General features: G+C 29.2%; 102 protein-coding genes, 2 tRNA genes and 1 riboswitch (2 of these 105 cut by a window edge). Of the genes, 92 read left to right on the forward strand and 12 right to left on the reverse strand.

Features of this window, described 5'->3' with window-relative positions; translation table 4 throughout:
• The 11 genes from S100390_RS00495 to S100390_RS00545 all read left to right on the forward strand — a co-directional run.
• Nucleotides 1-402, forward strand: the 3' portion of a protein-coding gene (locus tag S100390_RS00495) for a hypothetical protein (RefSeq protein ID WP_070406357.1). 543 nt of this gene lie to the left of the window's left edge; only the last 402 of its 945 coding nucleotides appear in the window; its start codon lies off the left edge, out of view; it ends in the stop codon at nt 400-402.
• 44 nt (nt 403-446) lie between these two features.
• Nucleotides 447-552, forward strand: a riboswitch (SAM riboswitch).
• 105 nt (nt 553-657) lie between these two features.
• The gene (gene metK / locus S100390_RS00500; RefSeq protein WP_070406358.1) at nt 658-1,809 is read left to right on the forward strand and encodes a methionine adenosyltransferase; all 1,152 of its coding nucleotides are present in this window, start codon (nt 658-660) and stop codon (nt 1,807-1,809) included.
• 44 nt (nt 1,810-1,853) lie between these two features.
• Nucleotides 1,854-2,675, forward strand: a complete 822-nt coding sequence (locus S100390_RS00505; protein WP_070406359.1) for an HAD family hydrolase — start codon at nt 1,854-1,856, stop codon at nt 2,673-2,675.
• A gap of 115 nt (nt 2,676-2,790) precedes the next feature.
• Nucleotides 2,791-3,324, forward strand: coding sequence for a helix-turn-helix domain-containing protein (locus S100390_RS00510; RefSeq protein WP_070406360.1), 534 nt, complete (start codon nt 2,791-2,793; stop codon nt 3,322-3,324).
• A gap of 23 nt (nt 3,325-3,347) precedes the next feature.
• Complete coding sequence (gene potA / locus S100390_RS00515; protein ID WP_070406361.1) at nt 3,348-4,400, forward strand: spermidine/putrescine ABC transporter ATP-binding protein; 1,053 nt, start codon at nt 3,348-3,350, stop codon at nt 4,398-4,400.
• A 12-nt stretch (nt 4,401-4,412) separates the two neighbouring features.
• Nucleotides 4,413-5,381, forward strand: coding sequence for a spermidine/putrescine ABC transporter permease (gene potB, locus S100390_RS00520; RefSeq protein ID WP_070406362.1), 969 nt, complete (start codon nt 4,413-4,415; stop codon nt 5,379-5,381).
• Nucleotides 5,365-7,980, forward strand: a complete 2,616-nt coding sequence (locus tag S100390_RS00525; RefSeq protein ID WP_070406363.1) for an ABC transporter permease subunit — start codon at nt 5,365-5,367, stop codon at nt 7,978-7,980. Before potB ends, S100390_RS00525 begins: the two co-directional genes overlap by 17 nt.
• A gap of 70 nt (nt 7,981-8,050) precedes the next feature.
• Complete coding sequence (locus tag S100390_RS00530; RefSeq protein ID WP_231918052.1) at nt 8,051-8,608, forward strand: hypothetical protein; 558 nt, start codon at nt 8,051-8,053, stop codon at nt 8,606-8,608.
• Nucleotides 8,609-8,651: 43 nt separating this feature from the next.
• The gene (locus S100390_RS00535) at nt 8,652-10,670 is read left to right on the forward strand and encodes a ComEC/Rec2 family competence protein (protein WP_231918053.1); all 2,019 of its coding nucleotides are present in this window, start codon (nt 8,652-8,654) and stop codon (nt 10,668-10,670) included.
• A 78-nt stretch (nt 10,671-10,748) separates the two neighbouring features.
• A complete protein-coding gene (gene holA, locus S100390_RS00540) occupies nt 10,749-11,714 on the forward strand; it encodes a DNA polymerase III subunit delta (RefSeq protein ID WP_070406365.1) in 966 nt (321 codons plus the stop codon).
• Nucleotides 11,715-11,743: 29 nt separating this feature from the next.
• Nucleotides 11,744-13,228 carry a hypothetical protein gene (locus S100390_RS00545; protein ID WP_070406366.1) on the forward strand — a complete coding sequence of 495 codons (1,485 nt, stop codon included), beginning with the start codon at nt 11,744-11,746 and terminating at the stop codon, nt 13,226-13,228.
• 77 nt (nt 13,229-13,305) lie between these two features.
• On the opposite strand, the gene rpsT is transcribed toward S100390_RS00545, so the two are convergent.
• Nucleotides 13,306-13,557 carry a 30S ribosomal protein S20 gene (gene rpsT / locus S100390_RS00550; protein ID WP_070406367.1) on the reverse strand — a complete coding sequence of 84 codons (252 nt, stop codon included), beginning with the start codon at nt 13,555-13,557 and terminating at the stop codon, nt 13,306-13,308.
• A gap of 142 nt (nt 13,558-13,699) precedes the next feature.
• Here rpsT and S100390_RS00555 point away from each other — a divergent pair, with 142 nt between their 5' ends.
• The 3 genes from S100390_RS00555 to S100390_RS00565 all read left to right on the forward strand — a co-directional run bounded on the left by S100390_RS00555 (nt 13,700) and on the right by S100390_RS00565 (nt 15,990).
• Nucleotides 13,700-13,987 carry a hypothetical protein gene (locus S100390_RS00555; RefSeq protein ID WP_070406368.1) on the forward strand — a complete coding sequence of 96 codons (288 nt, stop codon included), beginning with the start codon at nt 13,700-13,702 and terminating at the stop codon, nt 13,985-13,987.
• A gap of 66 nt (nt 13,988-14,053) precedes the next feature.
• A complete protein-coding gene (gene rpiB / locus S100390_RS00560; protein ID WP_070406369.1) occupies nt 14,054-14,485 on the forward strand; it encodes a ribose 5-phosphate isomerase B in 432 nt (143 codons plus the stop codon).
• 8 nt (nt 14,486-14,493) lie between these two features.
• Nucleotides 14,494-15,990 (forward strand): hypothetical protein, encoded by a 1,497-nt coding sequence (locus S100390_RS00565; protein ID WP_070406370.1) that lies wholly within the window; start codon nt 14,494-14,496, stop codon nt 15,988-15,990.
• On the opposite strand, the gene S100390_RS00570 is transcribed toward S100390_RS00565, so the two are convergent.
• Nucleotides 15,983-16,210, reverse strand: a complete 228-nt coding sequence (locus S100390_RS00570; protein WP_070406371.1) for a NifU family protein — start codon at nt 16,208-16,210, stop codon at nt 15,983-15,985. The genes S100390_RS00565 and S100390_RS00570 overlap by 8 nt on opposite strands.
• Before the next feature lie 137 nt (nt 16,211-16,347).
• Between S100390_RS00570 and S100390_RS00575 the strand changes: the two genes are divergently transcribed.
• Complete coding sequence (locus tag S100390_RS00575) at nt 16,348-17,376, forward strand: ribose-phosphate diphosphokinase (protein ID WP_070406372.1); 1,029 nt, start codon at nt 16,348-16,350, stop codon at nt 17,374-17,376.
• 129 nt (nt 17,377-17,505) lie between these two features.
• Here S100390_RS00575 and S100390_RS00580 read toward each other — a convergent pair whose 3' ends face one another.
• Nucleotides 17,506-18,156 carry a hypothetical protein gene (locus S100390_RS00580; protein WP_070406373.1) on the reverse strand — a complete coding sequence of 217 codons (651 nt, stop codon included), beginning with the start codon at nt 18,154-18,156 and terminating at the stop codon, nt 17,506-17,508.
• Between the two features lie 279 nt (nt 18,157-18,435).
• Here S100390_RS00580 and S100390_RS00585 point away from each other — a divergent pair, with 279 nt between their 5' ends.
• From S100390_RS00585 to S100390_RS00620, 8 genes are all read left to right on the forward strand, one after another.
• On the forward strand, nt 18,436-21,537 hold the full coding sequence (locus S100390_RS00585) for an ABC transporter (RefSeq protein ID WP_070406374.1): 3,102 nt from the start codon (nt 18,436-18,438) through the stop codon (nt 21,535-21,537).
• Nucleotides 21,538-21,548: 11 nt separating this feature from the next.
• Complete coding sequence (locus S100390_RS00590) at nt 21,549-23,738, forward strand: ABC transporter (RefSeq protein ID WP_070406375.1); 2,190 nt, start codon at nt 21,549-21,551, stop codon at nt 23,736-23,738.
• Between the two features lie 13 nt (nt 23,739-23,751).
• Nucleotides 23,752-25,269, forward strand: coding sequence for a lipoprotein (locus tag S100390_RS00595; RefSeq protein ID WP_070406376.1), 1,518 nt, complete (start codon nt 23,752-23,754; stop codon nt 25,267-25,269).
• A gap of 100 nt (nt 25,270-25,369) precedes the next feature.
• Complete coding sequence (gene uvrB, locus S100390_RS00600; RefSeq protein WP_070406377.1) at nt 25,370-27,334, forward strand: excinuclease ABC subunit UvrB; 1,965 nt, start codon at nt 25,370-25,372, stop codon at nt 27,332-27,334.
• A gap of 39 nt (nt 27,335-27,373) precedes the next feature.
• Nucleotides 27,374-28,297: an HPr(Ser) kinase/phosphatase gene (gene hprK / locus S100390_RS00605; RefSeq protein WP_070406378.1), complete on the forward strand. Its 924-nt coding sequence runs from the start codon at nt 27,374-27,376 to the stop codon at nt 28,295-28,297.
• Nucleotides 28,298-28,315: 18 nt separating this feature from the next.
• On the forward strand, nt 28,316-29,521 hold the full coding sequence (locus S100390_RS00610) for a prolipoprotein diacylglyceryl transferase (protein WP_070406379.1): 1,206 nt from the start codon (nt 28,316-28,318) through the stop codon (nt 29,519-29,521).
• Complete coding sequence (gene trxB / locus S100390_RS00615; RefSeq protein WP_070406380.1) at nt 29,505-30,446, forward strand: thioredoxin-disulfide reductase; 942 nt, start codon at nt 29,505-29,507, stop codon at nt 30,444-30,446. The genes S100390_RS00610 and trxB overlap by 17 nt, the downstream gene beginning before the upstream one ends.
• Nucleotides 30,447-30,511: 65 nt before the next feature.
• Complete coding sequence (locus tag S100390_RS00620; RefSeq protein WP_070406381.1) at nt 30,512-31,747, forward strand: phosphoglycerate kinase; 1,236 nt, start codon at nt 30,512-30,514, stop codon at nt 31,745-31,747.
• A gap of 35 nt (nt 31,748-31,782) precedes the next feature.
• On the opposite strand, the gene aguA is transcribed toward S100390_RS00620, so the two are convergent.
• Genes aguA through argF (S100390_RS00635) form a run of 3 tightly spaced genes read right to left on the reverse strand, consistent with a single transcriptional unit; the run spans nt 31,783 to nt 35,355 of the window.
• Entirely contained in the window at nt 31,783-32,871 is a 1,089-nt protein-coding gene (gene aguA, locus S100390_RS00625; RefSeq protein ID WP_070406382.1) for an agmatine deiminase, read from the reverse strand.
• A complete protein-coding gene (locus tag S100390_RS00630) occupies nt 32,864-34,282 on the reverse strand; it encodes an APC family permease (RefSeq protein WP_070406383.1) in 1,419 nt (472 codons plus the stop codon). The genes aguA and S100390_RS00630 overlap by 8 nt, the downstream gene beginning before the upstream one ends.
• 5 nt (nt 34,283-34,287) lie before the next feature.
• A complete protein-coding gene (gene argF, locus S100390_RS00635) occupies nt 34,288-35,355 on the reverse strand; it encodes an ornithine carbamoyltransferase (RefSeq protein ID WP_070406384.1) in 1,068 nt (355 codons plus the stop codon).
• A 259-nt stretch (nt 35,356-35,614) separates the two neighbouring features.
• Between argF (S100390_RS00635) and S100390_RS00640 the strand changes: the two genes are divergently transcribed.
• From S100390_RS00640 to S100390_RS00655, 4 genes are all read left to right on the forward strand, one after another.
• Nucleotides 35,615-36,082 carry an Lrp/AsnC family transcriptional regulator gene (locus tag S100390_RS00640; protein ID WP_070406385.1) on the forward strand — a complete coding sequence of 156 codons (468 nt, stop codon included), beginning with the start codon at nt 35,615-35,617 and terminating at the stop codon, nt 36,080-36,082.
• Nucleotides 36,083-36,184: 102 nt separating this feature from the next.
• Nucleotides 36,185-38,572, forward strand: coding sequence for a preprotein translocase subunit SecA (secA, locus tag S100390_RS00645; protein WP_070406386.1), 2,388 nt, complete (start codon nt 36,185-36,187; stop codon nt 38,570-38,572).
• A gap of 69 nt (nt 38,573-38,641) precedes the next feature.
• Nucleotides 38,642-39,577, forward strand: coding sequence for a DNA-binding protein WhiA (whiA, locus tag S100390_RS00650; RefSeq protein WP_070406387.1), 936 nt, complete (start codon nt 38,642-38,644; stop codon nt 39,575-39,577).
• Between the two features lie 81 nt (nt 39,578-39,658).
• Complete coding sequence (locus S100390_RS00655; protein WP_070406388.1) at nt 39,659-41,071, forward strand: APC family permease; 1,413 nt, start codon at nt 39,659-39,661, stop codon at nt 41,069-41,071.
• Here S100390_RS00655 and S100390_RS00660 read toward each other — a convergent pair.
• Complete coding sequence (locus S100390_RS00660) at nt 41,061-41,417, reverse strand: rhodanese-like domain-containing protein (protein ID WP_070406389.1); 357 nt, start codon at nt 41,415-41,417, stop codon at nt 41,061-41,063. The genes S100390_RS00655 and S100390_RS00660 overlap by 11 nt on opposite strands.
• Nucleotides 41,418-41,528: 111 nt before the next feature.
• Between S100390_RS00660 and tpiA the strand changes: the two genes are divergently transcribed.
• The 3 genes from tpiA (at nt 41,529) to S100390_RS00675 (ending at nt 44,477) form a co-directional block, all read left to right on the forward strand.
• Entirely contained in the window at nt 41,529-42,266 is a 738-nt protein-coding gene (gene tpiA, locus S100390_RS00665) for a triose-phosphate isomerase (protein ID WP_070406390.1), read from the forward strand.
• Nucleotides 42,267-42,542: 276 nt separating this feature from the next.
• Nucleotides 42,543-43,247, forward strand: a complete 705-nt coding sequence (locus S100390_RS00670) for a hypothetical protein (protein WP_070406391.1) — start codon at nt 42,543-42,545, stop codon at nt 43,245-43,247.
• A gap of 39 nt (nt 43,248-43,286) precedes the next feature.
• Nucleotides 43,287-44,477, forward strand: coding sequence for a lipoprotein (locus S100390_RS00675; RefSeq protein WP_070406392.1), 1,191 nt, complete (start codon nt 43,287-43,289; stop codon nt 44,475-44,477).
• Between the two features lie 101 nt (nt 44,478-44,578).
• Here the strand turns inward: S100390_RS00675 and S100390_RS00680 are convergent, their stop codons facing one another.
• Nucleotides 44,579-46,636: a M60 family metallopeptidase gene (locus S100390_RS00680; protein WP_070406393.1), complete on the reverse strand. Its 2,058-nt coding sequence runs from the start codon at nt 46,634-46,636 to the stop codon at nt 44,579-44,581.
• Nucleotides 46,637-47,090: 454 nt separating this feature from the next.
• Between S100390_RS00680 and S100390_RS00685 the strand changes: the two genes are divergently transcribed.
• The 23 genes from S100390_RS00685 (at nt 47,091) to S100390_RS00795 (ending at nt 69,826) form a co-directional block, all read left to right on the forward strand.
• Nucleotides 47,091-48,623: an ABC-F family ATP-binding cassette domain-containing protein gene (locus tag S100390_RS00685; protein ID WP_070406394.1), complete on the forward strand. Its 1,533-nt coding sequence runs from the start codon at nt 47,091-47,093 to the stop codon at nt 48,621-48,623.
• 9 nt (nt 48,624-48,632) lie between these two features.
• The gene (locus tag S100390_RS00690) at nt 48,633-48,935 is read left to right on the forward strand and encodes a GIY-YIG nuclease family protein (RefSeq protein WP_083258381.1); all 303 of its coding nucleotides are present in this window, start codon (nt 48,633-48,635) and stop codon (nt 48,933-48,935) included.
• Nucleotides 48,936-48,956: 21 nt separating this feature from the next.
• A complete protein-coding gene (locus S100390_RS00695; RefSeq protein WP_070406396.1) occupies nt 48,957-49,610 on the forward strand; it encodes a hypothetical protein in 654 nt (217 codons plus the stop codon).
• Nucleotides 49,611-49,654: 44 nt separating this feature from the next.
• Nucleotides 49,655-49,978, forward strand: coding sequence for a hypothetical protein (locus tag S100390_RS00700; protein WP_070406397.1), 324 nt, complete (start codon nt 49,655-49,657; stop codon nt 49,976-49,978).
• Nucleotides 49,979-50,095: 117 nt separating this feature from the next.
• Nucleotides 50,096-52,942 (forward strand): excinuclease ABC subunit UvrA, encoded by a 2,847-nt coding sequence (gene uvrA, locus S100390_RS00705; protein ID WP_070406398.1) that lies wholly within the window; start codon nt 50,096-50,098, stop codon nt 52,940-52,942.
• A 3-nt stretch (nt 52,943-52,945) separates the two neighbouring features.
• The gene (locus S100390_RS00710) at nt 52,946-54,070 is read left to right on the forward strand and encodes a bifunctional folylpolyglutamate synthase/dihydrofolate synthase (protein ID WP_070406399.1); all 1,125 of its coding nucleotides are present in this window, start codon (nt 52,946-52,948) and stop codon (nt 54,068-54,070) included.
• Nucleotides 54,071-54,074: 4 nt separating this feature from the next.
• A complete protein-coding gene (locus tag S100390_RS00715) occupies nt 54,075-54,833 on the forward strand; it encodes a folate family ECF transporter S component (RefSeq protein WP_083258382.1) in 759 nt (252 codons plus the stop codon).
• A gap of 165 nt (nt 54,834-54,998) precedes the next feature.
• The gene (locus S100390_RS00720; protein ID WP_070406400.1) at nt 54,999-56,240 is read left to right on the forward strand and encodes a DnaD domain protein; all 1,242 of its coding nucleotides are present in this window, start codon (nt 54,999-55,001) and stop codon (nt 56,238-56,240) included.
• 27 nt (nt 56,241-56,267) lie between these two features.
• Nucleotides 56,268-57,179: an ATP-binding protein gene (locus S100390_RS00725; protein WP_070406401.1), complete on the forward strand. Its 912-nt coding sequence runs from the start codon at nt 56,268-56,270 to the stop codon at nt 57,177-57,179.
• The gene (locus tag S100390_RS00730; protein ID WP_070406402.1) at nt 57,151-57,756 is read left to right on the forward strand and encodes a hypothetical protein; all 606 of its coding nucleotides are present in this window, start codon (nt 57,151-57,153) and stop codon (nt 57,754-57,756) included. The genes S100390_RS00725 and S100390_RS00730 overlap by 29 nt, the downstream gene beginning before the upstream one ends.
• Before the next feature lie 165 nt (nt 57,757-57,921).
• Nucleotides 57,922-58,920, forward strand: coding sequence for a type I glyceraldehyde-3-phosphate dehydrogenase (gene gap / locus S100390_RS00735; protein WP_070406403.1), 999 nt, complete (start codon nt 57,922-57,924; stop codon nt 58,918-58,920).
• Nucleotides 58,921-59,102: 182 nt separating this feature from the next.
• On the forward strand, nt 59,103-59,558 hold the full coding sequence (locus S100390_RS00740) for a hypothetical protein (protein ID WP_070406404.1): 456 nt from the start codon (nt 59,103-59,105) through the stop codon (nt 59,556-59,558).
• Between the two features lie 121 nt (nt 59,559-59,679).
• Nucleotides 59,680-61,290, forward strand: coding sequence for a methionine--tRNA ligase (gene metG / locus S100390_RS00745; protein ID WP_257784776.1), 1,611 nt, complete (start codon nt 59,680-59,682; stop codon nt 61,288-61,290).
• Between the two features lie 26 nt (nt 61,291-61,316).
• Nucleotides 61,317-63,197: a tRNA uridine-5-carboxymethylaminomethyl(34) synthesis enzyme MnmG gene (mnmG, locus tag S100390_RS00750; RefSeq protein WP_070406406.1), complete on the forward strand. Its 1,881-nt coding sequence runs from the start codon at nt 61,317-61,319 to the stop codon at nt 63,195-63,197.
• A gap of 11 nt (nt 63,198-63,208) precedes the next feature.
• Nucleotides 63,209-64,549 carry a cysteine--tRNA ligase gene (gene cysS / locus S100390_RS00755; protein ID WP_070406407.1) on the forward strand — a complete coding sequence of 447 codons (1,341 nt, stop codon included), beginning with the start codon at nt 63,209-63,211 and terminating at the stop codon, nt 64,547-64,549.
• 4 nt (nt 64,550-64,553) lie between these two features.
• A complete protein-coding gene (gene trmFO / locus S100390_RS00760) occupies nt 64,554-65,867 on the forward strand; it encodes a methylenetetrahydrofolate--tRNA-(uracil(54)-C(5))-methyltransferase (FADH(2)-oxidizing) TrmFO (RefSeq protein ID WP_070406408.1) in 1,314 nt (437 codons plus the stop codon).
• Between the two features lie 61 nt (nt 65,868-65,928).
• Nucleotides 65,929-66,663, forward strand: a complete 735-nt coding sequence (gene rlmB / locus S100390_RS00765; RefSeq protein ID WP_070406409.1) for a 23S rRNA (guanosine(2251)-2'-O)-methyltransferase RlmB — start codon at nt 65,929-65,931, stop codon at nt 66,661-66,663.
• A gap of 19 nt (nt 66,664-66,682) precedes the next feature.
• Nucleotides 66,683-67,261, forward strand: a complete 579-nt coding sequence (locus tag S100390_RS00770) for an RNA polymerase subunit sigma (protein ID WP_231918055.1) — start codon at nt 66,683-66,685, stop codon at nt 67,259-67,261.
• Nucleotides 67,262-67,315: 54 nt separating this feature from the next.
• Nucleotides 67,316-67,465 (forward strand): 50S ribosomal protein L33, encoded by a 150-nt coding sequence (gene rpmG / locus S100390_RS00775; protein ID WP_071890193.1) that lies wholly within the window; start codon nt 67,316-67,318, stop codon nt 67,463-67,465.
• Between the two features lie 9 nt (nt 67,466-67,474).
• Nucleotides 67,475-67,921, forward strand: coding sequence for a preprotein translocase subunit SecE (gene secE, locus S100390_RS00780; protein WP_070406410.1), 447 nt, complete (start codon nt 67,475-67,477; stop codon nt 67,919-67,921).
• Between the two features lie 34 nt (nt 67,922-67,955).
• A complete protein-coding gene (gene nusG, locus S100390_RS00785; RefSeq protein WP_070406411.1) occupies nt 67,956-68,600 on the forward strand; it encodes a transcription termination/antitermination protein NusG in 645 nt (214 codons plus the stop codon).
• A 49-nt stretch (nt 68,601-68,649) separates the two neighbouring features.
• Nucleotides 68,650-69,243, forward strand: coding sequence for a DNA-3-methyladenine glycosylase (locus tag S100390_RS00790; RefSeq protein WP_070406412.1), 594 nt, complete (start codon nt 68,650-68,652; stop codon nt 69,241-69,243).
• Between the two features lie 10 nt (nt 69,244-69,253).
• A complete protein-coding gene (locus tag S100390_RS00795; RefSeq protein WP_070406413.1) occupies nt 69,254-69,826 on the forward strand; it encodes an HNH endonuclease signature motif containing protein in 573 nt (190 codons plus the stop codon).
• Nucleotides 69,827-69,858: 32 nt separating this feature from the next.
• Here the strand turns inward: S100390_RS00795 and S100390_RS00800 are convergent, their stop codons facing one another.
• Nucleotides 69,859-70,362: an isochorismatase family protein gene (locus S100390_RS00800; protein WP_070406414.1), complete on the reverse strand. Its 504-nt coding sequence runs from the start codon at nt 70,360-70,362 to the stop codon at nt 69,859-69,861.
• Between the two features lie 97 nt (nt 70,363-70,459).
• Here S100390_RS00800 and rsmG point away from each other — a divergent pair, with 97 nt between their 5' ends.
• The 27 genes from rsmG to S100390_RS00930 all read left to right on the forward strand — a co-directional run bounded on the left by rsmG (nt 70,460) and on the right by S100390_RS00930 (nt 100,424).
• Entirely contained in the window at nt 70,460-71,158 is a 699-nt protein-coding gene (gene rsmG / locus S100390_RS00805) for a 16S rRNA (guanine(527)-N(7))-methyltransferase RsmG (RefSeq protein ID WP_070406415.1), read from the forward strand.
• 58 nt (nt 71,159-71,216) lie between these two features.
• The gene (locus tag S100390_RS00810) at nt 71,217-71,996 is read left to right on the forward strand and encodes a ParA family protein (RefSeq protein ID WP_070406416.1); all 780 of its coding nucleotides are present in this window, start codon (nt 71,217-71,219) and stop codon (nt 71,994-71,996) included.
• Nucleotides 71,983-72,873: a ParB/RepB/Spo0J family partition protein gene (locus S100390_RS00815; RefSeq protein ID WP_070406417.1), complete on the forward strand. Its 891-nt coding sequence runs from the start codon at nt 71,983-71,985 to the stop codon at nt 72,871-72,873. The genes S100390_RS00810 and S100390_RS00815 overlap by 14 nt, the downstream gene beginning before the upstream one ends.
• Before the next feature lie 22 nt (nt 72,874-72,895).
• Complete coding sequence (gene ychF, locus S100390_RS00820) at nt 72,896-73,996, forward strand: redox-regulated ATPase YchF (RefSeq protein ID WP_070406418.1); 1,101 nt, start codon at nt 72,896-72,898, stop codon at nt 73,994-73,996.
• 11 nt (nt 73,997-74,007) lie between these two features.
• The gene (gene ispF / locus S100390_RS00825; RefSeq protein ID WP_070406419.1) at nt 74,008-74,469 is read left to right on the forward strand and encodes a 2-C-methyl-D-erythritol 2,4-cyclodiphosphate synthase; all 462 of its coding nucleotides are present in this window, start codon (nt 74,008-74,010) and stop codon (nt 74,467-74,469) included.
• A 21-nt stretch (nt 74,470-74,490) separates the two neighbouring features.
• A complete protein-coding gene (gltX, locus tag S100390_RS00830; protein ID WP_070406420.1) occupies nt 74,491-75,939 on the forward strand; it encodes a glutamate--tRNA ligase in 1,449 nt (482 codons plus the stop codon).
• Nucleotides 75,940-75,944: 5 nt separating this feature from the next.
• Nucleotides 75,945-77,174 (forward strand): HD domain-containing protein, encoded by a 1,230-nt coding sequence (locus S100390_RS00835; protein ID WP_070406421.1) that lies wholly within the window; start codon nt 75,945-75,947, stop codon nt 77,172-77,174.
• A gap of 18 nt (nt 77,175-77,192) precedes the next feature.
• Nucleotides 77,193-77,735, forward strand: coding sequence for a DNA-directed RNA polymerase subunit delta (rpoE, locus tag S100390_RS00840; protein ID WP_070406422.1), 543 nt, complete (start codon nt 77,193-77,195; stop codon nt 77,733-77,735).
• A gap of 83 nt (nt 77,736-77,818) precedes the next feature.
• Nucleotides 77,819-79,414, forward strand: coding sequence for a CTP synthase (locus tag S100390_RS00845; protein WP_070406423.1), 1,596 nt, complete (start codon nt 77,819-77,821; stop codon nt 79,412-79,414).
• 68 nt (nt 79,415-79,482) lie between these two features.
• Nucleotides 79,483-80,784 (forward strand): adenylosuccinate synthase, encoded by a 1,302-nt coding sequence (locus S100390_RS00850; RefSeq protein ID WP_070406424.1) that lies wholly within the window; start codon nt 79,483-79,485, stop codon nt 80,782-80,784.
• The gene (purB, locus tag S100390_RS00855) at nt 80,784-82,076 is read left to right on the forward strand and encodes an adenylosuccinate lyase (RefSeq protein WP_070406425.1); all 1,293 of its coding nucleotides are present in this window, start codon (nt 80,784-80,786) and stop codon (nt 82,074-82,076) included. The genes S100390_RS00850 and purB overlap by 1 nt, the downstream gene beginning before the upstream one ends.
• A gap of 14 nt (nt 82,077-82,090) precedes the next feature.
• Nucleotides 82,091-82,660 (forward strand): aminoacyl-tRNA hydrolase, encoded by a 570-nt coding sequence (pth, locus tag S100390_RS00860; protein ID WP_070406426.1) that lies wholly within the window; start codon nt 82,091-82,093, stop codon nt 82,658-82,660.
• A complete protein-coding gene (gene rsmI / locus S100390_RS00865; RefSeq protein WP_070406427.1) occupies nt 82,650-83,534 on the forward strand; it encodes a 16S rRNA (cytidine(1402)-2'-O)-methyltransferase in 885 nt (294 codons plus the stop codon). The genes pth and rsmI overlap by 11 nt, the downstream gene beginning before the upstream one ends.
• 1 nt (nt 83,535) lies before the next feature.
• Nucleotides 83,536-84,294 (forward strand): hypothetical protein, encoded by a 759-nt coding sequence (locus tag S100390_RS00870; protein WP_070406428.1) that lies wholly within the window; start codon nt 83,536-83,538, stop codon nt 84,292-84,294.
• A 352-nt stretch (nt 84,295-84,646) separates the two neighbouring features.
• Nucleotides 84,647-86,080 (forward strand): M60 family metallopeptidase, encoded by a 1,434-nt coding sequence (locus S100390_RS00875; RefSeq protein ID WP_070406429.1) that lies wholly within the window; start codon nt 84,647-84,649, stop codon nt 86,078-86,080.
• 142 nt (nt 86,081-86,222) lie between these two features.
• Nucleotides 86,223-87,098, forward strand: coding sequence for a hypothetical protein (locus S100390_RS00880; protein ID WP_070406430.1), 876 nt, complete (start codon nt 86,223-86,225; stop codon nt 87,096-87,098).
• Between the two features lie 320 nt (nt 87,099-87,418).
• Nucleotides 87,419-88,618, forward strand: coding sequence for an arginine deiminase (locus tag S100390_RS00885; protein WP_070406431.1), 1,200 nt, complete (start codon nt 87,419-87,421; stop codon nt 88,616-88,618).
• A gap of 38 nt (nt 88,619-88,656) precedes the next feature.
• Nucleotides 88,657-89,661 (forward strand): ornithine carbamoyltransferase, encoded by a 1,005-nt coding sequence (gene argF, locus S100390_RS00890; protein ID WP_070406432.1) that lies wholly within the window; start codon nt 88,657-88,659, stop codon nt 89,659-89,661.
• A gap of 38 nt (nt 89,662-89,699) precedes the next feature.
• Nucleotides 89,700-91,190, forward strand: a complete 1,491-nt coding sequence (locus tag S100390_RS00895; RefSeq protein WP_070406433.1) for a YfcC family protein — start codon at nt 89,700-89,702, stop codon at nt 91,188-91,190.
• 24 nt (nt 91,191-91,214) lie between these two features.
• Entirely contained in the window at nt 91,215-92,147 is a 933-nt protein-coding gene (arcC, locus tag S100390_RS00900; protein ID WP_070406434.1) for a carbamate kinase, read from the forward strand.
• A 599-nt stretch (nt 92,148-92,746) separates the two neighbouring features.
• Nucleotides 92,747-93,925 (forward strand): hypothetical protein, encoded by a 1,179-nt coding sequence (locus S100390_RS00905; RefSeq protein ID WP_070406435.1) that lies wholly within the window; start codon nt 92,747-92,749, stop codon nt 93,923-93,925.
• A 195-nt stretch (nt 93,926-94,120) separates the two neighbouring features.
• Nucleotides 94,121-95,701, forward strand: coding sequence for a hypothetical protein (locus S100390_RS00910; protein ID WP_070406436.1), 1,581 nt, complete (start codon nt 94,121-94,123; stop codon nt 95,699-95,701).
• 83 nt (nt 95,702-95,784) lie between these two features.
• Complete coding sequence (gene topA / locus S100390_RS00915) at nt 95,785-97,788, forward strand: type I DNA topoisomerase (RefSeq protein ID WP_070406437.1); 2,004 nt, start codon at nt 95,785-95,787, stop codon at nt 97,786-97,788.
• A 114-nt stretch (nt 97,789-97,902) separates the two neighbouring features.
• Nucleotides 97,903-98,265: a S1 RNA-binding domain-containing protein gene (locus S100390_RS00920; RefSeq protein WP_070406438.1), complete on the forward strand. Its 363-nt coding sequence runs from the start codon at nt 97,903-97,905 to the stop codon at nt 98,263-98,265.
• Between the two features lie 21 nt (nt 98,266-98,286).
• Entirely contained in the window at nt 98,287-99,570 is a 1,284-nt protein-coding gene (locus S100390_RS00925; RefSeq protein ID WP_070406439.1) for a glucose-6-phosphate isomerase, read from the forward strand.
• 189 nt (nt 99,571-99,759) lie between these two features.
• The gene (locus tag S100390_RS05380) at nt 99,760-99,900 is read left to right on the forward strand and encodes a hypothetical protein (protein WP_156768766.1); all 141 of its coding nucleotides are present in this window, start codon (nt 99,760-99,762) and stop codon (nt 99,898-99,900) included.
• Between the two features lie 77 nt (nt 99,901-99,977).
• Nucleotides 99,978-100,424, forward strand: a complete 447-nt coding sequence (locus tag S100390_RS00930) for a hypothetical protein (RefSeq protein ID WP_070406440.1) — start codon at nt 99,978-99,980, stop codon at nt 100,422-100,424.
• Nucleotides 100,425-100,630: 206 nt separating this feature from the next.
• On the opposite strand, the gene S100390_RS00935 is transcribed toward S100390_RS00930, so the two are convergent.
• Together S100390_RS00935 and coaD are read right to left on the reverse strand one after the other, a co-directional pair.
• Nucleotides 100,631-101,419 (reverse strand): SDR family NAD(P)-dependent oxidoreductase, encoded by a 789-nt coding sequence (locus S100390_RS00935; RefSeq protein ID WP_070406441.1) that lies wholly within the window; start codon nt 101,417-101,419, stop codon nt 100,631-100,633.
• Between the two features lie 20 nt (nt 101,420-101,439).
• A complete protein-coding gene (gene coaD / locus S100390_RS00940; RefSeq protein WP_070406442.1) occupies nt 101,440-101,862 on the reverse strand; it encodes a pantetheine-phosphate adenylyltransferase in 423 nt (140 codons plus the stop codon).
• A 230-nt stretch (nt 101,863-102,092) separates the two neighbouring features.
• Between coaD and S100390_RS00945 the strand changes: the two genes are divergently transcribed.
• The 7 genes from S100390_RS00945 (at nt 102,093) to S100390_RS00975 (ending at nt 111,740) form a co-directional block, all read left to right on the forward strand.
• The gene (locus S100390_RS00945) at nt 102,093-103,760 is read left to right on the forward strand and encodes a ribonuclease J (RefSeq protein WP_070406443.1); all 1,668 of its coding nucleotides are present in this window, start codon (nt 102,093-102,095) and stop codon (nt 103,758-103,760) included.
• Between the two features lie 101 nt (nt 103,761-103,861).
• Nucleotides 103,862-106,828, forward strand: coding sequence for a DNA translocase FtsK (locus S100390_RS00950; RefSeq protein WP_070406444.1), 2,967 nt, complete (start codon nt 103,862-103,864; stop codon nt 106,826-106,828).
• 151 nt (nt 106,829-106,979) lie between these two features.
• A complete protein-coding gene (locus S100390_RS00955; protein WP_070406445.1) occupies nt 106,980-107,846 on the forward strand; it encodes an energy-coupling factor transporter ATPase in 867 nt (288 codons plus the stop codon).
• Nucleotides 107,834-108,751, forward strand: coding sequence for an energy-coupling factor transporter ATPase (locus tag S100390_RS00960; RefSeq protein ID WP_070406446.1), 918 nt, complete (start codon nt 107,834-107,836; stop codon nt 108,749-108,751). Before S100390_RS00955 ends, S100390_RS00960 begins: the two co-directional genes overlap by 13 nt.
• Before the next feature lie 4 nt (nt 108,752-108,755).
• The gene (locus S100390_RS00965; protein WP_070406447.1) at nt 108,756-109,721 is read left to right on the forward strand and encodes an energy-coupling factor transporter transmembrane component T family protein; all 966 of its coding nucleotides are present in this window, start codon (nt 108,756-108,758) and stop codon (nt 109,719-109,721) included.
• Nucleotides 109,721-110,461, forward strand: a complete 741-nt coding sequence (locus S100390_RS00970) for a tRNA pseudouridine synthase A (protein WP_070406448.1) — start codon at nt 109,721-109,723, stop codon at nt 110,459-110,461. Before S100390_RS00965 ends, S100390_RS00970 begins: the two co-directional genes overlap by 1 nt.
• 148 nt (nt 110,462-110,609) lie before the next feature.
• Nucleotides 110,610-111,740, forward strand: a complete 1,131-nt coding sequence (locus tag S100390_RS00975) for a hypothetical protein (RefSeq protein WP_070406449.1) — start codon at nt 110,610-110,612, stop codon at nt 111,738-111,740.
• A gap of 263 nt (nt 111,741-112,003) precedes the next feature.
• Here S100390_RS00975 and S100390_RS00980 read toward each other — a convergent pair whose 3' ends face one another.
• Nucleotides 112,004-112,375 carry a DNA-directed RNA polymerase subunit alpha C-terminal domain-containing protein gene (locus S100390_RS00980; RefSeq protein WP_070406450.1) on the reverse strand — a complete coding sequence of 124 codons (372 nt, stop codon included), beginning with the start codon at nt 112,373-112,375 and terminating at the stop codon, nt 112,004-112,006.
• Nucleotides 112,376-112,609: 234 nt separating this feature from the next.
• On the opposite strand from S100390_RS00980, the gene S100390_RS00985 reads away from it, so the two are divergent.
• The 5 genes from S100390_RS00985 to dnaB all read left to right on the forward strand — a co-directional run.
• Nucleotides 112,610-112,686 (forward strand) — tRNA-Ile (locus S100390_RS00985).
• A gap of 16 nt (nt 112,687-112,702) precedes the next feature.
• Nucleotides 112,703-112,778 (forward strand) — tRNA-Ala (locus S100390_RS00990).
• A gap of 278 nt (nt 112,779-113,056) precedes the next feature.
• Nucleotides 113,057-113,986 (forward strand): hypothetical protein, encoded by a 930-nt coding sequence (locus S100390_RS00995; RefSeq protein ID WP_070406451.1) that lies wholly within the window; start codon nt 113,057-113,059, stop codon nt 113,984-113,986.
• Nucleotides 113,987-114,084: 98 nt separating this feature from the next.
• Entirely contained in the window at nt 114,085-114,537 is a 453-nt protein-coding gene (rplI, locus tag S100390_RS01000) for a 50S ribosomal protein L9 (protein ID WP_231918056.1), read from the forward strand.
• 3 nt (nt 114,538-114,540) lie between these two features.
• Nucleotides 114,541-115,343: the 5' portion of a replicative DNA helicase gene (dnaB, locus tag S100390_RS01005; protein WP_070406453.1), read on the forward strand. It continues 571 nt past the right edge of the window; only the first 803 of its 1,374 coding nucleotides appear in the window; it begins with the start codon at nt 114,541-114,543; its stop codon lies off the right edge, out of view.

Here is a 115,343-nt window from a genome sequence, read left to right on the forward strand (position 1 = left end):
AAAGGAATTCGTTTCTCAATTAGTAGTAAAATTGGAATTGGGTTTGGTTTTATTTTTAATTTAGATAAATTACTTAAAATTCATATTGATTATCAAGTTTTAAGTCAAAATGAAAATTATAATCAATTAATGTTGCAAAAAGAACAAACTTATTTTTTAAATCAAATTTTACAATTTAATAATTTAAATAAAAAACTTCTTAAGCAACTTAATAAAATAAAACTAGCAACTTTAATTATTCAAGCAGAAAATGATAAATTTTATAATATTAAAAAAGCAAACTTAATTAATAATAAAATGATTAACACTGTCAATATTGCAACAGAAAAACATTATCTTTTTACTGATAAAAATATTAATGATAAAATTTTTACAGAAATTATTAATTTAAAACAAAATTAGTTAATTTTAAGTTATAATAAATATGTTGTCAAGTAACAACATAAAACTTATTTAGAAGTGGTTAGTACGCTAAACGATGATCCACTAGCAACCCTATATTTAATTAGAAGGTGCTTTTAGCAGGGCAAGATGATATGCTACCAATAAGATTTGTTAGTTATTGAATAAAGTTAACTATTAATTTAAGTGTAAACATATTGCTATTAATGCCACATTATTATGATGTGGTTTTATTTATGATTAAGGAGAAAAGGTATGAAAAAAGAAAGAATTTTATTTACTTCAGAATCAGTATCAGAAGGGCACCCCGATAAAATTTGTGATCAAATTTCTGATGCTGTGTTAGATGCTTGTTTACAAGAAGATCCGTTTTCACGCGTTGCTTGTGAGTGTTTCGTTACAACTAATCGTGTTATTATTGGCGGTGAAATTACAACAAAAGCAAATGTTGATTATGCAGCAGTAGCGCGCAAAGTGTTAAAAGAAATTGGTTATAATAATGCTGAATGAGGAATTGATTGAGAAACTTGTGAAATTGAGGTTTTAATTAAAACACAGTCACCAGATATTTCACAAGGAGTTGATAATTTTGGTGCTGGTGATCAAGGCATTATGTTTGGCTATGCAACCAATGAATCAGATAATTACATGCCGTTGGCTATTTCATTAGCCCACGCCCTAGTTAAAAGAGCAAGTATTCTACGAAAAGAAGGAATTTTTCAAGGAGCACGTCCTGATATGAAATCACAAGTAACATTAGATTTAACAAATTCTAAAAATATTTTTATTGATACAATTCTAATGTCAGTTCAACATGATGAAGACATTGATGAAAAAAAATTTAAAGAATTTATCATTACCGAAATTATGGAACCAGTTGTAAAAGAATTTAAAATGAACTTAGATTTTAAAGTATTAATTAATCCAACTGGGCGTTTTGTCATTGGTGGGCCAAAGGGCGATGCTGGCTTAACTGGTCGTAAAATTATTGTTGATACATATGGTGGTTATGCTCGTCATGGGGGAGGTGCTTTTTCTGGAAAGGATGGGACAAAAGTTGATCGTTCAGCTGCCTATATGGCCCGTTATGTTGCTAAAAATATTGTTGCAGCAGGATTAACAGAACGTTGTGAAATTCAATTGTCCTATGCGATTGGGGTTGCTGAACCAATTTCAATTTTTGTTGAGACATTTGGAACAAACTTAGTTTCTAATGATGTAATTTTAACTGCCATTAAAGAAAACTTTGATTTTCAACCACAAGCAATGATTACAAAATTAGAATTACAAAAACCAATTTATCAGCAGACAGCAGCTTATGGTCACTTTGGTCGTTATCATAGTGAATTACCTTGAGAAAAACTAGATAAAGTCCAAAGTTTAGTAAAATATCTACTGGTTTCTTAATTTTTAGATATAATTAAAATAAAGAAAATAAGGAGAAAAAACTAATGGAATATAAGTTAATTGCTCTTGATTTAGATGGAACAACGGCTAGTCGAAATCGTATTTCAAAACAAAATATTGCTGCAATTAAATGAGCATTAGCAAATGACATTAAAGTTATTATTGCAACTGGACGTAGTATTGGTGCAATTCGGAAAGTGGCAAAAAAATTAGGAATTATCGAAAAGCAAATGCCAGTGGTTGGTTTTAATGGTGGGATTATTTATGATTTTGCAAAAGAAAAAATTATCCAACAAAATGCTTTTACAAATGAAGAATTAATTACGGTTTTTAATATTGCTAATGAATATCGAATTCAATTATGAGCTTATTCGGTTGCTAATGATCATTTAGCCTATGTTAATACTAACCGTGGCTTTATGGTAAAATGGATGAGTATTCATACAAAGCGAAAAAGAATCTTAGTAAAAAATAGTAATACTTTACATGATCAAGCGTATAAGTTTGTTGTTAGTGGGAAAAAAGAAAATGTTTTAAAATTTAAAGCAAAAATTTTAGTAAAATATGAATTCAATGTTTTTGATTCATCATATTTAATGAATCAAAGTTTAAATTTAGAAATTAGTCCAAAAAATAGTGATAAAAAAGATGCTTTAGAGTATGTGACAAAAATATATAATATTCAACCATCTGAAGTTATTGCAATGGGGGATAGTTCAAATGATTATGAAATGTTAAAATGAGCTGGCCTTGGAATTGCAATGGGAAATGCAAAGAACCATATTAAAGACATTTCAGATGATGTAACAGCCCATTATCGTCGTTCGGGGGTTGCGAAAGCAATTAATAAGTATTTTAAAAAGTAAAAAATATCAAAAAAGTATTGATATTTTTTTTGTTTTCCCTATAATTATTATGGTTGTAATTCAAAAACAAAAAGTTTAGTATAACTAAACAAAATTACAAAAAGGAGGGGTGCATATGATATTAGGTGAAAGGATTAAGTTGTTACGTCAGAAAAACAATTTAACAATTGAGGAATTAGCTAATCGCTGTGAATTAACAAAAGGTTTTATTAGTCAACTTGAACGAGATATTTCTTCGCCCAGTATTGAAACACTTCAAAATATTTTAGAAGTTTTAGGCACCAACTTAGCAGATTTTTTTAAACCAGAAAAAAACAAAAAGTTTGTTTACCAAGGAGATGACCACTATGAAGTTGAACAAGATAATTATCGTATTGAATGGTTAGTTCCAAATGCACAGGCAAACGAATTAGAGCCAATTTTAATTCAGATTAAACCATATAGTGAATCTGAACGAATTTTACCATTTGAAGGTGAGATTTTTGGATATGTTTTAGAGGGAACAGTAATGGTTTACTCCGGACAAAAAGCGCAAAAAGCACAGGCAAAAGATAGTTTTTATTTATATGGAAATAACCAACATTATTTAAAAAATGAGACAGCTGATATTGTTGAAGTATTGTGAATATCAACACCACCAACATTTTAAATTAGTAGAAAGGAAGAAAAAAATTGGAAAAAAATATTTTAGAATTACGTAACATTTCAAAACAATATGATGGTAAAGTTGTTTTAAAAGGAATTAATTTGAACATTAAAGAAGGGGAATTTGTTACATTATTAGGGCCATCAGGATGCGGAAAAACAACAACATTAAGAATTATTGCTGGATTTGAGCAACCAAATAGTGGTGAATTATTATTTTTAGGGAAAGACTATCTTAAAACTCCTGTTCATAAACGAGAAGTTAATACAGTTTTTCAAAACTATGCTTTATTTCCACATTTAACTGTTTTTGATAACATTGCCTATGGTTTAAAGATTAAGCGAACTAAATATGATATTTTAGAAAAGGAAGTTAAAAAGTTTCTTCTCTTAGTAGGATTAGAAGGTTTTGAAGATAAGTCAGTTGAGCTATTATCGGGAGGACAACGTCAGCGGGTAGCTTTAGCGCGGGCTTTAATTAATAAACCGAAGGTCTTATTATTAGATGAACCAATGGCAGCGTTAGATGTAAAATTACGAAAAAAAATGCAAGCTGAATTAAAAGCACTACAAGGAGAAATTGGCATTACTTTTATTTTAGTAACTCATGACCAAGAAGAAGCATTAACCATGTCTGATCGAATTATTGTAATGAATGATGGAGCAATCCAACAAGTTGGAACACCAACTGAAATTTATAATGAACCAGAAAATATTTGAACAGCGCAATTTATTGGTGATTCAAATATTATTTCAAATGCCATTTTTTTAAAAGATAATTTTGTTCAATTTGATGGAAAAAAATTTGAATGTGTTGACCGTGGTTTTGGTGAAAAAGAAGATCAAATTGATATTATGATTCGCCCTGAAGATATTGATATTGTTCCAGTTGGAAAAGGATTTTTCACTGGTGTAGTAACTAGTGTTAATTTTAAGGGTGTTCATTGAGAAATCATTGTTGAATGTAAAGAGCGAAAGTATTTAATTCATTCAACCGATAAAGTTGAAGAAGATGAAAAAGTTGATATTTCATGAAATGTTGAAGATATTCATGTTATGTGAAAAGAGATTGATGATTAAGAGGAGGATATGATGACAAACAAAGAAAAACCGCCAGGGAAAGTTAAAACTTGATTTAAAAAACAAACTAGTCGTATTAAATCACTTAGTCAGCATTTTGCGGCTTGATGTCGAACAAAATATCTTAATATTTCTTATCAAACAAAACAAAGTAAATGATTTAAGCGAGGTTTAAATCCAATTTTATGACCTTACATCATTATTATGATTTTATTAATTGTTGTTCCATTACTAATTATCTTATTATATTCATTTATTCAACCAACCGGAAATAGTTTAGTTTTTGAAATTAATTTTAAAAATTTTGTAACTTTTTTATCAGAACGAAAATTTGTAATTGCATTATTATTAGCACTAGGTTATTCATTTATTGCGGCGCTAATTGCAATTGTAATCGCGTATCCGGTTGCTTATGTAATGGCCTTTTGTAAGTCAAAACTATTATCAAAAAATATTTGAATTCTGGTAACTTTACCAATTTGAATTAATATGTTACTAAAAATTATTGGATTACAAACTTTATTTAATATTATTGCCCCAGGATTATTGGGAACCCCAATTTCAGTTGTAATCGGAATGGTATATGCTTTTTTACCGTTTGTAATTTTGCCAATTTATAACAGTTTAGATAAAATTGATAAATCATTAATTGAAGCTTCAAAAGATTTGGGGGCAAATGGTTTTAAGACATTTTGAAAAGTTGTTTTTCGCCAATCAATTCCAGGAATTATTGCTGGAGGAACGTTGTTATTAGTTCAAGCAGCAACCTCTTTGATTATTGTGAAGTTTATGGGGAATGGCCGTATTAATTTAATTGTTGATGTAATTGAATCGTATTTCTTTAAAGGAGAAAACTTTGGAATTGGTGCCGCAATTTCAGTTATTTTAGCAATTATTGTTTTTCTAATTATTGTGTTATCAAACTTATTATCAAGATATTTTGAAACAAGAAAGGGGCGTCGTAATGAAAAAATTTCTTAAATCATCTTATATGGCATTAATTATGTTGTTTATTTATGTTCCAATTATGATTTTAATTTTGTTTTCATTTAACAGTGGAGAGAGTATGAGTATCTTTAATGGTTTTTCTGATCGTTGATATAAGCAACTTGCCAATGAGCAACCATTTCTTCAAAGTATTATTGTTTCTGTTTTTACCGCTGTTATTGCAACAGTAATTTCGGTTGTAATTGGTACATTAGCAGCGATTGGTTTAAGTCGTGCCCGCAAAATTACACAAAAAATGACATTATCAATTACTAATATTCCATTAATTAATGCTGATATTATTACGGCTGTTTCGTTAATGATGTTATTTATTGCGTTGGGAGCTAACTTTGGGATGCTTACCTTAGTAATGGCCCATATTTCGTTTGATGTTCCTTATGTAATTATTACCGTTTTACCACGGTTACGAAAAGTTGATCCAAAATTACTTGAAGCATCATTAGATTTAGGAGCAAAACCATCACAAACATTACGAAAAATTATTTTGCCAATTTTAAAACCAGCAATAATTGCTGCTGCTGCAATTGCTTTTGCAATGAGTTTTGATGATTTTATTATTTCATATTTCACGGGGGGTGATGATGTTAACGTTGCAACATTCATTTACACAATGAAACGGATCAAACCTTTTATTAATGCATTTGGAACAATTTGCATTGCAATTATTGCTTTTGTTATTATTGGTTGAAACGGTTGAAACATTTATAAAATTAATTACAATCGCTTACGTCGTGAAATGTTAAAAGGAACCTACAAAGATAAAGATATTATGCGTTATGAAAAGAAATTAGCGTTATTCTATCATCAACTTAATACCAAAACATTTCAAAGTGAAAAACAAAAAGAACATTTACGTTGAAAAATTATTAAATTAGAAAAAAAATATGACAAAACTTTAGTATGAATTAAAAATAAAAAACAAACTTTTATTGAACGACAAGAAATTAAAGAAAACATTAATAAGATGTCACGAAAAAAATTTCGTTGATTTGCTCGTAGTTGAAAACCAGCAACGTTAGCAATCATTTCAGTTGGTTCAATTGGACTATTAACAGGAGTTTATATTAGTAATAATATTTATGACTTAGCAGTTGCAAACTGAGGTGGTTATATTACTTCGGACTTAATTAGTAACTTTGAAAAGAAATATAATGTTAAAGTTAAATATAGTGTTTATGATAGTAATGAAACATTGTATAACAAACTATATACAACACATTATGATGTTATGGTTCCAAGTGATTATATGGTTAATAAATTAGCACAAGAAGGACGCTTAGAAGAGATCGACTATCAAAAATTAAATAGTGTTGATAAAAACTTCAATATTATTAAACCTAATCCAACATATGATGAAAATAATTCAGGTAAATGAACAATTGGTAATCAATATTTTAATGATTTGAATGTTGATATTGCCGCAGTCAAAAAGATAAATCCAGAATTTTATAAAAATTGTATTGAGACAAATATTGATCCAACGCAATCAAAATGTTTTGATAAAACATATGCGGCGTCATTAAATAATGGTTTGTTAAATATTTTAAATAAAAACGAAGTTAAGGTTACTGACAAATTAGCGGTCCAATCTAATGCTGATATCAAAACAATTGTAAATTACAGTTTACCATACTTTTGAGGAGAAGTTTCGTTAGTTGTTAATCCAACAAAAAGTAACTTAGATTTTTTACAAGACATTTTTTCCAAAGCAAATGTTAATTTACCAGGACAAGCAAAAGGTAAATTTGGTTATCAACGTGAAAAATGAGATTCTGCAATAAATCGTGATCAAATTGCTATTAATGAAGTTACTTACAACAATGTTTATTCAAATGGAATTTCATGAGATATTCTATGACAAGCAGCGGCAGCTAAGAAACGAGTTCTAGTAAATAATGATCCACGAAATTTATTTATGTTAGCGAATGAAAAAAACTATTTTGAACCAGTTCCAAAAACACAAAGTCAAGTTGACGTAGATTATAATGAGCTAACAACACTGTTAAAATATAATAATGTTGCTTTAATGAACGATGAGTTGCTTAATGCTGTTGGTGATGGAAACTTTGACTTTGCTTTTATGTATAATGGTGATGCTATTTATGCTGACACATTATTCGCAAATAGTAGAAAAGAAGCTAGTGGGACAAAATTAATTATTACTCGCCCACGAGCAACAACACAGTGAACACCGCAAACAACTGAAGGAACAAATATTTGAAGTGACAATATGGTATTAGCAAAAAATGCTCGGCATAAAGATTTAGCCTATAAGTTTATGAATTATGTTGTTCAAAATTCAACAGCATTAACAGAAGAAGCAAATTATACTTCACCTTATCAACAAGTAATGGATTATGAAAATAATTATAACTATTATAGTAATGGTCATAATCCTGATTCGGGGGCAATGGTTAACTATCGTCGTGATTATGTCCCAGTAGCAAGATTTGATCAAACTCTTCAACAGTATATTGCTAAGCCGCAAATTTCAGATGGTCCATTTATGTTAACTGACTTAGACGCGTATCTTTTAAATAAATATAATATTTTAATTGCTGGAAAAAATTAGAGATGTTTTATCTCTTTTTTTCTTGCAAGGAAAATAAAAAGGTAATGATTATATAATAAGTTGAAGGCGGGTGGTTCTTGTTAAAAAGAAAGGATATTTTATTTTTACAATATTATTTGGTATCTTAGTTACCTTAATTTATTTTTTATTTGCTTGACGAATAAATGGTAATAATTTTGTAGAAAAAGATTTTCGAAAATATGATTATAAAATAATTTTTATAAATAAATATAATTTACCCTTAAGTCAACCAAAAATAATTCCAGCTTCTGTTTGACTTTCTACTGAGGTGGTTGGTTGAACAATTGAAGCAATTCTATTAAATTATCAATTTGATTTTAATTCTTTTGTGCCAATTAATAAAAATACGTTACAAAAAAAATATCAACATATAACAACAATTGGTCTAGTTCCAAAAGCACAGTACATTAAATGATATCCACGACAGTTAGTGACAAAGCAGCTTTTAGCTCAAGTTTCAATTCCAAATTTTCTCCAACCAGAAGTTATAAAAATGCTACAAGATAGGATAAATTCTTCGACGATTATTATTACCAAATTACAACAATATTTAAGCGGTAGTTATTTAAAATATTTTAATATTATTAGGTTATTTTGTGTTTTTTAATTTAAAAAAGATATGTCATTTTTTAAAGAAGGAATATTTTATTTTGCTTGGAGGAATAATTCTTTTTAATTATTTACTATTAATAAATAGTTACTATACCATTTTAATTATTTTTATTCTAATTTTTATTTTAATTTGACAGCAACAAAAGATTTACTTATGAGTTTTAATTTTGGCAATTATTATATCAGCAATTTTATTTTATTATTTAAAGCATCCAAATTTTTATCAAAATCAAATTGCTTCTGGGCAAATTCAAAAAAAGGGGGTCGGATATTATTATTTACAAATTGGTTGAAAACAATATTTTTTAAAAACAACACTTAATTTTGAGTTGCATGACCAAGTTTATTTGCAAGGATATTATTCTGCGATTACTTCATCACCTAATATTTATGAATTAAATCTTCATCATTGATTAAATGCTAACAATATTTTTTATCAGTTTAATTTAACAAAAGTAATTGAAGTTAAAACGGGAACTAGTATTCTTGCTAAGATTACAAATTTTTTTAATAATTATGATGACTTAACTAAAGACACAATTTATTTAATTTTGTTTGGTCAAAAAACAAAAACAACATTTAATTTATATAATGATTTTGTTAAAATGGGGGTCATTCATTTGCTAATTGTTTCTGGATATCATATTAATATTTTATTTTATTTTTTAGATAGATTGTTTAAACGAATCTTTCGAAGAAAGATTTACTATTATTTTATTTATGGTTTCCTGTTTTTTTATTTGTATCTTTTGAACTATTCTTTTGCAAGTGTTAAAGTCGTTATTTTATTAACCCTTTCATTATTTAATACTCATTTTTTGCAAAAAAAATTATCATTACATCAAATATGAGGACTAAATGTTTTTTTAGTTTTATTATTTTTCCCGTATAGTTTTTTGTCAAGTGGTTTTTGATACAGCTTTACCGTAACTTTATTTATTTTTACTTTTCAGACAAAAACAAAACATTATGCTTTTTATCAAAAATTATTTTATTATAATTTTATGATTTTTGTTGTATTACTTGGTTGAACAATCTATTTTAATTATCATTTAAATTTTGCTAGCATGTTGTTTAATTTGTTATTAACACCAATTTTAGTGGTAATCTATTTACTTTCATTTTTAATTGTCTGATTGCCACCTTGTTATTTTATTTATCAATTCTTTTACTTTTTATTAAGTAACTATGTTGCTCTTTGTACAAAAATTAATTTAATGTGGAATGTCGGTGTTGTTAATATCGGTTATATTGTTTTATATTATCTTATTTTATTAAGTATTATCAATAGCATTCGATGATGAAAAAAGTTATTTACTTTTATGTTAATATTTTTTTTACTTTGTACTAGTTTTCAAAATAGTTTTTTTAGTGTTAATTATTCTATAACAATGTTAAATGTTGGTAATGGTCAGACAATTGTTCTTCAGGATCATCGAGCTTTAAAAACTGTTTTGTATGATGTTGGTGTTGGCAGGGGACGGTCAAAACAATTAGTAAGAAATTATTTAAGATGAGCAGGGATTAATTGGATTGATGCAGTTTTTATTTCGCATCAACATGATGATCATTATAATAATCTATTTGAAGTTCAAAACTATTTTTTAGTTAAGCAAATTATTCAAAATAACACTAACTTAAAAACTATTTGATTTGGCGGAATGAAGTTTACGATTTTACATCGAAGTATTAACGATGCTGATGAGAATAATAATAGTTTAGTTGTTTTAGTTAAAATTAATAATATTAAAATTCTATTGACAGGAGATATTAGTCAAAAAGTTGAACTTAATTTATTAAACCAAGATTTAAGTACTGTTAATTTATTACAGGTTGCCATCATGGTTCGGCAACGAGTTCTAGCTTGCCTTTTTTTACAAAGGATACAGCCAAGATTTTGTTTTATTTCCGGTGAAAAAACAAAACAACAAAAGTACCCTGCTGCAACAGTTTTAGAAAATTTACAAACTGTTAACTGTCAAATTTATTTTACTGGTGACAAACAAAATCTTCAATTTAATATTATTGGTAAACAACCAATGCTTAAATTATTTTAAGTTGATATTTTAATTGTCTCCTTTTATGATAAGATTACTTTAACATAGTTTTAGCACATTTTAAAGGAGTTTCGGGAGATGTTTTTGATATATGGTGAAGATGCTTTTTTAATTAAAATGCAGAAAAATAAGGTTTTAAAAAAAATTAATCCAGATGATGAATATGATTTACAAGAGTATAATTATTTAGAAGATTCTTTACTAGGGATTTTAAATGATGCTAATACGATACCATTGTTTTCTGAAAAAAGAATTATCATTATTAATGATAGTTATTTTATTACTGAAGAAAAAATTAAAGCAAAGATTGATAATAAGGAACATTTAACGCATTTAATGGAATATTTGTTAACTCCGAATCCAAGTACTTTTATTATTTTTATTTGTCCAGTAAATAATATTAGTAATCGTTTAAAAATAACAAAAAAAATGTTGGAGTTAACTAGTGTTTTAAAAGCAACTAATTTATCGTATAACGAACTAACAAGATTTATTGATAATTATGTTGCCAAAAATAACGGGACAATTAAGCAAAATTTAATTAATAAAATTGTTGAATATTTGCCAAATAATTTATATATTATTAAAAATGAGCTAAAGAAATTATTGTTAATTGATAAAGTGATAACTGATGATTTAATTGAAAATAATATGACAAAATATTTGGATACTGACATTTTTAAATTAGTTGATGATTTATTAAAAAACGATTTAAATAATTTTTTAATCAATTATCATTATTTACAAGAGCGTGGACTAAGCAGTATTGCTTTGCTAGCTTTAATTACTAATAGTGTTATTTTTACAAGAGATATTATCGTATTATCTACCTTAAAGAAAACACCATCACAAATTGCTGAAATCTTACAAATTCATCCTTTTCGGGTTAAAAAAATTGCTGAACATATGCATAATTTTAGTATTGAAAAAGCAAATAATATCATTAAGGAATTATTTTGAATTGATTATAATATAAAAAAGGGTATAATAAGGAAAGAAATTAGTAGTGATTTGTATTTAATTAAATTATTTGATATAAATTAAACTATAGCAAAGAAAGACGAGGGAAACAAATGAAAGAAAATAAATTATATGCTCATATAGTTTATACATTATACAATACATTTAATGATGATAATATAAAGGCGCAAGTAATCGTTAATCCAGATTTTAAAAAATTAGTAATTCAGCAAATTTGTAATCTATTAACACTAGAGAAAGAATTTAATGCAAATTTAAATGATAATAAGTTTACCCTTTCATTTGCACAAGTCTTAGCCGATATTACCAATGAATCAGAAACAATTGAGAAAGTTGATGGTGCTACTTTTAACACATTAGATGAAGAATATGTTGAGTTTGTTCAATATATTGTTCAAAATTTTGAAATTGAAAAAAGTTATATTACTAGAGAAAATGTTATCACAAATGAATTAATTGATGCAACAGCTGATTTTACTGACGAAAAAGCAATTGAAAATGCACAGGATAAATTAAAAATTAAATCTAATGAAAAAGAATTAGCTGAATTACATGATCAAACCGGGCCAACGGTTGGTAGCACAAGTGCAATGGGAGGTATGGGTGCTAATTTTCCTGATCCAAATAATTTTGATATGTCGCAGATGATGCAACAAATGGCTAATATGCCAGTTCCGCCGCGATTGGATCCTCGCTTTTATTTTTATACTTCAAAACCAAAATATATGCCACTTTTGAAAAAAATTGTTGCTGGTGTTGTGATTTTAGCTTCGCTTTTATTAGTAATTTTGTGATTTTTAACTTCTTATTTAAATATTCATTTAAATACAAAAGTAATTGTTTATACACTTCCAGGAACAAATTCTGGAATTATTGTTGGTGGAGGAGCAGATACTGCTTTACATAATGGAAATAATAATTTTAGTAAGGAAGCATTTCCTTTTGGTTCACAGTACAACTTTTCCATAATGCAGTCCGCAGGTTTACAAACATTTTCTGGTATCTTATCAATTTTACCGGGAATTTTCTTGGGTTATGAATTACTAGGAAAAAAACGTTTTAAACGAGATAATTATGTTGTTCGTTTTTGACCAGTTGTGTTATCAATCGTCATTTTATTATATTCTGCATTATCATTAATCCAAGTTTTGTTACCAAATATGGTTGAAAAATATTTTAATAAAATTTCAGTTCCTAACAATGGGGTAATTGTTAAAAATGACCCCGGATTAGCAATCACTGGTGGGTTATTATTACCAGATTCTGATTTGGCTGAAACAATTAAGAGTTTAATAAATGAGGTGTATAATAATACAACATATCAAATTTTACGAATTTTTACAGTTATTTCAATGATTATTGGTTTGATTGCAGGAATTCTGGTTGTTATTTTAGCTGTTTTAGCACCAAAAGTAGATCGTAATAAATTGATTCGTGCCAATACTGAGTATCAAAAAGCAGTAACAGCAATGATGAGTGGTCAAAAATACGAGATGGATCCAACTCTTTTTGATGATGAATTTAAGGATGATAATGTTTTTGAAAAAGATGATTCAGACGGGAAGAAAGATAATTAAAAATAAAAAGTTTTCATAATTAATTATGAAAACTTTTTATTTTTAATACTGTTGTCTTCTTTAAAAAGGATATGTGATTAATTTGCTTTAAGCATTAATTTACTTTTAACACGAGCGGCTTTATTAGTATGATAAATTCCTTTAGTAACTGCTTTATCCACTAAACTAACTGCTGTGTTAACTAGTTCTGTTGCGTTTGCTTCATTTGTATTAATTGCAATCTCTGCTTTTTTGATTGCGGTTTTTACTGAAGATTTAAAAGATTTATTTGCTAAATTAGCTTTCGCATTTGTTTTTACTCTTTTAATTTGTGATTTAATATTAGCCATGTTAGGTCTCCTTTCATTTTTTAAGACACAAAGGAATTATAGCAAATAGATAAAAAGGTGTAAAGAAAAGTAATGCTTTTTCTCGATATTTTATAATTTTTTCTTAATTATATGTATAATAGAAGTAATAGGAGCAAGAAATATGGGTTATTATTATCAACATAAACTTGGCTTTTCTTTTCATTGTTTACAACGAATTCGTGAGCGAATTCCACTTTTTAAAGAAGAAAATGATTGGGTTATTAAAGAAAAAATTATTAAAATGATTGACAATTCTTCTGAACGAATTGAAACAAGGCATAATTTATATATTAAGTTAGATGATTTAGAGGGTAATTTGTATGTTGTTGTTGAAAAACAACACCGTTTAATTGTGACCGTGACACCAATGAGTCCAAATAAATTGCTTGATGTTATTACAAAAAATTAGGTTCTAAATTCTCTTTGTGAGCAAGATGTGTTATAGTTAAAATATAGGCAAAGGAGAAAAGAAACTATGAAAGTTTTTATTGGAAATGATCATACTGGTGTTGAAATGAAAAACGTAATTGTTGAGTACTTAAAAGCTCAAGGACATCAGGTTATTAATTTGGGAACAGATAGTGATGTAGCAGTTGATTATCCAGACTTGGGTCAGGCAGTTGGCGAGAAAGTGATGCAAGAAAAAGATAGTTTTGGTATAGTTATTTGTGGAACGGGAATTGGAATTTCAATTGCAGCGAACAAAGTAAAAGGGGTAAGGGCAGCATTGTGTAATGAAACAATTTTGGCTAAATTAGCACGTGAACACAATAATGCAAATGTTTTAGCGTTGGGTGCCCGTATGATTGCTAATCAAAATGCAACTTGAATTGTTGAAACATTTTTAAATACTACTTTTGATGCGGGACGTCATGCGTTTCGTGTTGATAAACTTAATAAATTGTAATTATTTTTATGAATAATTGAGATAGTTTACTTTTGTATCCTTTTTTAACGATATTAGTAATGGTTAGTTATGTTATTGGGTTGGTTAAAAAAGGAGCAAAATATTTTTGACAATGAGCTTTTATTGTTCAACATTTTTGTTTTTGATTAGCTTTATCATGTGCGTTAACTTTAAATTATAATTTTATTATTTTTGATTTTACAAAAAATATTACTTCAATTGCAATTTTGTTTGCAGTTAGTACTTCGTTTTATGCGGCAGTTTTTTTTATCCCGGGAGCCTGAATCACTGCTTTGGTTCGTAGTCGAAAACTCTGATTATGGATTTCATATGGATTAATGTTTTTGGGAATTTTATTAGTTTTAATCTTGCCACGGAATTGAGAAGCAATGATTGCTTGTACACTTGCGTTTGGCTTTGGTGTTTCAACCAATTCAATATGATATTTAACCTTTAATGAAGTTTATTTATTTCGAACTAATCCATTTTTAACAATTGCTTTAAACTTGCCGGTTGTATTGTTAGCTAATATGGCAGGAGCAAATTTTTTAATGTTTGTAAAAAATTTTAGTCAAAATCCTTTAACGCTGCATTATGTTATCTTTGGTACTATTTTTAGTTTATTAATATTTGCAATGATCTTTTGCTTTTATTTACCAGAAATTAAAAGTAATGTTGGTGCTTTTCAACCACCAGTGTTAAAACAACTTAGTAGGTTTTCGTGATGAAAAGTTATTATTATTTTTGTTTTGTTATTTTTTGTAACAATTTTAAGAGAACTGAGTCAAGGTGATTTTTTAAACTTATTATTAGCCCAAGAAACTTGAGTCAAGTATCATAACAAAACAATTGTCGAACAATATATTCATTCGGTACAAGAAATTTGATGAATTGCACAAATTATTGGTACAGTATTAATTTATCATTTTTTTGTTAAGAAGGTAGGAATTAAAAAATCGTTAATACTAGCATTTGCTGTATGAGGAGGATATTTTATTTTAACAGCAACAATTTCGGTCCCAGAAGTTTTATTAGGATTACAACTTTTAAATGGTTTTGCTTTAGGAATATTATTTGGTGTCTTGTTTTCATTAGCAATTATGTGAAATTATCGTATTCAAAATCGTCCGGTAACTGGTTGCTTTTCTGCCCTAAATTCTTTAATGACTTTTTTAGTTCAGTTTTTAATTCGTGTATTTGCTAATAATCATCTTGGTATTTTTAATAATTTAGAGTTAAATTGAAATTTACCATTTGTTGAAAATGATGCGTTTTTAAAAACATTAAAAACAACGCTTTTATTCTTATATTTAGGATGTGCCATTAGTTCCTTTGGGTTAATCATTCTTGTTTGCTTTACTGCTAAATTTATTAGTGGTGAGTACTATTATCCAAAACAAGTGGAAGAAAAAATGGTTGAATTAGTAGGAATGGTTGTTCCACAGCAGGTTGATCAAAAAATTGTTTTACAAGAATATTTGCGAATAAAAAAAGAAGTTACATAATAACTTCTACTGCTTTAATGTCGGGCATTTCTTGTTTAACAATTTGTTCAACACCATCTTTAATTGTTGAATCAATTAATCCACAGCCAACACACGCCCCAGCTAATCGAACATAAACAACATTATCTTTAACTTCAACAAATTCAATATCTCCACCATCTTGGTTAATATAGGGACGAAGATTATCGATAATATCTTTTGCTTGATTTGTTTGTGTCATTTTATCACCTTCATTATTTATTATATCATTATTATTTTCTAATAAAAGATTGTTTAATTCATTATGGATAAGTATATAATATAATTAAGGATTCAATTTGAATTTTTATCTCATACCAAAATTTTATAGGAGGACTAATGGAAGAAAAAAGTTTTAGTATATATGGTCTGTCTGCTGGAGTTAAGTTAGCAGATGAAATTTGTAATATGTTAGGTGTTGTAAGAGAGGAAATGGAAACTGTTCGTTTTGCTGATGGAGAAATTCTAGTACGAGCAATGAATTCCGTTCGTGGTAAAGATGTTTACATTATTCAATCAACATCATGGCCAGTTAATGAAAATTTAATGGAGTTATTAATTGCAATTGATGCTTTAAAACGTGGAAGTGCACAAAGTATTAATGTAATTATTCCTTATTTTGGTTATGCGCGACAAGACCGTAAAGCGCGTGGCCGTCAACCAATTACTTGTAAATTAGTTGCTAATATGTTAACAACGGCGGGAGCAACAAGAGTGATGACTGTTGATTTACATTCACCACAATCAATGGGATTTTTTGATGTTCCTGTTGATGATCTACGATCAACACAAGAATTAGTAAAAACAATCATTCGTGAAATTGAAAAAAATCATATTACTGAAGAAGTAACTATTGTTTCACCAGATCATGGTGGATTAGTTCGCGCTCGTGATGTTGCTAATCGTTTAGGAAGTTTAGCGGGGAATATTGCGGTAATCGATAAACGTCGACCAAAACCAAATGTTAGTGAAGTTCAATTTGTTTTAGGAGATGTTAAAGATCGGATTTGTTTTATTGTTGATGATATGATTGATACGGCAGGAACAATTTGCAATGCCGCTAAAGCTTTAAAACAAAATGGTGCAAAAGAAGTATATTTATTAGCTTGTCATGGTGTTTTTTCACCACCAGCAAAAGAACGGCTAACTGAAATCATTAATGATGGGACTGTTAAAAAAGTCATTGTTACTAATACCATTGATATTAATGAAGAACGTTTATTTGATGGGTTAGAAGTTATTTCAATTGCTGATTTAATTTCACAAATGATTAGAGCAATGATTGAAAAACGTAGTTTATCTGATGTTTATCTAAAATGTAATGAAAAAATTAAAAAATTAGTAGAAAAAATTAAAGGAATAAAATAGTGGTCATTTAATATATTAAGTAAAAATAACATACTAAAATAGTTATTAAAAAGTTTGAGTTGTATTAAAAAATAGAACTCAAACTTTTTAATTTTAAAATAGTAGTTTTTAAACAACTACTATATATTGTTATTTTACTTTATTTCAAGTTTTATAATTTGTTTTAGCTAAAGATCATAGTGTTGCCCGACTATATTGTCGAACATACCCAGGATCATAGTCGAAGAAGGGGCTGTTTTTCGTAATTTGATATTTTTTATTGTTGACTGGTTGTTCTATTTTAATTTCCTTCTTTTCTAAACTAGTTTTTTTTGTTTTGCTAGTTTCGTTTTTGACTGTTCGTTTTATTTCTTTTTTAATTGGTATTTGATAAATATTTTCTTGTTTTGGGATTGTTCGACCCGCGTAATTAGTTTTCTTAATTTTCTGCGTAATTCGTTTATGTTTATGTTCATTAATATATTCTAATTGTGAAGGGTGCTTAACATGTTGTCGTTTAATTGCAACAATTTCTTCTTCTTTATTATTGATTTTACTGTTCGGAGTTTTCTTTTTTGCTTTTGATGATATTAAAGTTTGCTCTGGAGTTAAATTTTTTGTAATTGACAAAAGCAATTGTTTTTGGTCTTGTGTTAGGCCTTTCTTAAAAAGCAATAGTCTTTCAATTGTTGGTGTATTTAAACGCATTGCTAATAATTCATTTAAAATTTTTTGGTTTTCTACAGTATATTTTTTTTGTTGTGATAGGGTTGAAGTGGTTGTTAATTTGTTTGTACTCATTTTGTTCCTCATTTTTTACATATATTTTTACAATACCATATTTTTTAATAATCTGGTCGTATTTATAATAATTTTTTTAAAATAGTTTTTAAATGTAATTATATTTAACAATGTCAAAAAATAGAATTTATTTATAAATTTTAAAAAAATAAAAGAATGATTCCTTGCAATTTGTTTTTATATCGTGTATCATTTTAGCCAATTTTTTATATTGATTAATAACCCTTTTTATGTTATGATTTATTAATGAGTGTAATTATTTAAAGGGGTTATTTTAACATGGATAAAGATATTGAAAAAGATCTTGGTGAAAATACTGATCCAAACGATTCGTCTGATCAGAATAAAATTGTTGATCCTGAATCTGAGAAAAAACAAACTACGGATAACATTAAATATGGACGCGCAACATTTGGGGGAATTTTTAAGACAGAATTATATAATTCTATTGCCCGCGATAAAAAACAGTTGCTACGATTTTTATTAATTTGTTTTATGTCTTTTTTGTATGGAATTATTTGTATTACTGGAGTTTGAGATCCAGTTGCTAATATTTCAAAAGTACCAATGGCGATTGTAAACCGTGATGATGCAACTTGTGTTGCTTATGTCAATAGTAAAGGTGGAACTGAATTTATTGATAATGCAATTAAAGTTGGTTATTTGGAAGCAAAAAGTTCAGAAGAATGTAATGGACAAGCAAGTAAATGATACCAAAGTGAAGGATTCGATCCAAATAAATATGAACTTAATTATCGTTATTCTTCATTGGTTGATAGTGTTATTACTAATAATAACAAATATGATGAAAATTCAAAAACTTTAACAACATCAATCGGTGACATTGCAACAACAATTAGATATTTAAAAGAATCAGAAACTAATTTTGCACCAAATAGTAAATACTGAGTACAATTAAAAATTCCAACTGACTATTCTTTAAATACTTATAAATTAATGCGAGGATTAGCTCAAATTGGTGAATCAAATTTCACTGATGATGATGAGAATGATTTCTTTAAAACAATGGATTATTTCAGTGCAAATAAAATGGAATTTTGAGCAACATATGAACATAGTTTTATGATTGGAAATATGATGAATATGTTACAAGCCGGTTTTGGGAGTTTAGCAAGTAGTATTTTAGCAACATTAGCACCAGAAACAATGTTTTGATTAGCATCACGTCAAGATCATGGTGAAAGTTCAAACGGTGGTGGTAGTTCACATTTTGGTGAATACTATATTATTCCAAAAAATATGTATAATTTTATAATGGCTGTTGTTCAAAATATTAGTACATATGATTGTGATGGGACAGTATGTTCTGGACCAAAACCAAATGAGCCATCAAACTTATATAAAGCATTACAACATTTAAAACAAAATAATCCTAAATTATATGAGTCTGTTAACAAAATGTTTGGTCATATTAAAAATGATGTTATGATTTCTGTTGGTGGAATGATTGAATTAAAAATGGCAGATATTTTGCCACTTGCTTTTCAAATTATGTTTCCTGATTTAGGAAGTCCAAAGGATAATGATCCAAGATGAGAGCAACGTGTTTATTTCTCAGATTATAAAACAAAATTATTATCTGTAACGCAATATTTTTTAAATAATGTATCAAAATCAACTAGTGTTAATAAACATATCCAAGGTTATGAATTTGGAACTTATGGATATGGATTAGGATTATATTTTATTTCAATTTCATTATGAATTGGAGCTATTACGCAAACATTTATTTATCGTAAAAAAAGTTATACGCCTAATGCAAAATGATATCAACACTATTTTTCAAAATGATTTACAATGCTAATAACTTCCTATGCCCAAACGCTATTGTTATTCTTAGGATTACTAGCCGTTGGTTATGGAAAATTAGGATCACCAATTGTTTATATGCTGATGTGGATGATTGTCACCGCGACCGTTTTAACAACGATAACCCAGGCGCTCTGATACTCAATGCCAGATGATAATGTCGGACGATTCTTATCTATTATCTATACTGTCTTTAATTTAACAGCTGGAGGAGGAAGTTTCCCAGTTATTTTACAAAATGGCTTTTTCCAAGCAATTAGTTATATTGTTCCATTTAAATATACAATTTTTGGAATGAGTAATATTGTTTATGGAATTGCATCTAACGAGGGAATTGTTAGTATGTACAACAATGAAATTTTAGGATGTTTTGGAGCGTTAATGGTCTTCTTAGTGGTCTTTTTAGGAATTGGTTTAGGAACAGCATACATTTATCGTCGAATTGAAATGTTTGGAACATTTAGTTTAAAAGAAATTTATGAAACAATGGATAATATTGATGCAACAAAAGAATTTGTTAGAAGTCGTCGTGTTATTAATAATTTAAGTGTAGAATATGCTTTATTAATTAAAGAATATATTGATGAAAAACATCGTGAACAAAAAATTAAAGATTTAGAAGATAAAATTAATTCATTGTATAAAGATCCTGCTGTTGTTCGAATTAAAAAATTAGAAGCAATGCTTGAAGTGTATCGAAATCGTTTTGAAATAATTAAGCAAAAATATGTTATTTTAGTTCAAAAAGCTGAAATTACAAATGATAGTTATGATATTCGTAAGTCACAAAAATTAAAAGAAAAATTAGAAACTTTAGGTGAAAAGATTAAAGCAGCACGAAAAGAAATTGAAATGCTGAAAACTAATCCAAACTATGAACGTATTTTAAAATTACGTGAGCAATTTGATAATTTAAAAGACAAATATACTTTTGCGGCACAAACAATTAGTGATAATAGTTCAAGACTAAAATTAAGAAAAGTATATACTTTACGACAACAATTAGCATATCTACAAAAGAAAATTGATGAGTTAAACAGTAATACAAAGAAAACAGTTTTTGATAATCCACGCGATAAAAAAATTAATAAATTAATTGTTCAATATAATTTAGAAAAAGAACACTTAAATCATTTAAAACAAACAAAACCAGAATCAAGAGTAATTGCAATTTGTCAAGAAAAATTATTAATATTAGCAAATGATATTAAAGATTTAGAGGCAAATAAAACACAAGTTAATCATCATATTGAAGACCGTATTGTTAAATTAAAACGTCAGTTAGAAGAATTAAATGCGGAAAAAGATAAAAATTATAAGTTATCAAAAATTACAAAAGATGAAATATACAATATTAAGATTCATAAAATTAATACTAAAATTACGGATATTAATCATGAAATTGAAAATCTAGAAGGTGAATTGCGTTCAATTATTGAACAGCAAAAAGATAAAATTACTAATAAATTTAAATTTGCAAAATATAATGCGGAATTAGTTAAATTAAAAACAAATTATGTTTATGATGATAACCGCGAAGGAATAGATTAGGAGGCTTAGAAATGAAAAACGATGAGTACAAAATCAATAAAAAGAATAACACTGATATTAAACCAAAATTCAGTGATATTTTAAAAAACGAATTACGTGCTTTTTTTGTTGAAAAACCATTTAATAAAGTAATCGCAATTGTTGGTTGCTTTATGACTTTTATTTATGGGTTTTTCTATATTTGAGCCTTCTTTAATCCGTATCAAAATTTGCAAAGAATACCAATGGCAATTGTTAATCAAGATGCTAATGTTTGTATGATTTATAAAGATGATAAAAACTTGCCACCATCAACCGATGGAACTGATTCGTTATTAAATGCAGAAGGAATTTCCTTTGATTATACTGTTAATAATCAAACTGATTGTATTTCACAAGCAAAAATGGTTGGAAAAATAGGTTATTATACAAGTATTTCTGATGAAGCTGTAACAAAATTAAATTTCTATAATGCTGACACTAATCGTTTTACTTATGATTTAAAAGTTGGAAAAGTTTCAGGAGATTATGTTCGTTATTCAGGAGAAAAAGTTAGTGAACTAGATAGTAAATATTGAGTTCAAATCCGAATCCCACAAGGATTTACACAACATTTAGCTTCATTAATTGTTAACATGAATAAAGCAAATTATGCTTGTTTTGCTGGTTTCGATAGTAATAATGTTTGTAAAGATGGGGATCCAACTCATGTCTTACCAGCAACAGAATTAAATGGTATTATTATCAAGGAACTACGTTGATTTGTCCAAAACAGAATTACTTTTTGAGGAACATTTCGTCAGAATTTTGCGAGTGGGATGATTAGTAATTTTTATGGAAATTTAACAAAAGCGTTAAGTGCCCAAATTTTACCACAGTTAATGGCGACAACTTTGTTTACAATGTTTAGTTATTATCCCCCAAATTCAACAAATCCTAATGATCGAACAATTCAAGAAGCTGATATTAATCGCTTTCTATTTGAATTTCTTGATCCATCATTGGTTCCACCAATGGTAATTGCGGGGCTGCCCGTTAAATTAAGCGACTACATTCCAGTACAAAAAAGAGCGATTGCTTTAAAAAATATTTTAGATGTTGCAATTTCAGGAAACTATATTAGTTCAAAAATTGCTGATGAAATTTATCGGTTCTTAACGGGAATTCAACCAATTTCGTTAATGCCAATTGTTAATGACTTATTTCAAATTAACAATCCAAATCCTAAACCGGCATTTGACATTGATTTTCTAACACATCAAGTTAATTTTAACCGTAAAGAAATGAATTACACTGAATTTTCAGCAGCATCAAAAAGTTTTACTGAAACAGGTTCTAATTTAATAAATATTTTTAAAATGCCATATACTTTAGTTGGAAAACAATATAGTCAATATGGAATTGGATTGGGAGAAGCATTTATTTTAATTGCAACTTTCATTGGAATCTTTGCCTCAACGATTATTTATAATCGTCGGTCACGAACCCCTAATACTAGGTTTTATCAACATTATTTATGTAAAATGCTAATTTTACAAGTTAACATGTTTATTCAAGTTTCAATTTTACTATTAATGTTATTACCAATTGGATTTTGACAATTAGGATCAGCATTTTGATTACTATATTTATTCTCGCTTTATGTCGGGTTTATCTTTACCTTTATTGTTGGTGGAATATGGTTGTCAATTCCCGATGAAGTTTCTTCACGGGTATTAAATATGGTTGTTTTAATGTTTAATTTTGCTTGTGGATGAATTTTATTCCCAGCGTTTATGTCAAATCCATTCTACAATGCATTGTCAAATATTATGCCATTTACTTATGCAATGCATAATATGGGGAATATTATTTATGGAATCGCATCAGGAGCTGGCCAATTATGATATTATCAAGCAGATATTATTAAAAACTGTTTAGTCTTATTAGCAATGGCTATTGTTATGGTTGTTATAACATTAGTGACATTACATATTCGATTCTTACGTGCCCATTATGGAACACGCCGAATGAGTGTTATTTATAAAGCAATGACACAAGTTGAAAGCACGGCAGAATATGCTCATAAAAGAAGCGTGTTATTGATTTTAACAAAAGAGCAGAAAAAAGAAATTAAAGCAAAAGTTAATGAAATATTGTTTACAAATATTAGTGAAAAATACTCTTATACAAAATTAAGTAAAAGACAAATTAAAAAAATGGAACGGAATTCAATTGATTAAGGAGGGCTAGTAAATGAAAAAATTATTATCATTATTAACAACTTTTTCATTATCAGCAGCAGTTGGAGTTAATGTTGTTGGTTGTAAAACAAATGATTTTGGTGATTTTCCTGGTAATAATCAAGTTGCTAAGACAGCGGCGCCAGCAGTCATTAATGCTGTTAATAACTTTTTAATGTATAATGTTTTATATATTAAAGGTACTTCTGCTGCCGACAATAAGTTTTATTATAATTATCAAAATATTCTTCAGAACCAATGAGAACGCTATCCTTCCTTAGAAGAACCTTCATTAAATCCATGAACAAACAATGATGAAGGGACAACGGCTGTTAATTCGCTAGCGGTAGCGTTATATACGATTACTTTATTAGGAAATAGTAAGGATAAACCTTCCGGAGTTAATGGTGCTGTTGCTAGAATTATGCCTAATAAAGATGGAACATTATTTCAAACCGCACAAAATTTAGTGCCAACATCAGATTTTATTGATGCTGCAATGTATAAAAAAGCAACAGTTAGTCCTGCTGCAAAGAAAATGCTAATGGGTTACTATCAAATTAGTGGAAAAGCAAAAATTCATGAGTATGGTTATTCAATGCTACCTGATTTAAGTGCTGTTGATTTTGGTTGACTTAAAAAAGATTTTTTTACAACTGATGATAGTGAACCAGATATTGCAAAAGTTGTTATTGCTGAATTAGATAAGGAAAGTAATATTAAAATTGATCCTGCTGAAGTTGAGTTAGTTGTTAAAACGAGACCAAGTGGTGGAACTGCTGGGGGAAAATTAGCGGTGGGAACTTATGAACTTACTTTGGAAGCAAAAAAAGGGGCTAAAACAATTCAAGGATTAGGTAACTTTAAAGTTGATGTTGTTGATAAAGCTAATTTTAAATTTAATTTAGAAACAATTCCAACAAAATATTTTTCAGTTGATTTAACTGTTGACAATAAAGTTAGTGATTTAAAAGCGGCAGTTAAAAGTTATGTTGAAGCATTTGTTGCACCAGCAGTTAATAAAACCGAAATTGAATATACTGTTGAAAATGAAACTGATGATACAAAGGCATTGGCAGTAAAACCATATAAAGTTATTACGTCAGCAAAAAGTGGAGCTACAACAGTTGATAAAAAATTAGAAATTATAATTGGAATTTTAAATAAGCCAGTTGTTAACTTAGACTTAACAAAATTTTCAAATAAAATTCCAGCACCGTCGTTTTTAAATAGTAATTATAAAGAAGACGACTTGGAAACAGCAGTTAAGGCAGCTGTTTTAAAATGAATGCCACGCGAATATCGTAATGGTGTTACTTTAGATACAACAATTGATGTACGACCAGCTGGTGGGAGTGTTGGTGGTAATTTAGTTGAAGGAAAATATACAGTAACAATTACCCCAAGTGGTGGTAAAGTTACAGGAACTTATAAAATGAATATTCAAGTTATGAAATTTACAACTAATGAAACAATTGATATTTATTGAGCAGGAGTTGATATTCCGGTTGCTAATATTACGAATGGATAAAAAGTAAAATTAATTTTACTTTTTTTATTTTTAAAATATTTAAAGCGAAGATTGATATAATTAAAACAGAACAGAAAAGCGGTATAAGGGGAGTGTCACGATGTTTAAATTAACAGCTAATTATTTGCCTGCGGGTGATCAACCATTAGCAATTGAACAATTAACAACAAATTTATTTGCAAATAAAAAACATCAAGTTTTATTAGGAGCAACTGGGACTGGAAAAACTTTTACGATGGCAAATGTTATTGAAAATTATCAAAAGCCAACATTAGTAATGGCTCACAACAAGACATTGGCAATGCAATTATATGTTGAGTTAAAAGAAATGTTTCCGGAAAACCGAGTGGAATATTTTGTTTCAAACTTTGACTTTTATCAACCAGAAGCATATGTTCCCAGCAAAGATTTATATATTGATAAGGATGCACGACAAAATATGGAATTAGATATGATGCGTTTGAGTGCTTTTAATGCTTTGACAACGCGTAAAGATGTAATTGTTGTTGCTTCGGTTGCCGCAATTTATGGAGCACAAGATCCTGATGAATATAAAAAATCTTTTTTTCAAGTTGATCGAAACCAAAAAATTAGTAAAAAAGATTTAGCAAATTTTTTAGTATCATCAGGATATGTTCGCAATGATATTGAATTAGTTCCAGGGAGTTTTAGTGCAAAAGGAGATGTTATTAAAATTGTTCCAGGATGAAATATTAAAACTTTTATTCGCATTGATTTATTTGGTGATGAGATTGAAGACTTGGCGTATATTGATGGGCTAACTGGAGATGTGACACAGCGGTTATCAACCTTAACAATTTTCCCAGCACAAGATTATATTACTTCACCAGAACGGTTAGAAGAAGCAATCAAACGGATTGAAGCAGAATTAAAAGTTCGTTTAGTAGAATTAGAACAGGAAGGAAAACTTATTGAGACCCAACGATTAAAACAACGAACAGAATATGATTTGGATTCATTACGAGAAAGTGGCCTTTGTTCTGGGATTGAAAATTATTCACGACATTTAGATTTACGAAATGAAGGAGAAGCTCCATATACTTTAATTGATTTTTTTGGTGATGATTTTTTAACAATTATTGATGAATCCCATATGTCATTACCACAAATTCGGGCAATGTATAATACTGATCGCAGTCGGAAAGAAACATTGGTTAATTTTGGATTTCGGTTAAAGAGTGCACAAGATAATCGCCCGTTAAATTTTGATGAATTTAATCAAAAATTAAAGAATGTCATTTATGTTTCAGCAACACCAGGTGATTATGAATTAGAATTAGTTGATCAAAAAGTAGTTGAACAAATTATTCGTCCAACTGGTTTATTAGATCCAACCGTTGAGGTCAAAGGGACGGTTGGTCAAATTGATGATATTATTGCACAAATTAAAAGTCGTCGTGAAAAAAATGAACGGGTGTTTATTACAACTTTAACAATTCGGATGTCAGAAGATTTAACAAGTTATTTACAAGAACAAAATGTTAAAGTTGCTTATTTACATAGTGAATTAAAAACATTAGAGCGAAGTCAAATTTTATTAGACTTACGGAAGGGTGTTTATGATTGTATCGTTGGGGTTAACTTGATTCGGGAAGGAATTGATATTCCAGAAGTATCACTAATTTGTATTTTAGATGCTGATAAACAAGGTTTCTTACGTAATGAACGTAGTTTAATTCAGACAATAGGACGAGCAGCACGGAATGCTAGTGGGCATGTTATTTTATATGCGGATAATGTTTCTGATGCAATGACAAAAGCAATGGCGGAAACAACACGTCGTCGTCAAATTCAAGAAGAGTATAATCGAAAATATCATATTACTCCAACAACAATTATTAAAAGTATTCGTGATTATACTAACATTAAACTCCATGATGATAAGTTACAAAAAATTAAAAATAAAAAATCAAAAGAATATAAAACAGCAAAAGAAGCATTACTATACGATTTACGAAAAGAAATGTATGAAGCAAGTAAAAAACTTGACTTTGAACGAGCAGCGGAATTACGCGATATTATCATTGAAATTGAAGCAGAATAAGAAATTGTGATAGTATTAAACTACGAGGAGGAACTTAGGGTGAAAAAGTTTATTGTAAAAGATATTGTTGATAGATTTGAGTATAAAATTTTAGCAGGAGCAAAGGGACTTAACCGTGAGGTTAAAGTTTATGGTCTTAATCGCCCGGGCTTAGAATTATCAGGATTTGACTTTGAAAAAAATAATATTAATCGTCGAGTAGTCTTATTATCAAATAAAGAACAATTATTTGTTAATACATTAAGTGATGCGGTAAAAAAAGAACGTTATGAATATATTTTGAACGAAAACATTCCAATGATTATTTTAACGGAAAAATTTACTGATAAATTATTATTAACAATTGCGGAAAAACATAATTGCCCAGTTGTTTTAGCAAAAAATATTACCACAAGTCGTTTGTATCAAGTTGTACTAGAATTTTTTGATGAGCACTTTGCTCCAATAATAGAAGAACATGCGTCATTAATTAATGTTTTTGGGAAAGGAATTTTATTAAAAGGGAAATCTGGGATTGGAAAGTCGGAAATGACATTAGAGTTAGTTAAAAAAAACCATTTGTTTGTTGGTGATGATCGTATTATTATTCAACAACGAAACAATAAATTATATGGACAATCACATGAAATGTTAAAAAATTTAATTGAGGTTCGTGGATTAGGAATTTTAGATTTAAGTAAAATTTATGGTTTGCAAGTTTTATTAGACGAAACGGCAATTGATTTAGTAATTGAATTAATTCACTTAGAGGATGAACAATATAAATCAATTGACCGTCTTGGTTCAGAATATAAATATATTAAAATTTTGGATACGCAAGTTCCAATTGTAACGATTCCTGTTACGTATGGACGAAATGTTAGTGAATTAGTTGAAACAGCTGTTTCAAAATTAAAACTAGAAGCAGCAGGAATTTCTTCGATGAAAACATTACAAGATCGTTTTAAAAAATATTCAAAATAGAAAAAGGAGTAGGGGCTTGTGAATTTAGCAACATGAATTGCCCATGATACGTATGGGAATTGATTTCGACCATATTGATTTTTAATTTTTTGTGGTTTTGCAATTACAATTATTTTGTCGTGAGTTAATTTTCGCAAGCGTCATATTCCAACGCAGGGATTATATTTAGGAATCTTTGTTATTTCACCAATTGCTTTATTAGGAGCTAGTTTTTTTGGAAAATATGATGTCAAAAATCCAATTTTCTTTTTTACTTTGTTTGCGTTTTGGCAACCAGGAATGAGTATTCATGGAGGTTTAATTTTTGGTTTAATTACAGGTTGAGTTTGATTTGGATTTGAATCACGAAAACACAATATTTCAATTTGAGTTTATGCTGATTTAATTGTTCCAAATATTTTATTGGCGCAGGCAATTGGTCGGTGAGGTAATTTTTTTAATCATGAGTTATTGGGGGCCGCTGTTGCACGAGAGCAGTTAATGTGACTACCAAGTTTTATTCGGGATAATTTGTTTAAATGATATGTTCCTAATCCAATTCCAAATAATTTTCATCCAACTGATGCGGTTGGAATTGGCGGTGGTCGTGTTAATCCAACTGATTTTAATAATGTACAATATTTTCAACCGATTTTTTTATATGAATCATTTGCTAATGTTTTATTATGAATTTTAATTGTGTTTGCATTACCGTTAATATTTCGTTATAGTTATTATTGACGGTTCAAGAAAGAAGAACCTGATTTTACGAAATTATCGTGAAAAGGGATTTGAGCAAAATGATATTATGATATTAAACCCGATCCAATGATAGTAAATAATCTATCACAGGAAGAAAATTTAAAAAAAATCTATTTTAAGAATAAGTATAAGATGACAAAAAAACAAGTAATAAAAACTAATTTTAAATATCAAGGGGCACGCCTTAAACAAATTTTAAAGGCTGATGGACGGAAGTTAGAAAAGGTAGAAAATCCACATCGATTAAAAATTTTACGTTGTGGGGTTCAAACAGGAATGTATATTGCTGGTTATAATATTATTCGGATAGTTTTAGAAACACAACGTGATGATCATGATTTATTTATTAAAAATATGCGTGTCCTTGATTATGTTATTCTTAGTTTAATGATTGGGATTGGCCTAATTTTAATATTGTTTGCACAGTGAATAGCTGTTATGAAATGAAGAAAAGGCGGATGATTGTATGAAAAACAATACTAATGAAATATATGATATGTTAATCATTGGCGCAGGACCAGGGGGTATAACTGCAGCAATTTATGGAGCCCGAGCAATGGCTAAAATTGCAATGATTGAAAAAGGGGCCCCCGGGGGAAAAGTAACAAAAACCAGTGAAATTGAGAACTATCCTGGGTTTGATAGTATTCAAGGTCCAGATTTGGCATTAAAAATGTTTGAACAAACCCAAAAACTAAACATTCCTTACTTAGCAGAACGAGTAACGAATATTACTAAAAAAGATAATTTATTTGAATTAGATTTATTATCAGGAGGTAAATTATTTGCTAAAGTAGTAATTGTGGCAACAGGAACTGTTGAACGAAAATTGGGAATTCCCGGAGAATTAGAGTTAAATAGTCGTGGTGTTTCATACTGTGCTGTTTGTGATGGAGCATTATACAAAGGAAAAGATGTCGTTGTTGTTGGTGGTGGTTATGCTGCAATTGAAGAAGCAATGTATTTAGCGCGGTTTGTTAATAAAGTTTATTTAGTTCATCGTCGTGATCAATTTCGTGCAGACATTAACATTGTTAATAAAGCAAAAGCTAATCCTAAAATTAATTTTATTGTTGATAGCATTGTAACAGAAATTAAAGATATTGATGCAAATCGTGTAACAGCAATTGTTGTAAAAAATGTTAAAACTGATGAAATAAGAAAGTTAGAAATTAGTGCAGTCTTTCCATATATTGGAGCAATTCCAATTAGTGATTTTGCAAAAAATTTAGATGTGTTAGATGAAAATGGTTACTTTATTGTGGATAATAAATGTTTAACAAAAGTACCAGGATTATATGCGGCTGGTGATGTTACAAATACCACATTACGGCAAATTGCGACGGCTGTTAGTGATGGAGCAAAAGCAGCTCAATTTGCTTTAGAATATCTTGATAATTGCTATTAAAAGGAAGAATTTACGATAAGATATATATTAGATAAAGCAAAAAAGAAAGCGAGAAAGTACTTATTATGAATAAAAAAGAATTAAAAGATGTAGAAGTTAATGGGAAAAAAGTTTTAGTTAGGGTTGATTTTAATGTGCCAATGAAAGATGGCCAAGTAACGGATGATAATCGAATTACAGCCGCATTACCAACAATTAAATATTTATTAGAGCATGATGCAAAAGTTATTTTGTTTTCACATTTAGGAAAAGTAAAAACAACAGATGATTTAAAAAAACGTGATATGGCTCCTGTTGCGAAAGTTTTAGAACAAAAATTAGGACAGCCAGTTAAATTTGTTAATGCTTTTGAAGGAAAAGAATTGGAAACAGCAATCAATGAAATGCAAGCACAAGATGTTATTTTATTTCAAAATACAAGATTTGCTGACATTCTTGATAAAGATGGTCAAATTAATGTTGATGATAATGGCAATGCAAAAGCAAAACGAGAAAGTAAAAATGATGCAGCATTAGGAAAATATTGAGCAAGTCTAGGTGATGTTTTTGTTAATGATGCTTTTGGAACAGTACATCGTGCTCACGCTTCAAATGTTGGAATTGCCTTAAATATTAGTGAATCGTGTTTAGGATTTTTAGTTGAAAAAGAAGTAAAGATGTTATCACAAGGAGTTGATAATCCAGTTAGACCATTTGTTGCAATTATTGGTGGTGCAAAAGTTTCGGATAAAATTGGGGTAATTGAACATTTATTGACAAAAGCAGATAAGATTTTAATTGGTGGAGGAATGGCATATACTTTTTTTGCCGCACAAGGTCATAATATCGGGAATTCATTGTTAGAAGCTGATAAAATTGATATTGCAAAAGAATTTTTGGCAAAAGCTAATGGGAAAATTATTTTACCAATTGATGCTTTAGAAGCGCCAGAATTTGCTGATGTTCCAGCAAAAGTTACTAATGGTGTTGAAATTGACAACGGGTATATGGGCTTAGATATTGGACCAAAAACAATTGAATTGTTTAAAAAAGAGTTGGCTGGTGCTAAGACAGTCGCTTGAAATGGACCAATGGGAGTGTTTGAGTTTAATAACTATAGTATTGGGACAAAGGCGATTTGTGCTGCAATTGCTGAATTAAACGATGCCTTTACTTTAATTGGTGGGGGTGACTCAGCTGCTGCTGCAATTCAATTAGGTTATAAAGACAAATTTACTCATATTTCAACTGGTGGTGGAGCAAGTTTAGAATATATGGAAGGTAAACTATTACCGGGAATTGAAGCTGTTCAAAATAAATAACATAAAAAAACGACAGTATTGTCGTTTTTTATTTTTTAAATTTGTTGTTGTGTAATACAGTGAATGTTTCCACCACCTAATAAAATTTCATAAGCATAAATTGGTTCAATCTTATAGTGAGGAAAAGCAGCACCAATAATATCGATTGCTTGCTGATCTGTTGCCAAATTAAAAATTGGTAAAATGATTGCTCCATTTGCAATATAGAAGTTAACATAACTACCGGCCAAGCGGGTATTTTCTAATCGTGCTTTAACATGTTCTTTGCCAATAATATCACTGGTGTCTTCGTTTGTTGTATACATTGGTGTTGGAATTGGTAATTTAATTACTTCAATTTTACGACCCTTTGCATCGGTTGTTGCTTCTAGAAATTTAAGGGCAGCACGACTACGTTCATATTGGGGATCATTTTGATCATCAGTTCAGGCTAAGAGAACAGTCCCTGGTTTAACAACACATAACATATTGTCAACATGGCCACTTGTTTCATCATTAAAGATTCCATAAGGTAATCAAATCACTTTTTTAACATTTAAGTATTGTTTTAAAGCTGCCTCAATTTCTAGTTTTGATAAATGTGGATTACGATTAGGATTTAATAAACATTCTTCAGTAGTATATAAAGTTCCTTCGCCATCAACATGAATACTACCTCCTTCTAAAACAAATGAAGTACGGTAACGATCAATTTTCAAATAAGAAGATACTTCAGCGGCAATTTTATCATCATTATCCCATGGATAATATAATCCACCATTTAAGCCACCCCAAGCATTAAAGATTCAATCAACGGCACGAACGTCACCATTTTTGTTTTTTAAAAATGTTGGTCCAACATCACGCATTCAGGCATCATCATTTTCAAATACTAAAATCTTAATGGTTGGATCCAATAACTTTGTGGCAATTTCTTTTGTTCGTGGAGAAGTAATCATTATAACGGGTTCATATTTATTAATTGTGTTTGCAACTTTTGCATACACAGCTTGTGCAGGTTCGGCATTTTTTCGTCAATTATCAATTCGTTCCGGGAAAATCATTCAACAACCTTGGTGAGGTTCAAATTCTCCGGGCATATAATATTCATCATCTTGTGGTAATGTTTTTAGTAATTTATTCATGTTGTTGGTTTCCTCCTTTTTTGTGTTTTCATTTGTTATAACTAATTAAGATTTCCCCAATAATAATGACGATAATACTTCCAACAATACAAAAGGCAACGTGTTGTCCACCACCATTAAAAGCTCACGTATCATTCTTAACAATAATACTACCAAAAATAAACAAAATAACAGAGAAAATAATAATAATGGTTGGGAATAAAACAATAATTCATTGCACTCATAAGGGCCCTTTAATTTTAAACGGTCGTTCAATATTAGGTTTGCTAAGCCGTAATTTAATATAAGCAGGAAAGATTAAAAAGTAAGGGGCTAAAAACATCAGCGATGAAAAAGCATATAAGGTTCAAAATAAGTTTGCAACATTTGGTGTTGCTGATAGCATTGCTCCTCCAATTAAAATAACAATCGTTGAAATAATACCCGTAATAATTGATGCTCATAATGGTGTATCATTTTTTAATTTAGATGCAAAGATTGCTGGGAATTCACCATCTTCAGCAGCCTCCTTAATTGCTAAGTTTGCGCCAGATGTTCAAGTAATCATTGTTCCAAAGAAAGTAAACAAGATAAAAATAGCAATAATCATTGTGACTCATGGGGCCTTAAAAGCGGCACCAATTGATTGAATAATTCCATTTGCTTCATCAAGATGATTAACATCAACAATAATGTTAACAGCTGCTGTTCCAATCAAATAGCAAATAATGATGATAATTCCACTAATTAAAATACTTTTAGGAATTGTTTTACGAGGATTATCAATTTTATCAGTAGCATTACTTTGCAACTCAAATCCAGAAAAATTATAAATAATAACCGGAAGAAAGATAACACCTGTTGACCAGGAAGGTAAAAAACCAAATTGAGCATCATTAATTGGAGTTGAAACAGAATTACCATTTGCCAACCAATAAATTGCTCCTGCAATTAAGGCAATTGTTACAATTAATTTTGCTACTGAAGTTAAGTTCGGAATTCATTTTAGTTTTTCTAACCTAATAAAATTTAATAAAATTGTAATTCAAGTTAACAATAAGGCAATTGCAATTTGAATTCAAAAGTTTAATGTATTATTAAAAAAGGCAAACGATAACGTACTTGAGAAAGCTAAGTAAACAGATGGCATTCATAGTCCAACGTTAATTCAATATAATCAGTTTGTTCGTGCAGCTCATTTTCGCCCAAATGCTTTTTTTACTCAAACATACATTCCACCTTCAGCACCAAAGGTTGAACTTAATTCAGCACTAATAAAACCATAGGGAAGAAAATAAAAGATTGCTAATAAAAATCAATAAATAATTGATGATCATCCAATTTTAGCAGCAGCAGCAAATGAGTCAAGAACAAAAATGGCGCTAAAAGTAAAAAGGATAATATCAGTTATTTTTAATTTTTTTGTTTTCATAAGGATTATTCTTGATGATTAAAAGTATAACGTTGTTTTCATGGGCGTTGGATATCATCTAATCAACTAGTGATGTCACCAGCATGATAAGCTTTTGTAGCTGTTGTGGCAATATCAAGGCGTGGATAGATAAAATAAACTAATAAGGCAAGCTGAGCTGTCAAACGGTTTTCAGCTTGTTGGAACACAATTGATTGGTTTCCATCGATAACTTCATCCATAACCTCAATATTTCGTGAAGCTGGCAAACAGTGCATAAATCTTGCTTGTGGTCCCGCTTTTGCCATTAAGGCATTAGTAATTTGATAAGTTGGTTTAAAGGCTTTTACGCGTTCATTTGCTTCATCTTCTTGGTCAACTCATCATCATAAATCGGTATAAATAATATTGGCATCTTTAACATAATTTAAGTCTTCGGTGATTGAAACACTGCCACCATTGTTTTCCTTAATGTTTGCTTTGGCAATATCAATTCATGCTGCTGGTGATTGGTATTTTTTAGGGGCAATATGGACAAAGTTCATCCCCATTTTTGTAGTAATGTGCATTAACGAACTACAAACATTAGTTCGATCACCAATAAAAACAATTTTTAATTTGCTAAAGTCATTATTTAAATATAGTATTGGATCAGTATGTTCAAGGATGGTAAATAAATCACATAAAGCTTGCGTTGGATGATTGTAATCACTTAAACCATTAAAAACGGGTACATCAGCGTTTTTAGCAATTGCTTCCACTGTTTCATGTTTTCAGGCGCGGATTAAAATTCCATCGGTCATGTGTGATAAAACTTTAATTGTATCATAAAGGGACTCTTTTTGACCAAGATGAATTTCGCCGGGTTTTAAATATTGAGCATGCCCCCCTAATAATGTCATTGCTGCTTCAAAAGAAACTCTTGTTCTTGTTGAAGGTTCTTCAAAAATCATTGCTAATGTTTTATTTTGTAATAAGGGCGGAATTGCCCCATTATAACGCGCAGTTTTTAGTTTTTTCATTAGCGTTAATAAATCTAAGATTTCATTTTTACTAAAATCTTGGGTATCAATAAAATGTCGTAATTGATTCATTGTAATTCTCCTTTCTTTGTTTTTATTATATTTTTCTAATAATATTTTACAAATTAAAATTCCAATTACTTTGTAATTAATTAGGCAAAAAATGGATTTTTTTTCGGAAATAAGTTAAGATTAAGGCATAAAAAAGGACATCAAAGGATTTTAATCAGTAGCATTAATATTTTAATTATAAAATAATAGTTAAAATAAGGACCTATTAGAATGAAATCAGGTTATTTTGTTTTTTTAATTTAAATTGAGAGGTAATAGTATGATTAGATTGGATGAAATAGATCGGGATATTATTGGTCAGTTACAAAAAGATAGTCGCATTTCAGTGCGTAAAATTAGTAAAACAATTAATATCTCTGAAAAAACAATTCGAATGCGAATTAATAAGTTGATGACGCAAAACATTGTTAAACCTGTTTGCATTGTCAACCCAAATGCTTTCGGTTATGTTAATTTTGTTGATATTTTTTTTAAAATTAATCAGGATGTTGATATTAAAGTTTTACAAGAATGATTACATAATAAAGTTTATGTTTCATATTTATCACGTCATTGGCATGACCAAGATTTTGCAATTCAATGTTGGTTTCAATCAGGAAAAGAAATGATTAATTTTATTAGTGAATTAGAGAGTTATCCTGGTATTTTAGATGTTAAGTATCATCTAATTAGTGAGATTTTATGAGACTCGTATTCATGAAAACCAGAGGATAAAAATTATCGCTAAAAGAACAATTGTTAACATTGTGTAATAATTATGCGAACATTATTTTTTATGATAGAATAAAAATGATTGTTTATAATTGTGTAGAATAGAGGAGATAGTTACATGGCAGTTAGCGATCGTAATATTGTAAAAAAACATGGAAAAATAGCAGATAAAATCATAGCCTTAGATGGAACAATGCAAGCATTGTCTGATGAAGCATTAAAAGCAAAAACAGCTGAATTTAAAGAGAGATTAGCGCAGGGTGCAACATTAGATGATATTTTAATTGAGGCTTTTGCGGTGGCACGAGAAGCAGCACGCCGTATTTTAGGTTTGCATGCTTATCGTGTCCAATTAATTGGAGGAATTGTTCTACATGAGGGTGATGTTGCTGAAATGAAAACCGGAGAAGGAAAAACCTTAACTGCGTTAATGCCAACATATTTAAATGGTTTAACTGGAAAAGGAGTTCATATTGTTACTGTTAATGAATATTTGTCAAAACGGGATTCAGAGATTAATGGTCAAGTGTTTTCATTTTTAGGTTTAACAGTTGGGTTAAACACTCGTAGTGGAAATAAAGACGAAAAAAGAGCAGCATATAGTTGTGATATTACTTATACAACTAACGCTGAATTAGGATTTGACTATTTACGTGATAATATGGCTAAAAACTTTAGTGATAAAGTACAACACGGGTTAAACTACGCTATTATTGATGAAGCTGATTCAATTTTAATTGATGAATCAAGAACACCATTAATTATTTCGGGAGGTCGCCAAAATCGAATTCCACAATATCAAGCAGCCGATCATTTTGCAAAATCATTGTCACGAGAAAATGATCTTGAAATTGATTTAGAAACAAAACAAGTTTATTTAACTCCAGAAGGAATTTTAAAAGCAGAAAAGATTTTCTCAATTAATTCATTATTTGACATTAAAAATACTGAATTATATCATTTAATTTTAAATGCTTTGAAGGCTAATTTTGTTTTTAAAAACGGAATTGAATATGTTGTTCAAAACAATGAAATTATTCTAATTGACCAGTTTACCGGACGATTAATGCCGGGGCGTGCATATAGTGATGGTTTACAACAATCATTACAAGCAAAAGAACATGTTGAAATTGAACAAGAAACAGTAACGATGGCAACTATTACTTATCAAAACTTTTTCCGTTTATATAATAAATTAAGTGGAATGACCGGAACGGCAAAAACAGAAGAAGAAGAGTTTGTAAAAATTTATAATATGCGAGTAATTCAAATTCCAACTAATCGTCCATTAATTCGTCGTGATGAAGCAGACTATATGTTCGCTAATCGTGATGCAAAAATGCAAGCAATGATGAAAGAAATTTTGACTTTGCATGAAAAAGGACAACCAATTCTAATTGGGACAACTTCGGTTGAATCATCAGAAATTGTTTCTCATTATTTACGCAATGCTAATTTAAAGTTTGAAATGTTAAATGCTAAGAACCATGAACGCGAAGCGGATATTATTGCGCAAGCGGGAGAAAAAAAGGCCATTACCTTAGCAACGAATATGGCAGGACGGGGAACTGACATTAAATTAGGGGAAGGAGTTACTAACCTTGGCGGTTTAGCTGTTTTTGGGGTTGAAAGAAATGAAGCGCGTCGGATTGATAATCAGTTACGTGGGCGTTCAGGACGACAAGGAGATCCTGGATTTTCACGTTTCTATGTTGCAATGGATGATGAGTTAATGATGCGTTTTGGTGGTGATCGATTACGTCGCATTTTTGCAAGACTAGGGTCAGATTTTATTCAATCACGAATGTTAACAAGAGCAATTTCAAATGCGCAAAAAAAAGTTGAAGGGATGAATTTTGATCAACGAAAACATATTTTAGATTATGATAATGTTTTAGCGCAACATCGTGAAGCAATGTATGCTCGTCGTGATCAAATTTTAACTGCTTCTGATTTAAAACCAATTATTAAAAAGATGCAATATTCAGCAGCATATGATTTAACAAAAATGTTTGGAAATGAATCACATGGTGAATGATTTATTCGTTATGATGAGTTAATTAAAGGGGTCAACGATAAAGTTGTTGCAAATAATGCATTAGATAAAACAGTAATGGAAAAAATGACCCGCGAAGAAGTTGCAAAATATCTTGCAGAAAAAATGAATGTCTTTTATCAAGCACGGACAGAGGATGTTCCTGCTGATGTGATGAATCAGATTGAACGGAATGCAATTATTTCTTCTTTTGATGAATATTGAACAAAGCATATTGACCAAGCAAGTAAATTACGAAGTGGGATTTATTTACGTAGTTATGCGCAAACTAATCCGCTTCATGCGTATGTTGAAGAAGCAGCAAAATTGTTTGAACATATGCAATTATCAATTGCTCATGAAGTTGTTATTAAATTAGCAAATGTTGTAATCCGAAAAGTTGAGGATGGGAGCGTTGAACCAATGCAAGATTCTGAACAAGAAGTTCGTGAATTTAAACAAAAAGGTTAATTGTCTAAACCACTATGCCAAGCTAGTGGTTTTTTCTGTACTATTAAATTAGATAAAAGAGGGATTAAAATGAGTTTCGCGCTAGAAGTTAAAGAGGAAATTATTAAAAAAGAATTTGACCCAGTTTGTCAAAAAGCTTTTTTATGTGGTTTTGTTAAATATAATATGACATTAAATATTAGCAACCATTATTTTAATTTTGAAGTTAGTTCAATTAGTAACGCAATTATTCGTACAATTTATTCTTTTCTTAAAAATTTATATCAAGTTGAAATTGACATTATTATTATGCAAACAACAAAATTAAAAAAAAATAAAACGTTTATTTTACGAATTAAAGAACGTGCCGCAGAAATTCTAAAAGACTTAAATATTTTTGATGCTGATACCAACCAAAAAATTATTACAATTCCTGCTGATTGAAATGAACGCCAACAGCGTGCTTACATTGCGGGAATTTTTGTGGCGTGTGGTAGTGTTAATTCACCCGAAACAAGCAACTATCACTTAGAAGTGCAGTTTATTGATGAGATTTCAGCGCAAACTTTTCGCAGATTATTACACAAATTTCATTTTCCTTTTAAGATAGTTACCCGCCACGATAAATATGTCTGCTATCTTAAAAGATCAATTTTAGTTTCTGATTTTCTAAAATTAATTGATGCAATTAATAGTGTTTTAGCATTTGAAAATACGCGCATTTCGCGGGACATGGTAAACAGTATTAATCGGTTAAATAACATTGAAATTTCAAACCAGCAAAAAGCAATGAAAGCTGGAGAGGAACAAGTTATTATGATTAATTATTTGTTAGAACATAATTTATTTGATGAATTAAATGATAATACAAGAAAAGTTGCGTTTTTACGGATTGCCTATCCGGATGCATCATTGCAAGATCTTTCATTATTATTGGAGAGTGAGCATAATTTAGAAATTTCAAAATCAGGCGTTAATCATCTTTTCCGCGAAATTAAGAAAAAATATTACGAAAATCAAAAGTAAGATATGCTATAATTTACTTATATTTTTTTATAAGATATGTTTATTAAAGGTTATTTATTTGAAAAAATGGAGGAAAAAATTATGGGAAAAACGAAAAAACATGTTAAGTTCTTTGAATTTTTAACTGTTTTTTCAACGGCTGTTGGAATTACAATCGGAATTGGGATTTATTTAAAAAATGATACTTCTGAGGGCCACGTTTTATATTTCACCCAAAATCCATATTTAGCAATTGCATTATGAATTTTAGTTGGTATTTTAGGAATTGCGATGATTATGGTTTTTATTGAAATTGCTTCTATTAATACAAAGAGTGGGAATGGAACATTAGCATCATGAGCCAATGTTTTAATTGGTCGTAAGGTTGGAAGTTTATTTTCAATTTTTTATATTTTTTTTTATTTTCCAATTTTATTAGGAATTTTCCCAATTTTTAGTATTAACGCAATGTTTGATGCGTTAGAAATTGAGAGTATTACAAAGGGAACCCAAAACGCAATTGCAATTAGTGTGGGTAGTATTCTTTTAATCTTGTTTTACTTATTAAATATTTTTTTACGAAATGTTGGAAAATGAGTACAGACCATTGGAACTTTTGTTAAATTTATTCCACTATTGGTAAGTTTAATTATTGGATTCATTATTCCAATGAATGGAAATGTGTTTGATAGTTTTAAAGAATTAAAATTTGGGAATTTCTTTATGGGCCTTTTACCCGTGTTATTTTCTTTTGATGGATTTATTTATGCCGCAGGATTACAAAAAGAAGTTTCTAACAAAAATGTTGTGCCAAAAGCACTATTTGTTGCAATGGTTTTTATTACAGTTTTTTATTTAATTCAAGTTATTTCGTTATTCTTAGGGACAAACGATGGAAGTGTTTTTAGTTTATTTAATAATATTATTGGCGGACCAATTGCTCGTGTTTTGACCTGATTTATTGTTATTACCGCACTAATGAGTATTAATGGTTTAACATTTGTTTCACCAGCATTAGGCCAAACTGTTCAAGATGAACGTCTTGTTTATATTGGCAAAAAAGAATTAAGTTATCACCAAATTGGCTTAATTCAAATGGCAATTACGGTTAGTTTTAATTTAATCATTATGGGAACTAGTTTAGGAATTAAAGATGACCCACTTTATTTATTAGATATATCTTCCAATGCAGTTAGTTTTGTTGCTTTTATTTGCTATATTAGTTTAATTGTTGCTGTATGAGTAAATCGTTATACAAAACGGGTTGAAGTAACGAAAGTAAAAGGAATGTATTATTATGCTGGCTTTGCTATCTTCTTGTTACTCGTTTCAATTTGTTACATTATTTATAGTTTTGTTGCTTTTAAAAGTAATCATAATACTTTATATAGCTTAGCAATTATTATTGGAGGAAGTTTAATTTTATGAGGAATTAATGAATTGTTATTAAACAAAACAACTCCCCCAGTTCCATACCAAATAAAAACCCCAGTGATGAATAAAATTAATCAATAGGGTTATAAGTTAAGATTTTATCAAGTTCATCGGTCTGGTGAACTTTTTTTCAGCCCCCCATAAGAATGTAAACTTTAAAATTATGTTTTTTTAATAATTGATATAAATCAAGATGGGAATGGCCAGCACTTGAAATAAAAAGAATTTTTTTATCTTTAATAACTTTTTTTGAATAAATTAGACGAAATAAATGATGAGGGATATTAATGCTATTGGTAATATGACTTTCCAATCATTCTTCTTTTGGTCGAACATCGATAATTAACCATTTTTCAGAATTATTAATTTTTGGTAATTTCTTAATTGATTTTGTATTATATTTCATTTGAAATGCTGAAAAAAACATTTTTTCACCTCTTTGTGATATATTATAACATTAAGAAACTTATTATTTTACTACGAAATCTGTAAAATTTAAGTATATAATTAAAATGTTATATAGAAACGAGGGAAGAAAATGCGAAAGCCAATTATTATTGGAAATTGAAAAATGCATAAAACAAGTAGTGAAACAATTGAATTTTTAAATCAAGTTGATCCTGTTTGTGGTAATTTAACAGTAGAAGCGGGAATAGCAGTACCATATGTTAATTTAGCTGTTGCACAGCAACATGCAAATAATTTGATTATTGCGGCACAAAACTGTCATTATGAAGATTTTGGGGCTTTTACCGGTGAAATTTCAGTTGATATGTTAGAAGATCTAAAAATAACACATGTTATTATTGGTCATTCTGAGCGTCGTGAAATGTTTAATGAAACTGATGAGACTGTTAATTTAAAAGCAAAAAAATTATTAGCAAAGGGGATGGTGCCAGTTATTTGCTGTGGTGAAACATTAGACCAATATGAAAATAATGAAACGCAACAAGTTGTTGAAAATCAAATTACAAAAGCATTCCAAGGAATTGATTTGGAAGATGCAAAAACAGTTGTCATTGCTTATGAACCAATTTGAGCAATTGGAACTGGAAAAACAGCAACCGCTGAAATTGCTCAAAAAGTTTGTGCTATAATTCGTGCTAAAATTGCTGCGCTTTATGATGAAGTGGTAGCAAATGTAATTCGAATTCAATATGGTGGTAGTGTTAAACCAGATAATATTAAAGAATTATTAGCACAACCCGATATTGATGGTGCTTTAGTTGGCGGTGCTAGTTTAGAACCACAGACTTTTTTAGGATTAGTAAAATAATTATTAATAAGAAATGATGAATAATTTTTATCATTTTTTAAATATTGTAAATTAAAATAAAAAAGTTATATTTTAAAAATATAACTTTTATTTTGAAAAAACTAATTAGATCTTAACTATTTTAGCTATAATTTAAATTTACTAAAATTATAGTTTTTTAAAAATAGGAATAAGTTTGAGAAATTAAACAATTTCTCAAACTTATTATATTGTTTTTTTTTTTTTTTTTGTATAATGGAAAAAATATCACTTTTGAGAAAGGTAATTTGGTAAAAGATGGTAAATTATGTTAAAAAATTATGTTTAATATTTTTTAAAATTTTTATTGGTTTATTTATTGTTTATTTATTTTTACTTGCCATTTTATATAATACTTATCCAATTCATAAATTAACATTTATTCTTTTAATTTTAGATTCAGTTTATTTAATTGGTGTTACTATTATTCTTATTAATTGTTGTGTTCTTTTAAATAATTTCTATATGAATAAGAAGTACCAATCTTATTTACAATTATCAGAGTTAAAAGTTATTTTTGCCAAAAAGTATTACTTTGTAATATTATGGCTTGTTAACTTTATCTATTTTACCTATAACATTAGTATTAATTTTCAAGTTTATTGATCATTTGATCATTTGGGATCTATTTATCAAGAACTTTATTTTAAATTAATAATTTTATATTGTGTTGTTTATTTATTAGCTAGTATTTCTGCGATTCTTAACTTAATTTTTTTAAAATTATGGTTTTCATATTATGGAAAAATTAATTATATGTTAATTATTAATAATAGTTTTATTTTGGCAATGTTATTAGAAGATTATAAAATATTAAAGTTTTTTAATATTTATTTACTTTTAATGTTATTCTTATTAATTGGTGATAAAAAGCAATTTATTGAACATGAGATCTCGTATAATTTCCAAAAAACAGAATTATTAAATGAATTTAAAAAGGGGAAATTTCCACCTATTGGTTAATAATATTTTTTATTATTCAAATTCAAGGAGGAAAAAGAAATGAAAAAATTACTGACCATTTTAGGCAGTATTACTTTAATTGGGAATGCAAGTTTATTTCCAGTTAGTTGTACAAATAAAGCGAGCGATAAAAAAATTAATGATAATGTACCTTGGGAACTTACTACAATAAAAACAATTCCAACAATTGCTGGAATAAAAGCAGTTCTAAAAGAATATGACGAAAATATTAATGTTGATAAGTTTGATGTTGATGTACTATTAGGAATGAAAAGCGCTGTGATTCGTTATTTACCAAATGAAAATAATTTAGATTACCTAACAAAAAAAATTAATTTAGAATGAACAACTAATGATTTAACAAAAATTTTAACAGTAACTTCATTGCCATATAGTTTAAAGGATATGCGCGTGTATGATGAAAATTTAGTTCTAGCCTCAATTAACTTGTTAAATGGAACTGCTCTTACGGTCAAAGATGTTGATGTTTCAGTAAAACCAGATGAACATTCTGCAACAATTATTGCTAAAGAAGGAAGAAATTTTGTTGGAGGAGTTAATATTATTAATGAAAATTTAACGTTTGATCAATTAGTTAAAGAACCCCAACTAGGAACAATAACAATTAATGAAAAAGTTTACAATGATTTTAAAAGAAGTCAAGTTGTTAAACCAATCGCTTTAGCGGCAACAGTAATGGAATATGTTGGTGATCGTAACCGGGCTTTTGCAATTTACCAAAAAGCCTTTGCTATGATTTTGCTTCATGCAGAGTTTAGTTGTGAATTGTTTGAAAGGAATGGGACATTTTCTTTAACTTATAATAATAATGAAATTATTAGTCCTTCTTCATTTAAAGTTAATTTTAAATTTATTATTGGTGAAAACAAATATTATTTAAATGTAAATAATGAGAAAGTACCCAGTGAATTTATACCGCCGGTAATAAAAATAGAAATTAATTATACGCTTTTACCAAACGATGATTTTAATTTTATTAGAAATAAAGTAATTAGCAAAACTTTAGGGCAAGAATTTATTAATAAATATAATGATATTTTAGATGATGAAATTAATATTATTAATAGCGATTATAATGCAGGGATTATAACTCTGGTTCCTAAAGCTGCATCACGGTTGTTTGAAATCAGTGATAAAGCGGCACGTTTAATGACAAATAAAACATATTATACAGTAGAAGCTAAATTTAATGTTACTTCTAATAGTTAAAACAGTTTGTCATAATTATCAAGTTAATATTATTTAATAGTTGCTTTAATTAAAAAATGGGAAAGATTATTATTAATCTTTCCCATTTTAATTTACCTTCTTTAGTCTATTTCAACTAAATTATCATTTTTAATGATATATGTTTTGGGGCCATTTAATGGTTGATATTTGTCATTATTAAAAATTCGAACACGATTTCCTTCGGCGGGAATAATGGAAATTTGATAATTTTCATCATATTTAATCCCATCGGTTAAATCATATTTTTTAATAATTTCAGCGAAACTTTGATCACCAGTAATAACAATATTTTTTATTAATTTACCAGTACTATTTCTTATTTTAATAGTATAGTACATTTCTTGGTTAAAGCGATAATGAATTTCTTCAGCATTACCATAAAATTTAATTAATTTATCTTGTGAATGTAAACCGAGAATTCCTTTATATTCATCAGCTATTCCTTGAAATACTATTGTATTATTTAATTTGTTTAATTTAAACAAATATCTTTGAACATTTGGAATTTTATTTTTTTGTGCAATTTGCAACTCAACAGCAACAAATAAATTATTTTTATTTTCTAAAAATGAATTTAATGATGAATTATAATCAACAGCTACTGTTACTTTTTCATCGGCAGTTAAATTAGGCAATGTAAAAATTTTTTTAATTTCATCTAGTGTTTTAAATTCATCACCAAAATTTATTGTTACATTTTTTGCAACAATTTCTTTGGTAGATGTTACTTTTTTTATTGGTATAATTTTTTGCACAATTGGATGTTCTCTAGTTGATGCATCAATGATATTAGTTCAAATTGGTTTTGTTAACTGTTGATATTTATTAATAATATTTTCAGTTTCTTTAGTTGGTCGTAAACCTCACACTTCAAAGAATGGTGATAAATTATATCCTGATATTTCTGATGCATGAATAATGAATTGTTGAATTTTAATTTGGTCATTATAAAGTCCATTTTTTTCAGTATTAAGCATTGCTCGATAAGTTTGATTTAATTGTGGATAAAAGTTTTCTCCAAATGCCATTCTTAATTGTCAAAACATTGCTAGTTTAACTCATAAAGGCTCTTGTTTTATCTTATTAAAATCTCGTTCTTTAATTGGAGTTTGGAAAAATAATTCAATTTCTTCCATATAATTAAAAATTCGCAATGGAACATTAAAGCGTTCTTGGACATATAGGGCACTAATATTATTAGTAACTTCAGTTAAATCATTTCATTTATATTGTGAACTTTGATAAGTATGACCAGTTTCATGTCATAGTGCTCATTGGCCATAAATTTGATCTAAAAATAAATCTTGTCCAGCGGAACTACTATTTGGAAACATTATTCGACCATTACCAGCATTGGCATAATCACCATTATCATCTTCATTAGCAATATGAATATATTGTGGATACTTTTTATTGATTCCATCAGTTGTTTCATTTAAACCAAGAATTTCATTAGTATATTTTCATGTTTTATCTCACCCTGCTAAAATAGCATTAAAATGATGTTTTAGGCGGGGAAGCACTTTCTTAATAATCATTTCTGTTTGCATTGTAGCAAGAAAATGATTGGATACAAATTCAACAAAAGGTGAACTTGTATTTAAAACATCATTAATAAAATCATTTTGATTAGATTCATTTATTTTAAACGTTGGCATTTTAATAACAGGATTAGAATTTTCTGCTGTTACGCTAGTTACTTGTAAATCAGTTAGATTATTATCAGCAAGATAAAGCACACCATTAGTTTCTAGATAAAAAGTAACAAAATTAGCTTTTGTTGGAATTAAAATATGTTTAAAAACATCTTCTCTGTTTTGATTTATGTTTTTGTATTTTCCTCATTGCCCAACTGATAGTTTAATCTGTCCTAATTCATCGTTTGTCAAATTCCGATTTAATGTTACTGTGTAAGTATTGTTTGCTCGTAAATAATAACCAGTTGGTTTAAATTCTGAGTGTGTAAATTCACGGTTTTCTCGATCAGCAATTTCTCTACTATTTAAAAATTTATGGTTTTCTTTTAACAATTGGTTTGTATTAATACTAGTGTTTGAATAAATCTTGCATGCAAGAATTCCGTTTGTGCTAGTAATTGTTAATCCGGCGGCCCCTAAAATACTCAATAACTTTTTCATGTTATTTTCCTCCTTAGTATTTTAAGTTCTCTAATTTTTATAATTATTTTATGATGTCTATACTGATGGAGGTTTGTACTCTTTTTTGAGTAACGATAGACATTCTGTATGTAAGAGATTAATTAATAATGCTTTTATCATACATGGGTTTTTAAGATTATGAACAATGGCTAACATTATTAATCTACCTCCTTTATATACTTATTGTGGCTTTATTTTATAACTTTTTTTAAAAATGTAAAGGCATAATGAACTTAACACCTTTAGTAAAACTAAGTATTACATATTGACAGATGCATTTTTAAACATTAATTTCAAATTTTTTTAAATTAGAGTTGACTTTTTACTAAATATAACAATTTATGTATTAGTGTTATTCCATATAAAAGTTTTATTTTATTTCTATTTTAAAATAAGGTATAATTATAAATTGTAATAAGGGATTGAGGTTAAAATGAGTTTAATTAATATTGAAAATTTAAGTCATGCTAACGGTGGAAAGATTTTATATAAAAACGCAACAGTTCGAATCAATAAGGGGGAACATCTAGCGTTAATTGGGGCGAATGGAACAGGGAAGACTACTTTATTAAGTATTATTTATGGAAAAATTGCACCTGACGAAGGGATAATTGAATTACACCCAAAGGTTAAGATTGGTTATTTAGATCAACACCAAGCGTTAGATGGTAGTTTAACAGTTGATCAGTTTTTAAAATTAACATATCAACATTTATTTGATATTGAGCAAAAAATTCATGATATTTATGAAAAAATGAGTGTTAATTATGATGAAGATGAGTTAGTCAAAGCGTTAAAATTACAAGAACATTTAGATCAAAATGGGTTTGAAACAATTGATAAAGAAATTCGCAGTTTAGTTGATGGATTAGGGATTGATTCAACAAGGTTAAATGCCAAGTTATCAGAGTTATCGGGAGGACAACGGGGGAAAGTTATCTTGGCAAAATTATTATTATCAGAAAATGATTTTTTGTTATTAGATGAACCAACTAACTTTTTGGATTTGGAACAAGTTGAGTGATTGGCAAGGTTTTTACAAAATTACGAGAAAGCTTTTTTAGTGGTTTCCCATGACATTGATTTTATTAATAAAGTTGCAAAGGTTATTTATGCGATTGAAAATTTAACAATTAATCGTTATGTTGGAAACTATCAACAGTATTTAGCATTAAGTGAATTAAAAAACGATCAATATGATAAGGCCCAAAAAGGACAAGAACGATTAATTAAAAAATTAGAAACTTATGTTGCAAAAAATAAAGCGCGTGCTTCAACAGCAAAAAGTGCTCAGTCACGCCAGAAACAAATTGATAAAATGGAAGTTATTGAAAAACGCCATGAGTTGATGAAACCAAAGTTTAGTTTTAAATACAAACGCCCAGCAAGTACAACAATTATTAGTGCTGAAAAATTAGAGATTGGTTATCAGTTTCCGTTAATTCAACCTTTAACATTTGATATTCGTGATGGAGAAAAATGTATTGTTCGTGGGTATAATGGGATTGGAAAAACAACTTTCTTAAATACTTTAGCAGGAAATCTTCCAAGTTTAGGGGGAACTTTAAAACTTGGCAATGGCGTCGTTATTGCTTATTTTCATCAAATTGAAGCAATCATGGAGATGACACCAATTGAATATTTAAAAAATTTATATCCTGACCTTGAGGAAGGGCGGATTCGCAGTATTTTAGCAAACTTTGGGGTTAAAAGTACTTTAATGCAGAACCAAATGATAAAGTTATCTGGAGGTGAACAAACAAAAGTTCGGTTATCAGCATTATCATTAGAACCGTGTAGTTTATTAATTTTAGATGAGCCAACAAACCATATTGATGTTTTGGCAAAGGAAGCATTATTAGAAGCAATTCAAGCGTTTGAAGGAACTGTTTTAATTACAACCCATGATATTAATTTTAATGTTAATTGAGCGGATAAAGTGCTTGACTTTGAGAAAATGGTATAAGAACTAATTGTGAAAAAACATTATTTTTATGTGTTGGTTTGTGCTGATAAAACATTATATGCTGGATATACGGTTGATTTGGTTCGCCGTGAGCAAGAACATAACCTTGGAATAGGGGCCAAATATACGGCCTTATCAAAACGAAGACCAGTTAAAATAATTTATTGGGAGGAATATAAAACACGTTCAGTTGCGATGCAACGCGAAGCAGCTTTTAAACAGTTATCGCGGGTTGATAAAATTAATTTTTTACGAAAACAAAATATTGATTTACCCTTTGCGATGAAAACAGATGTGGTAAAATCAAAATAAGAATATTAAAGCGGAGGTAGGATGGATAACAATATTCAAGTTTTAGTTGATGAGTTAACACAATTATATCAACGTTATCAAGCACAAGCGTTGCAAAACGATATTATGATCTGCTTAGATATTTTAAAATACTATGATTTTAGTGATCAAAATAATCGGGTTTTTATTGGTTATGTTTTACGAGTATTTTATATTTTAAAAGCAAAACTTGAACAAAATATTGATTTAACAACTGACTTATCAAATTTAATGGCAAAGGGATATACAACAGGTAATAACCGGAATATTTTTCGCCGTAAAGTTGGTAAGAATGGTCAAGAATTTAAAAATGAAGTTGAATTTTACATTAAACGAAATTATTTTGATGATGAATATGAACGCTTGCAACGGATGATTTTAAAAAATGGAACAAAATTAGTTGGACCGGTAAATAGTTCTTTAGCTGGTTTTAATTATGAGAAAATACTAACAAATTCAATCCAATTAGTGGATAGCCAAGAATTAGTATTACGATTACAAAAGATTGTGATTCGAATATTAAAACCATTTGAAAGTGAAAAAAGTCAATTTTTAGAAAAGCAAGCAATGATTGATAAATATTTAGCCGAAACTATAACTAAACGAGAAAATTATTTGCAACAATATAACAAATTATTTAAACAAGAAAATAATTAATTTATATAGTACAATATAAGTAGTCAAAATTAAGGGAGGAAAATATGAAACCAGAATTAAAAGAATTATTATTAGAAATTAAAACAAAAATTAATGATGATAAAATTTTTCGAGATTTTGTTGGTGAAATTTTAAATGAGGCTAATTACAATAACTATTATGAACAATCAGTTGCGGATGAAGAAATTGCTGAGCAATTAGTTGAAATCTATTTTATTGAAAATTATAGCAGTGATGAAGAAGTTTCAGAACTAAAAGAAAAAATCATGAAAATTTTATTCTTCTTAGAAGGACAAGAAGAATTAGTTAAAGAATATGCCTATTTTATTGAAAATAAAGTAAGCCAATTTGTTACAGAACTTAACTAATTTTATTAATCTGACAGCAAATGTTAGATTTTTTTAAACTATATTTGCATTATTTTTAAAAAATAATATTATTTTACTATGTTACTTTTACAAAATAATAATTAAGAAGGTGAAAAAATGGAAAAAGATTGAATTGTTGTTAAAGGAGCACGTGAAAACAATTTAAAGAATATTGATGTTCAAATTCCAAAAGATAAATTAGTTGTTTTTACTGGTTTGTCAGGTAGTGGAAAATCATCACTAGCTTTTAATACTATTTATGCGGAAGGTCGTCGCCGTTATATTGAAAGTTTGTCGAGTTATGCTCGTCAATTTTTAGGTGGTAATGAAAAACCAGATGTTGATGCAATTGATGGGTTATCACCAGCAATTTCAATTGATCAAAAGACAACTAGTCATAATCCACGAAGTACAGTTGGAACAGTAACTGAAATCTATGATTATTTACGACTATTATATGCACGGGTTGGAACTCCTTATTGTATTAATGGCCATGGTGTTATTAAGTCAGTAACGATCAAAGAGATTATTAATAATTTAAAACAATTGTTAAATGAAGGCGAAAAGTTTATGATTTTATCACCAGTTGTGCGTGATAAAAAAGGGAGTTTTAAAGATTTATTCGCACGCTTAAAACAAGAAAGTTTTATTCGGGTAAAAGTTAATGGTGAAATTAAAACATTAGATGAAGAAATTGAGTTAGATAAAAATAAACGACAAAACATTGATATTATTATTGACCGGTTAGTGTACAAGAATTCTGAAGAGTTATTAAGTCGGATTCATGATGCAATTGAAGTTGCCTTAAAGTATGGGAATGCCTTAGTAAAAATTGATTTTGTTGATCAGCAAAAAGAAACATTATTTTCAACAAATTATTCATGTAATATTTGTGGTTTTGTGATTCCAGAATTAGAACCACGATTATTTTCTTTTAATTCACCAGCAGGGGCTTGTAATGAATGTAAAGGGTTAGGAGTAAAATTAGAAGTTGATGAAGATTTACTAATTCCGAATCGATCATTATCAATCTTACAAGGGGCAATTGTTTATTTAAAAAATATTGTTAACACAACAAATATTGAATGGCAAAAATTTAAAGTTCTTGCAGAACATTATCATATTGTTTTAGAACAACCAGTTAGCGATTTAACAAAAGGGCAATTAGAATATTTAATGCGTGGTAGTGATGAGCCAATTGAATATAATTTTAAAACAGCAAGTGGTAATATTATGCGTGGATATGATTATATTGAAGGAGTTGGTCAATTAATTGAGCGGCGTTATACTGAAACTTCTAGTGAAACTGCTCGGGAATATTATAAACAGTTCATGACCGATAAAAAATGTGGAACTTGTCAGGGAAAACGGTTAAATGAAATTCCATTGTCAGTAAAAATTAATAATATTAGTATTTCTGATTTTACCGACTTATCAGTTGAAGATGAATTAAAAGAGATTTTAAATTTAGTTTTAACTGAATCACAACAAGAAATTGCCCGATTAGTAATTAATGAATTAGTTAACCGTCTTGATTTTTTAAATCGTGTTGGTTTAAGTTATTTAACATTGTCACGTAATGCCTCAACTTTATCAGGGGGAGAAGCACAACGGATTAGATTAGCAACACAAATTGGAAGTCAGCTAACCGGAGTCCTATATGTATTAGATGAACCATCAATTGGTTTACACCAACGTGATAATGATAAACTAATTGAAACGTTAAAAAGTTTACGTGATTTAGGGAATACTTTAATTGTTGTTGAACATGATGAAGACACTATTCGTGCTAGTGATTATGTTGTTGACATTGGTCCACAAGCAGGAATTAATGGTGGTGAAGTTGTTGCGGCCGGAAGTATTGATGATATTAAACAAAACCCAAATTCAATTACCGGAAAATATTTAACTGGTGAATTAGAAATTACTGTTCCAAGCAAACGTCGTGGTGGTAATGGTTTAACATTAGAAATTAAAGGAGCACGTGAAAATAATTTAAAAAATATTAATATAACAATTCCCTTGAATAAATTTGTTTGTTTAACCGGAGTTTCTGGTAGTGGAAAGTCAACTTTAATGAATGAAATTTTATGAAAAGGAATTAAAAAGAATCTTGGTTTAGCAACTGATCGTCCTGGTGCCCATGATAAGATTGTTGGAATTGATAACATTGATAAAGTTATTAATATTTCACAAGATCCAATTGGAAAAACACCACGGAGTAATCCAGCGACATATACTTCGGTGTTTGACGATATACGTGATTTATTTGCAAGTACAAATGAAGCAAAGGCGCGAGGTTATTTAAAAGGACGCTTTTCTTTTAATGTGCCTGGTGGACGTTGTGAGAATTGCCAAGGTGATGGAATTATTAAAATCTCAATGCACTTTTTACCAACAGTTTATGTTCCTTGCGAAGTTTGTGAAGGAAAAAGATATAATGATGAAACATTATTAGTTAAGTTTAAAGATAAAAATATTTATGATATTTTAGAAATGACAGTTGATCAAGCTTGTGAATTTTTTGCAAAGCAACCAAAGATTAGCCAAAAGTTAGCAACAATGCAAGAAGTTGGTTTGGGTTATATTAAGTTAGGACAATCAGCAACCGAATTATCAGGGGGAGAAGCACAACGGGTTAAGTTATCAACTTTCTTATTAAAACGAACAACAGGAAAAACATTATTTTTATTAGATGAACCTACAACAGGTTTACATGTTGACGATGTTAAAAGATTATTGTTGGTTTTAAATAAAATTGTTGATAATGGCGATACTGTTGTTACAATTGAACATAACTTAGATGTGATTAAAGTGGCAGATTATATTATTGATTTAGGACCAGAAGGTGGTGTTGGCGGAGGAACTGTTATTGCGACAGGAACTCCAGAACAAATTGCAGTAAAAAGTGATATTAGTTATACGGCACAATATTTAACGCCACTTTTGAATAAGGAAAAATAATTGATGGATGTTAAGAAACAACTTTTTAAAGCTGCTTTGTTTAAGAAAGAATATAATTTAGGAAAACTATTAGCAGAAAAATATCATAATGCTCAAGATAAAATTCAAGTTGTTAATGTTGTTGGAACTAATGGGAAAGGTTCTGTTTCTAATTATTTGCAACGACAATTAATGTTAAATTATAAAAAAGTTGGTCTTTTTACTTCACCCGCATTTTTAAAACATAATGAAAGAATTAAAATTAATAATCAGTTTATTAGTGATAATGATTTAAAACGAATTATTAAAAGTATTAAAGACGAGATTAAAACTTATCAGTTAACTTTTTTTGAAATTTGAGTTTTAATTTGTATTAAATATTTTTTAGAACAACAAATTAAAGTTGCTGTTATTGAAGCTGGAATTGGTGGGCGATTGGATGCAACTAATGTTTTTAATAACCAACTAGCAGTGTTATTAACTTCAATTGACTATGATCATACTGAAGTTTTAGGAACAAGATTAGAAAGTATTATTCAAAATAAAGTTGGTATTGTTAAAAATGATTGTCAACTTTTTATTAGCGCAAGTTGTCAAAAATATTTTTCTGTCATTGCAAAATATCTTAATTCGGATAGAATTATTACAAGCGAAGTTTACCCGCAAGCAATTAATTATTATCAAGAATTTAATGTTGGACTAGTAATTAAATTTCTGACAGTTTTTAAGTTTAAAATTAATTATGCACTTTTTAAAGTAAATCCAGTCTTGGGTCGTTTTACCCAATTGAGTAAAAATCCGTATTTTATTATTGACGGTGCACATAATCCAGAAGGAATTCGTGCCTGTATTCATACCTTTGAAATGTTAAATAATTTAAACCATGATGAAGTGTTAGTATTATATGCATCATCCCAAAAGAAAGATTATTTACAAAATCTAATGTTATTAAAAGAACATTTTGGGTCAAATTTGTATATTACTGCTTTTAAGCATCCAATGTCCTGAGATATTACGGACATTAATTTTCATAATAAAGTTAAAAATTGAAAAAAATTATTATTACAGAATAAGACAAAAAATATTTTAATTTGTGGGTCGTTATATTTTATTCCGTTAGTATATCAGTTTTATTTAGAAAGGATGTAAAATTATGTTATATTTATTAACAAATATTGGTGCCTGATTAGGAATTGCCATTTTATTTGGTTTAGGCGTTTTATTGGATTATAAAAATTTAAAAAAAATTAATATTTTGACAATGACCGTAACAAGTCTATTGATTGCATTATCAGTTATTTTAACAAATTTAATCGGATATACAATTCCAATTACAGGGGGAATTCGATTGGCATTAGGTAACTTTTTGATTTTTGTTGTTGGAATGTTATTTGGACCTTTCTTTGGCGTTATGAGTGGAATTGCAACCGATACTTTAGGAGCGTTGGTTAATATTCAAGGGACTTATCATGCTGGTTTTGCTTTTAATCTTGCTTTTTATGGTTTTATGGGTAGTGTTGTTTTTTTGTTTAAGAATCAAAGATTTTGAATTATAAAAACAATTATGTTATATATTATTACGTTTGTGTTAATTTCATTTGGATTTAATGTTTTATGATTATATTCAATTGGTTGAAATTTTGTTGTGTTAGGAGCAACGTTTATTGCAAAAGCAATTAAGTTTCCAATTCAAATGGCAATTTATTTACCAATGGCAATTTCTAGTTTTACCATTTTATATAAATTAATTACATCACGTCACAGCATTAATTTATGATGTGCAGAAAATAGATCTTTAAAATTAATATTAATTAGATTTAAAAAACGTATCAGTTGTTTTTGAGCAATTTGATTTTGAACTTCAATATTACTACCAATTAAACTTAAAAAATATAAGTCTCCTGATAAATAAAAATTGTTTATATGTGTAAAACTTCTAAAAATCTAATAAGAATAGGGATTTTTATTAAAAACATTTGTGGATAACTAAAAAGATATTATGATTTTGTTAATTTATATTTACTTATTATTTGTTAGTTGTAATATTATTAATGATTAAGTGAAGGAATGTGAAAAAATGTTGGAAAAAGAGGCTACATATTTAATAAAACAAGAAAGCCAATTATCAGATGATGAACGTATGCTCCTTTTATGTTTATATCGTCCAATTATTGGGGATAAAGCACATATGTTATATATTGCTTTTACGGCACAAGATTTTGTTTTAGAATTAAATATTAAGTATCAATTAGACCATCTTTTATTATTATTACAAATGACATATGAAGAGTTTTTAACAGCAAAAAATACATTAGAAACAATTGGGTTGTTAAAAATGTTGAAACGTGAAAAAGGGAAACATCATATTTTAAAACCACAATTACCTATTTCTGCAATTGCTTTTTTTGAAAATAAAATCTTAAGTGATTACTTATTAAATATTGTTGGTGCAAAGTGTTTTACAATTATTAAAGATAAATTTATTGAAGAGGAGCACCCTAAGACTGGTGATAAAATATCACCACAATTAAATATTGCTAATGTTAATTTAGATTTTGTTTATATTGATAAGTACTTAGCAACCAAAAATGCCAATCATAAATTGTATCTACCATATCGTGAAAAAATTATTCAATTAGCAAATTATTATCATGTTTTAACAAATAATCTTGCTATTTTTATTTATAAGAGTATTGAGTTAATTGATCAAAAACGTATTTTTAATTATGAAAAATTTCAACATTTATTATCTGATTTTCATCAGAAAACAATTTTGAAAAAACAAATAACCGGAGAGCAATTAAAGTTAATTGTTAATGAAGAAAATATTGTAAGACCAACAAATATGTTAGAAGCAAAAATTAATGAAATGACATCAATTGATCCCATTGAATATTTAACCTTATTACGAGAAAATACAAAACCAACACCAATGGAAGTTGATTTAATTCGTGATTTAATTATTAATTATTCATTAAAACCAGGTGTTGTTAATTGTTTAATTGAATATGTTTGGTTTAAAAATTCACGTCGAATTGAAAGAAAATATTGTGAAAAAATTGCCAATACTTTTAATCAATTACAAATTGATACTGTTGATAAAGCGATGGGACACTTACGTAGCGCTTATGCAAAAACACAAAAAAATAAAATTGCAAAAGAAACAATTAAAAGTAGTACTTATCAATTTAAACAATCAACAGTGAAAAATAATATGGCGACATTAGAATATAATAAGCTTTATGAGCAAAAACGCCAACAACGTGGAGAGGAAAAAGTTGATCTTAATCAATTATTAGATGATTTAAAAAACTTATAAAATAATCTGAAAAAAGGAGGCGCCGGAATGGCAAAACTAAATTTGTTAGAACAAATTAAGAGTAATAAAGAGTTAATGCTTAATTTGCAAGCAATTTCTTTTGATATTAATGATTATGAAAAGTTTAGTTTGCTCTTTGAAGAATATTTAAATAATTATCATTATTGTGAATCCATGCCAAATTTATCATTGTGTCAACAACAATTTAAGGGTTATAAATATTATTTTAGAAAAGAAGTTGATAAGTTATTTTTAACTCGTGTTGAGTGTAACCATATGATAACATTGAATGAAGTAAATAAAGTTAAAAATAATTATCTCTATTATGATTTTAGTGATGAGTTATTAAAACTTCGTTTAAATGATATTAAGAAAGATGAAAACTTTAATAATATGCATCAGATTATTGGCGAAATGGTTAAATTTGTCAAAGGACAACGACAAAAAGGATTATACATTTATGGTGAACCGGGGGTAGGGAAAACTTATTTATTAATTAGATTAGCTAATGTTTTAGCAAACAATAATCGAAAAGTTGCTTTTATTTCAGTAATTAATTTAATTAACCGAGTGAAAGAATCCTTTAATCTTTTTAATAACGAATCCTCATTAATTGATGATTTATTGCGTGCTGATATTTTGTTTTTAGATGATATTGGGGGAGAAACTGTTTCACCATGAGTTCGCGATGATTTATTATTTCGAATTCTAAATGATCGGATTAGTCGTCAGTTACCAACTTTTTTTTCTTCTAATTTTACAACAACTGCATTAACAACAATTTATGCTAATGTTAAAAATGAAATTGGTAATAAGGAGATTAATAATATAAAAGCACTTCGTATTGTTGATCGGATTCGAGGATTAGCAACAGAATTAGAATTAATTGGAAATAGTAGGAGAAGTGATAATGATTATGCCAAAGTATGAACTACATAAATATTTTTTTAGAGGATATGATCAAAAAAATAATGTGCAAGATATTTTATATTTGAATGTTCAAAAATATCAGTATCAGCCCCAAACTGGAATTAAAGTAATAACAAAAGACAAAAAAGAATATTTGATTAAAAATTATTGGTTTGATTATGATAAACCAGACCCAGATGATAAATTTAAGTTTGAATGTTTTGAACGTGATTTACATCGAATTTTATTTTTAAATGAATGACAACATGATAAAAAAGCATTTATTGATAAACATTATTTACCGTTAGAAAAATTTAATATCTTAAAAGAACAAAAACAAAAAGTTCTTGCAGAATATTTGACTGTGCATGGTTTAACAGCAAAAGATGATCCGGCATATCGTAGTTTAGAAGCTTCTTTTAGTTTATTGAAACATAAACCACGAACAGAAGTAGAATATGAATTAACGGAAATGGCAGAATATTATACAGCGGAGATGAAGGAATTTGAAAAACTAAAACAAGCAAATTCAATTTTAGCTTTTGAAGCGATTGCATTAGACTTATATGGTGATCCATTATTATTTGAAGAAACAGTTGATGATTAAAATGAATTTTTAATTCATAATGAAGATTTCTAATTTTTTGTGTTTGCTTTATTTGGATATTTTCTAAATTTCTTGCAAATTAGGAGATGAGGTTGTAAAATAAGAGTAAGTATGCAATGTTTTATTGCAGACTAAGTTATTAAAGTAGTAGAGGAGAAAGAGTAGATGACAAAAATTGCAATTAACGGGTTCGGACGTATTGGCCGTTTAGCATTCAGAAAATTATTTGAAGAAAAAAATGTTGAAATTGTCGCAATTAATGATTTAACAGATGCAAAAACATTAGCAACATTATTAGAACTTGATTCAGCCCAAGGAGGATGAATGCGAGGAAAAATTTCTTCAGAAGAAAATGCTATTATTGTTAATGGGAAAAAAGTAATTGTTTGTGCAGAAAAAGATCCAACCGCTTTACCATGAGGGAAATTGGGAGTGGATGTTGTTGTTGAATCAACAGGAAGATTTGCTGATAAAGCAGGAGCTTCACAACATATTACAGCAGGAGCAAAAAAAGTTTTAATTTCAGCGCCAGCAAAAGGAACTGATGTTAAAACGATTGTTTATAATGTTAATCATAAAGATATCACAAAAGATGATACGGTTATTTCAGGAGCAAGTTGTACAACAAACTGTTTAGCACCAATGGCTCAGGTTCTAGACGAAAAATTTGGAATTGAAAAAGGATATATGACAACTGTTCATGCTGTTACAAATGACCAACGTTTATTAGATTTAGCTCATGATGATTTAAGAAGAGCGCGTGCTGCCTTTTCTAATATTGTTCCAACTAAAACTGGAGCAGCCGCAGCCGTAGCATTAGTATTACCACAATTAAAAGGTAAATTTGATGGAATGGCATTACGTGTACCAACAATTACAGGGTCAATCGTTGACTTAGCAGTTGAATTGAAAAAAACAACAACAGTTGATGAAATTAATAATGCAATGAAAGCGGCTGCATCAGAAACTTTTGGTTATAATACACAACCAATTGTTTCATCAGATATTATTGGTGAATCACACGGATCAATCTTTGATGCAACATTAACAAAAATTATTGAAGTTGATGGAAAACAATTAGTTAAAGTATATGCATGATATGATAATGAAATGTCATATGTATCACAAATGGTACGCACATTATTATACTTTGCAACAGTTTAATTGAAAGCAAGAAACACTAAGAATCTTTAGTGTTTTTTATTTTTTTAGAAAAAGATATTTCTTATGTTATGATAATTATATATAAGAAGCTAATCTTATAATATATAAAGCTGAATAATGATACCTTTTGCGTATTTATGCCAGTGCTATAAAAAGTTTAAGGATTGAAGGAGATTATTAAAATGAAAAATCCTATTTTAGAAAAACACTTTCATAATATTCGTGACCAATTAAAATTAGTTCTAAGTATTGAAAAAATTCGTGATTCAACTAATCCGATTCAATTGTTATATGACAATGTACTTTGGATTCGAAATAGCGGTCGTGTTATTACTGAAGATGATTTTACATATCGTTTGGAGTTAGCGTTAGCTGATACTTATAAAACATTATCACTACGAATTGATTCTCTATTGTTAAATGCTAAAACGTTATCTTATAGTTATTTTAAAGAAAAATTGGACATTAAAGTTTACCATAATAAATTGTATAAAGAGGCAGTTAAAATTTTAAAGGCAAGTTATAGTGATCGTATTGATGACATTGATTTTATTTATATTGCTTATCAAATGACAGAAATGTTAGGAGAAGGTTTGCGTAGTATTTCTTCTCGGAAGCTAAGTGAAGTAACAAGATAAATTATTGACAGTCAAAAATAGTTATGTTGATAACTATTTTTTATTTGCACCATGGTTTACTGAAAGTTAAGAATCAGAGTAAAGAACCTTATTTTCAAACAGAAAATGCGATATAATTTATATTAGCAATTACAAAAATGAGAGGGATATTATGAGCCAAAACAAGAAATTATTTTATGTCACAACACCAATTTATTATCCAAGCGCCCAGCTACATATTGGTCATGCTTATACAACAACTTTGGCGGATATTTTGAACCGTTATAAAAAGTTAGATGGTTATGAAACCTTTTTTTTAACTGGTAGTGATGAGCATGGTGAAAAGATTCAAAAGAAGGCAAAAGAAGCAGGTATTACACCATATGAATTTACAACAATGATTGTTAACAATTTCAAGTTACTATGAAATAAGTTAGGGATTGAGTATTCAAAGTTTATTCGAACAACAGATAAGACTCATGAACTTGGAGTTCAAAAGATTTTTAGTAAGTTGTATCATAAAGGGGATATTTATTTAGGTGAATATGAGGGTTTGTATTGTGTTAGCTGCGAGGAATTTTTAACAGAATCACAATTAGATAAAACAACCCAACAATGTTTGGTTTGTGGGAACAAACCAAAGAAAGTTAAGGAAGAAACTTATTTTTTTAAAGTTTCAAAATATAGTCAGTTTTTAATTAATTATTATAATGAGCATCCAGACTTTATTGAACCAGAAGCAAGAAAAAATGAAATGTTAAATAATTTTATTTTGCCAGGATTAACTGATTTATCAGTAACAAGAACAACTTTTTCCTGAGGAATTAAAACATTAGAAAATGATAAGCATATTATTTATGTCTGAATTGATGCACTATCTAATTACTTAACAGGATTAGGTTATTTATCAGATGATGAAACATTATTTAACAAGTTTTGAAATAATCCAGATGTTGAGATTTTGCAGTTGTTGGGGAAGGAGATTGCGCGGTTTCACACAATTTATTGACCAAGTATGTTAGAAAGTTTGGAACTACGTCAACCAAACAAACTTTTATCACACGGTTGAATTTTATTTAAAGATACCAAGATGAGTAAATCAATTGGTAATGTTGTTGACCCATTATATTTAATTGATCAATATGGTCGTGATGTTTTAAGATTTTATTTAGGATATGAAATTCCAACGGATAATGATGGAAAGTTTTCTTATGAAATGTTCTTTGAATCATATAATACCCATCTAGTTAATAACATTGGTAACTTAGTATCACGTGTAAGCAATATGATTAGTAAATATTTTAATGGGGAACTTCTATCACGAGGACCATTAAAAAATGATTTAATTGATAGTTGTCTTTTGGCAATTAAAAGTTATCAGGTGGCAATGAATAATTATCAAATCTCAAAAGCATTAAGTATTGTTTTAGAATTATGTAATAAAGCAAATAAATATATTGAAGAAAGTAAACCATGAGAATTAGAAAAGAATCAAGAAACAGCACAATTACATACAACGTTAGCAACGTTAGCTTATGTCATTGTTGTTAGTGCTTTTTTATTACAACCAGTATTAATTGATCATGCGCAAAAAATTGCGGATTACTTTAATATTGATTTACAAAATTTAACATTTTCAACAATTTTAAGTCAAGAAATGATATATAATAAAAGGATAGAAAAAAAAGAAAATTTATTTGAGCGTTTAAATGTTGAACAAGAATTAAAACGAATTGAGACAGAATTAAATTAGTAAAATAATATAAAGGAGGGATTCTAATGAAAGAATATGATGTAATTGTTATTGGCGCGGGTCATGCTGGTGTTGAAGCAAGTTTAGTTGCGGCTAGAATGCAGAAAAAAACATTGTTAATTACTTTACATAAAGATAAAATTGCCTTAATGCCATGTAATCCCTCAATTGGTGGCCCAGCAAAAGGGATTGTTGTTCGTGAAATTGATGCTATTGGTGGTGAAATGGCAAAAGCTGCTGATGCAACTGCTTTACAAATGAAACTATTAAATTCTTCTCGCGGACCTGCAGTATGAGCATTACGAGCACAATCAGATAAAATTGAATATTCAAAATATATGCAAACTGTTATTGAAAACCAAGTTAATTTAGAGGTATATGAAGGAGCAGTTCAAAGTTTGTTGGTTGATGATAATAATGTTTGTTATGGTGTTATTTTAAAAGATCAAACCCAATTTTTTGCGAAGAAAGTTATTTTAACAACAGGGACATATATGCAATCATTGGTTTTGCAAGGAAAAGAAAAAAAAGCACAGGGACCCGACGGAGATATTACAACAGCAGGGTTATCAACACAATTAAAACACTTGGGATTTGAATTATTTCGGTTAAAAACAGGAACACCAGCTCGTGTGCTTAATACTTCAATTGATTATACAAAAGCTCAACCAGAACCAGGAACTGATATGAAATTAGCTTTTTCTTATGCAACAAAAAAATTTACACCACTACAAGAACAAGAATTATGTTGATTAATTCATTCAACATCAACAACACATGCTATTGTGCAAGACCACTTACCTTTATCAGCAATGTATTCTGGAAATGTCAAAGGGACTGGCCCACGTTATTGTCCTAGTTTTGAAGATAAAATTGTTCGTTTTGCTGATAAACCTCGTCATCAAATTTTTTTAGAACCAGAATCAAAAAGTTTAAATACAATTTATGTACAAGGATTTTCAACATCAATGCCAATTGATGTTCAGGACAAAATGCTACGTTCGTTACCCGGCTTTGAGAATGTTGAGGTTTTAAAATGAGCTTATGCAATTGAATATGATGCGATTGTCCCAACACAGTTGGCGCACACATTAGAGACAAAACGAATTAAAAACCTATATACGGCTGGACAAATTAACGGAACAAGCGGTTATGAGGAAGCTGCTTGTCAAGGATTAATGGCAGGAATTAATGCGGTATTAAGTATTAATGACCAACAACCATTTATTTTACGTCGCGATCAAGCTTATATTGGCGTTTTAATTGATGACTTAATTACAAAGGGGACAGAAGAACCTTATCGGTTATTAACTTCTCGCGCAGAATATCGGTTATTATTACGAAATGATAATGCGGAAGAACGTTTAAAAAAATATGCTCACCAGTTTGGTTTAATTGATGAACAAAGTTGAAACGAATATCAAGCAAATGTCAAAAGTTATAATGAAGTAATCCAATTACTAAAAGATACTTATTTTACTACAAAGTCACCAATCATTCAAAAGTTAGCAACGTTAGAAATTACGAATATTACCGAACGAATCTCGGGATATAATTTGTTAAAACGACCAAATATAGAGTTAAAATATTTGGAAGAGGAGTTATTACCTTTAAAGAATTTAAAATCCTTTTTAAAACAAAATTTGTTAATCAATATTCGTTTTGAAGGGTATATTAAAAAAGAACAAGAAATTGCTTTAAAAACAATTAAATTGGAAAACAAATTGATTCCTGCTAATTTAAATTATGATTTAGTCGATAATTTAGCACTTGAGGCACGAGAAAAATTTAAAAAGATTCGTCCTATTTCAATTGGGCAAGCGAATCGGATTTCGGGGATTAATCCAGCGGATATTCAAATGCTTTTGTTTCATTTAAAAAAAATGGAATTTGAATCAAATAGATAAGAGGGTGAAGTATGAAATTATATAATACTTTGACTCGTGATTTTACAGATTATGGTCAAACAAAAAAAGTTAATATTTATGCCTGTGGACCGACGGTTTACAATTATATTCATATTGGTAATGCTCGTGCTATTATTAGTGTTGATTTATTAGTTAGTTTTTTACAATTTCAAGGAATTGAAGTTAATTATGTCCAAAATTATACTGATATTGATGACAAAATTATTAATAAAGCTGCTGCAGAACATAAAACTGAACAAGAAATTGCGGAATTTTATATTCAGGCTTTTGAAGAAGATGTTACTAATTTAAATATTAAAATGCCAACAAAGCGGGTACGGGTTACTGATCATATCAATGATATTGTTACTTTTATTCAAGCATTAATTAAAATTGGAGCAGCATATGAAGTTAAGGGTAACGTTTATTTTAATATTAAAAAATATCAAGAGGTTTATGGTTGCTTAGCTAACAAGAAGTTAGCAGAATTAGAAGTTAATGCACGGATTGACCATGATGAAAATAAGCATAGTCAATATGATTTTGCTTTATGAAAAAATACTTCGACAGGACTTTCATTTCCATTTTATGATCTTAATGGTCAAAAATATATGGGTCGTCCAGGGTGACATACTGAATGTGCTGTTTTAATTGATAAATTTTTTAACAATCAAACCATTGATATTCATGCTGGTGGGATTGACTTGGTTTTCCCGCATCACGAGAATGAACGAATTCAGTTTTTTGCTAAAAATGAGGGGAAAGAAATTAGTAAAATTTGGATGCATAATGGACATTTAAACGTTGCAAATGAAAAAATGAGTAAGTCATTAGATAATAGTGTTTTAGTTCGTGACTTTATTAAATTATATGGTGCTAATACATTGCGCTATTTGTTATATGCAACTAACTATACTCAACCACTAAATGTTACTGATACTATTATTGGAGTTGTTCAAAATGAAATTGACAAGATTTTAAAAGTTTTAAAAGCAATTAATTTATTTTTAGCAGAATATGATTTAAGTTACAATTTAGCAAAACATGGTGACCATGTTAAAAAGGTTCTTGTTGAGTTAGAAAATAACTTAAATAGTCCTAATGTTTTAACAATTATTAGTCAAATGATAAAAATGATTAACACCCAATTACGTAATAAAATGTTAGATCTTCAATTAGCGAGTGATTTTTATAATATAATTTTTAATATTATGAATTTTAATTTTAAATTACCAGTTATTAGTGGTGAAATTCGTGAATATTTATTAGAATGAATTAAATCTAAAGATAGTAAAGATTTTGTTAAAGCTGATGAACTTCGAAAAGTTTTATTAGAAAAAGATATTCTTTAAACCAATGAAAACAAAAGAAATTAATATTGTTGGGGCAGGCTTAGCTGGTTCAGAAATTGCGTATCAATTAGCGAAACGAGGATTAAAAGTTAACTTATATGAAGGAAAGGGAAAGCACAAGAATTTAGTTCAAAAATTAGAAACTTTTGCGGAATTAGTTTGTTCTAATTCTTTTCGTAGTGTATCAAAAGAAAATGCAATTGGTATTTTAAAAGAGGAATTAAAACTATTGGATTCATTAATCTTAAAAACAGCATATGAAGTGCAAGTGCCAGGAGATGATGCTCTTAGTGTTGATCGTGAGTTGTTTTCTGCAAAAATTACGGCAACATTATTAAATCATCCTAATATTTCCATTATATATGATGAATTTACAACGATTGACCCACAACAAGTTACTGTTATTGCAGCAGGACCGTTAATTAGTCCAAATTTTGAAACAGAATTAAAAAAGTTAATTGGGAACAAAGCGTTATATTATTATGATGGTTCAGCACCAATTATTACAAAAGCCGGAATTGATTTTACTAAAGCATATTATGGTGGACGCCATTCCGATCAAAAGGATTATATTATTTGTCCATTAACTGAGCAAGAATTTAGACAATTAGTGACAGAATTGGTTAATGCGAAGCGCGTTATTATCCCTGCTTTTGAAAAATATTTTAAAGGTTGTCAGCCAATTGAAATTATGGCGCAAACATCACAGAAGATCTTATTAAATGGACCAATGAGTAGTAATAAACTTTTAAATCAAAATGGTGAGCAACCATTTGCTGTTGTCCAACTACGACAAGACAATGTCATTGATAGTTTATATAATTTGGTTGGTTGACAAACAAATTTAACATGACCAGAGCAAAAACGAATTATTAAGCAATTCATTCCTGGTTTAGCTGATGTTGAGATTGTTCGTTATGGTGTTTTGCATAAAAATAATTATATTAATGCCCCAAAAGTTTTAAATCAGTATTTACAATTTAGACAAAATAGTAACATCTTTTTTGCTGGTCAAATTATTGGTGTTGAAGGTTATTTAGAATCAGCTGCATCAGGATTATTGTGTGCTCTTAATGTTTATCAATATATGATAGAATTACCCTTAATTAAATTACCATCAGAAACCGTTTTAGGTTCATTAATTAATTATGTTACTAATCCAAAACAAAAAGATTTAAAACCAATGAAAGCAAATATCGGGATTCTACCAACATTAGACACTAAATTTTCAAGTAAATCGGCAAAAAATTTGGCAATTTATCAACGGGCAATGGAAAAATTAAAAGAAACTATTAAAAAGTATCAAATTGAAATATAATATTTGTAGAATAATTTATTAATATTGGTTATGCATAATAAAATAGGAAAAGGAAGATAATATGCAAGAATATATATACATTTATGGAATTAATCCAGTTGTTGAATCCTTATTAAATCCAACAATGAAGGCTAATAAATTATATTTATTAGATAAAAATAAAAATAATGATTATTATTTAAAATTAGCACAAGATCGTCATCTGAAGGTTGTTTTTTGTTCCTTTGATAAAATGACATCTTTAGTAAAAACAAATAAGCATCAAAACTTAGTGCTAGAAATTTTAAAACCGCAAAATTATTTGCTTGAAACAATAACTGAACATTCCTTACAAAAGAAGCATCCATTTTTATTAGTTCTTGACCAAATTTCTGATCCGCATAATTTTGGGGCCATTCTCCGAACTTGTGATATGTTTAATGTTGATGGGGTCATTATTTTGGATAAGCGGCAAGTTGATATTAATGCTACTGTTGCAAAAACTTCGGCAGGAGCTTTTAATTATGTTCCTGTTGCTCGGGTAAATAATTTGACAAATGCTGTTGAATATTTAAAAAAACAAGGTTTTTGAATTTATGCTACCAGTTTAACAACAGAAGCACAAAAAGTGAATGAATTAAGTTATGATACCCCTGTTTGTTTAATTGTGGGGAGTGAGGGAATGGGGATTAGTCCTAAGTTACTAAAACATTCTGATTTTAATCTTTATATTCCAACAACAGGACATCTAGATTCTTTAAATGTATCAGTTGCTAGTGCAATTTTAATTTATCAAATTAAAATACTACAACAATAAGTTAACATTTGGAAAGGAATTGATTCTTATTAATGAATATGAACTACTCTATTTATTTCAAGAAGGTCACAATAATAAAGCAATAATTAATTTATATAAATTATATGCGCCTTTTTTAGAAGAAGTAAAGCGGCGAACTTTTTATAAGTATTTTGCCTTACCAATTGAATTATCTGATTTAGAAAGTTTAAAATATTTTTCAGTGTTAGAAAGTGCAAAAATGTATAATCCCCAATCACGCAAAAAATTAAAAGATTTTATTTTTCAACGTTATACATGAGATATTCATAAACAAATTCGCCAATGTTTAAATATGAAAAATCGGGTTTTAAATTATTATGTTAAATTAGCAAATGATAATGTTACAAGTGATGAAGAATATTTTTCATCAAAACTTGCGCGTTTTGATGAACAAAAACAAGTTATTAAACTATTTTATCAACAGTTATCACCATTAGAAAAAGAAGTCTTTCGGTTGTGGTATGCGGGGGAAAATATTTATAATATTCATCAACTTTTAGCACTAGACTATCGGCAAGTTGATAATGCAATGCAACGAATTATGCAAAAAACAAAAAATTTTTATAAAAATAATTAAATTAACTATATCAATATTTTTATTAATATACTATAATTAAATATGGTGAATATTATGCGTGAAAAGATCATATTAGTATGCTCGGAATGTTTAAACCGGAATTATTCAACATTTAAGAATAAGATGACACAAAAAGAGAGATTAGAAATAAATAAGTTTTGTAAAACATGTAACAAGCATACGAAACATAAAGAAACAAGGTAGGTGCTCGTAATGGCTAAAAAAGCGAAAGATGAGAATGCAAAAAAAGAAATTAAACCAATTTTAACAAAGGAAGAAAAAAAGGCGTTAAAATTACAAAAGAAAAATGAGAAAGCAGCGCTAATTTTTCAAAAAAAAGCAAGTAAAACAGCGCCAATTCAAGTTGGAACAAAAAAAGAAATTATTGCACCAGAAATTGATGAAAATGGTGAGCCAATTAAAAAAGGTCTTTTTAAGCGTAAACATTCAGATAAAAGTAAAAGAACAAATTGAAAATTAGCATTTCGTGAATTTCCCGTTAAAATGGCTAAAGAAGTAACAAGAATTCGTTGGACAAGCAAAGGTAGTTTAGGGCGCAAGTTTTTAATAACAATCTTATTTATTATTGCTTTTGCGATATTTTATTTAGTATTGGATTTAGTTTTACACCATTTACTAACTGTTGCGCGCATTATATAATAATATGATAGGTAAGAATTAAAGGAGCAAAATAATGACAGAACAAAACACAATGACAGAACTAGAGACGAATAATGATAAATTGGATAATAGTGAAGATTTAGAAGATGTTACGAAGTATCCCGGAAAATGATATGTAATTAATTGTTATTCTGGTCACGAAGATCGTGTCCGTGATGATTTAATTCAACGGGTAGAATCATTAAATATGAAAGATGTTGTTTTTGATATTAGAGTTGTAAAAGAGACAGTACTTGCCAAAAAAACAAAAGCAACAGAAAAAAATGTTTATCCAGGATATATTTTTATTAATATGATTATGAATGATGAAGCTTGATATATTGTCCGAAATACAACTGGTGTTACAGGGTTTATTGGATCATCAGGACGTGGAACAAAACCGTTTCCATTAACTGATCAAGAAGCAAAGACAATGCTTTCAAAGTCACTAGCAGCTAAAAAAGCGGCAGCACAACAAGGAAAAAAAGTTAAAAAAGTGTTTGTTGCTAACTTTGAAGTTAATGATTATGTTCGTATTTTATCAGGAACTTTTGTTGAAATGGAAGGACAAGTCACAAAAATTGATACTTCAAAAGGAATTGCAACGGTAAACTTAGAGATGTTTGGTCGTTTAACACCTACCGAGGTTGATTTCGACCAATGTGAAAAGATTGGTTAAGAAAGCATAACAAATTAGCAATAATTTTTGTTATGCTTTTTTCACAGAAATGCTAAATTTAACACGGTTAGCAGATCCTGCTTTTTTTTCGCAAAATGCTGTTATTGTTGCACAACAATTATTAGGGAAGTATTTAATTCGTATTATTGATGGGAAACAAATTATTTGTAAAATTATTGAAACAGAAGCTTATGATGGGCCAGCTGATGATGCTAATCATGGTTTTAATAATAAACGAAGTTTCCGAAATGAAACATTATTTTGACAAGGTGGCTATGCTCATATTTTTATGATTTATGGGATGTATTTTTGTTTTAATATTGTTACTGATCAAGTCGATTACCCTAGTGCTGTTTTGCTGCGAGCTGGTGAAATTATTCTTGATGAAACAATTCCTAATTTTATTAGTAAACCTAATTTAGCAAACGGCCCCGGAAAACTATCACGTTATTTAAAAATTAATAAAACTGATGATGGTCTTGACCTTATTAAAAGTTCAACATTATATTTAGGACAAGAAACAATCCCGAGTGTTTTTGACATTACAACAACCCCACGGGTTAATATTGATTATGCAACTAATTTTAAGTTAAAACCATATCGTTTTTATATTACAAATCATAAGGCAGTTTCGAAAAAGTAAGAGGTTAAAAATGAGTAAAACAAAAAACACAGAAATTTGAAAAATTCATCCTGATTTTCCTTATCTTGAAATTAGTAATATGGGTCGTGTTCGTAATAATGTGACCAAGAAAGTTAAGGAATTAAAAAAACCTAAAAACACGAATTATTTTTTAATTCGTCGTCGTGAAGAAGGAAAAACAAAAACAAAACCGCTGCATAAATTAGTTGTTGAGTTATTTATTGGTCAAGTGCCACCGAACATGACAATTGATCATATTAATGGTAATCCACGGGATAATCGTGCCGAAAATCTTGAAATTGTATCAAAACGGGAAAATACAATGCGTCAAATTCGAATGTGGTCACATCCGCATAGTTTTTACAATCGAAATTTAATAGAGGCACATAGCGAAAAACGTTGAATGTATCGCGATCAATTATACAATTGGATTGACTTATTAAAAATCCTACATGCTAAAGGAATTATTTACTATCAAGTTAAATGAAGAGGTAGTGCCAGTGGGCGTATTGGTCAATTACCAAATGGTGAAACCATTATGCGAGTAAAAAACATTGATTTTGACAATGATGATGATTTTTAAAAAAAGCTATTATTTTGAAAATAATAGCTTTTTTAAAAAGTAATATGAGGTTTCAGACCAACAGTACATCTTAGGTCAAGATAACCATGATAATTTAGTTTAATAGCATCAGTTAAAGTTGCTGAAACACAAACATCTAAAGCAACACCAACTAGAACAAGGTCAGTAACATTTTGCTCTTGCAAGAATTCATGTAAACCGTTGGAAGATTGATCGTCACTAAAAAAAGCACTATAACTGTCAAGGTTTTGGTGGGTTCCTTTTAAAATAATTTTATTAAAATAACTTTCTGGTAATTGATAAAGTTCACTTCCCAAACTATTGGCAAGACAATGGGGTGGTCATTTTGTGAATGAACAATGATTTTTGGGATGAAAATCTTTTGTGGCGATAACTAAGTCTTTATTATCTTGGAAACTTTTAATTAGGTTTAAAATTTGGTGGTGGAGTTTTTCTGCTCCAGGAACATATAATGATCCCTTTGGATCAACAAAATCATTTTGATAATCAATAACAATTAATGCTTTTTTATTCATATTTAAAGCTCCTTTTTCATATTTTTTGCTATCTATTTATATATTAACAAATATCTTGTTATAATGTTAACGCAATTAAAAGTTATGAGGGGTTATGATGATTAAACTAATTAATGCTTATTTTTCTGAACTTGTTATTAGTCAGCAACAAGAAAAACAATTAGAACAATATTATCAATATTTAGTCGAACAAAACAAGGTAATGAATTTAACAACGCTTGTTAGTCGCGAGGATGTTTATATAAAACATTTTCTTGATTCAGCATTATTGTTAAAAAAATATTCGTTTGATGATAAAACAAAAGTTGCTGATGTTGGAAGCGGGGCTGGATTTCCTGGGATTATTTTAAAAATCTTTTGTCCAACAATTAAATTAACAATTATTGAAGCATTAGAAAAACGTTGTTTGTTTTTACAACGACTAATTACCAAGTTACAGTTAGATGATGTTGAAATTGTTCATGCTCGTGCTGAAAGTTATAGTTGAGAACATTCTGAACAGTTTGATCTTGTTGTTTCACGAGCAGTTGCTAATTTAGGGGTGTTGTTAGAATTAGTTGTGCGAATGGTTAAGGTGCAAGGTAGGGTCATCTGTTATAAAGGACCTAATATTGTTAACGAATTGGCAACAGCGCAAGCAACATTGAAGGTTCTAAATTTGGAACTGGAACAAACCCAATATGAAAACATCCCTCCTTTAGGGGAACGTAATATTTGTTATTTTATTAAGACAGCACCAACAATAAAACCATATCCACGAAGTTTTAATCAAATAAAAAAATTCCCAATTGGGTAAAGTGTTATATAATAGTAGTATATAAAATTATTAGTTACAGAGCAAAGAGAGGAAAATTATGGGGAAAATTATTGCAATCACAAACCAAAAAGGTGGGGTTGGAAAAACAACAACTTCAATTAATTTAGCAGCTGGATTAGCACGAAGTGGGAAAAAGGTTTTATTAGTTGATATTGATCCCCAGGGGAATGCAACAACTGGAACGGGTGCTAATAAAGATGAAATTCATGATGGGATGAGTATGTATGATGTTTTAGTTGGCCAGGTACCATTAAAAAATATTATTGTTCCAGGAGTTATCAATAATGTTGATTTAGCTCCAGCAACAATTTCATTGGCTGGAGCAGATGTGTATTTAATGGAAAAATTAGATGATAATCAAAGTATTTTACTTGATCGGATTAAACCAATTCGTGATAAATATGATTTTATTTTAATTGATTGTCCACCTTCATTAGGATTAATTAATCGAAATGCATTAGCTTGTGCTGACTCTGTTTTGATTCCAATTCAAGCAGAGTATTATGCATTAGAAGGTTTGGCCCAGTTGTTAACTTCAATTCGCTTTGTACAAAAAATGTTTAATAAAAATTTAACAATTGAAGGGATTGTTTTAACAATGTTTGATTCACGAACAAAACTATCATTTGAAGTAATGTCGGAAGTTAAAAAGTATTTTAATGAAAAAGTGTATCGAACGCATATTCCTCGAAATATTAAAATTAGTGAGTCACCCTCGCATGGATTAAGTATTTTTGATTATGATAGAGGTGGAGCGGGTGCAATTGCGTATGAAGAATTAACGAGAGAGGTGTTGGCAAACAATGGCAAACAATAAGAGTCGATTAAGTTCAAAAGGATTAGATAAAATTTTTGGTGAAGGAATTAACGATGTAATTAAGGAAATTGAAAGTAGTGACGAATTAAAAGCAGCGGCTAATGAAATTACGTTAACAGAAATTTTTCCAAATCCACATCAGCCACGAAAAACTTTTAATGATGAGGAGTTGGCAGAATTAGCACAATCAATTAAAGAATATGGTTTGATTCAACCAATTATTGTTAAAAAGACAAGTAATGGTTATTATTTAGTAGCTGGAGAACGTCGTAGTCGTGCTGCTAAATTAGCGGGATTAACAAAAATTCCAGCAATTATTGTTGACTTTAATGATCAACAAATGAAAGAAGTGGCATTGGTTGAAAACATTCAACGAGTTGATTTAAATACGATTGAAGAAGCAAATGCTTATAAAGAATTAATTGCATTATTAGATTTAACACAAGATGAATTAGCAAAACGGATTGGAAAATCACGTAGTCATATTACAAATACCTTACGCTTATTAAATTTACCAGCTGATGTTCAAAAATTATTACTAGAAAATAAAGTAACAATGGGACAAGTTAAACCATTGGTTAGTCTTCACATTGATAAAAGTGAATTTAAAAAAGTTGTTGATAAAATTGTAAGTCTTAATTTAAATGCACGACAAGTTGAAGAACTAGTTAAAACTTATGGTGTAAAACCAACAAAAACACAAGAAGATAATAAGAAAGTTCCGCCAAAACGAACTGTTAATGAATTTTTAGAAAATAAAATTATGCGAAAGCTAGGAACAAAAGTAGTTATTGATACGGATAAAGTTGTTATTAATTACCACGGATTAAAAGATTTAAATCGAATTTTAGAATTATTAGGTTTAACAGAAGATTAATTGATAGTAAGGAAGAAAAAAGATGGCATTAAAGATGGGAATTGTTGGTTTACCAAATGTTGGTAAATCAACTTTATTTAACGCAATTACAAATTCACAAGTTGAAGCAGCAAATTATCCATTTGCAACAATTAATCCTAATGTTGGAACAGTTGAAGTTCCCGATGAACGGATGGAGACCTTAATTAATCTTTGCGAACCAAATAAAGCGATTTATAGTACATTTGAATTTTATGATATTGCAGGATTGATTGCTGGTGCTAGCAAAGGGGAAGGATTAGGAAATGCTTTTTTACAAAATATTCGTGAAACTGATGCAATTTGTATGGTTATTCGTTGTTTTGATAATAAAGATATTACGCATGTTGAGGGAACAATTGATCCAATTCGTGACATTGAAATTATTAATTTGGAATTAATTATTTCTGATCAAGAACAAATTAAAAAGCGAATTGATAAAGTGGCAAAAAAAGCACAAACATTAAAGCAAAAAGATGATGTCCTTGAATATGAGTTATTATTAAAGTTAGCAGCGGCATTAGAAAAAAATAAATTATTAAAAGATCTTGCCTTATCAGAAGATGAATTAAAAGTTGTGAAAAGTTTTAATTTGTTAACAATTAAACCATTTATTTATGTTGCTAATATTGCGGAAACAGATCTTAATCAATCAGATAATGTATATGTTGAAAAAGTAAAAGCATATGGGAAACAAAACGAGATTGAGGTTGTTGTTATTTGTGCCAAAATTGAAGAAGAATTATCGGCGTTAGATGCAGCCGATCGTGCATTGCTGATGAGTGACTATGGAATTAAAGAAGCGGGACTAAGCCAATTAATTAAAAAATCATATGTGTTATTAGGATTACAAACATTCTTTACCGCCGGAAAACAAGAAGTTCGAGCATGAACTTTTAAAAAAGGCTCAACAGCACCAATGTGTGCTGGTATTATCCATTCTGACTTTGAACGTGGGTTTATTCGGGCTGAAATATATTCCTATGCTGATTTAATCAAATATGGTAGTGAAAAAGCAGTCAAAGAAAATGGGCGTTTACGAAGTGAAGGAAAAACTTATATAATGCAAGATGGCGATATTTGTTTTTTTAAATTTAATGTTTAAGGAGAATAATAATGCGTGTTGGTAATAGTTATGATTTACATAATTTAAAAGCAGGAACAGGATTTTTATTGGGAGGAATTTTTATTCCATGTCAATATCAAGTTGAAGCTGTTTCTGATGGTGATATCTTGTTACACACAATTAGTGAAGCAATTATTGGGGCATTGGGTTTTGGTGATTTAGGGGACTGGTTTGATGAAACAAACAAAAATATTAATTCACAAGTAATTTTAGAACAAGCACTAACTTTAATGGTTAATCAAAATTATCAAATTGTTAACATTGATACAACAATTATTGTTGATGAACCAAAATTAAAAGCATATAAGACAGCAATTAAGATGAACTTAAAGCACTTATTACAATTAGAAGATAAAAATATTAATATTAAAGCAACAACAACAGAAAAGAACTTTAGCAATATTATTCAAAGTTATACAACGTTACTGTTAGTCAAAAGCGAGAATCGTTAGAAGTTAGAATGAGGAATTAAAATGAGTCAAAAGATTAGATTACGTTATGCCCCAAGTCCAACTGGGTTTTTACATATTGGAAATACAAGAACAGCCTTATTTAATTATTTATTTGCAAAACATTATCAAGGTGTTTTTGTTTTACGGATTGAAGATACTGATACAGAACGAAATGTTGATGGTGCAATTGCATCACAATTAGACAATTTACGTTGATTAGGAATTGAACCAGACGAAACAATTGATCGTCCGGGCGCTTATGGGCCATATCGTCAGTTAGAACGATTGGACCTTTATCAAAAATATGCTCAAGAGTTATTGAAAATGAAGAAAGCATATTATTGCTTTTGTACGCCAGCGGAATTAGAACAAGATCGCGAAGCGCAGTTAGCGGCCGGGCATCTTTCACCACGTTATAATCGAAAATGCCGAAATTTATCAGCAACTGAAGTTGCAACAAAATTAGCAAATCAAATGCCATATAATTTGCGTTTTTTTGTTCCTGGTAATACGAGTTATGATTTTGATGATTTAGTTCGTGGCCCAGTTCATTTTGAATCAAAAGACCTTGGTGACTGAGTTATTTTAAAGTCAAATGGGATTCCAACTTATAATTTTGCTGTGGTAATTGATGATATGCTAATGGCGATTAGTCATGTTGTTCGCGGTGAAGAACACATTTCTAATACCCCAAAACAATTAATGATTTATCAAGCTTTTAAAGTAACACCACCAATTTTTGCACATTTAACTTTAATTGTTAATGAACAACATAAAAAATTATCAAAACGTGATAGTCATTTAATGCAATTTATTAGTCAGTATCGTACCTTAGGTTATTTATCATCAGCAATTTTTAATTTTATTAGTTTATTAGGATGATCGCCATCAGGAACAGCAGAAATTTTCTCACATGATGAATTAATTAAGTTATTTGATGAAACACGATTTAGTAAATCACCAAGCATGTTTGATGTTAAAAAATTAACTTGAATGAACAATTATTATCTTAAACAACTTAGTGATGAAGATTATCTTGCTTTTGTTCGACCTTTTTTAGCCCAAAAATATGATTTAACAAAAAAGGGGACAGAATGAGTAAATATGTTATTATTAATTTATAAAAAAGAACTTCAATATGGAGCGGAAATTGTTACGTTAGCAAAACCTTTCTTTGAGCCAGTTGAGCAGTTGACATCAACAACAATGACGGTGTTAACAGAATTAACTGATTATGAAGCAATGATTGCAACTTTTAAAACACAGTTAGACCAGTTATCAGATTGAACAGAAACAAGTATTAAAGACCTAATTACAAAAATGGGTGATCAGTATAAAATGAAAGGAAAGAATCTATTTATGCCAATTCGAATTTTTACTTCTCATCAAGAACACGGACCAGAACTAGCAAAGGTTATTTATTTATTAGGAAAGGAACAAGTAATTAGTAATATTACAAAATTACAATAAGAACAATGAAATTACCCTTAACAATTCGGGATAGTGTTCATGGTGATATTGAAGTTACTGAAGAAATTGCTGTTAAATTAATTAATACCCCAGAATTTCAGCGTTTACGCCGAATCAGTCAGTTGGCGGGGGGACAATATGTTTTTCCAAGTGCGTCTCATACGCGTTTTTCACATTGTATTGGAGTTTATCATTTGGTTAGTAAAATGTTAGAAACACCAAGTTTTCAAGAAATGTATAGCAAACATGAGCAATTATTGGTTAAATTAGCAGGATTGTTACATGATATTGGGCATGGTCCTTTTTCACACACTTTTGAAATGATTAATAAAGTTACAAATAGTGATATTAGTCATGAAAGTTATTCAACATTGTTAATTAAAAGTCCAACCACAAACATTAATAAGATTTTAACCGAAGAATTTAGTCCTGATGAAATTAATGAATTATGTATGATTATTGAAGGAAAACATCATGATAGTGTTTTATCATCATTAGTTTCATCACAACTAGATGCTGACCGGATGGATTACTTATTACGAGATGGTCAAACAAGCGGTGTTGGTTATAGTCATGTTGACACACAATGAATCATTCGCCATTTGTTTATCAAAGATAAAAAAATTATTTTTCCATTAAAAGTTCAATATGCAATTGAATCCTTTCTAATTGGTCGTTATCATATGTATAAACAAATTTATTTACATCCATTAAGTATTGGTTTTGATTTAACTTTTAAAATGATGTTTAAACGTTTATGTGATTTGTACCACGAAAACTATGCTTTTAAAAATAAAGAAATTGTGACATTATTAAGTCCATTATTTAATGGCAAAATGATGAAGGCAGAAGAATATTGCTTACTGGATGATTACACTTTATTTACTTATTTAAAAATGTTAGAGTATGAAAATGACGAAATATTAGTTACGTTAATTAAAATGTTAACAAATCGAGAATTTTTACGAAAAATCAACCCAAATAAAAGAAATTTAGAAGAAATTAAAAATAATTTGATAAAAAAATATAAAAACCATTATAATTATTTTATGGTTGAATATAACCTGAAACCAGTTAAATTATATGATAGTAATACAAAACCAATTTATATTGATACTCCTGCTGGTGTAAAATGCATTATGGAAGTATCAGAAGTCTTGGCATTTAAAAATAATAACAAAGAAACTGCAACAACAATTTGGTTTTCAATTGGTGAAAAATATGAAAGTAGTTAGTAAGAAAGGTTTAAATGAATGAACGATAGTGTAGAATTATTAGAGTTAGTGTATTCATGTTTAAAGAAAAAAGGTGGAAGTGATACTTTTGAAAATATTTGAAATGAGATTGCTTCACAAAGTGATGTAACAGTACACGGAACAAGTAAGGAAGACGTTATTGCGGAATTATATACTGATTTAGTTTTAGATAACCGTTTTGTCTTAACAAGCGAAGGTATGTGGGGGTTACGCGAATTTTTAAAGTATGATGATATTAAAAAACAATATGATTATACTGATCAATTTGAAACAACAGAAGAATTTGAAGATATTGATTTAGATGAAGAGGAAGAGGGCGAAGATGAGGAAACATTAATTGACACTCTTGATTTTGATGATACTTTAGATGAAGACGATAATGAAGAGGATAATTTTGTTGAAATTGAGGTTGAGGATGATGACCTAATTTCTAATGATTATTCTGTTGATGATGACGATGAAACAGTAGCAGCTAAATTGGGTATTACAGAAGAAATTGACTGAAAAGCTCTTGAAAAAGAAATGGAAGAAAATAATTAATACCAAGATTGAAGAGTGTTAGAACTGACAACCCTGTTAATTTCTAAACTCTTTTTATTTGGGGATGAAAGGATGAAAATACGATGGCAAAATATATTTTTGTAACGGGAGGAGTTGTAAGTGGCCTTGGGAAGGGAATTACTGCTTCTTCAATTGGTGTCTTATTAAAAGCAAGTGGATTAAATGTTTTTATGCAAAAATTTGATCCATATTTAAATGTTGACCCAGGGACAATGAGTCCTTATCAACATGGGGAAGTTTTTGTCACAGCCGATGGGGCAGAAACGGATTTAGATTTAGGGCATTATGAACGTTTTATTGATGAGAATTTAACAAAAGAATCAAATATTACTTCGGGACAAATTTATAAAAATGTGATTGAAAAAGAACGTCGTGGTGAATATGATGGTGGGACAGTTCAAGTTGTGCCACATGTTACTAATGAAATTAAAAAGAAAGTATATCATGCAGCAGAAACATCAAAAGCTGATATTATTATTACTGAAATTGGTGGAACAGTTGGTGATATTGAATCGTTACCCTTTATTGAAGCAATTCGACAAGTACGTATGGAACAGGGTCGTGAAAATGTGATATATATGCATGTTTCATTAGTACCGTATATTGCGGCTTCAAAGGAATCAAAAACAAAGCCAACACAACATTCAGTACGAGAATTATTATCATTGGGAATTCAACCTGATATCGTTGTTGCCCGTGCCGAACAAGTATTAGACGATAGCCTGATTGAAAAGATTGCTTTATTTTGTAATATTGAAAAAAATAATGTTCTTGTTGCAACTGATGCGGCAAGTATTTATGAAGTACCAATGAAAATGTATCAACAAAATGCCCAACAAGTAATTAGTAAATTGTTAAATTTAAACATTACAAAAACAGATATTGCGGAGTGGAAGCGATTTGTGGAAAAAATTGATCATTCAAAAACAACAATTGAAATTAAATTAGTGGGAAAATATATTGAGTTGCCAGATGCTTATCTGTCAGTTAGTGAATCATTACGCATTGCTGGTTATGAAAACAGTGTCCAAGTTAAAATTGATTGAATTAAAGCCGAAGATGTTACTGTTGATAATTATCAACAATTATTTCAAAATGCAAAAGGAATTTTAGTTCCTGGTGGTTTTGGTGAACGGGGGTTTGAGGGGAAAATTTTAGCCTGTCAGTTTGCACGTGAAAATAAAATTCCATTATTAGGAATTTGCTTTGGAATGCAAGCGGCAGTGATTGAATTTGCCCGTAATGTTTGTCATATTAAAGATGCAAATTCTTCCGAATTAGTTAAAACCAACAACGCTATTATTGATCTGATTCGTGGTAAAGATAAAACAGAACATATTGGTGGAACTTTGCGATTAGGAAACTATAAAACAAGATTGGTTCCAAATACATTGGCTCGTCAGTTATATGGCAAAGATGAAGTATTAGAACGTCATCGTCACCGTTATGAATTTAATAATGATTATCGTCAACAATTAGAACAAGCGGGGCTAGTTTTTAGTGGTCTTTATGAAACAAAGAACTTGGTTGAAGTCATTGAATTGCCAGACCATCCGTTTTATATTGCTGCTCAATATCATCCGGAGTTTACTTCGCGACCAAATAAACCAAACCCGTTATTTAATGGTTTTGTTCAAGCGGTAATTAAAACTAAATAAGTGGAAAAAGTTGTGAAATCATCAAAAATTATATTAAGATTAAAAGGTAGAAAGGTTGGAAGTGAGTTATGAGTGGTACAAATTATCGAACATTAGCTGTTGTTGGTAGTCAATGAGGTGATGAAGGAAAAGGTAAAATTACCGATTATTTTGCCCAAAAAGCTGATGTTATTGTGCGCTGAGCGGGTGGTGATAATGCTGGGCATACGATTGTGATTAAGGGGGCAAAATATAAATTAAGTATTGTTCCTTCTGGTGTTTTTAATAAAAATTCAATTAATGTGATTGGGAATGGTTGTGTTGTTAACTTACGAAAATTAGTTAGTGAGATTAACTATTTACAAGAAAATGGCTTTGATTGCAGTAATCTACGGATTAGTGATCGTGCACATTTAATTTTTCCATATCATATGAAAATTGATGAATTACAAGAAGAATATCGCCAAAAAGATTCGATTGGAACAACTAAAAAAGGAATTGGACCTTGTTATCAAGACAAAGCAGAACGAATTGGAATTCGGTTGGGTGATTTGTTTGATGAAGCAGGATTTTTACAAAAATTAGAAAATAATTTAAAATTTAAAAATGAAATTTTAACAAAGGTTTTTAATAGTGAGGGATTTGATCCAAAATTAATTTGAAAAGAATATTTAGATTTATTTCATCAAATTAAAGGATTAGTAACTGATACTTCAATTTTAGTTGATAATGCAATTCATGCGCATAAAAAAGTTTTATTTGAAGGGGCACAAGGGGTGATGCTAGATTTAGACCACGGAACTTATCCTTTTGTAACATCTTCTAATCCAACGGCTGCTTCAATTCCGGTTGGTGTCGGAATTGCACCGCGTTATATTAATAACGTGATTGGAATTGTAAAAGCTTATAATACGCGAGTTGGAACTGGTCCGTTCCCATCAGAAATTTTTGGAGAAACAGAAAAATATATTCGAGAAGTAGGACGCGAATATGGTACTGTTTCTGGCCGTGCTCGTCGGATTGGATGGTTTGATGGTGTTTTAATGAAACATTCATTGCGAATTAGTGGTTATACTAGTATGGCAATAATGTTGTTAGATGTTTTATCATCAATTAAGGAATTAAAAATTTGTATTGGTTATGAATATAATGGTCAACAAATTGATTATGTTCCAAGCACAATTAAAGAATATGATGCATGTCAACCAATCTTAATTGCAATGCCAGGATGAGAAGAAGATATTAGCAAGGTAACATCATTTGAAGAACTACCACATAATGCTCAACAATATTTAATGAAATTAGAAGAAATTGTTGGGGTGCCAATTAGTTTATTTTCTGTTGGCCCTGATCGTGAACAAACTATTTTAATGAATGAGGAAATTTTCTAATGATTAATCGTTATGCTGTTCCAGAATTAGAAGCAATTTGAAATGATGAAAATAAATATAATATTTGAGCAAAAGTAGAATTATTAGTTTGTGAAGGTTGAGCTAAAATTGGATTAATTCCACCGACTGATATTAAAAAGATTAAAGAACATTTAACCGTAAATTTACCACGAATGTTAGAATTAGAAACTGAAACAAAACATGATGTTGTTGCTTTTACCCGAATGTTGTCAGAAACATTAGGACCAGAAAAGAAATGAATTCATTATGGTTTAACATCAACTGATGTTGTTGATACTAGTCAAAATTATTTAATTAAAGCATCAAATGAAGTTGTTAAAAAATATTTGCAGCAATTGCAAACAGTTTTAAAATCATTAGCCCTTTTATATAAAAAACAATTAATTATGGGTCGTACTCATGGGATGTTTGCCGAGCCAACTTCGTTAGGACTAAAATTTTTACTTTGATATGCTGAGTTAGAACGAAACATAATTCGTTTTAACACAGCAGCAACAGGAATTGAAGTTGTAAAAATTTCTGGTTCTGTTGGTAATTTTGCCCATGTTGAAGTGGCAGTAGAAGAATATGTTGCTCAACAGTTAGGTTTACAAATTGATCCAATTGCAACCCAAGTTACTTCACGGGATTATCATGTTGCATTATTTTCTAGTTTTGGTCAAATTGCTAATTTGTTAGAGAAAATGGCTCTGGAGTTTCGTCACTTTCAACGTTCAGAGGTTAGTGAAATTGCAGAAGGCTTTAGTAAAACCCAAAAAGGATCATCATCAATGCCACATAAAAAAAATCCAATTAGTGCGGAAAATATTTCGGGGTTAGCTCGTTTAGTTCGTAGCAATATGAATGTTACTTTTGAAAATAATTTATTATGACATGAACGTGATATTTCACATAGTAGTAATGAACGGATTATTATTCCAGACACCTATCATTTAGTTGTGTATCTTTTAAAACGGATGATTACTGTTCTTGATGATTTAGTTGTTAATCCTGTCAAAATTAATGAGCATTTACAACAAGCAAATAATCTTTATTTTAGTCAGGTTGTCTTAACAAAAATTTTAAAAGAAACTAATTATTCGCGTGAAGAAATTTATGATTTTATTCAAAAGTGTACGTTACTTACCCAACAACAACAAATTGATTTTAAAACGGTTCTAATCAAAAATGATGTTGCAAAATATTTATCATTGTCAGAATTAGACAAGTTATTTGATATTAATTATTTTTTACGTAATGTTGATAAAATTTATCAACGAGTGTTGAAATAAAAGGGAGCGAAATTATGAAGTTAATTGTGGGCTTGGGTAATCCAGGCGGTGAATATACTTATACAAGACATAATATTGGGTTTTTAGCAATTGATAAATTGGTTGTTAAGTTTAATCTAACAAAACCCCGCAATGTTTTTAATGCTTTTGTTTGAGAAACAACAATTAACAATGAAAAAGTTCTTTTTTGTCAACCACAAACTTTTATGAATTTAAGTGGTGATGCAGTTTTATTAATTAAGCAATTTTATAAATTGGCGTTAGAAGATATTATTGTAATTTATGATGATAAAGATCTCGCCTTTAATGTTTTAAAATTAAAAAAGAATGGTTCAAGTGCAGGTCATAATGGTATTAAAGATTTAATTCACAAGTTAGGAAGTGAAAATTTTTTGCGCATTAAATTAGGAATTGGTAAACATGACCAAATCCCCCTTCGTAATTGAGTATTAGGAAAATTTACTGCTGATCAGTTAACAATCATTAATAATGATTTACTAGAAAGAGTTTCTCAAATTATGTCACAATACTTAGTGCAGGGTGATAGTTTTGATAAACTAATGAGTCTTTATAATGGCAAATAAAATTAAACAATATAGTTTTAAAAGTAATCAACCAAAAGTTTATTTAATTGCAACACCAATTGGCAATTTACAAGAAATGACACCACGAGCAATTGATGTTATTAAAAATAATGTGCAAAAAATTTATTGTGAAGATACTCGTAACACTTTAAAATTGTTAAATTATTTTAATTTAAAGAAAAAATTAGTTTCATTAAATAAAGAAAATGAAATAGAACGATTTACCGAAATGATTAATGATTTAACCGCTAATTTATCGATTGCGATTATTAGCGATGCGGGCTATCCTTTAATTAGTGATCCTGGTTATTATGCTGTTCATAAAATTTTAGCGGAATATCCTTATGATGTTGTACCAATTAGTGGGGCAAATGCTGCCTTAAATGCAATTGTTAGTTCAGGTCTTAATCCAAAACATTTTTTATTTTTTGGATTTTTAGATAAAGCTAGAACAAAGAAGACTAAGGAACTAGAGCAAATTGCCAAATTACCATATCCAGTTATTTTTTATGAAGCGCCTCATCGTTTGCTAGAAACATTAAAACTAATTTTTACTGTTCTAGGTAATCGGCAAATTGCAGTAGGGAAGGAACTTACCAAAATTCATGAACAATGATATCGTGGTTCGTGCCAAGAAGTTTCAACATTTTTAACAACAGAAGAAAATGTTGCTTTTGGTGAATATGTGATTGTTGTTGATGGATTTATTTCTGAACCAGAATGAGTTGTGGCTGATGAAATATTAATTAATGAGATTGACCAATTAATTAAAAAAGAAAATTATCGGGTTAAACAAGCAATCGATTTTGTTGCAAGTAAGTACCAAATTAGTAAAAATATTTTGTATAATAAATATCATCATCACAAGGAGTAATATGTTGAAAACAGCACAGATTAAAAATTTAATTTACTGTAGTATTCTTTTTATTTTGGAAGTTATTATTTTAACTTTAACTTATTTTTATAGTCTATTTCATTATCAATTAAATTGGTTAAGTTACTCATGATATTTTATTAGTTGATGAAGTGTACAAACTGATTTATTAATTTTGTTATTTGCGCTAGGTGGTTTGATTTATTTTAGTAGACAAAAATATTGTTATTTTGTTACAAATCATCTTTTTGTTCTATATATTGTTTTTGCTGCATTGCTAACTTTTTTGTTTTTTACAATTGGTACTGTGATTGGAGCAATTACAGGACAAAAATTTACTGCAAGTTGAAATAATACTACGATTTATTGAATTAGTACTGTTGTTCAACATTGACTTTGTCCAATTATTTTTATTGTCTACTTTTGTTTAAGGTTTGAAAAAAAACTAATTAATCATCGGGATTTTTATGTTCGAAAATTATACAAGTTTTATTTGCATCCTGTTTTTTACACAATTTTTATTGCTTTACGACAAATGGTATTATTGTTGACCCCGATTGATGAAAAATTATGAAATTATAGTGCTCCTGCGAAAAACTATTATGTCCCATATTTTTTTCAAGATTTTCGGAAACCAGAGTATTATATTTTATATTTGATTGTCTTGGGTTTAATTACTGCCCTATTGGTTTCAATTGTTATTAATTTAAACAATTTATTAGTTAATCGCCAAAAAATTAAAACATACCAAGAGAACTAATAATTATAAAAATATTATTGGTCCACTTAAAATCACTGACAAAGCCAATTTTAATTAGAATTAAATAAAATAAAAAGGATATAAATTTTTATTTTGCGGTAAAATTAAATTACATATTAATAAAAAATCACTATGTTTTTAAATAACTTAACAAAAATATCAATTATCTAAAAGAAATTGAGATGAAGAGTTATGTTGATTACTAATAATAGATTTTATTATAAAATTAATCTTTTGATTAATTTTTTGCATGCCAAATATTTAGTCTTACTTTGAAAGGAGTACACTCCGCCAATATGTTAGTTTTTTAAATTTTAAATCAATAAAACTAAGATGAAAGTGGGGAAAAATAATGAAAAAATTATTGAGTTTATTAGGAACAATGACAATAATCGGAAGTAGTATTCCAACCGTAGTTGCTGTAAGTTCATATAATGAAAGAATTAATTTAAGAGTTAATAAAAATAATATTAGGGAAGTAGCACTTGTTTCAGCAGATGAAGCTAAAAATAGAGAGAATCGTTGATTTAGACATTCTGAATTTAAACCAACAGGATATTTTTTAGAAGCTGGAATTAAATATGAAATTATCATAAATAAGAATGAATATCTTACAAATATTTTTTTCAGAGTTGGGCAATGAGGAAAATATAAAAATATAAATAATGGTCATGAATATTTTGAAAGTTTTTTAGTTATTGGCGAAACAAGTATAGTTATTCCAGAATATTCTGGTGTACTTTATATTGAAGATAATAATCAAACAGATTTGGAAGTAATTGATATAGTAACAGATGATTCAGAGGAATTCATTAAAATACCAACTTTTAAAATAAATGAAACAGATCAAACTGAATTTATTACACAAATTAAGACAACAAAGTCACCATTTGTGGAATTTGTTTCTAAACACTATTTTGCAACAATGCAAACAGATATGATCAAAAATGTGGTATTATCACGCCCACAACATTCTTTTAATGTAACATTAAACCATTGAGATAATGTTTGAAATTGAACCAATGATTTTTATGGTTTAAATGCAAAAAATAAGGATATTAGTAAAAAATTTCCTCAGTATATTCATATAGCTAACGAGGACAACTCTTGGGGTTATGCCAATGCTACTCATGGACGAGTAATGTTCCAAAATAGTACTGGCGCTGGCAAAGATTTATTCTTAGATCAAATTACTGATCAATGACCATTATGGCATGAAACTGGCCATACCTATCAGACATTGCAATATAAGTGACACGATTTAACTGAAGTCAGTAATAATCTTAGTGCATTATATATTCAACAAAAGTTAGGAATTCAATTAAGAATTTATAAAGAAAGTGAAAAACAACAAGCAATTAAGAGATATTTAGCACAACAAAATGAGAATAAGGATTTTAATAATCTTAGTGGTGATATTGGTAGTTGAATTAGGTTAGGAATGCTTTGACAATTGCAAATGGGCTTTGGTCATAATTTTTATCCAGTATTAAATAAAATATATCGTCAAATTAATAATGGTAAAGATTCTGAATCAATGCCTCGTTTTGATACTGATGAGAAAAAAATACAAATGTTTATTAGAATAACTTCATATGTAACTGATTATAATTTAAAACAATTTTTTAATGAGTGGGGAATAAAGCTAACTGCAGAGACAGAAAATATTATTAGTAGATATAAACCTTTGACAAAACCAATTTGAAATAATATTGCTGAGTTAAAAACAGAATTTGACCCAATTATTCAAGAAATGGTGCCATTTAAACTAGTTGAAATTGAATAAAATAAAAATGGTCTTATTTTTAAAATAAGACCATTTTTTATAATTTAAAATCAAGAAAAGGTAAATAAAAATGGTATAAATTCTTATTTTACGGTAAAATTGAAGTACATAGTAATTTATAGAAATAGAGGGATATGATATTATGACACAACAGAATAATTTCTGAGCAGATGTTGAAAAAGGAATGATGAATTATTTAACAAAATATATTAATCTTTTTGAAGCAGATTATCAAAAGGATACGGCAGAAAAAAATCAAAAAATTGAGGCATTTTTAGCAGGAGCTAAATTTAAAACTAATTTTGAAGATTTATTTAATTTTGTTAAAACAGAAATTAAACCTTTATTTGATGATATTAGGGCTGAATATTTAGAAGACAAAAAACCAGAAGAAGTTGATCAAAAAAAAGTGACAACATTAATTGAAGTAAGTAAATTATTTAATGCAATTATTCCGCTACCTCGTTTTTTAAATGATTTTATGACTAGTGCCAAGGAATCAAGTCCAGTTGATTTAAATAAACTTTTCGTAGATATGATGAAAGTAGAAATTATTGAATTAACAAAAATTTATGATGAGGAAATTAAAGGTTTAGATTCAGCCCTTGATAAATGTTTAGAAGATATTAACCAAGCAACTGATGCGTTAGAAATTTGAAATTTAGTAAACCAATTAGGATTATTCTTACAGCGTGATATTGTTTTAACTGAATTTTCAGTTGATCAAGAAGAAGAAAAATTAAAAGCACAATTAGAAAATATTGATAAAATTGAAAAAGATTTTAATGAGGGAAAAATTAAGTTACCAGAATTTAATAAAACAAAAATTATTGAGGAAGTACAAGCTTATCACAAGTTTGTTCTTGGTTTAACCCCAGAAAAACGATTAGAAATTGCTCAAAAAACAGCAGATTATCGAAACAAAGTTGTTCCATTAGTACAAATTATTCAGTGTTTACATGATTTGTTAATGAATATTTTAACTTCAACTAATATTATCAATACTGCAAAACAATAAGAAATTTATTGTTTTTTTATTTAAAAGAGTATATTATAAACATATAAGGATAAAAAAGTAAGGAATGGCATCTTTACTTCTGCAATATGTAAAAGTCATATTGTTCAATAAATATATATTGTGCTAGGAGAACAACGAATACAAAAAAGTATATTTATTTAAATGATATTAAAATATTACAACTTGATAAGCATCCTGCATATTTAAAAACAACTTGTTTTTTACTTTTTTTGCATATTTATCTTTAAAATTTTTTAATAAAATATTTTTGTTAAAGTATTTTATTAAAGATTAACGTAGAAAGAAAGAGGAAATGTAACATGGCAGAAAAATATGGTATTAATGTTTACTCAGAAATCGGCAAACTAAAAACCGTTTTATTACATCGACCTGGCGATGAATTGGCTAATTTATCACCAGATTTGTTAGAAAGGTTATTGTTTGATGATACACCAGATTTAGCAGTTGCGCAAAAAGAACATGATGCTTTTGCAAAAGTTTTTAAAGATTTAGGCGTAGAAGTTTTATATATTGAAAAATTAGTCGCTGAAGTTTTAGAAACTGATTCAAAAATGCGGCAAACTTTACTAGACCAATTTTTAAAAGAATCTGGTGCAAAAGCAGAGTATATTAGTAAATTACGTACTTATTTAGACAAATTAGATAATCAAGCTCTTGTTAATAAAATGATTGCGGGAGTGACAAAATATGAATTAGGAGTTGAGATAACTGATGATTATCCGTTAGCGGTTGATCCTCTACCAAATATTTTATTTCAACGTGATCCATTTGCATCAATTGGGAATGGAGCAACTATCCACAAAATGTTTACGGTAACAAGAAATCGTGAAACATTATTTTCTGATGTTGTTTTAAGACATCACCCACGTTTTAAAGATAAAATTAATTATTGATATAGTCGTGATGAAAAAGAAACTTTAGAAGGTGGAGACATTTTAGTCTTAAACAAAAAAACATTAATTATTGGCGCATCACAGCGGACATCAATGGAAGCAATTAAAAAGGTAGCAAAAAATTTAATTGAAAATGATTCAGTTAGTTACGAAAAAGTAATTGCGTTAGATTTAAAAACAAAAAATCGTGCTTTTATGCACTTAGATACTGTTTTTACAAACATTGACTATGATAAATTTATTGCTCATCCATTAATTTTTGAAGCAATGGGTGAATTTAAAATTTTTGAGATCACAAAAAATGGGGTTACAGAAATTAAAGAAACAATTAAAGATTATTTATCAGCAGAAGTAGGGAAACCAGTACATATTTTTAAATGTGGTGGAGAAGACCCAATTGCCCAAGCAAGAGAACAATGAAATGATGGAACAAATGTAATTACAGTTCGTCCTGGTGAAGTAATTGCTTATTCACGTAATCATATTACGATTGAAGAATTAAAAGCAGCACGAGTTAAAGTTCATGTCATTGATTCATCTGAATTATCACGAGGACGTGGTGGACCTCGTTGTATGTCAATGCCAATTTGAAGAGAAGATATTTAAAACATTAATATTATATTTAAAAGGAGAGAAAAAATAATATGGCTGTAAATTTAAAAGGAAGAAGTTTTTTAACTTTATTAGATTTCACACAAAGAGAAATTTATTATTTATTAGATTTAGCAAAACAATTGAAAGATGCAAAATATGCTGGAACAGAACAAAAACCATTAGCTGGTAAATCTGTTGCTTTGTTATTTGCAAAGGATTCAACACGAACAAGATGTGCCTTTGAAGTAGGAGCATTTGATTTAGGAATGCACCCCGTTTATTTAGGACCAAGCGGTAGTCAAATGGGGAAAAAAGAATCAATTGAAGATACAGCAAAAGTATTAGGAAGGATGTTTGATGGAATTCAATTCCGTGGTTTCAAACAGACTGATGTTGAAGCTTTAGCAAAATATTCAGGAGTACCAGTTTGAAACGGTTTAACTGATGAATTTCACCCAACACAAATGTTAGCTGACATTTTAACATTGCAAGAAGAAAAAGGTCGTCGTAACATGAAGGGGTTAAAATTTGTTTACTTTGGAGATTCGCGTTTTAATATGGCAAATAGTTATATGGTTGTTAGTGCTAAATTAGGAATGCATTTTGTTGCTTGTGCACCAAAAGATTTATGACCAGACAAAGAATTGTTAAAAAAAGTAGAAGCTATTGCAAAAGAACATGGTGGATCAATTACTTTGACTGAAGATCATAAAACAGCAGCAAAAGATGCTGATGCTATTGCAACTGATGTATGAGTATCGATGGGAGAAGATCCATCAGTGTGAGGTCAAAGAATTAAAGATTTAACACCATACCAAGTAACAATGGAAAAAATGAAACAAGCAAAAGAAGATGTTATTTTCTTGCATTGTTTACCAAGTTTCCACGATGCTGAAACTGATACTGCACAACAAGTGATTAAACAATTCGGAGGAACTGGTGAATTGGAAGTTACTGATGAAGTATTTCAATCAAAATATTCACGTGTTTTTGAAGAAGCGGAAAATCGTTTACACACTATTAAAGCAGTAATGCTAGCAACAATTCGTGGCTAGAATTTATTGAAAAATAGAATTCAGAAAGGTTTACAGAAATGGATGTAAAAAATAAAAAGAAGTTTAAGTTTAAATTACCAACAGCATTCACAATTTTATTAGGAATTACGTTGTTAATTATTATTATTTCTTGAATTCCAGGAACAACAGGGTCTTATGCTGATGCGGATGGAAAAACGCATGCTGGAGGACCAGCTGGAATTTTTGACTTATTTTTAGCCCCAATGGAAGGATTTAAAGATAAAGTTGATGTTATTGTCTTTATCTTAGTGCTGGGAGGATTCTTAGGAATTGTTATTGAATCCAAAGCATTAGATGCCGGAATTGGGCGATTAGTAGCAAAAATGAAAGGTCGCGAAATTTGAATTATTCCAATTGTAATGTTTTTATTTTCAGTTGGAGGAACAACTTACGGAATGGGAGAAGAAACGATTGCGTTATATCCTGTTATTATTCCGGTTTTATTAGCTGCTGGATTTGATGTCTTGACAGCTGTTATGACAATTTTGTTGGGAGCTGGAATTGGGTGTATTGGGTCAACTTTAAACCCATTTGTAGTTCAAATTGCAGTTTCTAATGCGGGTGTTCTTGATTTAACATCATCAACAGGAATTGTTTGAAGAGTAGTATCATGACTATTACTAACGGCAGGGGGAATTGCCTTTGTTGTTTGATATGCGTTACGAGTTCGTCGTACTCCAGGGAAATCACCATTATTTGATAAAAAAGATTTCTATGAAGCAGAATTTGCAATTGCTGCTGATTTACCTGAATATAATAAAAAACGAAAAGCAATTATGGCCATTTTTATGATTGCCTTTGTTTTGATGATTTTTGCCTTAATTGGGTGAGATAAATTTGGAATTCCGATATTTGTTGATTTTACAGAGTTAGTTAGCAAACACGCTCCATGAATTGCACATTTCTTTGCGCCATTAGGCCAATGATATTTTATGGAAATTTCGGCGTTATTCTTTATTGCGTCAATCATTATTGCATTAATTAACTGAAAAGGAGAAGAAAACTATGTTAATAGTTTTATTCGTGGATCAGCTGATATTTTATCAGTGTGTTTAATTATTGCGTTTGCTGCTGGGATTGGTTTCATTATGACTAATACTGGAATGCAAACTAAATTAGTTAGTGGATTATCTTCACCAATGTCGTCATTAGGAAAAACTGGCTTTATTATGGTGGCGTTCTTCTTCTTCTTAATTATTTCCTTTGTAATTCCATCAACTTCAGGATTTGCAACAGCGGTCTTTCCAATTTTAGGACCAGTTGCGAATGGAGTTTCAACTGGATTAGCATCAGGAACAATTACTGCCTTTTCATTTGCTAATGGAATTATTAACTTAATTTCACCAACTAGTGCAATTTTAATGGCAGCATTATCAATTTCAAAAGTTCCATATGATCGCTTTATTAAAGCATCATGGCCATTACTTGTTGGAATTACTGTTGGGTCAATTGTCTTGTTGGCAATTGGTACTTTATTACCAATTTCAAATACTGGGCCTTGATTCTAATAATAAGAAAGGATATGTAAATTTATGGCAAGAATAGTTGTTGCGTTAGGGGGAAACGCTTTAGGAAACTCCCCCACTGAACAACAAGAAATTGTAAAAGATACCGCAAAAGCAATGGTTGATATTATTGAAAACGGTGATGAGTTAATCATTGCGCATGGAAATGGACCACAAGTTGGAATGATTAACAATGCCTTTGATGAAGCATCACATGTTAATAATAAAATTCCAATGATGCCATTTCCAGAATGTGGCGCAATGTCACAAGCTTATATTGGATATCATTTACAAAATGCAATTTTAAATGAATTAAATAAACGAAAAATTAATAAAAATGTTGTGACGATTGTAACACAAGTTGAAGTTGACCAAAAAGATCATGCCTTTAATAATCCAACAAAACCAATTGGTGCTTTTTATCCGGAAGCAGAAGCAAAGGCATTAGCAGCAAAGAACGGTTTTACAGTTAAAGAAGATGCTGGACGAGGATGACGACGAGTAATTGCTTCGCCACAGCCCGTTAATATTGTTGAAAAACAAATTATTGAAGATTTAATTAGTAAGGGACATATTGTTATTACTGTTGGTGGTGGGGGAATTCCCGTTGTAAAAACCGCTAATGGTTATCAGGGTGTTCCGGCTGTAATTGATAAAGATTTTGCTAGTGCAAAATTAGCAGAATTAATTAAGGCAGATAAACTAATGATTTTAACCGCAGTTGCGAAAGTTGCAATTAATTATGGTAAACCTAATCAAGAGGCTTTAGATGTGTTAACATTAGCTGACGCTGATAAATACATTGCTGAAAATCAATTTGCACCAGGTAGTATGTTGCCGAAAGTGCAAGCCGCAATGAAATTTGCAAGTTCAGGTGCTAAAACAGTTGCCATTATTGCCGAATTAGCACAAGCAAAAGCAGCATTAGCTGGTAGTGCGGGAACAACGATAAAAAAATAGTTTATTTATAAAAAAGTATTTTTTTAAAATACTTTTTTTATTTTTAATATATTATTAAAATAGTAATAAATTAATTAGATAGGGGGCGCTCCCTTATTTTTTTATCCCAAAATTACAATATAATTCAAGAAAGGTAACGAGTATGGTTTTTAACTTTGCTATGTTATAATTATGCTAAGAGTTTTAACTACTTCATAATTGTTTTTCCAAATAGTTAGGCGGTAATTTAATGGAATTGTTATAAATCATTTGTGACATTCTGAAAATAATCACCCTCCTATTACAAATTATTTACATATATAAAGAATCATCCGAATAGAATAATTTAGACATATAGTGGAGTGGCTAACTCTCACTTTTTTAATTGTTTCCAACCTAATGCTATTATATTTTCTGAAAAACCAAGCAATCCTATTTTTGGGGATGGTGTTGTAATTTTGGGAGAGAATAAAAAAGGATGACCTTCTTTCTAATTAGTTTATTTAAGAAAAATCAATTAGAAAGGTGGATTTATGTCATATATTAATTATAAATTAAATATCAAACTTATTAAATAAATTGAAACCCGATTTAACAATTATAAAAAAGGAGCTTTCATTATGAAAAAAGTATTGAATATATTATCAATAATAAGTTTAATTACAATAGGGGCGAGCAATGTTGTCAGTTGCAGTAATAAAGAGATAAAAGAACAAAAAATTTCTTTTGATCATAATATTAAAACAATAAATGGATCTTTTTCCAATGAAAATAGACTTTATTTTGGTACTGATAATGGTGCTTATGTATTGGAAAATGATAGCAATATTGCTAAAAAAATTAATGATATTGATAGTACTATTACTATAATTAATGCTGATGGTGAAAATAACATTTATTTTGGTACCAAGAATGGAGCCTTTGTGTTAAAACAAGGTTCAACAATACCAGCCAAAATTGGTGGAATTAGTGATTCTGTTAATGCAATTGCTATTGATAGTAATAATAATGTTTATTTTGGTGCTGATAATGGTGTCTTTGTTCTAAAACAAGGTTCTGACATAGTAATATCAGTTGGTGGGATTACTGGCGAAATTAGAACGATTGAAATTGACAGTGCTGATAATGTTTATTTTGCAGGAAATATTGTTTGAAAAATATTAAATGCAGATATTAATAATGTTATTTTAATATCTGGTTTTTCTGGTTATTTTGATGTTTATGCTATGAAAATTGATCAAAATGATGATGTTTATTTTAGTGGTGTATTTACTGATACAATTTTATATAAACTAGAAAATAATTCAAAAAAAGTTACTCCCGTAATTTATCAAAATAATAATAAGATGTTGGCTTTTGAAAATGTTGTAAGTAATTTAGTGATTATAAATAATTATATTTATGTTTTAGAAGGTAACATTTTTACTGTTTATGATAATAAAGAAAAACAATATTCTGATATAAAAGGTTATAATAAAACGGAAATTGCCCGAAGTGCTGTTTATTATCACAATAATGTTTATTTTGGAACAAGTCAAAACATGTATAATTTACAACTTAATACTCAAAAAGCAACGAAATTAAAAGGGATTACTGGCGATATTAATAATTTAACTACGTTTAAAGGTAACCTATTTTATAGTAAAAATAAGGATGAAATATATAAATTATTTTCTTATCATAAAACTACAAATTTATATTGAATATGAATAATACTTGGATTAATAATTTTATTAATTATTATAATTTTAGTTGTTATTAAATTTAAATCTAAAAAAGACGACCTAACAAATTTATAATTAATTTATTTAATGTAGTTAGATGAGAATCTTGTTATGATAACTGGTTATACCAGTTATTTTTATTTATTTCTTTTTATCAATTATTATACCATAATCCTAACGCCATCACTAGAGGGTCGGACAATGATATTTCTTGGTTTTTATGTTATAATTAATATAAGCTATTAAATTGCGAATAGGGTGAATAATTATATGGGTGAAAACATAAAAAAAGAGGGTCGTAGTAAAACTTGTCATAATAATTGTCGGATTCATCATAATCCTGATTTTTTTAATTATTATCAATATCCATATTCACCGTTTTATCCATATCCTACTCCCCCACCAGTAGTGCAGTATACCCTACCGCAAAATTTATATCCCCCATTATTAACACAGTACCATTATTCGCCAATAATTCAACAACCAATGCCATCACAACAACAATCTCCGCCGGTGTTAGATTCAGCACAACTGTATCAAAATATGTTAAATCCTAATGGTTTGCAAAACATTAATCAGGGTTCAAATCTTCCTTCGGCACCAAATCTAATGTCTGGAAGTGATTGCACAAATCCATCGTCGTATGGTAATCCCGGCGATTATCATAATCAGCAATATTTGGATGATTATTATTCGCCACGTTATAATTCTCGTCCACCAGCAAGCCAAGGTACTTATAATAATGATTTTCGTCGTCCTGTTGGTCCCCTTAGTGCGGAAGATGAATACAATTGAGCAATTCATATTTCTGAAATTTTAGATGAGTTTATTAGTCGTAATCGTAATCAACCAAGGTCAACTAGTGGTGAGTACAAAGAATTAAAAAATACGTTAGATACTTCGCTTCGTCATTTAAAAGAAGCTGAAGCTTTAAACAAAACTTTAATTAATGCTTGGGAAAAATGAAATGAAAAACAAGTTCCACTTCCAACTGTAACTAGTTCAGAAACAATAATTTTACCAGAAACATCAGTAACAGATGAAACTGAAGAAGTAATAAAAAATGACTCACCATCTAGTTTAAATGTGAAGAATCAATCCGAAGTAAAAGATACTGCTAAACCTGAACCAAAATTAAAAATTGATACCCTGTCTGAAAATAATGATTTTGATTTATTTAATTTTGATGATGATTTTGATAATCACTTTGATGAAGATGATGATGAACACAATTTCTTTTTTGACAATACTGAATTTAATGATCCAACCACATCAATTGTTGATGAATCAAAAAATAATGATACTTTAAATAATAGTTTTACTGAAGATTTAAATGATTTTTTTGACACAAATGCACCCGTAATTGATTTAGACCCAACAAAGGTTGAAGTATTGGCAGATGATAAAACAGAAGTAGAATTAAAAAATAGTTTCACAAAGGGTGTTCTTGACACGATACCAATACAGGGAACATATAAAAATTATACAATTAATACTTTAATGGGAAAAATTCAAGCGCAAGATATTTATGATAAAATTTTTGATGAACTTGGTCATAGCAAGATGGATCAGTTTGAAGTTATGAATGAATTTGGTCTTACACCAAAGCAATACGATAAATTAATTGATAACTTTTATCAAGTAAAGAAAAATCGAAACAAAAAAATTGATGAAAAACAAATTGGAGTTGTAATTCGCTCAAAGTTTAATGTTAAAGCTTTTTGAATTAGTATGATTGTTATTGGCATAATTTTATTACTAGTTGGGATTGTTGTTATTCTTTATTTTACCGTTCCAAGTGTTGCGAATACAATTGATATGATTATTAATAAAATTCGGAGTCTATTTTAGTTTGGAAAAATAAATTTAAATAGTTTTTGAAATATTATGTATAATAATTATTGTAATGTTATCCAATTTAAAGGAGAGAAAAAATGGCGAATACGCTGGTAATAATGGAATCCCCCACAAAAACAAAGGCAGTTGAAAAATATCTTGGTGATGGTTATTTAGTATTATCTTCAGAAGGACACATTCGAAACTTGTCAACAAAGGGTGAGTATGGTCTGGGAGTTGATATTGAAACTTTTGAACCAACTTACAAGATGGAACGTGGGAAAAAAGAACTGGTAAAAAAATTAAAACAAGAAGCTAAAGCGGCAAATTTAGTTATTCTCGCAACAGATCCCGATCGTGAAGGAGAAGCGATTGCATATCATTTAAATGAAGTTTTAAACTGTAATGATAAATCACGTCGTGTTCGTTTTAATGAGATTACAAAAGATGCTGTTTTAGAAGCGTTTAATCATCAAACTGATATTGATATGAATTTGGTAAAATCACAAGAAGCACGTCGGATTCTTGATCGTTTTATTGGGTTTCGATTAAGCAAATTATTACAAAAAAAGATTAAATCAAAATCAGCGGGGCGAGTACAATCTGTTGCGTTAAAATTAGTCGTTGAACGTGAAAAAGAATGACAAAATTTTGTTCCTGAAGAATATTGAACTGTTGAAGGATTGTATAAAAAAGCGGTTGTTAAATTAACTAAATTTATGGATGAAAAGATTGATTTAAAAGTCGAAGCTGATGTTTTAAAAGTTAAAAAGGCATTAAAAAAAGATTTTGTTGTTATCCAAATTAAGGAAACAGAAAAACAACGAAAATCCCCTAATCCACACACAACATCAACAATGTTGCAAGAAGCAAGTAGCAAATTAGGCTTTGCTTCAAATAAAACTTCTTTAATTGCTCAACAACTATATGAAGGAATTAAGGTAAAAGATGATATTACGGGATTTATTAGTTATCCCCGAACAGACTCTATTCGTTTAAGTGACAAATTTATTCAAGATGCATTTGATTATATTACAATTAACTATGGTGAAAAATATTTAGGGGAAGTTAAAATTCCTGCTAAAAACAAAAAAAATGTACAAGATGCGCATGAAGCAATTCGACCAACTGATTTGATGATGACTCCTGATATGGCAAAAGAATATTTAAGTCGTGATCAATTACGTTTATATAAAATTATTTATAATCGTGCGCTTGCTAGCTTGATGGCGAATGCTAAATTACTAAGCAAAGCAATTATTTTAGATAATAATAATTATGAATTTCGAATGACGGGAAGCACGGTTCAGTTTGATGGTTTTTTAAAATGTTCAGCATTGGATGATGATGAAGAAATTGCAAAATTACCAGCATTAAAACCAAACCAAGTTATTAATTTAAATGAATTATTTGGGATTCAGCACTTTACAAAACCACCAAGTCGTTATTCTGAAGCAAAATTAATTAAAACATTAGAAGAAATTGGTGTTGGTCGTCCTTCAACTTATGCTCCAATTATGCGAACTTTAAAAGATCGTGGCTATATTATTGTAGAAAATAAAGCTATTAAAGCAACAGAAAAAGGGATTTTAACAAGCGACAAGTTGCAAGAATATTTTAATGATATTATTAATGAAACATATACTTCAACAATTGAGGAAAGTTTAGATGTCATTGCCCATGGTGAAGCAGACCCTAAACCATTATTAAAAGAATTTTGAGAACGGTTTGAACCACGAATTGAAGCAGCAATGGAACTAATGGAAGAGATTCCGGTTGAAAAAGCAGGGATTGATTGTCCAGAGTGTGGTCGTGATTTAGTATATCGTTATGGAAAATACGGAAAATTTATTGCTTGTTCTGGTTTTCCAAAATGTCGTTACATTCACCAAACTGGTCCTAAATTTGGCCCATGTCCAGAGTGTGGAGTTGGTGAAATTATTTTAAAATTTAATAAACGTTATCAACGTTTTAAAGCATGTACTAATTATCCTAATTGTCAGTATACTGCTTCTTACAAAGAAGAAAAACCTGATCAAGCGGGGAATATTGGGGATAATAATGAAAATAACGGGTTATATCGCATTAATTTATTAAAGTAAGGCAATATAATCCTTTTTATATGAGGTTGATAAAATATTTTCTGATTTAGAAAATGATTTTCATAGTTATAGCGGTATAATTATTACAGTTTTAGAAAGGGGATGTGACTAATTATGTATGAAAAAGGAAGTAAAGTTATTGCTAAAATAACAAATATTACACCATTTGGTGCTTTCTGTGAGTTAAAAAATGCTGCTGGTTTAATCCACATTAGTGAATTTTCAGATTTCTTTGTAAGAGATATTAAAGAATTTGTTAATGTTGGTGACAATGTTGAAGTGGAAGTACTTGATTTTGATCCAGTTAAAAAACAGGTTAAATTAAGTTATAAAAACTGCCGACCTGAATTATTGAAGAAGAACAACAGTCAAATTCAAGAGACAGGAGCAGGTTTTCAACCTTTACGTGAAAAAATTACTTCGTTAACAAGTAAAATAAAACGTTTAAATTTTGTAAACAAAGGGATTTTTAGATAGAAAGCAGGCAATATTATTAAAATGATCAAAGTAAATTTTACTAATGCATTAAGTGAAACTGTTTTCGAAAAGTATTTAGGACAAGTTAAAGATATTCACCATATGATTCATGACAAAACTGGCCTAGGAAGTGATTTTTTAGGTTGGGTTGAATGACCAAATACTTATGATCAAGCAGAACTTGCAGCAATGAAGCAAACAGCAAAACAATTAGCTAATGAAATTGATGTTTTATTAGTAATTGGAATTGGTGGGAGTTATCTTGGTGCTCGTGCTGCGATTGAAATGATTAATGGGTTATATAGTCAACAAAAAGTCAAAGTAATTTATATTGGTAATACAATGTCTTCAACTTATACGGCACAAGTTTTACAGTATCTTCAAAATAAGAAATTTGGAATTTGTGTTGTTTCTAAATCTGGAACAACAACAGAACCAGCGGTTGCATTTCGTCTATGTAAGGAGCTTTTAGAGAAAAAAGAAGGGTTTTTAAAAGCGGCAAAATTAATTGTTGCCATTACCGATAAGCATAAAGGCGCATTAAAAACATTGGCTGATGAAGCAGGATATCAAACCTTTGTCATTCCTGATGATATTGGAGGAAGGTATTCAGTTTTAACTCCGGTTGGGGTTTTTGCAATGCTCGTAAGTGGCATTGACGTTGATAATGTTTTTAAAGGGGCGCAACAGGCTTATCAAGACACTTTAATTGATGATTTAACTAATCATGCCTATAAATATGCTGTTGGGCGTTATATTTTGAATCACGAAAAGAAATATAAAGCTGAAATGCTTGTAAGTTATGAATTACAAATGCAGATGATTACTGAGTGATGAAAACAATTATTTGGAGAATCAGAAGGAAAAGATTCAAAAGGATTACTACCTTTATCATGCATTTTTTCAACAGATTTACATTCTCTTGGTCAATTTATTCAAGAAGGAACAAAAAACATCTTATTTGAAACAGTTATTGAGATTAAAAAACCACAATTAGATCTTGCTTTAACCAAAGCAGAGCAAGACCTTGATGATTTAAACTATCTAGCAGGAAAAACATTGCATGAGGTCAACACAATTGCGATACAAGGTGTTATTGCAGCTCATTCCGAAGTAGGACATATTCCTAACATTATTTTGGAATTTGAGACAATGGATGACAAAATGTTTGGTTATTTATCATATTGATTTATGAAAGCATGTGCAATGTCAGCCTATTTATTAAAAATAAATCCGTTTGATCAACCTGGTGTTGAAATTTATAAAAAAAATATGTTTAGTTTGTTAGGAAAAAATTCAAAATAACAAAATAAAAAAAATATTGAATTCAATATTTTTTTATTTTTTAAAAGTTAAATTGTAAATACAAGAGGCATAAAACCATTAATTAAATCAGAGGATATTTTAAGTTACATATCAAAAAATGATTTTCTTATTTTTTAACATAAAATAATACTATATTAGTGTAAATTAAGAAAGAAAGGTTAATTTGAAGTGAAAAAAATTTTAAGTTTAGTGAGTGTATTAACAATTGCTGGTGCTCCAATGTTAACATTAAATGCCATGAGTTTATATGATGTAAAAAATAATTTGGAAATTACTAATTTTAAAACTAATAAACAAGAAAAAAATTAATAAAAATAGAAACTAATATAAATCAAGAAAGTCCTAGTTTTATCGAAGATTTTGAATTAGAAACACCAATTACCAAGGTGACCGCTTTTTATATACACTCTTCGGATGAAAATACATTTATTTGAACAAAAAAATTACCACAAGGAACAAAATATAATCTTTTTACTGTAGAAGTTAAAGAAAAGAGTAATTATTGAGCTGAAGGACTTGATTTTAACTATTTTAACCAAAAGGTTCATTTACCGTTAGGTTCTATGAATAATATTTGATTAATAAACAATAAACAACAGGATAAAACAATAATAGAAGAAAGACGTGTTACTCTTCTAGGAGAACCTATGAATTCAAGACTGATTGATGTAATAAATATAAAGTTAAGTTTAAATTTACAATATTTTAATAATGTCATAACTGCTAGATTTACCGCTAGCGCCGCTGTTAAAAATACAAGTTTATTTAGTTGAGTTAAAACTCAAGCAAAATTTTATTTTAAAATTTCTGTTTCTAAAAATGGGTCGTTATAAATTATTTTCTAAACAAATTTAATTTTAAAGATGGTCATGATTTTTTATTATTGATATTAGCATTATGATATATCTTATTTACAATACTAATAACATTATTTTCTTTCATCCTTAATTATTAAGGACAGTAAAATAAAATAATGTTTTTTATTAAAAATCAACTTAAAAAAAGTTGATTTGTTATATTTTATATTTTAGTTTATAAATTATAAACCTGATTTTTGCATTTTATAGACTTGTTTTAAAACTATCTTACGAGGTAAATGTTTTGTGAAAAAAACATTAATTTTATTTTTGTTTCCAATTAAAACAACGTCTTTTTTTGTTTGATTAATTTTTTTAAAAGCAATTTTAGTAAATTTAGTGACATTCATACTACCAGGCGGTAGTTTTTTACTTTGATATTGGGCTCTATTTCAAAAGTCTGTTTCAATTGGGCCGGGGCATAAACTAATTACTTTTAATTTAGATTTCTGTTGCTGCAATTCAAAATTTATCGCACAACTAAAATTTAAAACATAACTTTTTGAGGCAAAGTAAGTTGCGTGCAATGGTCCTGGTTGAAAGGCGGCAATTGAAGCCATGTTTATTATTCTTTTTTCAGTGGTAGTCTTATGATATTTTAGAAAGAAATATTTTGTCATAAATTGTAGACTTTTAATGTTTAAATCAATTAAATTTAGTTCGTCATCAATATTAGTAGTATCAAACATCCCAAAAACACTAAAACCAGCATTATTAATTATGATATCAAAATCAATTTTATTAAGTTCAGAAATCAGTTTTCTGTTTGCTGAAATTTCGCTTAAATCACAATTAAATGTTTGGACATAATCACTTAGATCTTGTTCTTCTGCTCATGTGGCAATTGGTGTTGTGTTTCTTGCAACACAAAAAACATTAATATGGTTGGTTAAGTATTTTTTTGCTAACTCAAAACCAATTCCTTTGCTTGCTCCTGAAATAAAAACATTTTTAATGTTATTTAATTTCATTTTAACATCTCCTTTATGTGTTATTTTTTTAGTTGTTCAATTTGTTTTAGAAAGGTAGAAGAAATTTCAGTTAAACCATAATCAGCAACAAAAAAAATTGTTTCAACATTTTCATTTAATTTTTTATTGGCAAAGGCTAATTCCATTTCATATTTTAGGTCATTATTATTTCGTAATCCTCGAATAATATAGTTAACTTTTAATTTTTTTGCAAAATCACTAGTTAACATTTCATCATTAATGACAACTTCAATGCGAGGATTAATTTCTTGACAAACAGCAGTAACTTTTGCTGCTCGAATTTTAATGTCAGTCTGTCCTGTTTTTTCTAAGTTATTTGTAACAACAACATATAATTTTGAAAAGAGAACACTTGCTTTCTTAATAATATTAAGATGGCCATCATGAATGGGGTCAAAACTACCTGGAAATATTGCTTTCAATGTTATTTTCACATCCTTTATTAATACTTTTATTATTTTAACTGAAAAAATGTGCTATTATAATAGTAATAAGATATTTTTTTAATTATTTGTGTATTTTTTTAATACTAATGTATAATAATTAAGATTACATTTATTTAATTTAAGAAAACAATGTAAAAAAACATTTAAATAATGAAATGTAAATGCGTATTAAACAAAAAAAGGATAGAAAGAAGTAGATTTTAATTATGGCAAAAATTAGTTTTTTCGCTCTTGGGGGCCTAGATGAGCGAGGTAAGAATTTATACTGTATCGAAGTAGAACAAGATATTTTTATTTTTGATGCAGGAACAAAGAACCCTGAACGGGGGATTTTAGGAATTGATGTAGTAATATCAAATTTTGATTATTTAAAAGAAAATCGTGCTCGTATTAAGGGGATTTTTATTACGAAACCTTCTGATGAGTGTTCAGAAGGATTGACTTATATGTTAAAAGAATTACCAGTACCAGTTTATGGTAGTGATTTAACATGTAATGTTTTAAAATTCCACTTACAACGTTTTAAAGTACGTGGTAAAGAAGAATGTTTTAAAGTTATTAATGCAAAAGATGTCCTTGATTTTGGGACATGTCAAGTTGAAGTTTTTTCAACAACAACAAATATGCCTAATAGTTTTGGGTTTGCATTACACACACCAGATGGAACAATTATTTATACGGGAGATTATATTTTTGATGCTAAAGCTGATTCAAATTTTGCAACTGATTTACAACACTTAAATCAAATTGTTGCTAAAAATAAGGTATTATTATTTTTATCAGAAGCTTCAACAGCATCACGCCGCGATTATACTGCACCAAACCATAAAATTAAAAATTATATTGAGCGAGCAGTGAAAGAAGCAGAAGGGCGAATTATTTTAGCTTGTTTTGACCAAGATTTACATAAAATTAGTGAACTCTTTGACTTAGTACGAGAAAATAATATTTCAGTTGGAATTTATGGTCAAACTTTATTAGAATCATTAAAAGTGCTATCAGATAGTAATAAATTAAACTTTAATGGTATTAATATTAAAGTTTTACAAGAAGCGGTTAAAGAAGAAAAATCTTTAATTATTGTAACTGGTAGTGGTGAACGTTTATATAGTCGTTTAATTAAAATTGCTTCTGGAAATGATGATATTTTAGATATTAAAGAAAGTGATATGATTATTTTAGCGACACCACCAAATCCAGGAAGTGAATTAAACCATGCGAATGTTTTAGATGAATTAGCACGAACTGTTGCAAAAACAATTGCTTTATCGGATAAAAAAGTTTGAACAATGACAGCGAGTTATGAAGATGTTAAGTTAATGAGTTCAATTATTAAACCAAAATACTTTATTCCGGTCAAAGGATTATACAAAGATTTCGTTCAAGCAAAAACTGCTGCAATTGAAGCTGGAATTAACCCAGAACATATTTTTATTGTCGATAATGGGGATGGTGTTGAATTTGTTGATGGTGAATATACAAAAACAACAAACAAAGTAAAAACAGCTGATTTATATGTTGATGGAATTGGAGTCGGTGATATTGGCGCTGTTGTTTTAAATGAACGAAAACAATTGGCAACTGATGGTGTTGTTATTATTGGTGTTTCAATTGATGGTAAAACAAAAGAATTAGTTTCATTAATTGATACACAAATGCGAGGAGTAATTTATATTCAAGAAAATAATGATATTTTTCGTAAGATGCAAAAAGTAATTACTGAAATTATTGAGAAACATTATAAAAAAGCTGTTGCTGGTGAAATGTATGATGTTAATGAAGTTAAAAATGAAATTAGATCAACAATTAGTTCATTTGTTAAAACTGAAACAGGAAAAACACCAATTATTTTAGCAATTGTGAATGAAATTTAATTTTATGATATATTTATAGTAGATAAATATTTGAAACTTTTAAATGTATGGTCATATTTAAAGTAATTCTTAAATATTTAGGATTTTAGGAGGGCTGCACCATGAAAAAGAAATCTTATGATGATCACCTTTTAAATGATCATAATGAGAACACTGCAATCTTAAAAGTCGAAAAAAAACAACGCCGCAATGATTCAATCGGGTGAGTAATTGGTGCATTGCTAGTTACTTTTTTTACGATTCTTGCGGTGGGCCGAATTACTTTAATTGGGCAATTTTTGGATGATGTTTTATTTACTTTTGCCTTTGGTTGATTTAAGTATCTACTATATTTAGTATGCTTAATTCTAGGGGTTACCATTTTTATTGGTGTACGAATTAAATTAAAACGTCGGGTATGTTGAATGATTATTAGTTTTGTCATTTTATCTTGCTGATTAGTAAGTAGTGTTTTATTGATTTATCAATATGCTAATGGTCAAATTGCTTTTTTTAATAAAACTGTTTTTTTAGACGTTATTAATAATTATTTACAACATTGACAAGATGCTTCAATTTTTAATTCTAATCCGAGTCATCCAATTACTTTTATTGGGTTTAATGGTGCTTGAATTACTTTATATGCTGGTGGCGGAATTATTGGAAATTTCCTAGCGGGAATTTTTAGTTATACGACAATTTTTGGTTCACTAATTTTCTGTTTATTAGCGTTTTTATTATGAGGAAGTTGAGTAACAACTGGGACAGCTTGGGGGTTATTTTTGCCAAAAATACAACGTCAACAACAAGGATTACGAGTGTTAAGATTATCGGCTAATCGTCGGCAAAAACAAAATATTTACCAATCGTTTAACATTCCTGACGAGGAATTATTTTCAGCACGGCAAGTAATGCATACAACTGAAGCGTCAGATATTACCATTCAAATGCCTTCTTATACTGCTTTACATGACCAACGGTTAATTGATGATTTAATTGCTGATGATTTTGTTGGAAAGAAAAAAGGGAAACAAAATTATGTTCGTTTTGATGAACAAGAAGCAAGGCAATCAGGAATGCGCTCTGATAAATTTAATGATTATAATCCAACAGCATTACAACGTGCACCAAACACCCATTCCGCACCAGAACAATATATTCAACCACGTAATCGTCAAAACAATAATTATTCTAATAAAAACATTGACGATTTACCAGTGTATAGTTCTGCTTATGGTAAAGACGTTAATATTGATGCTGCTCGTGATAAGCTGAATTCGGAAACAAATATCACGCCGTTTGGGAAAATTAATCGCAATCTTAATCCAACTAAAGTTAAACAAACATCATTTTATGATGATCATGTTCAGGTTGAAGATTTTAATTCAGAACCACAAGACTATGACCAATTTGACTCAACTGTTCTTAATGATGATGGGATTTATCATCGTCAGAGTAATCAACCAATTTTTAATGAACCAGACCCTTATCAGTCAGAATATTATCCCCCTTATGAACCACCATTAATGAGCGGGAATAATTTTGGCATGCCACCACAACAACGCCGTGCTTCAAAACCAAAAACAATTGAAGTTAATAAAAAACTTAGTCAAGCTGCGCCGCGACGTAGTAGTTTTAATAATCCCCATTATAAATTACCAAATTTGGGGTTGTTAAGTCCAAAAGAAGATAACCGTCGGAACAATGAACGTAATAAAACTTCGGCTCAAAAAAAGGCTGGCAAAATTAATGAGGTTTTTCATCAGTTTAATATTGCTGCTAGTGTCCAAGGAGTTAACATTGGTCCAACAATTACTAAGTTTGAAGTTCAGATGCAACCAGGTATTAAAGTTAATAAAATTATGAATTTAGAAAATGATTTAAAATATGCTTTAGCGACCCAAAATGTTCGAATTGAAGCACCAATTCAAGGTAAGTCAGCAGTTGGAATTGAAATTGCAAATGAAATTAGTAACAAAGTAACATTACGTGAAATTATGGAACGAGTGCCATTAGAAAAACAAAATAAGAAGCTTTTAGTGGGAATTGGTCGTAGTGTTAATGGTGAAATTATTTTTGTGGAATTAGATAAAATGCCGCATTTATTAGTTGCGGGGTCAACAGGAAGTGGAAAATCAGTATGTATTAATACGATTTTATCATCATTATTATTACGAACAAAACCATCAGAAGTTAAATTATTATTAATTGATCCAAAACAGGTGGAATTGGCCGTATATAATAACTTACCACATTTATTAGCACCAGTTATTTCTGATACAAAATTTGCAAATGCAGCTTTGAAAAAAGTTATTGCAGAAATGGAACGCCGTTATAGTATGTTGTCAGAACGTGGGGTTAGAAATATTGAAACATTTAATAATAAAGTTTCTCCAAAAGAACGTTTACCATACATTGTTGTGGTGATTGATGAGTTAGCAGATTTAATGATGACAGCTGGAAAAGATATTGAAGACTCAATTATGCGAATTACTCAATTAGCCCGAGCAGCAGGCATTCATATGGTGATTGCAACGCAACGTCCTTCAACGGATGTTATTACTGGGGTCATTAAAACAAACATTCCATCACGAATTTCTTTTTCTGTTGCTTCTGCAATTGATTCGCGAACAATTTTGGATCAAGGTGGCGCTGAAAAATTAATTGGTTATGGTGATATGTTATATGCTCCGGCCGGGCAGAATATTCCAACGCGAGCACAAGGAGCCTTTATTTCTGATGATGAAATTCAACGATTAGTTGATTTTTGTCACGCTCAACAAGAACCTGAATTTGATGAGGAATTCTTAAATATCGAAAATTCTAATGAAGTTGGTGGTGGAAATGAAGGGGAAGACATTGATCCAATGTATAATGAAATTAAACGTTTTGTAATCTTAAATCAAAAAGCATCGACATCGTTAATTCAACGGAAATTTTCAATTGGTTATAATCGTGCAAGCCGGCTAATTGATGCCTTAGAAGACAATGGGATTATTGGACCACAAAATGGTGCGAAACCACGCGATGTTTATATTCAAAATATTGACTTAGATGATAATGATTTTAATAATAACGGGCAGTGGTAGTTGCTATTGTGAAAAATAAATTTTTTGTTGTGTATTTATAATATTTATATATAATTAAATATGAAATTGGAAAGATAAAATTTCAATTAATATTTAAAAATATTAAGATATAATTAAACTATTATGTAATTAACATTGAGGATGAGAAAAAATGGCAAAAAAAGCAAAGAAAACAAATTCAAAATTAGAGAAACTAAATGATATTTCATTAAAATTAACTGATGTTGAATTTCGCTACCGTGAAAATCATCCTAATGCCGTTGATGGAGTGAGTTTTGAAATCAAACATGGTGAATATGTGACGATTATTGGCCACAACGGGAGTGGAAAATCAACAATTAGTAAAATTATTATTGGTGTTTTACGTCCCCAAAAAGGAAAAATTGAAGTTTTTGGCAATGAAGTTCATTCATCAACGCTAACTGGAATCCGTAAATTCTTAGGAATTGTTTTTCAAAATCCAGATAACCAATTTATTGGGTCAACTGTGCGCGATGATATTGCTTTTGGATTAGAGAATCGCCAAATACCACAAAAAGATATGCAAGCAATTATTGACAAAGCTGCTGCAAAAGTAGGAATGACTAATTTTCTTGACCATGAACCATTAATGTTATCGGGGGGACAAAAACAGCGTGTTGCGATTGCTTCGGCGTTAGCATTAGAACCTGATATCATTATTTTTGACGAAGCAACAAGTATGTTAGATCCAAAAGGACGGAAAGAAATTAAACAAATTATGGTTGATTTAAAAGAATCACGTGAAAAAACAATTATTTCAATCACCCATGATATGGACGAAATCTTAAATGCTGATAAAGTTATTGTAATGAATAAGGGGCAAATGGTTAAATGTGGAAAACCACATGAAATTTTGTATGATGAAGAATTCCTAAAATCAATTCATTTAGATGTGCCCTTTGTTTCGCGAGTAATTGATAGTTTACGTTTAAATGGATTAAATGTTAAAAATACGCTAGATCTTAGAGAGTTGGTGGATGAAATATGTCAAAAGTAAAAAAGAAAACTAAAATTGAGGCCTTACAAAACATTGACATTACATTTACCGATGTCTCTTATGTTTATGCACCAAAAACACCATATGAATATAAATCATTGCAAGATATTAATTTAGTTATTAAACCCGGGAAAATTACTGCTATTATTGGTTCAACTGGAAGTGGAAAATCAACTTTAATTCAGCACATTAATGGTTTATTAATTCCAACAACCGGAGTTGTTGATGCAAATGGTTTTATTATCAAGGCAAAGCAAAAACGGATCAGAAATATTAAACAATTACGAAAATCAATTGGTTTAGTATTCCAGTTTCCCGAATATCAGTTATTTGAAGAAACAATTGAAAAAGACATTATGTTTGGTCCAGTTCATTTGGGGGAGAGTAAAGACGTTGCTCGGGAAAATGCTAAGAAATATTTAACAATGGTTGGTTTACCATTAAATTATCTAGAACGTTCACCGTTTGACTTGTCAGGAGGACAAAAACGAAGAGTTGCGATCGCTGGAATTTTAGCAATGGAAGGAAATACGTTAATTTTAGATGAACCCACAGCGGGATTAGACCCTGAAGGAGAAGAAGACTTTATTAAATTATTTTCCCGGATTAATCAAGAACAAAATAAACGAATTATTTTAGTTACTCATAATATGGATCATGTGTTAGAAATTGCTGATGAAGTTGTTGCTTTAAAAGATGGGAAAATTGTTAAGATTGGAACACCTTTTGAAATTTTTAAAAACAAAGAGTTATTACAAACACTTTTAATTGAACCACCAAAGATTTATAATTTAATTTATCAATTAAAAGAAAAAGGATTTGATTTATCAGATGCTGACATCCGGAACATTGATGAATTAGCAAAAGAAATTATTCAACGTAAAGGTCAAAAAGGAAAGGGATAAAAAGATGCGCTTATCATTTGGACGTTATATTGCCTATAATTCCGTTGTTCATCGAATGGACCCACGGGTAAAACTATTTATGTTGTTATCATTAATGATATCAATCTTTTTTTCAACTGGTTTTACCGGCTATGCCATTCTAGGATTAACCATTTTTACGTTGTTTTTTTTAGCAAAATTACCACCACGATTGTTAGTATCATTATTAAAACCAATTTTATTTATGTTTGTCGTTTTATTATTAATTAACTGTTTTTTAGTAACCGATGGTTATATTGGTTGACACTGAGGTGGAAAAGCGACAGCAACTGGTCCTTTTGCACCAGGTGGAAAGAGCTGATTTGCTTTTTCGGAAAAAGCCGTTTTTAATGCGTTATATATGGCTTGTCGGATTTATTTAATGATTATGATTACAACAATTTTAACAGCAACAACCCAACCATTGGATTTAACATTAGCATTAGAGGATTTATTAAGTCCTTTAAAATTAGTTCGTTTCCCGGTTCATATTTTATCAACAATTATCTCGATTGCATTACGAATGATTCCAACACTAATTGAAGAGGCTGGTCGAATTATGAAGGCCCAAGCTTCGCGAGGGGTTGATTTTCGTAATGGTCACTTTAAAGATAAAATTAAATCAACAACAGCTTTGATTATTCCGTTATTAGTATCAGCTTTCCAAAAGGCAGAAGATTTAGCTTATGCAATGGATGCTCGTGGTTATGATCCTCATGCTAAGCGAACACGTTATCGTCATTATCTTGTTCATTTTCCAGATATTTTATTATTTATTTTTGGTGTTGGGGTTGCAAGTATTATTATTGCGCAATCAGTGACAATGGGTCAGTATCAAACTTTTTATGAGGTTTGATATTGAGGAACAAATGGCTGAACATTTGGAAAAATCCCAACTGGATTCTTACAAATTCGCATTCCCCATATTGATGATTTTGTTTTAGGATGATAATGTTATCGTTATTATTAACCCTTGAATATGATGGTTATGATTATAGTGGTTGAGTTAAACAAAAAAATGCAAGAACAATTCAAGGGGAATTGGAACGAGCATTTTTTGGCATTTGTCAGCAACCAATTTGAACATTAGGAGCTAGTAAGACTGATGCTGGTGTTCATGCTTGTGATCAAAAAGTTCTAGTTAAGATTCCTTTCCAACCACGAAACATAGCATTTTTTATTAAAACAATTAGTAAAAGTTTACCAATTAATATTAATATTAAAGGTTATCGAGTCGTTGCTGATAATTTTAGTGTTCGTACAACAAAACTAAAAGAATATGTTTATACGATTAATGATCATGCCTATGATCTCATTAATCATCGCTATGAATTAAAAGTTGATGAATTATTGAATATTAAAAAATTACATCAAATTAGTCAGGTGTTTGTTGGTGAGCATGACTTTGCTTATTTTTCGGGAGTAAAAAAAGGCGAAGAAATTACTACGCGTCGTATAATTAAGAAAATTTATGTTAAACGAAACAAAGCAAAAAAAATTGAGATTCATTTTATTGCAAAAGGTTTTATTCGTTATCAAATTCGGATGTTAACACAAAATATTTTAGCATGTTATTGGGGTAAAATTAGTTTAGAACAATTAACAAAAAATTTAAATTATCCCCCAGTTGGTCAAACAACAAAATATTGTGCAAAACCATATGGTTTATGTCTAAAAAAGATTAAATATTAGAGAAAGATAGGTTTTATCTTTTTTTATTTTTTAAAGCAATAATCTATTAATCAAAAAATAAATATGATACTATATATTATTTCTTTTTTTTATGCTATAATATATGTAATAGAGTATGGGTAGAAGATAGGGTAAATGAGGTGTAGTAATGAATAATGGCTTTTATATCTTACCAAATGAAGAAGGATATTTAGTGAAGTCACATGATACCAATAGTGAAATAGCATTATTTAGAAGTCGTCGTGATGCCGAAGTGTTTATTAGTACACTAACGTTATCACCATCAATTTCATCTGCAAATAATTATCCAGCAGTATCAACAGTTCCACAATATTCAACACCTCCACAACAAGTTGTTACTCCGTATCCTGCGGCTAGTGGTGCTTCGCCACAAGTTTTTTTTATTCAGCAACCAGCGCCAGCTCAGCAACCAGCGCCAGCACCATATCCATATTATCCAATGATGCCACCAATGCCACCGATGGGAATGCACCCGGGAATGTATCATGGCATGTATCCAAACAGCTGACCACAAAATAGTTGTGGTGGAGGATGCACTTGTGGCCATGGCGGATATAATGAACATTGAGACGAAGATTATCATAGAAAAGATTCTACGGAAAAAAAGTATCAGGGCAGTAGAAGGGATAATGATTTAAGAAAACGTGATGGTGATGATGATCATCAACAAAGTAATCGTGGATTTAGTGCCGAAAATAATGAGTTAAAAACCGGAACGGTTGTCTCAAATCTTAATGAAACTAAAACTGAATCAGGACAAACAGCACAAGGAGAACCAATAACACCTGTTACTGCACAGCAACAATATAATCCTGCGCCAACGATTGTTACAAATGAACCATCTTTAGAACAACAAGGAACTGAGTTACTTGGGGGCACCGTACCAACACCACAAACATTTGCAGAACAAGGTGCACCCACAGAACAACAACCAAATCAAAATCAAACTGGTATAGGAAATCCAGAATATTACGAACAGGCTTTTGTGACCAACCCGGTTTATATTAACCAAGATGAAACACAACAATCTCAGGCAGCAGTAAAACCAATTGATTTAAGCGATGATGATTTCTTTAGTTTTATTAATGATGATGATTTTAATCATAATCCAGAAATGTCAAAGAAAGAAACAAAACGTTTAGCAAAAGAAGAATTAAAAGCGGCAAAATTACAAGCAAAGTTAGAAAAACAAACTCGTAAAAAATCAAATCGCGCGAATGTTAATGATATTGAAGATTTAAATCCGATTGTAAAATAGAAAGTAATTTAAATTACTTTTGTAATGTTTCTTTTAACTAAAAATATATTAATAAGAACCTTTTCAGGTTGTTATTAATATATAAAGTTAGGAGAGACATTTTTATATGTTTAGAATTTGTGTTGTCTATTTCTAATTTTATTTAGTTTTTCTGCAAAAAAAATGAATAAATTATTTGCGATAATTTATTCAGTGTTGTTTATTTTTAAACCTAATTTTAAGTTAGAATTTAATTAAAAAATTATTTGCTAATTGATAGCAATTTAGTTTTCTTGCTTTTTATTAGTTACTTTGAAATGTCAATCTAATTCGTTCATTTTTTGTCTAATCTCGGCTAATGATTTTCTTGTTAAATTCTTAATGTTTTTAATTTCATCTTCTGTTTTTGACAAAAAATCATGTATTGTATAAATTCCTGATTCTTTTAAACAAATTTGTGTACGTTGTGTCATTTCTAAATCGTCAATACTACGATTTTCTAACTCTAAACGTTCTTGATATTCTATTGTTTCTCATTCTGTGTTTGCTGGTAAGACAGTTTGATTTTGAATATCATATGAATTATTAGCTATTAGATTTGGAATAGCTCCAAAGGTTATAGTTGTAATAATTAATAAGTTAAAAATTTTTTTCATTTGTTGTCTTCTTTCATTTTTCATAGTTGATATTAAAAATATTTTAGCATTTAATTTTTAACTTTTTAAGTGAAACTATATAGTCTGAATTACTTTTTTATTTTTTAAATTTTAGTAATATATTAAAATTTTAAATTGGATAAGGGCAATTAAAATTATTCCATTATTTTTTAAAATATTTTGGTTTTATAGTTGTTTTTTAAACAAAATTAATGTTATAATGATTTAGGTTTTCGGGCTATAGCTCAGTTGGTTAGAGCGCACCCCTGATAAGGGTGAGGTCGATGGTTCAAGTCCATTTAGCCCGACCATTTTTTATCTAATTTTGGGCCCGTAGCTCAGCTGGGAGAGCACCTGCCTTGCACGCAGGGGGTCGACGGTTCGATCCCGTTCGGGTCCACCATTTCAAGTATATTTAATTTAAATAAGAAACAAGAAACAATAAATAAAACATATCAAATTCCCATTGATATGTTTTTTTAATTTTTTAGAAAAAGTTATTTTATTAAAAGACAGATAATAAAGATTAATTTAAATAAATGGTCAAGCGTGAGTGTTAACAAGTAGATAAATTTTAATTAAGGGGTTATAAAAGTTTTAAGAAGGAGTACTTTAATTAATCCTGCTTTTTTGGTATAATATACCTAATATAGAAACAAAAAATATAATCAGGGGTGAAGTATGTCAATTTTTGATAAAAATGAAAATGAAAGATATGCATATTTTTTAACAAATTTTAAAGAAATTTTATCTGATTGGTCAGTGATGGTTAATGATCAATTTATTAAATCGTCGTTAGATAATTCATCAACTAAATTATTTGGTATGAATGTTGATAAGGCAATTATTTTTTTTAATATTAATTTAGAACTAAATAGTACCCTACGAGAATTAGGGGTTATAAAAGAAAGCTATAGTATTGATTTAATCAATGACTTGGAATTAGATTTAAATAAGAAATTGGACCAGAAAAAAGAACAAAAAAATTATGATGTAATTTATAATCAAATTGATACTTTTTTTGTTGAAGATTCAGAATTGTTAAAGTTTTGTGAATATACTTTAAATGTTGTTAATTTGTCAACAGAAACAGATGGTCCAAATATTATTGCTTTAAATAATTATAAGTCAATTGCCTTTGGCAGTTACTCAACTAAAATTCATGAATTATTAGATTGATTTGGAATTGATGTTGTTGATACTATTAGTAACGGTTATAAGGTCAAACGTTTTGGTGTAAAGGAAAATCATTTTGGTGGTAATAGAAAATTAAGACGAAAACCAGGATTTACATCAAAGCGATCATTTGATAATGATAATGATGAAGAAGAAAAAATTAATAAGGAAGCAATCTTTACGGAGTATTTTGCTAATAATGGTGATATCAGTGCGAAGTTAACGGTGTTAAATAAATTACTACCATTGTTAGAAGAAAAACGAGTAGATATTAAAGAATTTAATCCTAAGTTAGAATATGATATTTTTAGTTTTTTACAACATACAAAATATCGTAATTCATTAACATACCAAGAAGATCCTGATGCAGAAAAACGGTTAGACAAGGTTTTTAAAAAAGCCGTTTTATGTTTATACTTATTAGATATTGGCTAAAAACGAATTGTACAATTCGTTTTTTATTGTCTTTTTTAAAATGATAAAAGAAGTCTTTTTTTAAGATAGTTTTCCTATATAATTGATAATAGGTGATTATGATGAAAGTGATTTTAATTAAAGATGTTAAGGGAAAAGGTAAGATTAATGATGTTATTGAAGTTTCGGATGGTTATGCCAAAAATTATTTAATTAAAGAAGGATTTGCTATTCCAACAACCCCAACTAATTTAGCAAAGTTAAATGTTGTTTTGTCCGAACAAAAGGTTCAAGCAGCAGCAACTAAAGCAACGTTAGAAGCACTAAAAGCGACTTTAGAACAATTGACATTAAATTTTAAATTAAAAGTTCATGATAATAAAACTTTTGGTTCAATCTCGTTAACTCAAATTGAAGATCGTTTAGCAAAAGAATTTAATTTAAAGATTGATAAAAAGAAATTTCTTGATAATAATAATTTAACAAGTTTTGGGCTGCACTATTTAAAAATTAAATTAGCCCCTAATTTAATTGCAACTTTGAAAGTAATGGTCGATAAAAAGGAGAGTTAGGTAATGGATAACTTAAGTAAAAAAGAGTTAAATAAGATTAATGTTATTAATGATGCTGAAAAAAATGTTTTAGCAATTATTGCTCATTCAATTGCTGCAGCAGAAGAAGTTTTTTCAATTTTAACAGAAGAAGATTTTACAGTAATGAATTATAAAGTTATCTTTAAAGCCTTACAAGAACAATTCTTGGCTAAAGTAGCTATTAATATTACTACTTTAAGTAATTACATGTTAAAAAATAATATGTTAAATAAAATTGGGGGAATTGAGTTCTTAACAGATTTATTTCAATCATATACGACTGATGCAAATCTAACAGAGTATCTAGATATTATTATTAAAAATACAACATCACGTCGTTTAAAAGCAGTTCTTGAAAATATTCATCGTGAAATTGAAACTCATCAACCAATTGATGAAGTTGTTAGCAAAGCTGAAAAAGAAATTTTAGATGTAAAAAAAGAACGTAAAGGAAACTTATTTAAAACATCATTTGATGAGGTTGATAAAGTTTTACAAAAAATTGAATTGTTAGAGAATTCTGGTGAGATGTTAACAGGTAGTCCAAGTGGTTTTCGTGATTTAGATCGAATGACATCAGGTTTTCAAAAAGGAGATTTTATTATTTTAGCAGCGCGACCATCAATGGGGAAAACAGCATTAGCTTTAAACTTTGCTGTTAAATCTGCTGCACAATCAAAAAAAGCTGTGGCGATTTTTTCAGTTGAAATGCCAGCAGAACAATTAATCCAACGGATGATTGGGAGTTATTCGACCGTAGATTCAGCAAAAGTTCGTACCGGAAA

The organism is Spiroplasma sp. NBRC 100390, from assembly GCF_001886495.1.
GTDB lineage: Bacteria > Bacillota_I > Bacilli_A > Mycoplasmatales > Mycoplasmataceae > Spiroplasma.